The organism is Paraburkholderia sejongensis (genome assembly GCF_020880815.1).
Classification (GTDB): Bacteria; Pseudomonadota; Gammaproteobacteria; order Burkholderiales; family Burkholderiaceae; genus Paraburkholderia; species Paraburkholderia sejongensis.
Genome location: NZ_JAJITD010000018.1, coordinates 55,689 through 163,328, shown reverse-complemented (window position 1 = coordinate 163,328; position 107,640 = coordinate 55,689). Strand labels below are relative to the sequence as shown.

Annotated in this window: 107 protein-coding genes, 4 tRNA genes, 1 rRNA gene, 1 pseudogene and 1 riboswitch (1 of these 114 cut by a window edge); of the genes and pseudogenes, 100 read left to right on the top strand and 13 right to left on the bottom strand. The window is 63.1% G+C overall.

The annotated features are described in order from the left end of the window. Nucleotides 1–4 precede the first annotated feature (4 nt). The 50 genes from rrf to dsbD all read left to right on the top strand — a co-directional run bounded on the left by rrf (nucleotide 5) and on the right by dsbD (nucleotide 38,223). Nucleotides 5–118: ribosomal RNA gene (gene rrf, locus LJ656_RS28570) — 5S ribosomal RNA — on the top strand. A gap of 155 nt (nucleotides 119–273) precedes the next feature. Next, nucleotides 274–359: transfer RNA gene (locus LJ656_RS28565), tRNA-Tyr, on the top strand. Nucleotides 360–398: 39 nt separating this feature from the next. Next, nucleotides 399–472, top strand: a tRNA-Gly gene (locus LJ656_RS28560). A gap of 16 nt (nucleotides 473–488) precedes the next feature. Further along, nucleotides 489–563 (top strand) — tRNA-Thr (locus LJ656_RS28555). 62 nt (nucleotides 564–625) lie between these two features. Next, a complete protein-coding gene (gene tuf, locus LJ656_RS28550; protein WP_075303267.1) occupies nucleotides 626–1,816 on the top strand; it encodes an elongation factor Tu in 1,191 nt (396 codons plus the stop codon). Nucleotides 1,817–1,879: 63 nt separating this feature from the next. Further along, nucleotides 1,880–1,955: transfer RNA gene (locus tag LJ656_RS28545), tRNA-Trp, on the top strand. 34 nt (nucleotides 1,956–1,989) lie between these two features. After that, on the top strand, nucleotides 1,990–2,370 hold the full coding sequence (gene secE, locus LJ656_RS28540) for a preprotein translocase subunit SecE (protein WP_075303276.1): 381 nt from the start codon (nucleotides 1,990–1,992) through the stop codon (nucleotides 2,368–2,370). A 1-nt stretch (nucleotide 2,371) separates the two neighbouring features. Continuing rightward, nucleotides 2,372–2,929 carry a transcription termination/antitermination protein NusG gene (gene nusG / locus LJ656_RS28535; RefSeq protein WP_075303275.1) on the top strand — a complete coding sequence of 186 codons (558 nt, stop codon included), beginning with the start codon at nucleotides 2,372–2,374 and terminating at the stop codon, nucleotides 2,927–2,929. 166 nt (nucleotides 2,930–3,095) lie between these two features. Continuing rightward, complete coding sequence (rplK, locus tag LJ656_RS28530; protein ID WP_007180146.1) at nucleotides 3,096–3,527, top strand: 50S ribosomal protein L11; 432 nt, start codon at nucleotides 3,096–3,098, stop codon at nucleotides 3,525–3,527. After that, entirely contained in the window at nucleotides 3,528–4,226 is a 699-nt protein-coding gene (gene rplA, locus LJ656_RS28525; RefSeq protein WP_075303274.1) for a 50S ribosomal protein L1, read from the top strand. A 302-nt stretch (nucleotides 4,227–4,528) separates the two neighbouring features. Then, nucleotides 4,529–5,032 carry a 50S ribosomal protein L10 gene (gene rplJ, locus LJ656_RS28520; RefSeq protein WP_075303273.1) on the top strand — a complete coding sequence of 168 codons (504 nt, stop codon included), beginning with the start codon at nucleotides 4,529–4,531 and terminating at the stop codon, nucleotides 5,030–5,032. 63 nt (nucleotides 5,033–5,095) lie between these two features. Next, nucleotides 5,096–5,470, top strand: a complete 375-nt coding sequence (gene rplL, locus LJ656_RS28515) for a 50S ribosomal protein L7/L12 (protein ID WP_075303272.1) — start codon at nucleotides 5,096–5,098, stop codon at nucleotides 5,468–5,470. Nucleotides 5,471–5,839: 369 nt separating this feature from the next. After that, entirely contained in the window at nucleotides 5,840–9,946 is a 4,107-nt protein-coding gene (rpoB, locus tag LJ656_RS28510) for a DNA-directed RNA polymerase subunit beta (RefSeq protein WP_230512839.1), read from the top strand. A gap of 21 nt (nucleotides 9,947–9,967) precedes the next feature. Next, the gene (rpoC, locus tag LJ656_RS28505; RefSeq protein ID WP_230512838.1) at nucleotides 9,968–14,206 is read left to right on the top strand and encodes a DNA-directed RNA polymerase subunit beta'; all 4,239 of its coding nucleotides are present in this window, start codon (nucleotides 9,968–9,970) and stop codon (nucleotides 14,204–14,206) included. Between the two features lie 239 nt (nucleotides 14,207–14,445). Next, nucleotides 14,446–16,293: a DNA helicase RecQ gene (gene recQ / locus LJ656_RS28500; RefSeq protein ID WP_230512837.1), complete on the top strand. Its 1,848-nt coding sequence runs from the start codon at nucleotides 14,446–14,448 to the stop codon at nucleotides 16,291–16,293. 221 nt (nucleotides 16,294–16,514) lie between these two features. Then, complete coding sequence (gene rpsL, locus LJ656_RS28495) at nucleotides 16,515–16,895, top strand: 30S ribosomal protein S12 (RefSeq protein ID WP_006053290.1); 381 nt, start codon at nucleotides 16,515–16,517, stop codon at nucleotides 16,893–16,895. Between the two features lie 181 nt (nucleotides 16,896–17,076). Further along, nucleotides 17,077–17,547, top strand: coding sequence for a 30S ribosomal protein S7 (gene rpsG / locus LJ656_RS28490; RefSeq protein WP_006053291.1), 471 nt, complete (start codon nucleotides 17,077–17,079; stop codon nucleotides 17,545–17,547). Between the two features lie 132 nt (nucleotides 17,548–17,679). Beyond that, a complete protein-coding gene (fusA, locus tag LJ656_RS28485; protein ID WP_230512836.1) occupies nucleotides 17,680–19,782 on the top strand; it encodes an elongation factor G in 2,103 nt (700 codons plus the stop codon). Between the two features lie 48 nt (nucleotides 19,783–19,830). After that, entirely contained in the window at nucleotides 19,831–21,021 is a 1,191-nt protein-coding gene (gene tuf / locus LJ656_RS28480) for an elongation factor Tu (protein ID WP_075303267.1), read from the top strand. Between the two features lie 127 nt (nucleotides 21,022–21,148). Continuing rightward, nucleotides 21,149–21,460 (top strand): 30S ribosomal protein S10, encoded by a 312-nt coding sequence (gene rpsJ / locus LJ656_RS28475; RefSeq protein WP_017777154.1) that lies wholly within the window; start codon nucleotides 21,149–21,151, stop codon nucleotides 21,458–21,460. A gap of 201 nt (nucleotides 21,461–21,661) precedes the next feature. Continuing rightward, complete coding sequence (rplC, locus tag LJ656_RS28470) at nucleotides 21,662–22,321, top strand: 50S ribosomal protein L3 (RefSeq protein ID WP_230512835.1); 660 nt, start codon at nucleotides 21,662–21,664, stop codon at nucleotides 22,319–22,321. Beyond that, nucleotides 22,321–22,941: a 50S ribosomal protein L4 gene (gene rplD, locus LJ656_RS28465; RefSeq protein ID WP_008923346.1), complete on the top strand. Its 621-nt coding sequence runs from the start codon at nucleotides 22,321–22,323 to the stop codon at nucleotides 22,939–22,941. The genes rplC and rplD overlap by 1 nt, the downstream gene beginning before the upstream one ends. After that, a complete protein-coding gene (gene rplW / locus LJ656_RS28460) occupies nucleotides 22,938–23,252 on the top strand; it encodes a 50S ribosomal protein L23 (protein WP_008923345.1) in 315 nt (104 codons plus the stop codon). The genes rplD and rplW overlap by 4 nt, the downstream gene beginning before the upstream one ends. A gap of 2 nt (nucleotides 23,253–23,254) precedes the next feature. Continuing rightward, on the top strand, nucleotides 23,255–24,082 hold the full coding sequence (rplB, locus tag LJ656_RS28455; RefSeq protein ID WP_230512834.1) for a 50S ribosomal protein L2: 828 nt from the start codon (nucleotides 23,255–23,257) through the stop codon (nucleotides 24,080–24,082). Between the two features lie 10 nt (nucleotides 24,083–24,092). After that, entirely contained in the window at nucleotides 24,093–24,368 is a 276-nt protein-coding gene (gene rpsS / locus LJ656_RS28450; protein WP_006998484.1) for a 30S ribosomal protein S19, read from the top strand. Nucleotides 24,369–24,379: 11 nt separating this feature from the next. Next, nucleotides 24,380–24,709 carry a 50S ribosomal protein L22 gene (gene rplV / locus LJ656_RS28445; RefSeq protein ID WP_007730533.1) on the top strand — a complete coding sequence of 110 codons (330 nt, stop codon included), beginning with the start codon at nucleotides 24,380–24,382 and terminating at the stop codon, nucleotides 24,707–24,709. A gap of 11 nt (nucleotides 24,710–24,720) precedes the next feature. Then, a complete protein-coding gene (gene rpsC, locus LJ656_RS28440; protein ID WP_012434570.1) occupies nucleotides 24,721–25,527 on the top strand; it encodes a 30S ribosomal protein S3 in 807 nt (268 codons plus the stop codon). Nucleotides 25,528–25,529: 2 nt separating this feature from the next. Further along, a complete protein-coding gene (gene rplP / locus LJ656_RS28435) occupies nucleotides 25,530–25,946 on the top strand; it encodes a 50S ribosomal protein L16 (RefSeq protein ID WP_008923342.1) in 417 nt (138 codons plus the stop codon). Between the two features lie 10 nt (nucleotides 25,947–25,956). After that, nucleotides 25,957–26,151, top strand: a complete 195-nt coding sequence (gene rpmC / locus LJ656_RS28430) for a 50S ribosomal protein L29 (RefSeq protein WP_007180130.1) — start codon at nucleotides 25,957–25,959, stop codon at nucleotides 26,149–26,151. Further along, nucleotides 26,148–26,420 (top strand): 30S ribosomal protein S17, encoded by a 273-nt coding sequence (gene rpsQ / locus LJ656_RS28425; RefSeq protein WP_075303265.1) that lies wholly within the window; start codon nucleotides 26,148–26,150, stop codon nucleotides 26,418–26,420. The genes rpmC and rpsQ overlap by 4 nt, the downstream gene beginning before the upstream one ends. A gap of 290 nt (nucleotides 26,421–26,710) precedes the next feature. Beyond that, nucleotides 26,711–27,079 carry a 50S ribosomal protein L14 gene (gene rplN / locus LJ656_RS28420; RefSeq protein WP_006052212.1) on the top strand — a complete coding sequence of 123 codons (369 nt, stop codon included), beginning with the start codon at nucleotides 26,711–26,713 and terminating at the stop codon, nucleotides 27,077–27,079. Between the two features lie 9 nt (nucleotides 27,080–27,088). Beyond that, complete coding sequence (gene rplX, locus LJ656_RS28415; RefSeq protein ID WP_008923340.1) at nucleotides 27,089–27,397, top strand: 50S ribosomal protein L24; 309 nt, start codon at nucleotides 27,089–27,091, stop codon at nucleotides 27,395–27,397. A 16-nt stretch (nucleotides 27,398–27,413) separates the two neighbouring features. Continuing rightward, nucleotides 27,414–27,953 carry a 50S ribosomal protein L5 gene (gene rplE / locus LJ656_RS28410; RefSeq protein WP_008923339.1) on the top strand — a complete coding sequence of 180 codons (540 nt, stop codon included), beginning with the start codon at nucleotides 27,414–27,416 and terminating at the stop codon, nucleotides 27,951–27,953. Nucleotides 27,954–27,960: 7 nt separating this feature from the next. After that, nucleotides 27,961–28,266, top strand: a complete 306-nt coding sequence (gene rpsN / locus LJ656_RS28405) for a 30S ribosomal protein S14 (protein WP_006052215.1) — start codon at nucleotides 27,961–27,963, stop codon at nucleotides 28,264–28,266. Between the two features lie 14 nt (nucleotides 28,267–28,280). Next, a complete protein-coding gene (gene rpsH, locus LJ656_RS28400) occupies nucleotides 28,281–28,676 on the top strand; it encodes a 30S ribosomal protein S8 (RefSeq protein ID WP_006052216.1) in 396 nt (131 codons plus the stop codon). 18 nt (nucleotides 28,677–28,694) lie between these two features. Next, nucleotides 28,695–29,225, top strand: coding sequence for a 50S ribosomal protein L6 (gene rplF, locus LJ656_RS28395; protein ID WP_075303263.1), 531 nt, complete (start codon nucleotides 28,695–28,697; stop codon nucleotides 29,223–29,225). 12 nt (nucleotides 29,226–29,237) lie between these two features. Continuing rightward, nucleotides 29,238–29,603: a 50S ribosomal protein L18 gene (rplR, locus tag LJ656_RS28390; RefSeq protein WP_008923336.1), complete on the top strand. Its 366-nt coding sequence runs from the start codon at nucleotides 29,238–29,240 to the stop codon at nucleotides 29,601–29,603. 14 nt (nucleotides 29,604–29,617) lie between these two features. Next, entirely contained in the window at nucleotides 29,618–30,136 is a 519-nt protein-coding gene (gene rpsE, locus LJ656_RS28385; protein ID WP_075303262.1) for a 30S ribosomal protein S5, read from the top strand. Nucleotides 30,137–30,147: 11 nt separating this feature from the next. Next, nucleotides 30,148–30,330, top strand: a complete 183-nt coding sequence (rpmD, locus tag LJ656_RS28380; protein ID WP_075303287.1) for a 50S ribosomal protein L30 — start codon at nucleotides 30,148–30,150, stop codon at nucleotides 30,328–30,330. Nucleotides 30,331–30,359: 29 nt separating this feature from the next. After that, a complete protein-coding gene (rplO, locus tag LJ656_RS28375) occupies nucleotides 30,360–30,794 on the top strand; it encodes a 50S ribosomal protein L15 (protein ID WP_062128337.1) in 435 nt (144 codons plus the stop codon). A 46-nt stretch (nucleotides 30,795–30,840) separates the two neighbouring features. Beyond that, entirely contained in the window at nucleotides 30,841–32,187 is a 1,347-nt protein-coding gene (gene secY, locus LJ656_RS28370) for a preprotein translocase subunit SecY (RefSeq protein ID WP_075303260.1), read from the top strand. Nucleotides 32,188–32,195: 8 nt separating this feature from the next. Next, entirely contained in the window at nucleotides 32,196–32,414 is a 219-nt protein-coding gene (gene infA, locus LJ656_RS28365) for a translation initiation factor IF-1 (protein ID WP_004521905.1), read from the top strand. A gap of 20 nt (nucleotides 32,415–32,434) precedes the next feature. Then, a complete protein-coding gene (gene rpmJ, locus LJ656_RS28360; RefSeq protein ID WP_004199844.1) occupies nucleotides 32,435–32,551 on the top strand; it encodes a 50S ribosomal protein L36 in 117 nt (38 codons plus the stop codon). Nucleotides 32,552–32,592: 41 nt separating this feature from the next. After that, nucleotides 32,593–32,958: a 30S ribosomal protein S13 gene (gene rpsM, locus LJ656_RS28355; RefSeq protein ID WP_013589830.1), complete on the top strand. Its 366-nt coding sequence runs from the start codon at nucleotides 32,593–32,595 to the stop codon at nucleotides 32,956–32,958. A 28-nt stretch (nucleotides 32,959–32,986) separates the two neighbouring features. After that, complete coding sequence (gene rpsK, locus LJ656_RS28350; protein ID WP_006052224.1) at nucleotides 32,987–33,391, top strand: 30S ribosomal protein S11; 405 nt, start codon at nucleotides 32,987–32,989, stop codon at nucleotides 33,389–33,391. A gap of 149 nt (nucleotides 33,392–33,540) precedes the next feature. Beyond that, nucleotides 33,541–34,164, top strand: coding sequence for a 30S ribosomal protein S4 (rpsD, locus tag LJ656_RS28345; protein ID WP_230512833.1), 624 nt, complete (start codon nucleotides 33,541–33,543; stop codon nucleotides 34,162–34,164). A gap of 124 nt (nucleotides 34,165–34,288) precedes the next feature. Continuing rightward, complete coding sequence (locus LJ656_RS28340; protein ID WP_075303258.1) at nucleotides 34,289–35,266, top strand: DNA-directed RNA polymerase subunit alpha; 978 nt, start codon at nucleotides 34,289–34,291, stop codon at nucleotides 35,264–35,266. Nucleotides 35,267–35,437: 171 nt separating this feature from the next. Then, nucleotides 35,438–35,830: a 50S ribosomal protein L17 gene (gene rplQ / locus LJ656_RS28335; RefSeq protein WP_075303257.1), complete on the top strand. Its 393-nt coding sequence runs from the start codon at nucleotides 35,438–35,440 to the stop codon at nucleotides 35,828–35,830. Nucleotides 35,831–36,017: 187 nt separating this feature from the next. Further along, nucleotides 36,018–36,350, top strand: coding sequence for a divalent-cation tolerance protein CutA (gene cutA / locus LJ656_RS28330; protein ID WP_230512832.1), 333 nt, complete (start codon nucleotides 36,018–36,020; stop codon nucleotides 36,348–36,350). Next, the gene (gene dsbD, locus LJ656_RS28325; protein WP_230512831.1) at nucleotides 36,343–38,223 is read left to right on the top strand and encodes a protein-disulfide reductase DsbD; all 1,881 of its coding nucleotides are present in this window, start codon (nucleotides 36,343–36,345) and stop codon (nucleotides 38,221–38,223) included. The genes cutA and dsbD overlap by 8 nt, the downstream gene beginning before the upstream one ends. Nucleotides 38,224–38,364: 141 nt before the next feature. Here the strand turns inward: dsbD and hemB are convergent, their stop codons facing one another. Both hemB and yihA read right to left on the bottom strand, forming a co-directional pair. Next, nucleotides 38,365–39,363, bottom strand: a complete 999-nt coding sequence (gene hemB / locus LJ656_RS28320; protein ID WP_230512830.1) for a porphobilinogen synthase — start codon at nucleotides 39,361–39,363, stop codon at nucleotides 38,365–38,367. Nucleotides 39,364–39,652: 289 nt separating this feature from the next. Beyond that, nucleotides 39,653–40,303, bottom strand: a complete 651-nt coding sequence (yihA, locus tag LJ656_RS28315; protein ID WP_230512829.1) for a ribosome biogenesis GTP-binding protein YihA/YsxC — start codon at nucleotides 40,301–40,303, stop codon at nucleotides 39,653–39,655. Between the two features lie 220 nt (nucleotides 40,304–40,523). Here yihA and LJ656_RS28310 point away from each other — a divergent pair, with 220 nt between their 5' ends. The 5 genes from LJ656_RS28310 (at nucleotide 40,524) to msrQ (ending at nucleotide 46,732) form a co-directional block, all read left to right on the top strand. Next, nucleotides 40,524–41,177 carry a c-type cytochrome gene (locus tag LJ656_RS28310; RefSeq protein ID WP_230512828.1) on the top strand — a complete coding sequence of 218 codons (654 nt, stop codon included), beginning with the start codon at nucleotides 40,524–40,526 and terminating at the stop codon, nucleotides 41,175–41,177. A gap of 143 nt (nucleotides 41,178–41,320) precedes the next feature. Further along, nucleotides 41,321–43,543 (top strand): cytochrome c biogenesis protein ResB, encoded by a 2,223-nt coding sequence (locus LJ656_RS28305; RefSeq protein ID WP_230512827.1) that lies wholly within the window; start codon nucleotides 41,321–41,323, stop codon nucleotides 43,541–43,543. A 4-nt stretch (nucleotides 43,544–43,547) separates the two neighbouring features. Beyond that, nucleotides 43,548–44,756: a c-type cytochrome biogenesis protein CcsB gene (ccsB, locus tag LJ656_RS28300; RefSeq protein WP_230512826.1), complete on the top strand. Its 1,209-nt coding sequence runs from the start codon at nucleotides 43,548–43,550 to the stop codon at nucleotides 44,754–44,756. 214 nt (nucleotides 44,757–44,970) lie between these two features. After that, nucleotides 44,971–45,966 carry a protein-methionine-sulfoxide reductase catalytic subunit MsrP gene (msrP, locus tag LJ656_RS28295; RefSeq protein ID WP_230512825.1) on the top strand — a complete coding sequence of 332 codons (996 nt, stop codon included), beginning with the start codon at nucleotides 44,971–44,973 and terminating at the stop codon, nucleotides 45,964–45,966. Between the two features lie 10 nt (nucleotides 45,967–45,976). Beyond that, nucleotides 45,977–46,732 carry a protein-methionine-sulfoxide reductase heme-binding subunit MsrQ gene (gene msrQ, locus LJ656_RS28290; RefSeq protein WP_230512824.1) on the top strand — a complete coding sequence of 252 codons (756 nt, stop codon included), beginning with the start codon at nucleotides 45,977–45,979 and terminating at the stop codon, nucleotides 46,730–46,732. A 152-nt stretch (nucleotides 46,733–46,884) separates the two neighbouring features. Here msrQ and lysA read toward each other — a convergent pair whose 3' ends face one another. After that, nucleotides 46,885–48,147, bottom strand: coding sequence for a diaminopimelate decarboxylase (gene lysA / locus LJ656_RS28285; RefSeq protein WP_230512823.1), 1,263 nt, complete (start codon nucleotides 48,145–48,147; stop codon nucleotides 46,885–46,887). Nucleotides 48,148–48,156: 9 nt separating this feature from the next. Further along, the gene (lptM, locus tag LJ656_RS28280; RefSeq protein WP_230512822.1) at nucleotides 48,157–48,489 is read right to left on the bottom strand and encodes an LPS translocon maturation chaperone LptM; all 333 of its coding nucleotides are present in this window, start codon (nucleotides 48,487–48,489) and stop codon (nucleotides 48,157–48,159) included. 35 nt (nucleotides 48,490–48,524) lie between these two features. On the opposite strand from lptM, the gene cyaY reads away from it, so the two are divergent. Next, a complete protein-coding gene (gene cyaY, locus LJ656_RS28275) occupies nucleotides 48,525–48,845 on the top strand; it encodes an iron donor protein CyaY (protein ID WP_230512821.1) in 321 nt (106 codons plus the stop codon). A gap of 117 nt (nucleotides 48,846–48,962) precedes the next feature. On the opposite strand, the gene LJ656_RS28270 is transcribed toward cyaY, so the two are convergent. After that, complete coding sequence (locus LJ656_RS28270) at nucleotides 48,963–51,353, bottom strand: penicillin-binding protein 1A (RefSeq protein ID WP_230512820.1); 2,391 nt, start codon at nucleotides 51,351–51,353, stop codon at nucleotides 48,963–48,965. Between the two features lie 258 nt (nucleotides 51,354–51,611). On the opposite strand from LJ656_RS28270, the gene pilM reads away from it, so the two are divergent. The 7 genes from pilM (at nucleotide 51,612) to LJ656_RS28235 (ending at nucleotide 59,097) form a co-directional block, all read left to right on the top strand. Further along, entirely contained in the window at nucleotides 51,612–52,607 is a 996-nt protein-coding gene (pilM, locus tag LJ656_RS28265; RefSeq protein WP_230512819.1) for a type IV pilus biogenesis protein PilM, read from the top strand. A gap of 74 nt (nucleotides 52,608–52,681) precedes the next feature. Next, nucleotides 52,682–53,338, top strand: coding sequence for a fimbrial assembly protein (locus LJ656_RS28260; RefSeq protein ID WP_329958910.1), 657 nt, complete (start codon nucleotides 52,682–52,684; stop codon nucleotides 53,336–53,338). Further along, nucleotides 53,335–54,273 (top strand): pilus assembly protein PilP, encoded by a 939-nt coding sequence (locus tag LJ656_RS28255; protein WP_230512817.1) that lies wholly within the window; start codon nucleotides 53,335–53,337, stop codon nucleotides 54,271–54,273. Before LJ656_RS28260 ends, LJ656_RS28255 begins: the two co-directional genes overlap by 4 nt. After that, entirely contained in the window at nucleotides 54,270–56,006 is a 1,737-nt protein-coding gene (locus LJ656_RS28250) for a type IV pilus secretin PilQ (RefSeq protein ID WP_230512816.1), read from the top strand. The genes LJ656_RS28255 and LJ656_RS28250 overlap by 4 nt, the downstream gene beginning before the upstream one ends. A gap of 114 nt (nucleotides 56,007–56,120) precedes the next feature. After that, nucleotides 56,121–56,672 carry a shikimate kinase gene (locus LJ656_RS28245; RefSeq protein WP_230512815.1) on the top strand — a complete coding sequence of 184 codons (552 nt, stop codon included), beginning with the start codon at nucleotides 56,121–56,123 and terminating at the stop codon, nucleotides 56,670–56,672. A gap of 8 nt (nucleotides 56,673–56,680) precedes the next feature. Next, a complete protein-coding gene (gene aroB / locus LJ656_RS28240) occupies nucleotides 56,681–57,757 on the top strand; it encodes a 3-dehydroquinate synthase (RefSeq protein WP_425606031.1) in 1,077 nt (358 codons plus the stop codon). A 74-nt stretch (nucleotides 57,758–57,831) separates the two neighbouring features. Continuing rightward, on the top strand, nucleotides 57,832–59,097 hold the full coding sequence (locus LJ656_RS28235) for a deoxyguanosinetriphosphate triphosphohydrolase (RefSeq protein ID WP_425606029.1): 1,266 nt from the start codon (nucleotides 57,832–57,834) through the stop codon (nucleotides 59,095–59,097). A gap of 97 nt (nucleotides 59,098–59,194) precedes the next feature. Here LJ656_RS28235 and LJ656_RS28230 read toward each other — a convergent pair whose 3' ends face one another. Next, nucleotides 59,195–59,578: an ElaB/YgaM/YqjD family protein gene (locus tag LJ656_RS28230; protein ID WP_230512813.1), complete on the bottom strand. Its 384-nt coding sequence runs from the start codon at nucleotides 59,576–59,578 to the stop codon at nucleotides 59,195–59,197. A gap of 356 nt (nucleotides 59,579–59,934) precedes the next feature. Continuing rightward, nucleotides 59,935–60,660, bottom strand: a complete 726-nt coding sequence (locus LJ656_RS28225; protein WP_230512812.1) for an OmpW/AlkL family protein — start codon at nucleotides 60,658–60,660, stop codon at nucleotides 59,935–59,937. A gap of 188 nt (nucleotides 60,661–60,848) precedes the next feature. On the opposite strand from LJ656_RS28225, the gene LJ656_RS28220 reads away from it, so the two are divergent. The 4 genes from LJ656_RS28220 (at nucleotide 60,849) to LJ656_RS28205 (ending at nucleotide 69,453) form a co-directional block, all read left to right on the top strand. Beyond that, nucleotides 60,849–61,556 (top strand): transposase, encoded by a 708-nt coding sequence (locus LJ656_RS28220; RefSeq protein WP_230512811.1) that lies wholly within the window; start codon nucleotides 60,849–60,851, stop codon nucleotides 61,554–61,556. Between the two features lie 315 nt (nucleotides 61,557–61,871). After that, complete coding sequence (locus LJ656_RS28215; protein WP_230512810.1) at nucleotides 61,872–66,575, top strand: glutamate synthase-related protein; 4,704 nt, start codon at nucleotides 61,872–61,874, stop codon at nucleotides 66,573–66,575. Nucleotides 66,576–66,683: 108 nt separating this feature from the next. Further along, nucleotides 66,684–68,153 carry a glutamate synthase subunit beta gene (locus LJ656_RS28210; protein ID WP_230512809.1) on the top strand — a complete coding sequence of 490 codons (1,470 nt, stop codon included), beginning with the start codon at nucleotides 66,684–66,686 and terminating at the stop codon, nucleotides 68,151–68,153. A gap of 331 nt (nucleotides 68,154–68,484) precedes the next feature. Next, complete coding sequence (locus LJ656_RS28205; protein ID WP_230512808.1) at nucleotides 68,485–69,453, top strand: tyrosine-protein phosphatase; 969 nt, start codon at nucleotides 68,485–68,487, stop codon at nucleotides 69,451–69,453. A gap of 99 nt (nucleotides 69,454–69,552) precedes the next feature. On the opposite strand, the gene LJ656_RS28200 is transcribed toward LJ656_RS28205, so the two are convergent. Continuing rightward, a complete protein-coding gene (locus LJ656_RS28200) occupies nucleotides 69,553–70,896 on the bottom strand; it encodes an ATP-binding protein (RefSeq protein ID WP_230512807.1) in 1,344 nt (447 codons plus the stop codon). Beyond that, nucleotides 70,893–71,636, bottom strand: a complete 744-nt coding sequence (locus LJ656_RS28195; RefSeq protein ID WP_230512806.1) for a response regulator — start codon at nucleotides 71,634–71,636, stop codon at nucleotides 70,893–70,895. The genes LJ656_RS28200 and LJ656_RS28195 overlap by 4 nt, the downstream gene beginning before the upstream one ends. Before the next feature lie 837 nt (nucleotides 71,637–72,473). On the opposite strand from LJ656_RS28195, the gene LJ656_RS28190 reads away from it, so the two are divergent. Next, on the top strand, nucleotides 72,474–76,538 hold the full coding sequence (locus tag LJ656_RS28190) for an ESPR-type extended signal peptide-containing protein (RefSeq protein ID WP_230512805.1): 4,065 nt from the start codon (nucleotides 72,474–72,476) through the stop codon (nucleotides 76,536–76,538). A 221-nt stretch (nucleotides 76,539–76,759) separates the two neighbouring features. On the opposite strand, the gene LJ656_RS28185 is transcribed toward LJ656_RS28190, so the two are convergent. The 3 genes and pseudogenes from LJ656_RS28185 to LJ656_RS28175 form a co-directional block, all read right to left on the bottom strand. Beyond that, nucleotides 76,760–77,503, bottom strand: coding sequence for a response regulator (locus LJ656_RS28185; RefSeq protein WP_230512804.1), 744 nt, complete (start codon nucleotides 77,501–77,503; stop codon nucleotides 76,760–76,762). A gap of 123 nt (nucleotides 77,504–77,626) precedes the next feature. Beyond that, nucleotides 77,627–77,911, bottom strand: a pseudogene (locus tag LJ656_RS28180) (hypothetical protein); the annotation flags it as partial. Between the two features lie 330 nt (nucleotides 77,912–78,241). Then, entirely contained in the window at nucleotides 78,242–79,993 is a 1,752-nt protein-coding gene (locus LJ656_RS28175; protein ID WP_230512803.1) for an ABC transporter ATP-binding protein/permease, read from the bottom strand. A 402-nt stretch (nucleotides 79,994–80,395) separates the two neighbouring features. Next, nucleotides 80,396–80,518: riboswitch (TPP riboswitch) on the top strand. Nucleotides 80,519–80,750: 232 nt separating this feature from the next. On the opposite strand from LJ656_RS28175, the gene LJ656_RS28170 reads away from it, so the two are divergent. The 28 genes from LJ656_RS28170 (at nucleotide 80,751) to tatC (ending at nucleotide 102,516) form a co-directional block, all read left to right on the top strand. Beyond that, nucleotides 80,751–81,881, top strand: a complete 1,131-nt coding sequence (locus tag LJ656_RS28170; RefSeq protein WP_230512802.1) for an FAD-dependent oxidoreductase — start codon at nucleotides 80,751–80,753, stop codon at nucleotides 81,879–81,881. A 49-nt stretch (nucleotides 81,882–81,930) separates the two neighbouring features. Beyond that, a complete protein-coding gene (thiS, locus tag LJ656_RS28165; protein WP_075303282.1) occupies nucleotides 81,931–82,128 on the top strand; it encodes a sulfur carrier protein ThiS in 198 nt (65 codons plus the stop codon). Between the two features lie 96 nt (nucleotides 82,129–82,224). After that, complete coding sequence (locus LJ656_RS28160; RefSeq protein ID WP_230512801.1) at nucleotides 82,225–83,040, top strand: thiazole synthase; 816 nt, start codon at nucleotides 82,225–82,227, stop codon at nucleotides 83,038–83,040. Further along, the gene (gene thiE, locus LJ656_RS28155; protein WP_230512800.1) at nucleotides 83,037–84,140 is read left to right on the top strand and encodes a thiamine phosphate synthase; all 1,104 of its coding nucleotides are present in this window, start codon (nucleotides 83,037–83,039) and stop codon (nucleotides 84,138–84,140) included. Before LJ656_RS28160 ends, thiE begins: the two co-directional genes overlap by 4 nt. Nucleotides 84,141–84,235: 95 nt before the next feature. After that, nucleotides 84,236–85,057, top strand: a complete 822-nt coding sequence (locus tag LJ656_RS28150) for an ABC transporter ATP-binding protein (protein ID WP_230512799.1) — start codon at nucleotides 84,236–84,238, stop codon at nucleotides 85,055–85,057. Next, nucleotides 85,054–85,821: a lipid asymmetry maintenance ABC transporter permease subunit MlaE gene (gene mlaE / locus LJ656_RS28145; RefSeq protein WP_230512798.1), complete on the top strand. Its 768-nt coding sequence runs from the start codon at nucleotides 85,054–85,056 to the stop codon at nucleotides 85,819–85,821. Before LJ656_RS28150 ends, mlaE begins: the two co-directional genes overlap by 4 nt. Nucleotides 85,822–85,909: 88 nt before the next feature. Continuing rightward, on the top strand, nucleotides 85,910–86,428 hold the full coding sequence (gene mlaD, locus LJ656_RS28140; RefSeq protein WP_230512797.1) for an outer membrane lipid asymmetry maintenance protein MlaD: 519 nt from the start codon (nucleotides 85,910–85,912) through the stop codon (nucleotides 86,426–86,428). Nucleotides 86,429–86,439: 11 nt separating this feature from the next. Continuing rightward, a complete protein-coding gene (locus LJ656_RS28135) occupies nucleotides 86,440–87,468 on the top strand; it encodes an MlaA family lipoprotein (protein ID WP_230512796.1) in 1,029 nt (342 codons plus the stop codon). Between the two features lie 125 nt (nucleotides 87,469–87,593). After that, nucleotides 87,594–88,226, top strand: a complete 633-nt coding sequence (locus tag LJ656_RS28130; RefSeq protein ID WP_230512795.1) for an MlaC/ttg2D family ABC transporter substrate-binding protein — start codon at nucleotides 87,594–87,596, stop codon at nucleotides 88,224–88,226. Beyond that, nucleotides 88,223–88,516, top strand: a complete 294-nt coding sequence (locus tag LJ656_RS28125) for an STAS domain-containing protein (protein ID WP_230512794.1) — start codon at nucleotides 88,223–88,225, stop codon at nucleotides 88,514–88,516. Before LJ656_RS28130 ends, LJ656_RS28125 begins: the two co-directional genes overlap by 4 nt. A gap of 189 nt (nucleotides 88,517–88,705) precedes the next feature. After that, entirely contained in the window at nucleotides 88,706–89,638 is a 933-nt protein-coding gene (locus LJ656_RS28120; RefSeq protein WP_230512793.1) for an ABC transporter ATP-binding protein, read from the top strand. Next, nucleotides 89,635–90,399, top strand: coding sequence for an ABC transporter permease (locus tag LJ656_RS28115; RefSeq protein ID WP_230512792.1), 765 nt, complete (start codon nucleotides 89,635–89,637; stop codon nucleotides 90,397–90,399). Before LJ656_RS28120 ends, LJ656_RS28115 begins: the two co-directional genes overlap by 4 nt. Nucleotides 90,400–90,414: 15 nt before the next feature. Continuing rightward, nucleotides 90,415–90,654, top strand: coding sequence for a BolA family protein (locus LJ656_RS28110; RefSeq protein WP_075303214.1), 240 nt, complete (start codon nucleotides 90,415–90,417; stop codon nucleotides 90,652–90,654). A 112-nt stretch (nucleotides 90,655–90,766) separates the two neighbouring features. Next, nucleotides 90,767–92,029 carry a UDP-N-acetylglucosamine 1-carboxyvinyltransferase gene (murA, locus tag LJ656_RS28105; RefSeq protein WP_230512791.1) on the top strand — a complete coding sequence of 421 codons (1,263 nt, stop codon included), beginning with the start codon at nucleotides 90,767–90,769 and terminating at the stop codon, nucleotides 92,027–92,029. Beyond that, nucleotides 92,026–92,727, top strand: a complete 702-nt coding sequence (gene hisG / locus LJ656_RS28100; RefSeq protein WP_230512790.1) for an ATP phosphoribosyltransferase — start codon at nucleotides 92,026–92,028, stop codon at nucleotides 92,725–92,727. Before murA ends, hisG begins: the two co-directional genes overlap by 4 nt. A gap of 57 nt (nucleotides 92,728–92,784) precedes the next feature. Then, nucleotides 92,785–94,119 (top strand): histidinol dehydrogenase, encoded by a 1,335-nt coding sequence (hisD, locus tag LJ656_RS28095; protein WP_230512789.1) that lies wholly within the window; start codon nucleotides 92,785–92,787, stop codon nucleotides 94,117–94,119. A 247-nt stretch (nucleotides 94,120–94,366) separates the two neighbouring features. Continuing rightward, the gene (gene hisC, locus LJ656_RS28090) at nucleotides 94,367–95,437 is read left to right on the top strand and encodes a histidinol-phosphate transaminase (RefSeq protein WP_230512788.1); all 1,071 of its coding nucleotides are present in this window, start codon (nucleotides 94,367–94,369) and stop codon (nucleotides 95,435–95,437) included. A gap of 63 nt (nucleotides 95,438–95,500) precedes the next feature. Beyond that, nucleotides 95,501–96,088, top strand: coding sequence for an imidazoleglycerol-phosphate dehydratase HisB (hisB, locus tag LJ656_RS28085; RefSeq protein WP_230512787.1), 588 nt, complete (start codon nucleotides 95,501–95,503; stop codon nucleotides 96,086–96,088). Nucleotides 96,089–96,278: 190 nt separating this feature from the next. Next, on the top strand, nucleotides 96,279–96,920 hold the full coding sequence (gene hisH, locus LJ656_RS28080) for an imidazole glycerol phosphate synthase subunit HisH (RefSeq protein ID WP_075303208.1): 642 nt from the start codon (nucleotides 96,279–96,281) through the stop codon (nucleotides 96,918–96,920). Between the two features lie 181 nt (nucleotides 96,921–97,101). After that, a complete protein-coding gene (hisA, locus tag LJ656_RS28075) occupies nucleotides 97,102–97,854 on the top strand; it encodes a 1-(5-phosphoribosyl)-5-[(5-phosphoribosylamino)methylideneamino]imidazole-4-carboxamide isomerase (RefSeq protein ID WP_230512786.1) in 753 nt (250 codons plus the stop codon). Between the two features lie 194 nt (nucleotides 97,855–98,048). Beyond that, nucleotides 98,049–98,822: an imidazole glycerol phosphate synthase subunit HisF gene (gene hisF / locus LJ656_RS28070; protein ID WP_075303206.1), complete on the top strand. Its 774-nt coding sequence runs from the start codon at nucleotides 98,049–98,051 to the stop codon at nucleotides 98,820–98,822. 1 nt (nucleotide 98,823) lies between these two features. Beyond that, nucleotides 98,824–99,234 (top strand): phosphoribosyl-AMP cyclohydrolase, encoded by a 411-nt coding sequence (hisI, locus tag LJ656_RS28065; RefSeq protein ID WP_230512785.1) that lies wholly within the window; start codon nucleotides 98,824–98,826, stop codon nucleotides 99,232–99,234. Then, nucleotides 99,231–99,629: a phosphoribosyl-ATP diphosphatase gene (locus tag LJ656_RS28060; RefSeq protein WP_230512784.1), complete on the top strand. Its 399-nt coding sequence runs from the start codon at nucleotides 99,231–99,233 to the stop codon at nucleotides 99,627–99,629. The genes hisI and LJ656_RS28060 overlap by 4 nt, the downstream gene beginning before the upstream one ends. A 108-nt stretch (nucleotides 99,630–99,737) precedes the next feature. Then, nucleotides 99,738–100,133 (top strand): DUF4870 family protein, encoded by a 396-nt coding sequence (locus tag LJ656_RS28055; RefSeq protein WP_230512783.1) that lies wholly within the window; start codon nucleotides 99,738–99,740, stop codon nucleotides 100,131–100,133. A 92-nt stretch (nucleotides 100,134–100,225) separates the two neighbouring features. Next, nucleotides 100,226–100,591, top strand: coding sequence for a histidine triad nucleotide-binding protein (locus LJ656_RS28050; RefSeq protein WP_230512782.1), 366 nt, complete (start codon nucleotides 100,226–100,228; stop codon nucleotides 100,589–100,591). A gap of 291 nt (nucleotides 100,592–100,882) precedes the next feature. Continuing rightward, nucleotides 100,883–101,122, top strand: coding sequence for a Sec-independent protein translocase subunit TatA (gene tatA, locus LJ656_RS28045; protein WP_230512781.1), 240 nt, complete (start codon nucleotides 100,883–100,885; stop codon nucleotides 101,120–101,122). A 49-nt stretch (nucleotides 101,123–101,171) separates the two neighbouring features. Beyond that, nucleotides 101,172–101,699, top strand: a complete 528-nt coding sequence (gene tatB / locus LJ656_RS28040; protein WP_230512780.1) for a Sec-independent protein translocase protein TatB — start codon at nucleotides 101,172–101,174, stop codon at nucleotides 101,697–101,699. A 34-nt stretch (nucleotides 101,700–101,733) separates the two neighbouring features. After that, nucleotides 101,734–102,516: a twin-arginine translocase subunit TatC gene (tatC, locus tag LJ656_RS28035; RefSeq protein ID WP_230512779.1), complete on the top strand. Its 783-nt coding sequence runs from the start codon at nucleotides 101,734–101,736 to the stop codon at nucleotides 102,514–102,516. Between the two features lie 140 nt (nucleotides 102,517–102,656). Here the strand turns inward: tatC and LJ656_RS28030 are convergent, their stop codons facing one another. Further along, nucleotides 102,657–103,880 carry a Do family serine endopeptidase gene (locus tag LJ656_RS28030; protein WP_230512778.1) on the bottom strand — a complete coding sequence of 408 codons (1,224 nt, stop codon included), beginning with the start codon at nucleotides 103,878–103,880 and terminating at the stop codon, nucleotides 102,657–102,659. Between the two features lie 19 nt (nucleotides 103,881–103,899). On the opposite strand from LJ656_RS28030, the gene LJ656_RS28025 reads away from it, so the two are divergent. From LJ656_RS28025 to LJ656_RS28010, 4 genes are all read left to right on the top strand, one after another. After that, the gene (locus tag LJ656_RS28025; RefSeq protein ID WP_230512777.1) at nucleotides 103,900–104,646 is read left to right on the top strand and encodes a Nif3-like dinuclear metal center hexameric protein; all 747 of its coding nucleotides are present in this window, start codon (nucleotides 103,900–103,902) and stop codon (nucleotides 104,644–104,646) included. Between the two features lie 221 nt (nucleotides 104,647–104,867). After that, nucleotides 104,868–105,488: a ubiquinol-cytochrome c reductase iron-sulfur subunit gene (gene petA, locus LJ656_RS28020; RefSeq protein ID WP_230512841.1), complete on the top strand. Its 621-nt coding sequence runs from the start codon at nucleotides 104,868–104,870 to the stop codon at nucleotides 105,486–105,488. Next, nucleotides 105,488–106,867: a cytochrome b gene (locus LJ656_RS28015; protein ID WP_230512776.1), complete on the top strand. Its 1,380-nt coding sequence runs from the start codon at nucleotides 105,488–105,490 to the stop codon at nucleotides 106,865–106,867. Before petA ends, LJ656_RS28015 begins: the two co-directional genes overlap by 1 nt. Nucleotides 106,868–106,890: 23 nt before the next feature. Further along, on the top strand, nucleotides 106,891–107,640 hold the 5' portion of the coding sequence (locus tag LJ656_RS28010) for a cytochrome c1 (RefSeq protein WP_230512775.1). It continues 6 nt past the right edge of the window; the window shows 750 of its 756 coding nt (coding positions 1–750); its start codon is at nucleotides 106,891–106,893; its stop codon lies off the right edge, out of view.

Genomic DNA, 107,640 nt, shown 5'->3' with positions numbered 1-107,640 from the left:
CATGCCTGATGACCATAGCGAGTCGGTCCCACCCCTTCCCATCCCGAACAGGACCGTGAAACGACTCTACGCCGATGATAGTGCGGATTGCCCGTGTGAAAGTAGGTAATCGTCAGGCTCCTTCTTCAAACAAAAACCCACCGCTCGCGGTGGGTTTTTGCGTTTACCAAAGGTGTAGGAATCACCTACATATAAATGAGAACGTTGGGTTTGGAACGGTCAAGCAGCCCTTGACAAAAAGATGTTGTTCCCCCATAATCGTCAGTTCTCTGCGGAGGGGTGCCCGAGTGGCTAAAGGGGGCAGACTGTAAATCTGTTGGCTTACGCCTACGTTGGTTCGAATCCAACCTCCTCCACCAGAATGCAAGCTGTAGCAGTTGTTGGGAATCCATGACCTTGCGGGTGTAGCTCAATGGTAGAGCAGAAGCCTTCCAAGCTTACGACGAGGGTTCGATTCCCTTCACCCGCTCCAGCAACATAGAAGTAGCGCCCATGTGGCTCAGTGGTAGAGCACTCCCTTGGTAAGGGAGAGGTCGGCAGTTCGATCCTGCCCATGGGCACCAGAAGTACTCGGTGATTGTTTGCGCCCAGCGCAACGTACGGAAAATCCTCTTAGGAGTCGAAAATGGCCAAGGGTAAGTTTGAGCGGACCAAGCCGCACGTGAACGTGGGCACGATCGGTCACGTTGACCACGGCAAGACCACGCTGACGGCAGCGATCACGACGGTTCTGACGCAGAAGTTCGGCGGCGAAGCGAAGGCATACGACCAGATCGACGCGGCGCCGGAAGAAAAGGCACGTGGTATCACGATCAACACCGCGCACGTCGAGTACGAAACGGCTAACCGCCACTACGCGCACGTTGACTGCCCGGGCCACGCCGACTACGTGAAGAACATGATCACGGGTGCAGCGCAGATGGACGGCGCAATCCTGGTGTGCTCGGCAGCAGACGGCCCGATGCCGCAAACGCGTGAGCACATCCTGCTGGCGCGTCAGGTTGGCGTTCCGTACATCATCGTGTTCCTGAACAAGTGCGACATGGTGGACGACGCTGAACTGCTGGAGCTGGTCGAGATGGAAGTTCGCGAACTTCTGTCGAAGTACGACTTCCCGGGCGACGACACGCCGATCATCAAGGGTTCGGCCAAGCTGGCGCTGGAAGGCGACAAGGGCGAACTGGGTGAAGTGGCGATCATGAACCTGGCCGACGCGCTGGACACGTACATCCCGACGCCGGAACGCGCGATCGACGGTTCGTTCCTGATGCCGGTGGAAGACGTGTTCTCGATCTCGGGTCGCGGCACGGTGGTGACGGGTCGCGTTGAGCGCGGCATCATCAAGGTCGGCGAAGAAATCGAAATCGTCGGTATCAAGGCGACGGTGAAGACGACCTGCACGGGCGTGGAAATGTTCCGCAAGCTGCTCGACCAGGGTCAGGCAGGCGACAACGTTGGTATCCTGCTGCGCGGCACGAAGCGTGAAGACGTGGAGCGTGGCCAGGTTCTGGCGAAGCCGGGTTCGATCAACCCGCACACGCACTTCACGGCTGAAGTGTACGTGCTGAGCAAGGACGAAGGCGGCCGCCACACGCCGTTCTTCAACAACTACCGTCCGCAGTTCTACTTCCGTACGACGGACGTGACGGGCTCGATCGAGCTGCCGAAGGACAAGGAAATGGTAATGCCGGGCGACAACGTGTCAATCACGGTTAAGCTGATCAACCCGATCGCGATGGAAGAAGGTCTGCGCTTCGCAATTCGCGAAGGCGGTCGTACGGTCGGCGCTGGTGTCGTCGCCAAGATCATCGAGTAACGCCAGAAAGTTCTCGGTAATCGGTTGTATGGGGTTGGCGATGCCGCCAACCCCAAATGGTTTAGGGGTATAGCTCAACTGGCAGAGCGTCGGTCTCCAAAACCGAAGGTTGGGGGTTCGATTCCCTCTGCCCCTGCCAACTATCGCGTCGTAGTGACGCTTCGTAAGGTGTTATGGCGAATCCTTCCGTCGAAACTGTAAATGCATCTGGCGATAAGTTGATGTTGATCGCAGGTGTGTTGCTGGTCTTGGCCGGGTTCGTGGGGTTCTTCTGGCTGAATGGCCAGGAATGGTACATCCGCGGAGCCGCCTTGGCTGTTGGTGCGATCGCGGGTGTTGCAGTCGGTCTGCTCTCGGCGCCTGGCAAGGGTTTTATCGCTTTCGCCAAAGACTCATACAAGGAAGTTCGTAAGGTTGTTTGGCCTACTCGCAAAGAGGCAACCCAAACAACGCTCGTAGTGTTCGGCTTCGTTGTGGTGATGGCAATCTTTCTCTGGATCAGTGATAAATCCATTGAATGGGCGATTTTCTCGGTGATTCTGGGTTGGAAATGATATGAGCGATACTCCGGCATCCCCGAGTGGTAAACGTTGGTACGTGGTGCACGCCTACTCCGGTATGGAGAAGAGCGTGCAACGAGCGCTTCAGGAGCGCATCGAGCGTGCCGGCATGCAGGATCAATTTGGTCAGATCCTCGTTCCGACCGAAGAGGTTGTCGAGGTGAAGGGCGGTCACAAATCGGTGACTGAACGTCGTTTCTTTCCGGGCTACGTGCTGGTGGAAATGGAGATGACGGACGAAACGTGGCACCTCGTGAAGAACACGGCAAAGGTGACCGGTTTTGTCGGCGGGGCGCGCAATCGCCCGAGCCCGATTTCCCCGCGGGAAGTCGAAAAAATCATGTCGCAGATGCAGGAAGGCGTGGAGAAGCCGCGTCCCAAGACCCTGTTCGAAGTAGGCGAGATGGTGCGGGTCAAGGAAGGCCCGTTCACTGATTTCAACGGTAGCGTCGAAGAAGTGAACTACGAAAAGTCGCGAGTCCGTGTTTCCGTTACAATCTTCGGCCGCGCAACGCCGGTCGAGCTGGAATTCGGCCAGGTCGAAAAGTTGTAATCCAGAATTTTACGGAACGCACCGCTTGGTGCGTTCCGTATTTCGCGCTTACGGTCCGCGTAATGGCCGTTGAGGAGCGTCACTAGCCACATGTTCGGCGAACGCGCGCTACTACTCACCGAACGTCCGCTTGCAACGCAAGCGACGTTTCAAAGAGGTTCTCAAGATGGCAAAGAAAATCATCGGCTTTATCAAGCTGCAGATTCCTGCAGGTAAAGCCAACCCGTCGCCGCCGGTCGGCCCGGCACTGGGCCAGCGTGGCCTGAACATCATGGAGTTCTGCAAGGCGTTCAACGCGCAGACTCAAGCTCTGGAACCGGGTCTGCCGATTCCGGTCGTGATCACGGCATTCGCGGACAAGAGCTTCACGTTCGTTCTGAAGACGCCGCCGGCTACGGTTCTGATCAAGAAGGCAGCGAAGATCGACAAGGGTTCGAGCAAGCCGCATACCGACAAGGTCGGCAAGATCACCCGCGCTCAAGCGGAAGATATCGCCAAGACCAAGATGCCCGATCTGACGGCTGCTGATCTGGACGCAGCGGTTCGTACGATCGCTGGTAGCGCCCGCTCGATGGGCATCACCGTGGAGGGCGTGTAAATGGCTAAGCTTTCGAAGCGTCTGCAAGCATTTGCAGCCAAGGTTGATCGTCAGAAGCTGTACCCGCTCGAAGACGCTCTGTCGCTCGTGAAGGAATGCGCAAGCGCGAAGTTCGACGAGTCGATCGACGTCGCAGTGCAACTCGGCATCGACGCGAAAAAGTCGGACCAGGTCGTTCGCGGCTCGGTCGTGCTGCCCGCTGGTACCGGTAAGTCGGTCCGCGTCGCTGTGTTCGCACAGGGCGAAAAGGCTGAGCAGGCTCGCGCAGCTGGCGCAGAAGTCGTCGGTATGGAAGACCTGGCTGAACAAGTCAAGGCCGGCAATCTCGATTTCGACATCGTGATCGCTTCACCGGACACGATGCGTATCGTCGGTACGCTCGGCCAGATCCTCGGCCCGCGCGGCCTGATGCCGAACCCGAAGGTCGGTACGGTTACGCCGGACGTCGCGACCGCGGTCAAGAACGCCAAGGCTGGTCAGGTGCAATTCCGTGTCGACAAGGCCGGTATCATCCACGCGACCATCGGCCGTGCTTCGTTCGAACCGGCAGCTCTGCGCAGCAACCTGAGCGCGCTGATCGAAGCGCTGCAAAAGGCCAAGCCGGCAACCAGCAAGGGCGTGTACCTGCGTAAGGTTGCTCTGTCGAGCACGATGGGTGTTGGCGTTCGCGTCGACCAGACGTCGATCGCTGCACAGTAATGAATTTTGCCGCGCCGGCGCGAGCCGGGGCGGCTTTATGGGCTTTGGGCGGTTGCGAGGTGGCAGTCTGCATCGCGCAACCGGTTGTCAAAGACCGTTGGCGGGCACGCAGCAGGCAGGCGAGTCCTTAATGTAAAGCCAACGCAGATGGCGAACCCGAAAAGGTTTTGTAGTGATGAAACTGTTGGATGCTCGCAGCGATGCGGGTGTCGGGCGGTCGAAATACTCCTGACTGGTCGGACGCCGTTATTGAACGCGGTACACAAGGCGCACGCCGCGTGTATCGAATCTGGAGGTTAACCGTGCCACTTAACAAAGAAAGCAAGCAGGCCGTTGTCGCTGAGGTTTCCGCGCAAGTCGCGAAAGCCCAGACCATCGTTCTGGCTGAGTATCGTGGGATCACGGTTGGCGATCTGACCAAGCTGCGCGCGAAAGCGCGTGAGCAACAGGTTTACCTTCGCGTGTTGAAGAACACGCTGGCGCGTCGCGCTGTCGAAGGTACCCCGTTTGCTCCTCTGGCAGAGCAGATGACCGGCCCGCTGATCTACGGCATCTCGGAAGATGCAATTGCCGCCGCTAAAGTCGTCAACGACTTCGGCAAGGGCAATGACAAGTTGATCATCAAGGCAGGTTCCTACGAAGGCAAGGTGATGGACAAAGCTGGCGTGCAAGCGCTGGCAAACATCCCGAGCCGCGAAGAACTGCTCTCCAAGCTGCTGTTCGTTATGCAAGCTCCTGTTTCCGGCTTCGCGCGTGCTCTGGCCGCGCTGGCGGAAAAGAAGCAAGGCGAAGAAACCGCTGCGTAATGTACATCGGCCGAGCGTAATTGATCGCTGGCTGTATCCGAATTCAATTTAGGAGTGTTTCAAATGGCAATCGCAAAAGAAGACATCCTCGAAGCCGTTGGCTCGATGTCGGTTCTGGAACTGAACGAACTGGTCAAGGCGTTCGAAGAGAAGTTTGGCGTGTCGGCAGCTGCTGTTGCAGTGGCAGGCCCGGCAGGCGGCGGCGCTGCTGCTGCTGCTGAAGAGCAGACCGAATTCACGGTCGTTCTGGCTGAAACGGGTTCGAACAAGGTTGCAGTCATTAAGGCTGTTCGCGAACTGACGGGTCTCGGCCTGAAGGAAGCGAAGGACCTGGTTGACGGCGCACCGAAGCCCGTCAAGGAAGCGGTGCCCAAGGCTGCTGCTGAAGAAGCGAAGAAGAAGCTGGAAGAAGCCGGCGCGAAGGTTGAAGTCAAGTAAGTTTCAACGCGCTGTGCGAAGGCTGGCGGTTTTTCACCGCCGGCCTTTTTGTGCTTTGTGGGGGCTGCGTTTTTGCGGGTGTTAGCCGGCAAGAACGTCGCCCCAGAAGCCAAAGAAAATCGTCAGTCGGCAAGTTTGACCGGCGTTTCTCTTTGTCTTCTGAAGCGACTGCAGAAGGCAAGTTTGGTCGGGTAGCGGGCAACACAGGCATCCGCTGCCGTCAGCCAGCGGTTGGTAGAGGCCAACCACCAAGCTTCTAGGCTCGTTCAAGCCATCGGACGGCCATCGGGTCTCAGTCGGTGAACACTCGGGTTGTCTCATCAAGGTATCCTGCCTCGACAACTATGCCCGCCGTGATTCGGAGATCGTATGCAATATTCCTTCACCGAGAAGAAGCGTATTCGCAAGAGTTTTGCGAAACGCCCCATCGTTCACCAAGTACCTTTCCTGCTGGCTACCCAGCTTGAATCATTCAGCACGTTTCTGCAAGCAGACACGTCGTCCACGCAACGCAAGCCGGAAGGCCTGCAGGCTGCGTTTTCCTCAGTTTTCCCGATCGTTTCGCACAACGGCTTCGCTCGTCTCGAGTTCGTCAGCTACATGCTGTCGCCGCCGGCATTCAACATCAAGGAATGCCAGCAGCGCGGTCTGACGTACTGCTCGGCACTGCGCGCGAAAGTGCGTCTGGTGCTGCTCGACAAGGAATCGCCGAGCAAGCCGGTCGTCAAGGAAGTGAAGGAACAGGAAGTGTACATGGGTGAAATTCCGCTCATGACGCCGACCGGTTCGTTCGTCATCAACGGCACGGAACGTGTGATCGTTTCGCAGCTGCACCGTTCGCCGGGCGTGTTCTTCGAACACGACAAGGGTAAGACGCACAGCTCGGGCAAGCTCCTGTTCTCGGCTCGTATCATTCCTTACCGCGGTTCGTGGCTCGATTTCGAGTTCGACCCGAAGGACGTGCTGTACTTCCGTGTCGACCGTCGCCGCAAGATGCCGGTCACGATCCTGCTGAAGGCAATCGGCCTGACGCCGGAACAGATCCTCGCAAACTTCTTCGTGTTCGACAATTTCACGCTGATGCCGGAAGGCGCGCAGATGGAATTCGTGCCGGAGCGTCTGCGTGGTGAAGTCGCGCGTTTCGACATCACGGACCGCGACGGTAACGTGATCGTCCAGAAGGACAAGCGGATCAACGCGAAGCACATTCGCGACCTCGACAACGCGAAGACCAAGTTCATCTCGGTACCGGAAGACTATCTGCTCGGCCGCGTGCTTGCGAAGAACGTGATCGACGGCGATACCGGTGAAGTCATCGCGAACGCGAACGACGAAATCACCGAAACGGTCCTCGACAAGCTGCGCGAAGCGAAGATCAAGGATATCCAGACGCTCTACACGAACGATCTGGACCAGGGTCCGTACATCTCGTCGACGTTGCGTATCGACGAAACTGCCGACAAGATGGCCGCGCGCATCGCGATCTACCGCATGATGCGTCCGGGCGAACCGCCGACCGAAGAAGCGGTCGAGGCGCTGTTCAACCGTCTGTTCTACAGCGAAGAAGCGTACGACCTGTCGAAGGTGGGTCGTATGAAGTTCAACCGCCGTGTCGGCCGTGACGAGATCGTCGGCCCGATGACGCTGCTGGACGACGACATCCTCGCGACCATCAAGATCCTCGTCGAGCTGCGCAACGGTAAGGGCGAAGTGGACGATATCGACCACCTCGGCAACCGTCGTGTGCGTTGCGTCGGCGAACTCGCGGAAAATCAGTTCCGCGCGGGTCTCGTGCGCGTCGAGCGAGCAGTGAAGGAACGCCTCGGCCAGGCCGAAAGCGAAAACCTGATGCCGCACGACCTGATCAACTCGAAGCCGATTTCGTCGGCGATTCGGGAGTTCTTCGGTTCGTCGCAGCTGTCGCAGTTCATGGACCAGACCAATCCGCTGTCGGAAATCACGCACAAGCGCCGTGTTTCCGCACTCGGCCCGGGCGGTCTGACGCGTGAACGCGCAGGCTTCGAAGTCCGCGACGTGCACCCGACCCACTACGGCCGCGTGTGCCCGATCGAAACGCCTGAAGGTCCGAACATCGGTCTGATCAACTCGCTCGCTCTCTACGCGCACCTGAACGAATACGGCTTCCTCGAGACGCCGTATCGGAAGGTTGTGGACGGCAAGGTGACCGACCAGATCGACTACCTGTCGGCGATCGAAGAAGGCCGTTACGTGATCGCTCAGGCGAACGCGGCGGTGGCCGACGACGGCACGCTGACCGACGAACTCGTGTCGTCGCGTGAAGCGGGTGAAACGCTGATGGTCACGCCGGACCGCATCCAGTACATGGACGTGGCGCCGTCGCAGATCGTGTCGGTGGCGGCATCGCTGATTCCGTTCCTCGAGCACGACGACGCGAACCGTGCGTTGATGGGCTCGAACATGCAGCGTCAGGCTGTGCCGTGTCTGCGCCCGGAGAAGCCGGTCGTCGGTACGGGTATCGAGCGCACCGTGGCGGTCGACTCGGGTACGACGGTTCAGGCACTGCGTGGCGGTGTGGTCGACTACGTCGACGCGGGCCGTATCGTGATTCGTGTGAACGACGACGAAGCGGTCGCGGGTGAAGTCGGTGTCGACATCTACAACCTGATCAAGTACACGCGTTCGAACCAGAACACGAACATCAACCAGCGTCCGATCGTGAAGATGGGCGACAAGGTTGCTCGTGGCGACGTGCTGGCTGACGGCGCATCGACCGATCTGGGCGAGCTCGCGCTCGGCCAGAACATGCTGATCGCGTTCATGCCGTGGAACGGCTACAACTTCGAAGACTCGATCCTGATCTCGGAGAAGGTTGTTGCGGACGACCGTTACACGTCGATCCACATCGAAGAACTGAACGTCGTCGCTCGCGACACGAAGCTCGGACCGGAAGAAATCACGCGCGACATCTCGAACCTCGCTGAAGTGCAGCTTGGCCGTCTCGACGAGTCGGGCATCGTGTACATCGGCGCGGAAGTCGAAGCTGGCGACGTGCTGGTCGGCAAGGTCACGCCGAAGGGCGAAACCCAGCTGACGCCGGAAGAAAAGCTGCTGCGCGCGATCTTCGGTGAGAAGGCTTCGGACGTGAAGGACACGTCGCTGCGCGTGCCGTCCGGCATGAGCGGTACCGTGATCGACGTGCAGGTGTTCACGCGTGAAGGCATCCAGCGCGACAAGCGCGCGCAACAGATCATCGACGATGAACTGAAGCGCTATCGCCTCGACCTGAACGACCAGCTGCGCATCGTGGAAGGCGACGCGTTCCAGCGTCTGGCACGTATGCTCGACGGCAAGGTCGCGAACGGCGGTCCGAAGAAGCTCGCGAAGGGCACCAAGATCGAACAGGCTTACCTCGCCGATCTGGATCACTACCACTGGTTCGACATCCGCCTCGCGGACGAAGAAGCAGCGGCGCAGCTCGAAGCGATCAAGAACTCGATCGAAGAGAAGCGTCACCAGTTCGATCTGGCCTTCGAAGAGAAGCGCAAGAAGCTCACGCAAGGCGACGAACTGCCGCCGGGCGTGCTGAAGATGGTCAAGGTCTACCTGGCTGTGAAGCGTCGTCTGCAGCCTGGCGACAAGATGGCAGGCCGTCACGGTAACAAGGGTGTGGTGTCGAAGATCGTGCCGATCGAAGACATGCCGTACATGGCCGACGGCCGTCCGGCCGACGTCGTACTGAATCCGCTCGGCGTGCCGTCGCGGATGAACGTGGGTCAGGTTCTCGAAGTGCATCTGGGTTGGGCCGCGAAGGGTCTCGGCTGGCGTATCGGCGAAATGCTGCAGCGTCAGGCGAAGATTGCCGAAGTGCGTGAATTCCTGACCAAGATCTACAACGAGTCGGGCCGCGCGGAAGAGCTGGACAGCTTCAGCGACGAGGAAATCCTCGAACTGGCGAAGAACCTGCGCGAAGGCGTGCCGTTCGCAACGCCGGTGTTCGACGGTGCGACGGAAGAAGAAATGTCGCGCGCGCTGGATCTGGCATTCCCGGACGACATCGCGACGAACCTCGGCATGACGCCGTCGAAGAATCAGGTGCGTCTGTACGACGGCCGCACGGGCGAGATGTTCGAACGTACGGTGACGGTCGGCTACATGCACTACCTGAAGCTGCACCACCTGGTCGACGACAAGATGCACGCGCGTTCCACGGGTCCGTACTCGCTCGTTACGCAGCAGCCGTTGGGCGGTAAGGCTCAGTTCGGTGGCCAGCGTTTCGGTGAGATGGAAGTGTGGGCACTCGAGGCATATGGCGCATCGTACGTGCTGCAGGAAATGCTGACGGTGAAGTCGGACGACGTGACGGGCCGGACCAAGGTTTACGAGAACCTGGTCAAGGGCGATCACGTGATCGATGCCGGCATGCCTGAGTCGTTCAACGTGTTGGTGAAGGAAATCCGGTCGCTGGGTATCGACATCGACCTGGACCGGAACTAATCGGACTACTGGAGAGAAGCGATGAAAGCTTTGCTCGATCTATTCAAGCAAGTCCAACAACCTGAAGTTTTTGATGCGATCAAGATCGGTCTGGCCTCGCCGGACAAGATCCGTTCGTGGTCGTTCGGTGAAGTGAAGAAGCCGGAAACCATCAACTACCGGACGTTCAAGCCGGAGCGTGATGGTCTGTTCTGCGCGAAGATCTTCGGGCCGATCAAGGACTACGAATGCCTGTGCGGTAAGTACAAGCGTCTGAAGCACCGCGGCGTGATCTGCGAGAAGTGCGGCGTCGAAGTGACGCTCGCCAAGGTCCGCCGTGAGCGCATGGGCCACATCGAGCTCGCCTCGCCGGTCGCGCACATCTGGTTCCTGAAGTCGCTGCCGTCGCGTCTGGGCATGGTGCTCGACATGACGCTGCGCGACATCGAGCGCGTGCTGTACTTCGAGGCATACGTGGTGATCGATCCGGGCATGACGCCGCTGAAAGCGCGGCAGATCATGACCGAAGAGGATTACTACAACAAGGTCGAGGAATACGGCGACGAATTCCGTGCCGAAATGGGCGCGGAAGGTATTCGCGAACTGCTGCGCGCGATCAACATCGACGAGCAGGTCGAACTGCTGCGCACGGAACTGAAGAACACCGGTTCGGAAGCGAAGATCAAGAAGTACGCGAAGCGCCTGAAGGTGCTCGAGGCATTCCAGCGTTCGGGCATCAAGCCGGACTGGATGGTCCTCGAAGTGCTGCCGGTGCTGCCGCCGGAACTGCGTCCGCTGGTGCCGCTGGACGGCGGCCGTTTCGCGACGTCGGACCTGAACGACCTGTATCGCCGCGTGATCAACCGTAACAACCGGTTGAAGCGTCTGCTCGAGCTGAAGGCGCCTGAAATCATCGTCCGCAACGAAAAGCGGATGCTGCAGGAAGCCGTCGACTCGCTGCTCGACAACGGCCGTCGCGGTAAGGCGATGACCGGCGCGAACAAGCGTCCGCTGAAGTCGCTCGCCGACATGATCAAGGGTAAGGGCGGTCGCTTCCGTCAGAACCTGTTGGGTAAGCGCGTCGACTACTCGGGCCGTTCGGTGATCGTGGTCGGCCCGACGCTGAAGCTGCATCAGTGCGGTCTGCCGAAGCTGATGGCGCTCGAGCTGTTCAAGCCGTTCATCTTCAACAAGCTCGAAGTGATGGGTGTCGCTACCACCATCAAGGCTGCGAAGAAGGAAGTCGAGAACCAGACGCCGGTGGTGTGGGACATCCTCGAAGAGGTGATCCGCGAACATCCGGTCATGCTCAACCGTGCGCCGACGCTGCACCGTCTCGGTATCCAGGCGTTCGAGCCGGTGCTGATCGAAGGTAAGGCAATCCAGCTGCACCCGCTCGTTTGCGCGGCGTTCAACGCCGACTTCGACGGTGACCAGATGGCTGTTCACGTGCCGCTGTCGCTCGAAGCGCAGATGGAAGCGCGCACGCTGATGCTGGCGTCGAACAACGTGCTGTTCCCGGCTAACGGCGATCCGTCGATCGTGCCGTCGCAGGATATCGTGCTCGGTCTGTACTACGCGACCCGCGAAGCAGTGAACGGCAAGGGCGAAGGCCTGACGTTCACGGGCGTGTCGGAAGTGCTGCGCGCGTATGAGAACAAGGAAGTCGAGCTCGCCTCGCGCGTCAACGTGCGGATCACCGAAATGGTCCACAACGAAGACAAGTCGGAAGGCGCGCCGGCGTTCGTGCCGAAGATCACGCTGTACGCAACCACGGTCGGCCGCTCGATCCTGTCGGAAATTCTGCCGCCGGGTCTGCCGTTCTCGGTGCTGAACAAGCCGCTGAAGAAGAAGGAAATCTCGCGTCTGATCAACACCGCATTCCGCAAGTGCGGTCTGCGTGAGACGGTGATTTTCGCCGACCAGCTGATGCAGTCGGGCTTCCGTCTGGCAACCCGCGCTGGTATCTCGATCTGCGTCGACGACATGCTCGTGCCGCCGCAGAAGGAAACCATCGTCGGCGACGCCGCGAAGAAGGTGAAGGAATACGACCGTCAGTACATGTCGGGTCTCGTCACCGCGCAGGAACGCTACAACAACGTGGTCGACATCTGGTCGGCGACGTCGGAAGCGGTCGGCAAGGCCATGATGGAACAGCTGTCGACGGAGCCGGTCACGGACCGCGACGGCAACCAGACGCGTCAGGAGTCGTTCAACTCCATCTACATGATGGCCGACTCGGGTGCTCGTGGTTCCGCGGTTCAGATCCGTCAGCTGGCCGGTATGCGCGGCCTGATGGCGAAGCCGGACGGCTCGATCATCGAGACGCCGATTACGGCGAACTTCCGCGAAGGTCTGAACGTGTTGCAGTACTTCATCTCGACCCACGGTGCACGTAAGGGTCTGGCTGATACGGCACTGAAGACCGCGAACTCGGGTTACCTGACTCGTCGTCTGGTCGACGTGACGCAGGATCTGGTCGTCGTCGAGGATGATTGCGGCACGTCGAACGGCGTGGCGATGAAGGCGCTCGTCGAAGGCGGTGAAGTCGTCGAAGCGCTGCGTGACCGGATTCTGGGTCGCGTGGCCGTGGCTGACGTCGTCAACCCCGAATCGCAGGAAACGCTGTTCGAAGCGGGCACGCTGCTCGACGAAGACGCGGTCGAAGACATCGAGCGCCTCGGCATCGACGAAGTGCGCGTGCGTACGCCGCTGACTTGCGAAACGCGCTACGGTCTGTGCGCGGCCTGCTACGGTCGCGACCTCGGCCGCGGCTCGCTGGTCAACGTCGGCGAAGCAGTCGGCGTGATCGCGGCGCAGTCGATCGGTGAACCGGGCACGCAGCTGACGATGCGTACGTTCCACATCGGTGGTGCGGCATCGCGTGCGGCAGTGGCCTCGTCGGTCGAAGCGAAGTCGAACGGTACGGTGCGTTTCACGTCGACGATGCGTTACGTGACGAATGCGAAGGGCGAGCAGATCGTCATCTCGCGTTCGGGCGAAGCGATGATCACCGACGATCACGGCCGCGAGCGCGAGCGTCACAAGGTGCCGTACGGCGCGACGCTGCTGCAGCTCGACGGTGCGCAGATCAAGGCCGGTACTCAGCTGGCCACGTGGGATCCGATGACGCGTCCGATCATCACCGAGTACGGCGGTACGGTGAAGTTCGAAAACGTCGAGGAAGGCGTGACCGTTGCGAAGCAGATCGACGATGTCACGGGTCTGTCCACGCTGGTCGTGATCGACGTGAAGCGTCGCGGTTCGCAAGCGTCGAAGACGGTGCGTCCGCAGGTCAAGCTGCTCGATGCGAACGGCGAAGAAGTCAAGATCCCGAACACCGAGCACTCGGTGCAGATCGGCTTCCAGGTCGGCGCTCTGATCACCGTGAAGGACGGTCAGCAGGTGCAGGTCGGTGAAGTGCTCGCACGTATCCCGACCGAATCGCAGAAGACGCGTGACATTACCGGCGGTCTGCCGCGCGTGGCGGAACTGTTCGAAGCACGTTCGCCGAAGGACGCGGGTATCCTGGCGGAAGTCACGGGTACGACGTCGTTCGGTAAGGACACGAAGGGCAAGCAGCGTCTCGTTATCACGGACCTCGAGGGCAATCAGCACGAGTTCCTGATCGCGAAGGAAAAGCAGGTTCTGGTGCACGATGGTCAGGTCGTCAACAAGGGCGAAATGATCGTCGACGGACCGGCGGATCCGCACGACATCCTGCGTTTGCAGGGCGTCGAGGCGCTGTCGCGCTACATCGTGGACGAAGTGCAGGACGTGTATCGTCTGCAGGGCGTGAAGATCAACGACAAGCACATCGAAGTGATCGTGCGTCAGATGCTGCGCCGCGTGCAGATTTCGGACAACGGCGATACGCGCTTCATCCCGGGCGAACAGGTCGAGCGGTCGGATATGCTCGATGAGAACGACCGTATGATCGCGGAAGACAAGCGTCCGGCAACGTACGAAAACGTGCTGCTCGGTATCACGAAGGCGTCGCTGTCGACCGATTCGTTCATCTCCGCGGCGTCGTTCCAGGAAACGACCCGCGTGCTGACCGAAGCGGCGATCATGGGCAAGCGCGACGACCTGCGTGGCCTGAAGGAAAACGTGATCGTCGGCCGTCTGATTCCGGCCGGTACGGGTCTCGCGTTCCACAAGGCGCGCAAGAGCAAGGAAATGGCCGACCGCGAGCGTTTCGATCAGATCGCAGCGGAAGAGTCGTTCGAATTCGGTACGCCGGAAGCCCCGGCTGCCGAACAGCAGCACTCGGGCGAATAAGTCCAGCGGCGGCGCCAGCCGCCTCGGCTTAGCCGCCTCGCAAAGCCGCCCAGTTTCGACTGGGCGGCTTTTTTTATGCGCGTTTTTGCGCCGCTGCATCGATGCGGCGCGCCGGCGACGCGCTCAAGCTGTCTAGTCCGGATGGCCAACGTTGTCGTAAAGCGAAGGCGCAACGCGAATGCGTTGGTAAAATTCGTGTCACTGCCTTAAAGCCGCGTCGCTCGCCGCCTCCCAAATTCATGTCCCGTCCGCTCGAAATCCTCAACGAAGTCTTCGGTTATCCCGCGTTCAGAGGGCAGCAGGGCGAAATTGTCGAGCACGTCGCCGACGGCGGCGATTGCCTCGTGTTGATGCCAACCGGCGGCGGCAAATCGCTGTGCTATCAGATTCCGTCGCTGGTGCGGCGCGAACGCGGCTTCGGCGCCGGCATCGTGGTGTCGCCGCTGATCGCGCTGATGCAGGACCAGGTGGCCGCGCTGACCGAAGTCGGCGTGCGCGCCGCGTATCTGAACTCGACGCTGTCGAGCGCGGAAGCGATGGCCACCGAGCGCGCGCTGCGCGACGGCGATATCGATCTGCTGTATGTCGCGCCCGAGCGGCTGATGACGCCGCGCTTCCAGGAACTGCTCGAACGCACCCGCATCGGTCTGTTCGCGATCGACGAAGCGCACTGCGTGTCGCAATGGGGCCACGATTTCCGCCCCGAATACATCCAGCTGTCGGTGCTGCACGAGCGCTTTCCAAACGTGCCGCGGATCGCACTCACGGCGACCGCGGACGCGATCACGCGCGACGAAATCATTCAACGTCTCGCGCTCGAAGACGCGCGCGTGTTCGTGTCGAGCTTCGACCGGCCGAATATCCGCTACCGGATCGCCGAAAAAGACAATGCGCGCGCGCAGCTGCTCGACTTCATCCGCGCCGAGCATACGAGGCCGGACGGCACGACCGACGCCGGCGTCGTCTATTGCCTGTCGCGCCGCAAGGTCGAGGAAACGGCCGAGTGGCTGAAGGAAAAGGGCATGCGCGCGCTGCCTTATCACGCCGGCATGGAATTCGAGGTGCGTCAGAAGCACCAGGAGATGTTCCAGCGCGAGGAAGGCATCGTCATGTGCGCGACGATCGCGTTCGGGATGGGGATCGACAAGCCGGACGTGCGCTTCGTCGCCCATCTGGATCTGCCGAAGAGCGTCGAAGGTTATTACCAGGAAACCGGCCGCGCGGGGCGCGACGGGATGCCGTCGAATGCGTGGATGGCCTATGGGCTCGGCGACGTCGTGCAGCAGCGCAAGATGATCGACGAGTCCGAAGCCGACGAAGCGCATAAGCGCGTGCAGACCGGCAAGCTCGACGCGCTGCTCGGGCTGTGCGAAACGGCGACGTGCCGCCGCGTGCGCCTGCTTGCCTATTTCGGCGAGAGCAGCCAGCCGTGTGGCAACTGCGACAACTGCCTCGAGCCGCCGCCGACGTGGGACGCGACGCGCGAGGCGCAGATGGCGCTGTCGTGCGTGTTCCGCGCGCAGCGGGCGAGCGGCTTTCACTTCGGCGCCGGCCATCTGATCGACATACTGCGGGGCAATCGCAGCGAAAAGATCCTGCAGCGCGGCCACGAGAAGCTCACCACCTTCGGTATCGGTGCGGCGCTCGGCGAGGCGGAGTGGCGCGCGGTGTTCCGCCAGCTCGTCGCGTTCGGCTATCTGACGGTCGACCACGAGGGTTTCGGCTCGCTGGTGCTGACCGAGGCGAGCAAGCCGGTGCTGAAGGGCGAGCAGCAGGTGACGATGCGCCGCTATGTGAAACCGACCCGCACGCGCCAGTCGTCCGGCCGCACGAGCGAGCGCGCCGATCCGACCATCGGCATGGGTCCGCGCGAGCGCGCCCGCTGGGAGCGTTTGCGCATGTGGCGCACCGAAACCGCAAAGAGCGATGGCGTGCCGGCCTACGTGATCTTCCACGACGCGACGCTGGCGGAAATTGCCCGTCTCGGCCCCGATTCGATCGACGATCTGCGCGGCGTGCCGGGCATGGGCGCGCGTAAACTCGACCGTTTCGGCTACGAACTCCTCCACGTTGTAGCCGCTGACTGACCTCGCCGCGCCTGTCCGAGCCGATCCACAGGGGTGCGAAATATCGCAACCTGTTGACTCCCTTAGTGTTTTCGGAATATTATGCTAGGTTCCGGTTCTTGGAATGCCTTCGCGCGGGTTTACTTCGCGTGCGAGCAGGCCGCCCGGAAGTTCGATGCGCAGGCGTTTCCGCTTTGCCCGGAAACAGATGCGTCGATTTTGTTCAATTTCAGGAATAAACAATGCCAACCATCAATCAACTGGTTCGCAAAGGCCGCACGTCGGAAACGACGAAGAGCAAGAGCCCGGCTTTGCAGGACTGCCCCCAGCGTCGCGGCGTGTGCACCCGTGTGTACACCACGACGCCGAAGAAGCCGAACTCGGCACTCCGTAAGGTTGCCAAGGTTCGTCTGACGAATGGCTTCGAAGTCATTTCGTACATCGGTGGTGAAGGCCACAACCTGCAGGAACACTCGGTCGTGCTGATTCGCGGCGGCCGTGTGAAGGACTTGCCGGGTGTGCGTTACCACATGGTTCGCGGCTCGCTGGATACCCAGGGCGTCAAGGATCGCAAGCAGGCTCGCTCGAAGTACGGCGCGAAGCGTGCCAAGGCTGGCAAGTAATTAGCCGGTCGGTCGTAGTTTCAGGTCGCCTGCAAAGGCGGTAATGGCGATGGTGCCGGAAGTGCCGGTGCTATCGAGTAAGTGGTCACCCGACCAGGCTGGTTAGTCTTACGGATGAATCGGGTTAGTTGGTGACCGCGGGGCCGTGAGTGGCTCCAACTGAAAAAGTAAAGGAAGAAACATGCCGCGTCGTCGCGAAGTCCCCAAGCGGGAAGTGTTGCCGGATCCGAAGTTCGGTAACGTTGATGTAGCAAAGTTCATGAACGTGCTGATGCTCTCCGGCAAGAAGTCGGTTGCCGAGCGTATCGTGTACGGCGCTTTCGAACAGATCCAGACCAAGGGTGGCAAGGACCCGCTGGAAGTGTTCACGGTGGCGCTCAACAACGTCAAGCCGGTGGTGGAAGTGAAGAGCCGCCGCGTTGGTGGTGCGAACTATCAGGTTCCGGTCGAAGTGCGCCCGTCGCGTCGTATGGCATTGGCGATGCGTTGGCTGCGTGAAGCCGCGAAGAAGCGCAGCGAGAAGTCGATGGCCCTGCGTCTGGCAGGTGAACTCTCCGAAGCGGCCGAAGGCCGTGGCGGCGCGATGAAGAAGCGCGACGAAGTTCACCGGATGGCAGAAGCCAACAAGGCGTTCTCGCACTTCCGTTTCTAAGCTACCCGACCCCGGGTTTAGCGGAAAAACGGAAAGAAATTCCGGGCGGGTGCGCTTCAACAGCGCCTCGCCCGTTTGTGTTACAGCGCGATGGGTACATCTCGCATCGCGTTATCCCAATAGAGGATCAAAGTGGCTCGCAAGACTCCTATCGAGCGCTACCGTAACATCGGTATTAGCGCTCACATCGACGCCGGCAAAACGACGACGACCGAGCGCATTCTGTTCTACACCGGCGTGAACCACAAGATTGGTGAAGTTCACGACGGCGCTGCCACCATGGACTGGATGGAGCAGGAACAGGAACGCGGCATCACCATCACTTCCGCTGCTACGACGGCATTCTGGAAGGGTATGGCTGGCGACCGCGCCGAGCACCGCATCAACATCATCGACACCCCGGGTCACGTCGACTTCACGATTGAAGTCGAGCGCTCGATGCGCGTGCTCGACGGTGCATGCATGGTCTACTGCGCAGTGGGCGGCGTGCAGCCCCAGTCGGAAACCGTGTGGCGCCAGGCTAACAAGTACAAGGTTCCCCGTCTCGCGTTCATCAACAAGATGGACCGTACCGGCGCGAACTTCTTCAAGGTTTACGACCAGCTCAAGCTGCGTCTGAAGGCGAACCCGGTTCCCGTCGTCGTGCCGATCGGCGCGGAAGAGAACTTCACGGGCGTCGTCGACCTGCTGAAGATGAAGGCGATCATTTGGGACGACGCGTCCCAGGGTACCAAGTTCTCGTACGAAGACATCCCGGCGGAACTCGTCGACTCGTGCAACGAATGGCGCGAGAAGATGGTCGAAGCTGCGGCTGAATCGAGCGAAGACTTGATGAACAAGTACCTCGAAGAAGGCGAGCTGACCGAAGCGGAAATCATCAAGGGTCTGCGCGACCGTACGATCGCTTGCGAAATCCAGCCGATGCTGTGCGGTACCGCGTTCAAGAACAAGGGCGTGCAGCGCATGCTGGACGCGGTTCTGGACTTCCTGCCGTCGCCGATCGACATTCCCCCGGTCACGGGCGAACTCGAAAACGGTGAGAAGGGCGAGCGCCGTGCATCCGACGACGAAAAGTTCTCGGCACTGGCATTCAAGATCATGACCGACCCGTTCGTCGGCCAGCTGATCTTCTTCCGTGTGTACTCGGGCGTCGTCAATTCGGGCGACACGGTGCTGAACGCGACCAAGGACAAGAAGGAACGTCTCGGCCGTATTCTGCAGATGCACGCGAACCAGCGCGAAGAAATCAAGGAAGTGCGCGCGGGCGACATCGCTGCGGCAGTTGGCCTGAAGGAAGCAACCACGGGCGACACGCTGTGCGATCCGCAAAACCCGATCGTGCTCGAACGCATGATTTTCCCGGAGCCGGTGATTTCGCAGGCTGTTGAGCCGAAGACGAAGCCCGACCAGGAAAAGATGGGTCTGGCGCTGAACCGTCTGGCACAGGAAGATCCGTCGTTCCGCGTTCAAACGGACGAAGAATCGGGCCAAACCATCATTTCGGGCATGGGCGAGCTCCACCTTGAAATTCTGGTTGACCGTATGAAGCGCGAATTCGGCGTGGAAGCAACGGTCGGCAAGCCGCAGGTTGCTTACCGCGAAACGATTCGTGGCAAGGCGGAAGACGTCGACGGCAAGTTCGTCAAGCAGTCGGGTGGTCGCGGCCAGTACGGTCACGCGGTCATTACGCTCGAGCCGAACGAGCAGGGCAAGGGCTACGAGTTCCTCGACGAGATCAAGGGCGGTGTGATTCCGCGTGAATACATCCCGGCAGTCGACAAGGGTATCCAGGAAACGCTGAAGGCAGGCGTGCTGGCAGGCTTCCCGGTCGTTGACGTGAAGGTTCACCTGACGTTCGGTTCGTACCACGACGTCGACTCGAACGAAAACGCGTTCCGCATGGCCGGTTCGATGGCGTTCAAGGAAGCAATGCGCAAGGCAAACCCGGTCATCCTCGAACCGATGATGGCTGTGGAAGTCGAAACGCCGGAAGACTACATGGGCAACGTGATGGGCGACCTGTCGGGCCGTCGCGGTATCGTCCAGGGCATGGACGACATGGTTGGCGGCGGCAAGATCGTTCGCGCCGAAGTGCCGCTGTCGGAAATGTTCGGCTACTCGACCTCGCTGCGTTCGCTGACCCAGGGTCGCGCCACGTACACGATGGAGTTCAAGCACTACGCTGAAGCTCCGCGCAACGTGTCGGAAGCGATCATCAACGCGAAGTCGAAGTAAGCGCGCGACAACGTCATTCAACGATTAACTTTCTGAAAGAAGAGAAACATGGCTAAAGGTAAATTCGAACGGACCAAGCCGCACGTGAACGTGGGCACGATCGGTCACGTTGACCACGGCAAGACCACGCTGACGGCAGCGATCACGACGGTTCTGACGCAGAAGTTCGGCGGCGAAGCGAAGGCATACGACCAGATCGACGCGGCGCCGGAAGAAAAGGCACGTGGTATCACGATCAACACCGCGCACGTCGAGTACGAAACGGCTAACCGCCACTACGCGCACGTTGACTGCCCGGGCCACGCCGACTACGTGAAGAACATGATCACGGGTGCAGCGCAGATGGACGGCGCAATCCTGGTGTGCTCGGCAGCAGACGGCCCGATGCCGCAAACGCGTGAGCACATCCTGCTGGCGCGTCAGGTTGGCGTTCCGTACATCATCGTGTTCCTGAACAAGTGCGACATGGTGGACGACGCTGAACTGCTGGAGCTGGTCGAGATGGAAGTTCGCGAACTTCTGTCGAAGTACGACTTCCCGGGCGACGACACGCCGATCATCAAGGGTTCGGCCAAGCTGGCGCTGGAAGGCGACAAGGGCGAACTGGGTGAAGTGGCGATCATGAACCTGGCCGACGCGCTGGACACGTACATCCCGACGCCGGAACGCGCGATCGACGGTTCGTTCCTGATGCCGGTGGAAGACGTGTTCTCGATCTCGGGTCGCGGCACGGTGGTGACGGGTCGCGTTGAGCGCGGCATCATCAAGGTCGGCGAAGAAATCGAAATCGTCGGTATCAAGGCGACGGTGAAGACGACCTGCACGGGCGTGGAAATGTTCCGCAAGCTGCTCGACCAGGGTCAGGCAGGCGACAACGTTGGTATCCTGCTGCGCGGCACGAAGCGTGAAGACGTGGAGCGTGGCCAGGTTCTGGCGAAGCCGGGTTCGATCAACCCGCACACGCACTTCACGGCTGAAGTGTACGTGCTGAGCAAGGACGAAGGCGGCCGCCACACGCCGTTCTTCAACAACTACCGTCCGCAGTTCTACTTCCGTACGACGGACGTGACGGGCTCGATCGAGTTGCCGAAGGACAAGGAAATGGTAATGCCGGGCGACAACGTGTCGATCACGGTTAAGCTGATCAACCCGATCGCGATGGAAGAAGGTCTGCGCTTCGCAATTCGCGAAGGCGGTCGTACGGTCGGCGCTGGTGTCGTCGCCAAGATCATCGAGTAAAATCGAGGGTTGCTGTTGCAGTATGTAGTGCCCGGGTCCGGGTACTCGCTCTCCGCGAGCTCCCGGACCTACGTTCTTTTACTAATCGGCGGTGCAATATCGCCTCGCTCTTTTCAAGGAATTCGTCATGCAGAACCAGAAAATCCGCATTCGCCTGAAGGCTTTCGACTATCGCCTGATCGACCAATCGGCTGCTGAAATCGTCGACACGGCAAAGCGGACTGGCGCAATCGTTCGTGGTCCGGTCCCGCTGCCGACCCGCATTCAGCGCTTCGACATCCTGCGTTCGCCGCACGTCAACAAGACCTCGCGCGACCAGCTCGAAATCCGTACGCACCTGCGCCTGATGGACATCGTCGACCCGACGGACAAGACCGTTGACGCGCTGATGAAGCTCGATTTGCCGGCTGGCGTGGACGTCGAAATCAAGCTGCAATAAGGCTTTCAGCCCTTGTCCGGTAAGCCGGACAGCGCTAAGTCATTGATTGCTTGCGGAAAACGAGAGGCCTTGCTACAATGGCGGGCTTTTCGCGCATTTGCGCAAAAAAGTCGGCGTGCTGCAGCATGATTTCATGCCCGAAACGGCGCCGGCATTTTGTAAATTAGCCCCGACCAATCGCAGTCGGGAATGGAGAAAACGATGAGCCTTGGACTCGTAGGTCGCAAGGTTGGCATGACCCGTATCTTCACGGCTGAAGGGGATTCGATTCCCGTCACCGTGCTGGACGTGTCCGACAACCGCGTGACGCAGATCAAGACTGTTGAAACCGACGGCTACACGGCCGTGCAGGTTGCTTTCGGTACGCGCCGTGCATCGCGCGTGACGAAGCCGTTGGCAGGTCATCTCGCCAAAGCTGGCGTTCAAGCCGGCGAAATCCTCAAAGAATTCACGATCGATGCCGCCAAGGCTGCCGAGTTGTCGAACGGCACCGTGGTTGGTACCGATCTGTTCGAAGTGGGCCAGAAGGTCGACGTGCAAGGCGTGTCGATCGGTAAGGGCTACGCCGGTACCATCAAGCGTTACAACTTCTCGTCTGGCCGTGCGACGCACGGTAACTCGCGCTCGCACAACGTGCCGGGCTCGATCGGTATGGCACAGGACCCGGGTCGCGTGTTCCCGGGTAAGCGCATGACCGGTCACATGGGTGACGAGAATGTAACGGTGCAAAACCTCGAAATCGCTCGTATCGACGCTGACCGCAATCTGCTGCTGGTCAAGGGCGCCGTTCCGGGTGCGAAGGGTGGCAAGGTATTCGTTACGCCGGCCGTGAAGACGCGTGCCGTGAAAGGAGCGAAATAATGGAACTTAAGCTCCTGAATGCCAATGGTCAGGAAGGTGCAGGCGTTAGCGCGTCGGACGTCGTGTTCGGCCGCGATTACAACGAAGCCCTGATTCACCAGGTGGTGGTTGCGTACCAGGCGAATGCCCGTAGCGGCAACCGCGCGCAGAAGGATCGTGAGCAGGTCAAGCACACGACCAAGAAGCCGTGGCGCCAGAAGGGTACGGGCCGCGCCCGTGCCGGTATGTCGTCGAGCCCGCTGTGGCGCGGCGGTGGCCGGATCTTCCCGAACTCGCCGGAAGAAAACTTTTCGCACAAGGTCAACAAGAAGATGCATCGCGCAGGTCTCTGCTCGATCTTCTCGCAGCTGGCCCGCGAAGGCCGCATCTCGGTGGTCGACGAGCTGACGCTCGAAGCGCCGAAGACCAAGCTGCTGGCCGAAAAATTCAAGGCGATGGGTCTCGACTCCGTGCTGGTGATCACCGACACGGTTGACGAAAACCTGTACCTCGCGTCGCGCAACCTCGCCCACGTGGCGGTTGTCGAGCCGCGTTACGCCGACCCGCTGTCGCTGATCTATTTCAAGAAAGTGCTGATCACGAAGGCTGCGGTCGCCCAGATCGAGGAGTTGCTGTCATGAGCGAGATTCGCAAGAACGATCATCGTTTGATGCAGGTCCTGCTCGCGCCGGTGGTCTCCGAGAAGGCGACGCTGGTTGCCGACAAGAACGAGCAGGTTGTGTTCGAAGTCGCGCCGGATGCCACGAAGCAGGAAGTTAAGGCTGCAGTCGAGCTGCTGTTCAAGGTGGAAGTCGATTCCGTCAACGTGCTGGTTGCGAAGGGCAAAGCCAAGCGCTTTGGCCGCTTCATGGGCAAGCGCAAGGACGTGAAGAAGGCGTACGTCTGCCTGAAGCCCGGCCAGGAAATCAACTTTGAAGCGGAGGCCAAGTAATCATGGCAATCGTGAAAGTTAAGCCGACTTCGCCGGGCCGCCGCGCGATGGTCAAGGTGGTCAATAAGGATCTGCACAAGGGCAAGCCGTTCGCGGCACTGCTCGACTCGCAGTCGACGACCGCCGGCCGTAACAACAACGGTCACATCACCACGCGTCACAAGGGTGGTGGTCACAAGCATCACTATCGTGTCGTCGATTTCCGTCGCACGAAAGATGGTATTCCGGCAAAGGTCGAGCGTCTCGAGTACGACCCGAACCGTAGCGCGAACATCGCGCTGGTTCTGTACGCAGACGGCGAGCGCCGTTACATCATCGCTCCGAAGGGTGTCAGCGTTGGTCAGCAACTGATGTCGGGTTCGGAAGCTCCGATCCGCGCAGGTAACACGCTGCCGATCCGCAACATTCCGGTCGGTACGACGATTCACTGCATCGAAATGCTGCCGGGCAAGGGCGCGCAAATGGCGCGTTCGGCTGGTACGTCGGCAATGCTGCTGGCTCGCGAAGGCGTCTACGCGCAGGTTCGTCTGCGTTCGGGCGAAATCCGCCGCGTTCACGTTGAGTGCCGCGCGACGATCGGTGAAGTGGGCAACGAAGAGCACAGCCTCCGTCAGATCGGTAAGGCTGGCGCGAACCGCTGGCGCGGCATCCGCCCGACGGTGCGTGGCGTTGCAATGAACCCGGTCGACCACCCGCACGGTGGTGGCGAAGGCAAGACTGCGGCTGGTCGCGATCCGGTGAGCCCGTGGGGCACGCCGGCGAAGGGCTATCGCACCCGCAGCAACAAGCGCACGACGAGCATGATCGTCCAGCGCCGTCACAAGCGTTAAGGAGTAGGCAATGGCACGTTCTATTAAGAAAGGTCCGTTCTGCGACGCCCATTTGCTGAAGAAGGTTGAGGCGGCTGCAGCATCGCGTGACAAGAAACCGATCAAGACCTGGTCGCGTCGCTCGACGATCCTGCCGGACTTCATCGGCCTGACGATCGCCGTTCACAACGGCCGTCAACACGTTCCGGTGTATGTCACGGAAAACATGGTCGGCCACAAGCTTGGCGAGTTCGCACTGACCCGTACGTTCAAGGGTCACGCGGCCGACAAGAAGGCCAAGAAATAAGGGGTATCAAGATGGAAGTGAAAGCAATTCATCGCGGTGCCCGCATCTCGGCGCAGAAAACGCGCCTTGTGGCTGACCAGATCCGCGGTTTGCCGGTCGACAAGGCGCTGAACGTTCTGACGTTCTCGCCGAAGAAGGCTGCGGGAATCGTGAAAAAGGTCGTGCTGTCGGCGATCGCGAATGCGGAGCACAACGAGGGTGCTGATATCGACGAGCTCAAGATCACGAGCATCTACGTCGATAAGGCAGCGTCGCTCAAGCGTTTTACCGCGCGCGCTAAAGGCCGCGGTAACCGCATCGAGAAGCAATCCTGTCACATCACTGTGACGGTCGGGAATTAAGGGGTCATACGATGGGACAGAAAATTCATCCGACTGGCTTCCGTTTGGCCGTCAGCCGCAATTGGGCTTCGCGTTGGTACGCGAACAACAACAATTTTGCGGCGATGTTGCAGGAAGACATCGGTGTTCGTGAATACCTGAAGAAGAAGTTGAAGAACGCGTCCGTCGGCCGCGTGGTGATCGAGCGTCCTGCAAAGAACGCACGTATCACGATTTTCAGCTCGCGTCCGGGTGTCGTGATCGGCAAAAAGGGTGAAGACATCGAACTGCTGAAGTCCGAGCTGCAAAAACGCATGGGCGTTCCGGTTCACGTCAACATCGAAGAAATTCGCAAGCCGGAAACCGACGCGCAGCTGATCGCTGATTCGATCACGCAGCAGCTCGAGCGCCGGATCATGTTCCGCCGCGCAATGAAGCGCGCGATGCAGAACGCGATGCGTCTGGGTGCTCAAGGCATCAAGATCATGAGCGCAGGCCGTCTGAACGGTATCGAAATCGCTCGTACGGAATGGTATCGCGAAGGTCGCGTGCCGCTTCATACGCTGCGCGCTGATATCGACTACGCGACGTCGGAAGCAAAGACGACGTACGGCATCATCGGCGTGAAGGTGTGGGTCTACAAGGGCGATACGCTCGGCCGCAACGACGCACCGGTGGTCGAAGAAGTCGCCGAAGAAAAGCGTCCGCGCCGCAACGCACGTCCGGGTGGCGATCGCCGTCCGCGTCGTGATGGTGAAGGTGGTGGCCCGGCAGGTGCACGCCGTGGCGCTCCTCGTCGTGCTGGCGGTGCCGGCGGCGACGGGAAGACTGGAGAATAACGATGCTGCAACCGAAACGCAGAAAGTATCGCAAAGAGCAGAAAGGTCGTAACACCGGCGTAGCTACCCGCGGCAACGCGGTGTCGTTCGGTGAATTCGGCCTGAAGGCTGTCGGTCGTGGTCGCCTGACGGCGCGCCAGATTGAAGCGGCGCGTCGTGCAATGACGCGTCACATCAAGCGTGGTGGCCGCATCTGGATCCGAATCTTCCCGGACAAGCCGATCTCGACGAAGCCGGCGGAAGTGCGTATGGGTAACGGTAAAGGTAACCCGGAGTACTACGTCGCTGAGATTCAACCGGGCAAGATGCTGTACGAAATGGACGGCGTAACCGAAGAACTGGCGCGCGAAGCGTTCCGTCTGGCTGCAGCGAAGCTGCCGCTGAAGACGACGTTTATCGTGCGTCAGCTCGGCGCCTAAGGAGCAAATGATGAAGGCTTCCGAACTTCACCAGAAAGACCAGGCCGCGCTCAACAAGGAGCTGTCGGACCTGCTGAAGGCGCAATTCGGCCTGCGCATGCAACTCGCGACCCAGCAGCTCACGAATACGAGCCAGCTGAAGAAGGTCCGTCGCGACATCGCACGTGTGCGGACCGTCCTGACTGAGAAGGCGAACCAGAAATGAACGATAGCGTAAAAACCTCGCTCAAGCGGACGCTGGTCGGCAAGGTCGTCAGCAACAAGATGGACAAGACGGTTACCGTGCTGGTCGAGCACCGCGTCAAGCACCCGATCTACGGCAAGTACGTTGTGCGTTCGAAGAAGTACCACGCGCACGACGACGCGAACACGTACAACGAGGGTGACCTCGTTGAAATCCAAGAAACCCGTCCGATTTCCAAGACGAAAGCCTGGGTTGTGGCTCGCCTGATCGAGGCCGCTCGCGTCATCTAAGGTCGCGAAGTAGTAGAAGTAGTTGAAATCGCAGTAGATTTCGCTTGCAAGACCGAGATTATTTGTTATAATCTCGGTCTTCCCTCTTTATGGGAGCCCCGTCGCGGGCGAAGTTGGTGGGGGAAGCGGTTCGGGCGCCAGCCTGTGCCGAAGGATTCACCGGATTGCGATGGCGGGTTTCGTTTGCCGTCGCTGCTGTTCTAACCCAAGCAGCCGATCGGCTGACGGGACCAAGACTGACCGGGAAGCACCATGGTGGTGTGACCGGATTAAGTTGGGAAAGATAAACCATGATCCAGACCGAAACTCGGCTTGAAGTAGCCGACAACACGGGTGCACGTGAAGTCATGTGCATCAAGGTGCTCGGCGGCTCGAAGCGTCGTTATGCCAGCATTGGCGACATCATCAAGGTGACTGTCAAAGAGGCAACGCCGCGCGGGCGCGTGAAGAAAGGCGAAATCTACAACGCCGTGGTGGTTCGCACCGCCAAGGGCGTGCGCCGTCAGGACGGCTCGCTGATCAAGTTCGACGGCAACGCAGCTGTGCTGCTCAATGCCAAGCTCGAACCGATCGGCACCCGTATTTTCGGGCCTGTCACGCGCGAGTTGCGTAGCGAACGATTCATGAAGATCGTTTCGCTGGCGCCAGAAGTGCTGTAAGGAGTCGCGATGAACAAGATTCGCAAGGGTGACGAAGTTATCGTCATCACCGGCAAAGATAAGGGCAAGCGTGGTGTCGTGCTGGCCGTCCATGGCGAAACGGTGACTGTCGAGGGTATCAATCTCGTCAAGAAACACGTCAAGCCGAACCCGATGAAGGGTACGACGGGCGGTGTGGAAGCCAAGACGATGCCGCTGCAAATTTCGAACGTCGCATTGGTCGACGCGAATGGCAAGCCATCGCGTGTAGGCATCAAGGTCGAAGGAGACAAGAAAGTCCGTTTCCTTAAGACGACCGGTGCCGTGCTGAGCGCCTGACGCTGCGGAGTAAAAAATGGCTCGTTTGCAAGAGTTTTACAAAGAAAAGGTTGTACCCGGCCTCATCGAGAAGTTCGGTTACAAGTCCGTGATGGAAGTGCCGCGCATCACCAAGATCACCCTGAACATGGGCCTTGGCGAAGCGGTTGCTGACAAGAAGATCATCGAAAACGCCGTTGGCGATCTGACGAAGATCGCAGGTCAGAAGCCGGTGATCACGAAGGCGCGCAAGGCAATTGCCGGCTTCAAGATCCGTCAAGGCTATCCGATCGGTGCAATGGTCACCTTGCGTGGCCAGGCTATGTACGAATTCCTCGACCGTTTCGTGACGGTTGCGCTCCCGCGGGTGCGTGACTTCCGTGGCGTTTCGGGCAAGGCGTTCGACGGTCGCGGCAACTACAACATCGGTGTGAAAGAGCAGATCATTTTCCCCGAAATCGATTACGACAAGATCGACGCACTGCGTGGGCTGAACATCAGCATCACGACGACTGCGAAGACCGACGACGAAGCAAAGGCTCTGCTCGCCAGCTTCAAGTTCCCGTTCAGAAACTGAGGTTACCGTGGCTAAACTGGCACTGATCGAACGTGAAAAGAAGCGTGCTCGCCTCGCTGCTAAGTACGCTCCCAAGCGTGCTGAACTGAAGGCGATCATTGGTGATATGAGCAAGTCGGACGAAGAGCACTACGCCGCACGTCTGGAACTGCAACAACTGCCGCGTAACTCCAATCCGACCCGTAAGCGCAACCGTTGCGCAATTACCGGTCGTCCGCGCGGTACGTTCCGTAAATTCGGGCTGGCGCGTAACAAGATTCGTGAAATCGCGTTCCGCGGCGAGATCCCTGGCCTGACCAAGGCGAGCTGGTAATAGGAGAAACATAAATGAGCATGAGTGATCCTATCGCCGATATGCTGACTCGCATCCGCAATGCGCAGATGGTCGAGAAAGTTTCGGTGACTATGCCCTCGTCGAAAGTCAAGGTTGCGATTGCGCAGGTCCTGAAGGACGAAGGTTATATCGACGATTTCGCAGTGAAGTCTGAAGGTGCGAAGTCGGAATTGAATATCGTGTTGAAGTATTACGCTGGCCGTCCGGTCATCGAGCGCATCGAACGCGTCTCGAAGCCTGGTCTGCGTGTGTACCGCGGCCGTAACGACATTCCCGTGGTCATGAATGGCCTCGGCGTGGCAATCGTGTCGACGCCGAAGGGCGTGATGACCGACCGCAAGGCACGTGCAACGGGCGTTGGCGGCGAAGTCATCTGCTACGTCGCTTAAGGCCGAAAGGAGAGAAACATGTCTCGAGTAGGTAAAAGCCCGATCGCGCTGCAGGGCGCGGAAGTGGCCCTGAGCGGCGACAGCATCACGGTCAAGGGCCCGCTGGGTACGATTTCGCAGGCTGCTAACAGCCTCGTGAAAGTGGTGAACGACAATGGCACGCTGAAGTTCGAGCCGGTCGACGAAAGCCGCGAAGCGAATGCGATGTCGGGCACGATGCGCGCACTGGTTGCGAACATGGTGCACGGCGTGACGAAGGGTTTCGAGCGCAAGCTGACGCTGGTTGGCGTTGGTTACCGCGCACAGGCGCAAGGCGACAAGCTGAACCTGTCGCTGGGTTTCTCGCACCCGGTGGTGCACCAGATGCCGGAAGGCGTCAAGGCTGAAACCCCGTCGCAAACCGAAATTCTGATCAAGGGGATCAACAAGCAACAAGTCGGCCAAGTCGCGGCAGAAGTGCGCGGCTACCGTCCGCCGGAGCCCTACAAGGGCAAGGGCGTGCGTTACGCTGACGAGGTTGTGATCCTCAAAGAAACGAAGAAGAAGTAAGGGTGCGCAATCATGGATAAGACTCAATCTCGCCTGCGCCGCGCTCGTCAGACGCGTATCAAGATCGCTGAATTGCAGGTCGCGCGTCTCGCCGTGCATCGCACGAACACGCACATCTATGCGCAAGTGTTCTCGCCGTGCGGCACCAAGGTGCTGGCCAGCGCGTCGACGCTCGAAGCCGAAGTGCGTGCTCAACTGGCTGATCAATCGGGCAAGGGCGGCAACGTCGCTGCTGCGACCCTGATCGGCAAGCGCATTGCAGAAAAGGCTAAGGCTGCCGGCATCGAATCCGTCGCCTTCGACCGTTCGGGTTTCCGTTACCACGGCCGCGTGAAAGCGCTGGCTGATGCGGCGCGTGAAGCCGGACTCAAGTTCTAAGGGAAGAATTCGTCATGGCAAAGATGCAAGCTAAAGTTCAGGCTGACGAACGCGACGACGGCCTTCGTGAAAAGATGATCGCGGTCAACCGCGTGACCAAGGTCGTGAAGGGTGGCCGTATTCTCGGCTTCGCTGCACTGACCGTGGTCGGCGACGGTGATGGCCGCGTCGGTATGGGCAAGGGCAAGGCGAAGGAAGTGCCGGTTGCTGTCCAGAAGGCAATGGAGCAGGCTCGCCGCAACATGTTCAAGGTGCCGCTGAAGAACGGTACTCTGCAACATGAAGTGCACGGTAAGCACGGCGCTTCGACGGTCCTCCTCGCTCCGGCGAAGGACGGTACCGGCGTGATCGCTGGCGGCCCGATGCGCGCAGTGTTCGACGTGATGGGCGTGCAGAACGTCGTGGCCAAGAGCCACGGTTCGACGAACCCGTACAACCTCGTTCGTGCGACGCTCGACGGCCTGCGCAAGCAGTCCACGCCGGCCGACATCGCTGCGAAGCGCGGCAAGTCCGTCGAAGAAATTCTGGGCTAAAGGTGGACACCATGTCTGATAAAACTGTCAAGATCCAGCTCGTCAAGAGCCTGATCGGCACCCGTGAATCGCACCGTGCAACGGTGCGTGGCCTGGGCCTGCGCCGACTCAACTCGGTTAGCGAGTTGCAGGACACGCCGGCTGTGCGCGGCATGATCAACAAGGTTTCGTACCTCGTTAAGGTCATCGGCTAAGCGGCTGACCAGGACTCAAGGAGTTGATAATGGAATTGAATAACCTGAAGCCGGCTGAAGGCGCGAAGCACGCAAAGCGTCGCGTTGGTCGCGGCATCGGCTCCGGCCTCGGCAAGACCGCTGGCCGTGGTCACAAGGGTCAGAAGTCGCGTTCGGGCGGCTTTCACAAGGTTGGCTTCGAAGGCGGTCAAATGCCGCTGCAACGTCGCCTGCCGAAGCGCGGCTTCACCTCGCTGACGAAGGAATTCGTCGGTGAAGTGCGTCTGTCGGATATCGAGAAGCTGCCGGTCGACGAAATCGATCTGCTGGCTCTCAAGCAAGCCGGCCTGGTCGGCGAGCTGATCCGTAGCGCCAAGATCATCGCGACGGGCGAGCTCAAGCGCAAGGTCGTTGTGAAGGGTCTGGGTGCGACGAAGGGTGCACGCGCTGCTATCGAAGCAGCCGGTGGCTCTTTTGCCGAGTAACGCGCAAGTTATTTGCCGTCACTAGCATTTGCATCGGAGAAGGTACTTGGCTAACAGCCCGAGTCTCGCAAAACCCGGTCGCGGCGCGGCGAAGTTTGGCGATCTGCGTCGGCGTGCAGTGTTCCTGCTGCTGGCGCTGGTCGTCTACCGCATCGGCGCGCATATTCCGGTGCCGGGCATCGACCCGGACCAGCTGGCAAAGTTGTTCCAAAGCCAGTCGGGCGGCATCCTTGGCATGTTCAACATGTTCTCGGGTGGCGCACTTTCGCGGTTCACGATTTTCGCGCTGGGCATCATGCCCTACATTTCCGCGTCGATCATCATGCAGTTGCTGGCGATCGTCTCGCCGCAACTCGAGGCGCTGAAGAAGGAAGGGCAGGCAGGTCAGCGGAAGATTACGCAGTACACGCGGATCTTCACGGTCGTGCTGGCGACGTTCCAAGCGTTTGGCATTGCCGTCGCGCTTGAGAATCAGCCGGGCCTTGTGATCGATCCGGGGATGGTATTCCGCTTGACGACGGTCGTGACGCTGGTGACCGGCACGATGTTCCTGATGTGGCTGGGTGAGCAGATCACGGAGCGCGGGCTCGGTAACGGTATCTCGATCATCATTTTCGGTGGTATTGCGGCGGGTTTCCCGAACGCAATCGGTGGTCTGTTTGAACTGGTGCGAACCGGCTCGATGAGCATCATCTCGGCGATTATCGTCGTCGCGCTGATTGCTGCTGTGACGTATCTGGTGGTGTTCATCGAACGCGGCCAGCGCAAGATTCTTGTGAACTACGCAAAGCGGCAGGTGGGCAACAAGATTTACGGCGGCCAGTCTTCGCATTTGCCGCTGAAGCTGAACATGTCGGGCGTGATTCCGCCGATCTTCGCATCGTCGATCATTCTCTTCCCGGCAACCATCCTGAACTGGTTCAGTTCGGGTTCGCGTACCAGCTGGTTCGCAGACACGTTGCACAACGTGGCCGAAGCCCTGAAGCCCGGTCAACCCGTGTACGTGTTGCTGTACGCGTTGGCGATCGTCTTCTTCTGCTTTTTCTACACCGCACTGGTGTTCAACAGCAGGGAAACGGCCGACAACCTGAAAAAGAGCGGCGCTTTCGTCCCTGGCATCCGCCCGGGCGATCAGACGGCGCGATATATTGACCGCATCCTCACGCGTCTGACGCTGGCCGGTGCGATCTACATCGTGTTCGTTTGCCTGCTGCCCGAATTTCTGGTGCTGCGCTGGAACGTGCCGTTTTATTTTGGTGGAACGTCGCTGCTGATCATTGTCGTCGTCACAATGGATTTCATGGCGCAGGTGCAGTCGTACGTTATGTCGCAACAGTATGAATCGCTGCTGAAGAAAGCTAATTTCAAAGGCGGCGGCGTCCCGATGCGTTGAAAGGACTTATGGCCAAAGACGATGTGATCCAGATGCAGGGTGAAGTAATCGAAAACCTGCCAAATGCTACCTTCAGGGTGAAGCTGGAAAACGGCCATGTCGTATTGGGACACATATCCGGCAAGATGCGGATGCACTACATCCGGATCCTGCCGGGCGACAAGGTGACGGTTGAATTGACGCCTTACGATCTGTCGCGTGCGCGGATCGTGTTCCGGGCGAAGTGATTTGAAAAAAGGGTAATATCATGAAAGTGATGGCATCGGTTAAGCGCATTTGCCGCAATTGCAAGATCATCAAGCGCAAGGGCGTTGTGCGCGTGATTTGCAGCTCTGATCCGCGCCACAAACAGCGTCAAGGCTGAACGCCGCGCTTTTGCTTGCGCTTTTTGTTTGAGGAAAAACAATGGCTCGTATCGCAGGGGTTAACATCCCGAATCACCAGCATACCGAAATCGGCCTGACGGCTATTTACGGTGTCGGCCGCACGCGCTCGCGCGACATTTGCGTCGCTGCTGGTGTGGCATTTTCGAAGAAGGTCAAAGACCTGACCGACGCAGACCTCGAAAAGCTGCGTGAAGAAGTCGGCAAGTTCATCGTTGAAGGCGATCTGCGCCGCGAAACGACGATGAACATTAAGCGCCTGATGGATCTCGGCTGCTATCGCGGCGTGCGGCATCGTAAGGGTCTCCCCCTGCGCGGCCAGCGCACGCGTACGAATGCTCGTACGCGCAAGGGTCCGCGTCGTGCAGCGCAGTCGCTGAAGAAGTAAGCGGAACTGACAGTTACAGGAAAACGTAATGGCTAAGGCTTCGAACAACTCCGCGGCGCAACGCGTTCGCAAGAAGGTCAAGAAGAACGTCGCCGAGGGCGTGGTTCACGTTCACGCGTCGTTCAACAACACCATCATCACGATCACCGACCGTCAAGGCAACGCGCTTGCTTGGGCAACGTCGGGTGGCCAGGGCTTCAAGGGTTCGCGTAAATCGACCCCGTTTGCAGCTCAGGTTGCAGCCGAATCGGCTGGTCGCGTGGCGATGGAATACGGCGTGAAGAACCTCGAAGTGCGGATCAAGGGCCCCGGTCCTGGCCGCGAATCGGCGGTGCGCGCGCTGCATGGTCTTGGCATCAAGATCACCGCGATCTCCGACGTGACGCCGGTCCCGCACAACGGCTGCCGTCCGCCGAAGCGTCGTCGTATCTAAGACGCCGGGTTTCTGCGAGCGCCTGTTGCCGCGTTGCGCGGCGGCAGGCTTCGCTCGTTATTGAATTGACTAAGCCCACCGTTCGACCCAAAGGGTTCGGACTAGCGTGAGTGCATGCATTCGCGTGATCAATCACAGAAGGAATTAACGTGGCACGTTATATCGGCCCTAAGGCCAAGCTGTCCCGCCGTGAAGGCACCGACCTGTTCCTGAAGAGCGCACGCCGCTCGCTCGCTGACAAGTGCAAGCTCGACAGCAAGCCGGGGCAGCACGGTCGCACTTCGGGCGCTCGTACGTCGGACTACGGCACCCAGCTGCGCGAAAAGCAAAAAGTGAAGCGTATCTACGGCGTGCTCGAGCGTCAGTTCCGCCGCTACTTCGCTGAAGCAGACCGCCTGAAGGGCAACACGGGTGAAAACCTGCTGCAACTGCTCGAGTCGCGTCTGGACAACGTCGTGTATCGCATGGGCTTCGGCTCGACGCGCGCTGAAGCACGTCAGCTGGTGAGCCACAAGGCGATCACGGTGAACGGCGTCGTGTCGAACATCCCGTCGATGCAAGTTAAGGCTGGCGACGTCGTTGCCGTGCGCGAACAGAAGCGCAAGCAGGCTCGCATCGTCGAAGCTCTGTCGCTCGCTGAACAAGGCGGCATGCCGAGCTGGGTCGCGGTCGACGCGAAGAAGTTCGAAGGTACCTTCAAGCAGAAGCCGGAACGCAGCGACATCGCTGGCGACATCAACGAAAGCCTGATCGTCGAATTGTATTCGCGGTAATCGGATTGACGGCCGGGGCACCCCGTTTGCATTGTGCAAGGGGGCGTCTCGGCTGTTTTCTTTCAGGTTGTTACCGGTCAGCCTTATCGGTGTAACGAGCCGAGGGTATTGAAAAGGAAAACCTATGCAAACCAGTTTGTTGAAGCCCAAGATCATTGCAGTTGAATCGCTTGGCGAGAGCCACGCGAAAGTGGTCATGGAACCGTTTGAACGCGGTTACGGCCACACCTTGGGTAACGCGCTTCGGCGCGTGCTGCTGTCGTCGATGGTTGGCTATGCGCCGACCGAAGTGACGATCGCAGGCGTCGTGCACGAGTATTCGACGCTCGACGGTGTGCAAGAGGATGTGGTCAACCTGTTGTTGAACCTGAAGGGTGTTGTCTTCAAGCTGCATAACCGTGACGAAGTGACGGTTACGCTGCGTAAGGACGGCGAAGGCGTGGTCACCGCCGGCGATATCGAACTCGCACACGATTGCGAAGTCATCAACCCGGATCACGTAATTGCGCATCTGTCGAAGGGCGGCAAGCTCGACGTGCAGATCAAGGTCGAAAAGGGCCGTGGCTATGTGCCGGGCAACGTGCGTCGTTACGGCGAAGAGTCGGCCAAGATCATCGGTCGTATCGTGCTGGACGCGTCGTTCTCGCCGGTTCGTCGAGTCAGCTATGCGGTCGAAAGCGCTCGTGTCGAGCAGCGTACCGACCTCGACAAGCTCGTGATGAACATCGAAACCAACGGTGTGATTTCGCCGGAAGAAGCGATCCGTCAATCGGCACGCATTCTGGTCGATCAGCTGTCGGTGTTCGCAGCACTGGAAGGCACGGAAGCAGCGGCAGAAGCACCGTCGCGCGCACCGCAGATCGATCCGATCCTGCTGCGTCCGGTGGACGATCTAGAACTGACGGTTCGTTCTGCGAACTGCCTGAAGGCCGAGAACATCTACTACATCGGCGACTTGATCCAGCGCACGGAAAACGAGCTGCTGAAGACGCCGAATCTGGGCCGCAAGTCGTTGAACGAAATCAAGGAAGTTCTGGCGTCGCGTGGTCTGACGCTCGGCATGAAGCTCGAAAACTGGCCGCCGGCTGGTCTCGACAAGTAAGCGCGGGACTCATCGCCTGTCGTAGCGCTGTACTGTGTACTGGCAAAGACGCGGATTTTCCTTTAAAATCCGCGTCTTGTCTTTTTTCACTACCGGCCCGTGCGCTCCCTGCCAAGCAGAAATGAGCGCGATAGAAGAGCTGGACCAAAACTTTGAACCGAAGGAATTAACATGCGTCACCGTCATGGTCTGCGGAAACTGAACCGCACGAGCAGCCACCGTCTGGCAATGCTCCGTAACATGTCCAACTCGCTGATCGAGCACGAAGTCATCAAGACCACGCTGCCGAAGGCGAAAGAACTCCGTAAAGTCGTCGAGCCGCTGATCACGCTCGGCAAGAAGCCGTCGCTGGCAAACCGTCGTCTGGCGTTCAACCGCCTGCGCGATCGTGACTCGGTCACGAAGCTGTTCGACGTGCTCGGCCCGCGCTTCGCAAACCGTCCGGGTGGCTACCTGCGCATCCTGAAGTTCGGTTTCCGCGTCGGCGACAACGCACCGATGGCACTGGTCGAACTGCTCGACCGTCCGGAAGTTGAAGAAACGGAAGTGCAAGAAGCTGAGTAAGCTTTTTAGCTTCGAGAAAAAGCCAGGCGCATCGCCTGGCTTTTTTGTTTTTGGCGCCGGAAATCCGCGCGAAGAATGTCGCGTGAGCCCCGAACCAGATGCGACGCAGTGCGGGGGCGCGCCCTGCGGGCCAGCAGGGCCAGGTGATACGATATCGGCATCTAAATGGTGCGGCGCTGGAGCTTGTGTGAGTGTGAATGTGACCTTGATGCTGACGACGGTGCCCGATGCGGCCGTCGCGCAGAAGCTCGGCGCCGAAGCCCTGGCTGCCAGGCTCTGCGCGTGCGTCACCCAGTTGGGTAGCGTGCAGTCCAGCTATCATTGGCAGGGCTCGGTCGAAACGGCTCGGGAAATCCAGCTGCTGTTCAAGACCAGCACCGCTCGCTCGCTCGAACTCGAGCAGTTCATTCACGCGCACCATCCCTACGACACGCCGGAAATCCTCTCATGGCAAGCGACGGCGTCCGCCGCGTACGGCCAGTGGATCACAGCTGAAACTCAACGTCCCCTCCATGTTTAACGGTCTCGACCGGCGAGCGCGCGTTGCGCTGCGCACCGTATTCTTTCTGCTCGGCTGCGTGACCCTTGCGCAATTTGGCACGCTTGCGCGCGCCGCGGACGATTTCCTCGAGCCGGGCGTCGCGTTCAGATTCAGCGCGACCGAGAAGCCGGGCGAGGTCGTCGTGACGTACAAGATCGCCGACGGCTACTACATGTACCGCGAGCGCTTTGCGTTCGCGACTCGCAACGGCACGGCGACGCTCGGCGAGCCGCAGTTGCCGGCCGGTCACGTGAAATTCGACCAGACGTTCAACAAGAACGTCGAAACGTACCGCAATGAGCTGACAATCCGTGTGCCGATCAAACAGGCGAGCGGGCCGTTCGATCTCGCGGTGACGTCGCAAGGCTGTGCCGATGCGGGCATCTGCTACCCGCCGATGGAGCGTGTGTATCATGTGAGCGGCGCGGCGCTGCAGGCGGCCGGCAGCGCCGCGGCTGGCGCGACAGCCCAGCTATCCGTCGGCGCTGACGACGAACCTTGGTACGAACGCGCAACCAGCGCCGACTACGCGCAGTCGTTGCTCCAGCGTGGCGGCTTCTTTGCGATCGTCGGGCTGTATTTCGTCGCTGGCGCGATTCTCAGCCTGCTGCCGTGTTCGTATCCGATGATCCCGATTCTGTCGGCGATCATCATCGGCGAAGGCGCGGCAGTGACGCGAGGCCGCGGGTTCGCGCTGTCGGTTGCGTATGTGATCGGAATGGCGCTCGTGTACACGGTGCTCGGTGTCGCCGCCGCGCTGGTCGGCCAAAGTCTCGGCGCGTGGCTGCAGAACCCGTGGGTGCTCGGCGCGTTCGGCATGCTGCTGACGATCTTCGCGCTGCTGCTGATCGCCGGCGTCGACATCGAGATGCCCGCGCGTTGGCGCGATCGCGTGTCGAGCGCATCGACGGGACGTTCCGGCGGCAAGTTCACCGCGGTCGCGGTGATGGGCGCGCTGTCCGCACTGGTGGTGGGGGCTTGCATGACCGCGCCGCTGTTCGCGGTGCTCGCGTTCATCGCGCATACCGGCAATGCGGTGCTCGGCGGGGCGGCGCTGTTCTCGATGGGCATCGGGCTTGGTGTACCGCTGCTGATCATCGGCCTCGGCGCGGGGACGCTGCTGCCGCGCGCAGGCAAGTGGATGGACGGCGTGAAGGTGTTCTTCGGCGTGGTGCTGCTCGCGGCGGCGCTGTGGATCGTCTGGCCGGTGCTCGGCGCCGCCGCGACGATGCTGCTCAGTGCGCTGTGGCTCCTGATCGCCGCGGTGGCACTCGGTCTCTTTTCCGCGTCGGTTGCCGGCGCTTCGATCTGGCGCCGCTTCAGCCGGGCGCTCGGCATGGTCATGGCGGTGTGGGCGGCCGCGTTGCTGGTCGGCCTAGCCGCGGGATCGTCGGATCCGCTGCGACCGCTCGCCGTGCTCGCTGTACGCGGTGGCAACGGGGCATCGCTTGCTACGAATGCCACCAGCGCGGCCGGAGCGGCATCGCAGAGCGATCTGACGTTTGCGCCGGTACGTTCGTCGGCGCAGCTCGACCAGGCCGTCAAAACGGCTGCACAGCCCGCGATGCTCGATTTTTACGCGGACTGGTGTGTGAGCTGCAAGGAAATGGAGCAATTCACCTTTAGCGATCCGCGCGTGCAGGCGAAGCTGAAGCAAATGAATCTGCTGCGCGCGGACGTGACCGCGAACAATCCCGACGATCAGGCCCTGCTCAAGCGCTTCAATCTGTTCGGGCCACCGGGCATTATTTTCTTCGATCACGGCGGCAAGGAAGTGCTGCGTGTGGTCGGCTACGAATCCGTGGATAAATTCCTGCGCACGCTGGATCGTGCGAGCGCGGCGGGGGTGTAGTCGAGCCGCGCCGGGCGCAACGCAGCGCGCTCGGGGGCCACGTGGCTAGAAGAAGGGCACGATAAAAAAACGGAGGCAGACCAGTAGGTCCGCCTCCGTTTTTTGTTTTGACAGCCGCGCGCGAACGATCCGCGCCCGGGCTTACTTCTGATCGCGCAGGATCCGCGCCGCATCGAGCGCGAAATAGGTCAGCACGCCATCCGCGCCGGCCCGCTTGAACGCCAGTAGCGATTCCATCATCACCTTGTCGTGATCCAGCCAACCGTTCTGTGCGGCGGCCTTCAGCATCGCGTATTCGCCGCTCACCTGGTACACGTAGGTCGGGAACTGGAACTCGTCCTTCACGCGCCGCACGATGTCCAGATACGGCATGCCCGGTTTGACCATCACCATGTCCGCGCCTTCGTTGATGTCCGCTTCCACTTCGCGCAGCGCTTCGTTCGAATTGGCCGGGTCCATCTGATAGGTCATCTTGTTGCTCTTGCCGAGGTTCGTCGCAGAACCGACGGCATCGCGGAACGGACCGTAGAACGCCGAAGCGAACTTCGCCGCGTACGCCATGATCCGCGTATGGATGTGGTTCTCGCTTTCGAGCATCCCGCGGATCGAACCGATGCGGCCGTCCATCATGTCCGACGGCGCGACGATGTCCACGCCGGCTTCAGCCTGCGCGCGCGCCTGGGCGACGAGGATCTCGACGGTTTCGTCGTTCATCACGTAACCGGCTGCGTCGAGCACGCCATCCTGGCCGTGGCTCGTGTACGGATCGAGTGCGACGTCGGTGAGCACGCCGAGGTCGGGGAAGTGCTTTTTGAGTTCGCGCACCGCGCGCGGGATCAGGCCGGCGGGGTTCGTCGCTTCGCGGCCATCGGGCGTTTTCAGCGACGGTTCGATCGCGGGAAACAGCGACAGCACCGGCACGCCCAGTTCGACGCACTGTTCGGCGACGCCCATCAGCAGATCGACCGACACGCGCTCGACGCCAGGCATCGACGGCACGGCCTGACGCACGTTCGTGCCTTCGACGATGAATACGGGGTAAATCAGGTCGTTGGTGGTGAGGAGGTTTTCGCGCATCAGACGACGCGAGAAGTCGTCACGGCGCATGCGGCGCGGACGGTAGTGCGGGTAGAAGCTCATATCGAATCGAGGATCGTGGATGTGAGGAGTGGACAAATAACGCCTGGCTCCGCTCCCGGAAACTTTTCGAGACAATGGTATATCATACCGATCGAGCAAGGCGCCTGGCGCTGACCTCCCCGCTTCTCCTCCCTGAGCGGGTGCCTGTCGTTTTTCGATTAGGCTGTTTGACCCGCCGTTCAAGCGGCGGGTTTTTTTATGGGCGGCCGAAACAGCGCGCCTTCGCGCGCGTTTCCACGCTTCCGCGCGAATCGAATCATTCCGCCCTGAAGGAAGTTTCGTCGGCAGCCTAGCTCTGCTCTGCGGCGCCCGCCGCGTCGGGAATCAGCCAGCTTTCGATCAGCGCATGCGCTTCGTCGAGTCCGACGCGCTTGAGCGCTGAGAAAAGCTGCGCGGTCAGCTCACCGCGGTAGCCTGCGGCCCGGTATTCGGCGAGACCTTTCTGCGCGGCCCGCAGCGAATTCACGCTCTCCTGTCGCGTCAACTTGTCGCACTTCGTGAGCAGCGTGTGGATCGGCTTGCCGGTCGGTGCGAACCACTCGATCATGCGGCGATCCAGCTCGGTCAACGGGCGGCGCGAGTCCATCATCAGGATCATGCCGCGCAGCTGCGAGCGCGATTGCAGATAGGTGGACAGCAGCGTTTCCCAGTGCGCCTTCGCCGCGCCCGGCACTTCCGCGTAGCCGTAGCCGGGCAGGTCGACCAGATAGGCGGTCGGATCGTCCGCCTTGCCGACCGAAAAATAATTGATGTGCTGGGTGCGCCCCGGTGTCTTACTCGCGAACGCAAGCCGCTTCTGATTGCAGAGCAGATTGATTGCGGTCGACTTGCCGGCGTTCGAACGCCCCGCAAAGGCGATCTCGGGTTGTGCGGTCGCGGGCAGGTCGCGCAGATGATTGACGGTCGTGAAGAAGCGGGATTCGTGGAGCAGGAAGGGCATGATGGAGGCCAGATTGGAGACGCCGGAAAGTCCAGAACGGCAACGGGGTCAAGCCCGACTGGCGTCTTAGCGATTAGCGAGTTATTGTACAATACGACGGTTTACTGAAAACCTGAGGAGCCCGCCCCACGTGCCTTGGCGGCTCCTGGCGGTCACCTGGTCGCCGTCGTCGTATTTTGCAAAACCTCTAAAATCCCACAAGACGAGACAGGGTGTGCGAATGAATCGACTGAGCAAGACTCTGATAGTGCTTCATGTAGCGGCAGGTCTTTCAGGTTTGGCAATTCAGGCACGAGCAGCAGAACCGGCAAAGCCGGACATCAATCGGGGACAGGCAATCGCGGTACAGGTATGCGCGTCGTGCCACGGCGCGGACGGCAACAGTGCCGGCGGCGCCTATCCGAAACTGGCGGGTCAACACCCCGAGTATCTCGTCAAGCAACTCAGAGATTTCAAGACGCAGCCGGGGGCCAGGCAGCCCGCGCGCAACAACGCGATCATGGCGGGCATGGCCGCTGCGCTTTCCGACCAGGACATGATCAACGTCGCGGCCTATTTCTCGACGCAAACGCCGAAGCCGGGCTATGCGCATAACAAGGCCACCGTCGCACTCGGTCAGCAGATTTATCGCGGCGGGATTGCGGATCGCGGCGTGCCGGCCTGCGCAAGCTGCCACGGGCCCACGGGCCAAGGCATTCCGATCCAGTATCCGCGCCTGTCGGGACAGTGGGCCGAATATTCGGTCGCGCAGCTTGCCGCGTTCACCCAGGGTCCGGGCGCGCGTAATAACAACGACGCGATGCATGCGATAGCATCACGTCTGTCGGACAACGAGATCAAGGCAGTTGCGGATTACATCGCGGGTCTACGTTAAGTGGACTGCCCTGAGCGGGCTGCGGTAAGCGGTCCGCGCGCGCAATGCAACCGGCCTCGCAAGGCCGGGAAAACAAGAAAAGGGTGAGGGCGTCGTGGCTACGACAGCCCTTCACCCTTTTTTGCTGTTCAGTCGGAGTTTGAATGAGCGTCACCACGTCGGGTCTGCAGTCGAAGTCGGGCAATCGCGTCACGCGCAGCATCATCGAGCTCCTGAGTTCGATGCGTTTCGCCATCGCGCTGCTCGTGATTCTGTCGATCGCCAGCATAATCGGCACCGTCCTTACGCAGGACGATCCCTACCCCAACTACGTCAACCAGTTCGGCCCGTTCTGGGCGGACATCTTCCGCGCGCTGAGCCTGTACACGGTGTACAGCTCGTGGTGGTTCATGCTGATCCTCGGCTTTCTGATGGTGTCGGTGTCGCTGTGCGTGATCCGCAATGCGCCGAAGATGCTCGCCGACGCGAAAAGCTGGAAGGACAAGGTCCGCGAAGGCAGCCTGCGCGCGTTTCATCACAAGGGCGAGTTCGCGGTGCACGGCACGCGCGTGCAAACCGCGGCGGTGCTCGGCAAGCTGTCGGCGAAGCTCGGCTACAAGTTCGTCACGCGCGAGTCGGAAGGGGCGACGCTGATCGCCGCGAAGCGCGGCGCGCTGACGAGGTTCGGTTATATCTCCGCGCACCTCGCGATCGTCGTGATCTGTCTCGGCGGTCTGCTCGATAGCAATCTGCCGGTCAAGCTGCAGATGTGGCTGTTCGACAAGTCGCCGATCAACGCGAACACGATGATCAGTGAGATCCCGCCCGAGCACCGGCTATCGCAGTCGAACCCGACGTTCCGCGGCTACGCGTGGGTGCCGGAAGGCCAGCACGTGTCGACCGCGATCCTGAACCAGCCGAACGGCTCGCTGATCCAGGACCTGCCGTTTTCGATCGAGCTGAACAAGTTCATCGTCGATTACTACACGACCGGCATGCCGAAGCTGTTCGCCAGCGATATCGTCGTGATCGACCACAAGACGGGTGCGCGCGTGCCGGCGCGCATCGAGGTCAACAAGCCGTTCGAATACGACGGCGTGTCGATCTATCAGTCGAGCTTCCAGGACGGCGGCTCGCAGATGCAGATGACCGCATACCCGATGACCGGCGCCAGCGCGAAGACCGCGCCGTTCGGCGGCACGATCGGCGGCACTGCGCCGTTGAGCACGGCCACGGCGCTCGCCGACGGCCAGACCGTCGAATTCACCGACTTCCGCGCGATCAACGTCGAAAACATCTCGAACGGCAACGGCCAGAACGACGCACGCGGGGTCGCCGCGCACCGCTCGCTGAAGGAAGCGTTCGACGAGCGTCTCGGCTCCGGCGCGAAGACCTCGAAACCGCTCGATCTGCACAACGTCGGCCCGTCGGTGCAGTACAAGATTCGCGGCAAGGACGGCCAGGCGCGCGAGTACAACAACTACATGCTGCCGGTCGACGTGAACGGCGAAAAGACGTTCCTCGCCGGCATGCGCATGAATCCGAACGACCCGTTCCGCTATCTGCGCATCCCCGCCGACAGCGGCGGCTCGCTGAACGAATGGATGCACCTGCGCGCGACTCTCGAAGACCCGGCGATGCGGGCCACCGCCGCGCACCAGTTCGCCCAGCGCTCGGTGCCCGGCTCGAACCCGGAACTGCAGCAGCATCTGGAAGAAAGCGCATCGCGCGTATTGACCCTGTTCTCGGGCGCCGACGCCAGCATGAAGATGCCGAACGGCGAGACGCTCGGCGGCTTCCAGGCGATCGCCGGCTTTATCGACCGGTCGGTGCCGAAGGGCGAGCAGGAGAAGGCCGCGGGCTTGCTGCTGCGCATGCTGGAAGGCGTGACGTGGGATCTGTGGCAACTGTCGCGCCAGCAGCTCGGCGAGCCCGCCGCCGCGGCCAACGCGGAATCGAGCCGCTTCATCCAGAGTTCGCTGAATGCGATATCCGACAGCTTTCTGTATGGATCGCCGGTCTATTTGCAGCTTGACTCCTTCAAGCAGGTGCAAGCTTCGGTATTTCAGTTGACGCGCGCGCCGGGCAAAAAAGTCGTGTATCTTGGCAGCCTGCTTCTCGTATTGGGCATCTTCTCGATGTTCTACGTGCGCGAACGCCGGCTGTGGTTCTGGCTCAAGGACACGGACCACGGCACCAGCGTCGTGATGGCGATGTCGAGCGCACGCAAGACGCTCGACTTCGAAAAAGAGTTCGTCCAGACGCGCGACGCCGTGGGCAACGCGCTCGGCGCGAAGCTCATCGAAGCAGCCGACGCCGCCGCCCCGTCCGCCCAGGCCGCCCAGGCCGCCGCGCCGCACGCAAGCTCACAGGATTCGACCCGGTAAGATCATGGACTTGACTCAGGTTTCCTCATCCTCTTCCGCCAAGCGCGCCGACAAGGCGTTCGCGGGCGCTCTGCCCGAACTGGCGCAATACGACGACCGGCCGTTCCTGAAACGGCTCGGCATCTTCGACTGGCTGTTTGCGCTGCTGCTCGTCGCGGGTGCCGGGTTTGCGCTGTCGCGCTATCACCCGTTCATGAATTACTACGACAAGCTTGTGCTGGTGTGCTCGGTGCCGGTGTTCGTCGTGCTCGGCTGGCGCTGGAAACCGGTGCGGCCGCTGATGGTCGGGATTGCCGCGCTGTCGCTGCTGGCCATTCAGATTTACCAGGGCGATCTGAGCCGCGCGGATACCGCGTTCTTTCTCAAGTACTTCCTGTCGAGCCAGTCCGCGATCCTGTGGATGAGCGCGCTGTTCGTATTCGCGACCGTGTTCTACTGGATCGGGTTGCTGTCGCGCTCGCCGACCGGCGCGGCGATCGGCTCGAAGATGACGTGGGTCGCGGTGCTGATGGGCTTCGTCGGGCTGATGGTGCGCTGGTACGAGTCGTACCTGATCGGCTCCGACGTCGGCCATATTCCGATCTCGAATCTGTATGAAGTATTCGTGCTGTTCAGCCTGATCACCGCGCTGTTCTATCTGTACTATGAACAGCACTACAACACGCGCGCGCTCGGCGCGTTCGTGCTGCTGGTGATCAGCGCGGCGGTCGGCTTCCTGATGTGGTACTCGGTGGCGCGCGACGCGCAGCAGATCCAGCCGCTCGTGCCGGCGCTGCAAAGCTGGTGGATGAAGATCCACGTGCCGGCGAACTTCATCGGTTATGGCAGCTTCGCGTTGTCGGCGATGGTCGCGGTCGCGTATCTGGCGAAGGAGCGCGGCGTGCTCAGCGATCGACTGCCGGCGCTCGAGGTGCTGGACGACGTTATGTACAAGTCGATCGCGGTCGGCTTCGCGTTTTTCACGATCGCGACGATTCTCGGCGCGCTGTGGGCCGCGGAAGCCTGGGGCGGCTACTGGAGCTGGGACCCGAAGGAAACGTGGGCGCTGATCGTGTGGTTGAACTACGCTGCGTGGCTGCACATGCGTCTGATGAAGGGCCTGCGCGGCGCGGTCGCCGCATGGTGGGCGCTGACCGGCCTGCTGGTCACGACCTTCGCGTTCCTCGGCGTGAACATGTTCCTGTCGGGCCTGCATAGCTACGGCAAGCTGTAAGCGCTGCCGCGTCGTATCGGCAACAGTCGATCGAAACCGCCGCGTGCTTTGCACCGGCGGTTTTTTTATGGCCAAAGGAATATTCGTTGCGTGCCCGTGTTCACCCATCGAGCACCTACGTATGGTCCGCGCAGCACGGATGTCTGCGAACGGACGATCACCACACAGGCCCCGCGAGCCGCAGCGAGCGGCGGGGCCGGCAAGGAGCAGCACGATGTGGATCAAGCGAAGCGACAGAATTCAACTGACCGGCGATGACATCGCGCGCAGCGAAATCACCCCGCAACACGTATTCGAGAACCGCCGGCGCATCCTGCAGGCGGCCGGCGCGATGGCGCTCGGCAGCCTGATCGGCGTGAGCGGCGAGGCGCTCGCCGAGTACTCGTCGCCGGACCCGAAGGCGCAGAAACTGGCGGCGAAGACCAACGCGAAGTTCGTCGCGCTCGACAAGGTCACGCCGTTCAAGGACATCACGACGTACAACAACTTCTACGAGTTCGGCACCGACAAATCCGATCCCGCGCAAAACGCCGGCTCGTTGCGGCCGCGGCCGTGGAAGGTCAGCGTCGAGGGCGCGATCAGGAATCCGAAGGTGTACGACCTCGATGAGCTGCTGAAGCTCGCGCCGCTCGAGGAACGGGTGTACCGGCTGCGTTGCGTCGAAGGATGGTCGATGGTGATTCCGTGGGTCGGCGTGCCGCTCGCGGAGCTGATCAAGCGCGTGGAGCCGACCGGCAACGCGAAATACGTGCAGTTCATCACGCTGGCCGATCAGTCGCAGATGCCCGGACTATCAACGCCGGTGCTCGACTGGCCGTACTCGGAAGGTCTGCGGATGGACGAAGCGATGAACCCGCTGACGCTGCTGACGATGGGCGTCTACGGTCAGGTGCTGCCGAATCAGAACGGCGCGCCGGTGCGCGTCGTGGTGCCCTGGAAGTACGGCTTCAAGAGCGCGAAGTCGCTGGTGAAGATCCGCTTCGTCGAAAAGCAGCCGCCGACCAGCTGGAATACCTATGCTGCGAACGAGTACGGCTTCTATTCGAACGTGAACCCCAACGTCGATCATCCGCGCTGGAGCCAGGCGACCGAGAGGCGCATCGGCGAAGACGGCTTTTTCACGCCGAAGCGCAAGACGCTGATGTTCAACGGCTATGGCGATCAGGTCGCGTCGCTGTATCAGGGCATGGACCTGAAGAAGAACTTCTGAGGCTTAGATAATGGCTTCCGACACCCAACCTGCGACTCCGCCTGCGACACGGGGCGAACCGCTGGCGACACGCGCGGCGGCGCGTGCGCGCGGTGCGTCCACAGCGACGGCGGCGTCGGCGGCGTCCGCAGGGACCGCGCAACGGGCCGCTGGCGGCGCGCGCTGGATCGTGCCGGCGAAAGTCGTGGTGTTCGTCGCGGCGCTGTATCCGCTTGCGCGTCTCGTGCTGTTCGGCGTGACCGACCGGCTCGGCGCGAATCCGATCGAATTCATCACGCGCTCGACCGGCCTGTGGACGCTGGTGTTTTTGTGCATCACGCTGGCGGTCACGCCGTTGCGCCGCCTGACCGGCGTCGCCGCGTTCGTGCGCTTGCGGCGCATGCTCGGGCTCTACGCGTTCTTCTACGCGACGCTGCACTTCACCACATATCTGTGGTTCGACAAGTGGTTCGATCTCGCGGCGATCCTGAAGGACATCGGCAAGCGGCCGTTCATCACCGTCGGCTTCGCCGGGTTCGTGCTGCTGATCGCGCTCGCCGCGACCTCGCCGCGCGCGATGGTGCGCAAGCTCGGACGACGCTGGCAGACGCTGCATCGTTCGATTTACGCGATCGGTGCGCTCGCGATACTGCACTTCTGGTGGATGAAGGCCGGCAAGCACGATCTGCTGCTGCCGAAGATTTACGGCGCGATCATGATCGCGCTGCTCGGCTGGCGTTTGGTGGTGTGGTTGCGCGAGCGAGCGGCGAGGGCGCAGCGGCGGTGAGCGTGACGGTGATGCCAGGCGCGCTTTAGATGGCCATAAAACAGCAGGCCCCATAGGCCCGATAAGCAAAAGGCGATGTCGCAATGACATCGCCTTTTTTCATCGCAAGCGGTGTGAGGCGCCCGACAGGGACACCTGCACCGACACGACGTTTACGCCGGCAAAATGGTTTCGCCCGCAAACAACTGCTGAGCTTCCTCGCGCGCGCGAACCACATGCGCCTGTGTACCATCCACCATCACTTCGGCCGCACGTCCGCGCGTGTTGTAGTTCGAACTCATCACAAAGCCGTACGCGCCGGCCGAGCGGATCGCCAGCAGGTCGCCCGGTTCGACTGCGAGAAGTCGTTCGCGGCCGAGCCAGTCGCCGCTTTCGCAGACCGGGCCGACCACGTCGTACACATGTGCGGGAACGTCGCGCTTCACGACCGGCTCGATCGCGTGATACGCGTCGTACATCGCGGGGCGCGCAAGGTCGGTCATTGCCGCGTCGACGATCGCGAAGTTCTTTTCCGCGCCCGGCTTCAGGAATTCCACCTGCGTGAGCAGCACGCCCGCATTGCCGACCAGCGAGCGGCCCGGCTCGAAATACACCTCACGATGGCCGTGACCGCGCACTTCGATGCGATCGAGCACCGTGCGCACGAACTCGCCGATTTCCGGCGGGGTTTCGTCGTCGTACGTGATGCCCAGGCCACCGCCGACGTCGATATGGCGAATCGTGATGCCGTCCTGCTCGATCTGTTCGACGAGTTCCAGCACCTTGTCGATCGCGTCGAGATACGGCGCGACTTCAGTGATCTGCGAGCCGATATGGCAGTCGATCCCGACCACTTTGAGATGCGCCATCGCCGCAGCCGCCTGGTAGGTCGCGCGCGCGTCTTCGAACGCGACGCCGAACTTGTTCGACTTCAGTCCGGTGGAGATGTACGGATGCGTTTTCGCGTCGACGTCCGGATTCACGCGCAGCGATACCGGCGCCTTCTTGCCCATTTCGCCGGCGACCGCATTCAGGCGGTCGAGCTCGGGAATCGATTCGACGTTGAAGCATTTGACGCCGGCCGCGAGCGCGTCGCGCATTTCGCCCGCCTGCTTGCCGACCCCGGAAAACACGGTGTTTTCCGCTTTGCCGCCGGCCGCGAGCACGCGCGCGAGTTCACCGCCCGAGACGATGTCGAAACCCGCGCCGAGACGCGCGAACACGTTCAGCACCGCGAGATTGCTGTTGGCCTTCACGGCTACGTGCACGCTCGCGCGACGGCCCGCGCAGGCGCCCGCATAGGCGTTCCACGCGGCGGTCAGCGCGGCGCGCGAATAGACATAAAGCGGCGTGCCGAACTGCTCGGCGAGAGAAACGGCGGACACGCCTTCGGCGTGCAATACGCCGTCGACGTAGTCAAATGCGGATCGAGTCATGCGGAAGTCTTATTGAACAGAAGGGGCAGCAGAGGCGGGCAGCGGTGCCGAAGGACCCGACGCGGCGGAAGCGGGCGGCGTGGACAGTTGTTCGTCCGGCGCGAGCGATAGCGGCGTGCCGGAGGTGTCCGGGATCGAGCTGGTGTCGTCGGCTGGTTGGGTTTGCTCCGGCGGCGGAGTTTGCGTGCGATGCGCCGGCGCAGCGGGCAGCGGCGGTACTGTCGGCAGATAGAGCGAGCCGCGTTGGCCGCAGCCGGTTAGCGTGCAACCTGCGAGAATGGCCAGAACCGCTACAATCGCGCGGCCGGGCGCCGCCGCTCGCATCCGAGTTACGACTCGCATGACTGTCCCTGAATGAATAATCGATGGAGTTTAGCATGTCCGATAGTGATTACCTGACCCGTGCGGAAGCCGTGCTGGCCGCCATCGAGAGCGCGGTCGACGACATCGACGCCGACATCGAACTCGAGCGCAGCGGCAACGTTCTGACGCTCGAATTCGAGAACCGCACGAAGATCATCGTCAACCTGCAGCCGCCGATGAAAGAGATCTGGATCGCCGCGAAAGCCGGCGGTTTTCACTACCGTTTCAACGACGGCGAATGGCGCGACACGCGCAGCGGCAACGAGTTTTTCGCCGCATTGACGCAATATGCGACCGAGCAGGCGGGCGAGCCGGTGCGCTTCGAGGCGCCGTAAGCGGCGCCGCGGTGCGTGCGTAATTCGCCGCACTCCAAAATAAAAAACCGCCGCGGGTTTTAATCGCGGCGGTTTTTTATTTTCTGCAAAGACCTCTGCTGAAACGCTAACGCGGCCTCAATGCCCGCGGAACAGATTCATGATGTCCTGCTTCTCCTGCTCGCCGACCTGCGCGGGCGCGGCCGACGCGGCTTCGGCATCGAGCGTCGCCTGACTGACGCCGACCGTCGACACGAAACCGTGCCCAGGCGTGAAGCCGTCGAGATACAGTTCCGAGCCGAGTTCGACCACTCCGTCGGGCCTCTGCATCTTGTACTCGGGTACGTTCTTCAGCGCGCGCCCCATGTACTCGATCCACACCGGCAGCGCGAGGCCGCCGCCGGTTTCCTTGTCGCCGAGGCTGCGCGGATTGTCGTAGCCGATCCACGCGATCGCCGCGAGCGTGTGCTGATAGCCGGCGAACCATGCGTCGCGCGAATCGTTGGTGGTGCCGGTCTTGCCGGCGAGGTCGGTGCGCTTGAGCGAGTTCGACTTCGCGCCGGTGCCGTGCTGCGCGACGCTCTGCAGCAGGCTGTTCATCACGTACGCGTTGCGCGGTTCGATCGCGAGCGGCGCGTTTTGCGCGGCCACCAGCGGCTGCACCCGTGATACGACGATGCCGCGCTGATCCGTGACTTCGGCGATCAGATACGGATTGATCCGGTAGCCGCCGTTCGCGAATACCGAGAACGCGCCCGCCATCTGCAGCGGCGTGACGAGGCCGGCGCCGAGCGCCATCGGCAGATAGGCGGGGTGGCGCTCCGCGTCGAAGCCGAAGCGCGTGATGTACTGCTGCGCGTATCTGGTGCCGATCTGATTGAGGATGCGGATCGACACGAGGTTCTTCGACTTCTGCAGCGCGGTGCGCATCGTCATCGGACCGTCGAAGCCGCCGCCGTAGTTCTTCGGCTCCCACGCCTGGCCGCCGGTCTCGGCGGCGCTGAAAAAGAGCGGCGCATCGTTGATCACGGTCGCCGGCCCGAGGCCCTTCTCGAGCGACGCCGAATAGATGAACGGCTTGAAGCTCGAACCCGGCTGGCGCCACGCCTGGGTCACGTGATTGAACTTGTTCTTGTTGAAATCGAAGCCGCCGACCAGCGCGCGGATCGCGCCGTCCTGCGGAACCACCGAAATGAACGCGCCTTCCACTTGCGGCAATTGCGTGATCGACCAGTCGCCGTTGTCGTTCTTCACGAGCCGCACGATCGCGCCCGGCCGGATGCGCTGATTCGGCTGCGCGCGCGTGCCGAGCGCGAACTGCGCATAGCGCAGGCCGTCGCCCTGGATCGTCGCGACGTTGCCGTCGATGAACATCGCCTGCACCTGCTTCGGGCTCGCCTCGGTGACGACGGCCGCGATGATCTCGCCGTTATCCGGATGTTCGAGCAGCGCGTCGTCGATTGCCTGTTCGCGCTCGTCGGGGTCGGCCGGCAGATTGATGAACGCCTCCGGCCCGCGATAGCCGTGGCGCCGCTCGTAGTCCATCAGGCCGCGGCGCAGCGCGCGATAGGCGACGTCCTGGTCGGCCGAATCGATCGTGGTCACGACGTTCAGGCCGAGCGTGTAGGCCTCTTCGTGATACTGCGCGTACATCATCTGCCGCACCATTTCCGCGACGTACTCGGCGTGCACGCTGTACTCCTTGCCGAGGCCCTTGACGACGAGCGGCTGGCGGCGCGCGTCGTCGTATTGCTCCGCGCTGATGTAGTGCAGCTCGTACATGCGTTGCAGGATGTACTCCTGACGCACCTTCGCGCGCTTCGGATTGACGACCGGGTTGTATGCGGACGGCGCCTTTGGCAGACCGGCGAGCATCGCCGATTCGGCCAGCGTCAGATCCTTCAGATCCTTGCCGAAGTACACCCGCGCCGCGCTCGCGAAGCCGTACGCGCGCTGCCCCAGATAGATCTGGTTCATGTACACCTCGAGGATCTGATCCTTGCTCAGCTTCGACTCGATCTTGTACGCGAGCAGCATCTCGTAAATCTTGCGGGTGTAGGTCTTCTCGCTGGACAGGAAGAAATTGCGCGCGACCTGCATCGTGATCGTGCTGGCCCCCTGGGTGGCGTGGCCGTTGGTCAGCGCGACGAAGCCGGCGCGCGCGATGCCGGTCAGATCGACGCCGCCGTGGTCGTAAAAGCGCGCGTCCTCGATCGCGAGAATCGCCTTCTTCAGGCTGTCGGGCACGTCCTGGATGTGCACGATGTCGCGCCGCTCTTCGCCGAATTCGCCGATCAGCACGTGGTCGGCCGTGTAGATGCGCAGCGGCACCTTGGGGCGGTAGTCGGTCAGCGCGTCGAGCGACGGCAGGTTCGGCGTGGCAACCACCAGCGCGTAGCCGAGCAGCAGGGCCACGCACACGATGCCCGCCACGATCAGCCCGAGCAGACCGGCGATGAGCTTCTGCCACAACGGGCGTTTGCGCTTTTTCGGCGCGGGCGGCGGGGACGTAGGAGACGTAGCTTGCATAAGAACACCGGAAAAACAGTCCCGCGATTATAGCCGCCCCGTTTGCAAGCTTTCGTCGTGCTTACGAATCGGGCGTGGCAGGCGCCGCGGCAGCGGCTTCGTTGTAGACCCCACTGTAGTCCGTTTGCCGTCGCGCGGGGCGGCTCGATAGCCGTGCTGGCCATTCGGCCGAATGTCGCCCGCAAGCGGCTCTGGCCACAATGAGCGCTCGTCACTCGCGTTCGAATGGTTCGTCGCGCGAGTCGAAGGGAGGGCGTGATGACCTATACGAATTCGTGGCTTCAGACAGTGCGGGCGGGCTGGCAGCGCTTCGCCGCCGGTATCGATATTGGTTCGCACAGCGTGCGTCTGGTGGTGCTGAGCCAGCGCTCGCGTGCGCGGGGCGCGCTGCGTCTCGAATACATGAGCACGGTGCCGCTGGCGCCTGGCGCGATCGCCGGGAGCGAGATCATCGACCGGCCGGCGGTCGCGCGCGCGTTGCGCGATGCGTTCGCCGGCCTGCCGCAGGTGTGCGCGGCGCACGCGCTGCGCTGCGCGATGGCGATGCCCGCGGCGGCGACGCTGACGACCAGTGTGCCGCTCGCGCGCCTCGTCGCGCAGAGTCACTGCGAGGACGCGGACGGTGGACCCGCGCTCGCCGGCGTCGCGCCGGCGGTGATGAGCGAGGCCGAGCGCCTGGTCGGGCTCGAGCGGCATGCGCTGGCGGTCGACTGGTTCGTCGACGACAGCGCGTCGCCGGCGGGTTCGGTGACGATTGCCGCGACCGCGCGTCAGCATCTCGAAGCGCGGATCGAATGCGCGGCGAGCGCGGGGATTTCGCTTTCGACGATCGACGGCGAGCCGCAAGCGGCGCTGCGAGCGCTTCGTTTCGCGGCGACTCGCGAGCTCGATTCGCAGGAGCCGTATGCGGCGTTGTGGATCGGCGCTGATGGCGTATACGGCTGGCGCATGCAGGACGACGGGATCGTCGCCGAGACGCGCTATCCGGCGCCCGAACACAGCGACCTCGCCGACGCGCTGCGCGATCTCGCGCACGGGCCCGAGTTCGACTGCGCGCTGGTCGGCGGCGAAGTCGAGCTGCTCGACGGGGTGGGCTTTTCGCTCGCCGACATCGGCGACGTGCTCGGCTGCTCCGCGTTGCCGTTCGAAGCCGCGCTGCTGGGCACGCGCGCGCGGCCGTTCGACGACAGCCTGTTGCACGAACCGGCCAGCGCGGTTGCGTTCGGGCTTGCATTGCGCGGGGTGTTCGAATGAGGCACGGGCTGTCGTTTCCGTTCGGGCCGGCTGACGCTGCGAAGAAGAGCGACCGGCGCCCGGTGCCGCCCAGGTTGGGCGGCTTCAATCTGCTGCCTTACCGGCAACGCAACGCGCGGCTCGCGCGGCGTCGCTGTCTGCGCGATTGGGGCGTGGCGGCCGGCGTGGGCGCGGCGGCCGTGCTGGCGCTCGCCGGCTGGCAGAGCCTGGCGAAGGCGCGGCTCGAGGCGCGGCGCGAGTCGATCGAACAGGCGCTGACGCTGCTTGCCGCGCCGCTAGCGGAGCACACGCGCCTGCAACGAGCGCGGGACGAGCAGCGCGCCAATGCGGCGCGGGCCGCTGTCGTTGGCGTGCCGCTCGCGCAGTTGCGCGCTTTGCTCGATGCGCTCAGTTACGAGCCCGGTGATGGCGTTGTGTTGCGGCAATTCCGGCAGCGCGAGCACGAGACCGAGTTGCTCGCGAGTTCGGGCAGTCATCTCGCGTCGGCCGAGTGGCTCAAGCGGCTTGCCGCGATTCGCGGGGTGGAGGGCGCGCAGATGCGTGAGCTGCGGCAGCCGGTGGCGCGCGGCGGCGCGGCGACGGCGCAGGCGCCCGGTGCCTTGGTGGAGTTCGATGCGAAGCTGACGTGGAGCGGGCCGCCGGCGCAAGGCGCCCGGCCGGCTGGAGCCGCGGGGACCGCTGTGGCCTCGCCGCGTGGGTCCCGGTCCGCACAATCGGGAGGTGGGCGATGAGTACGAGCTTTCTTGACGCGGGCAATCTCGCGCATCCGTCCGCCGGTTTTTCACGCTGGATCAAACAGGCCCGGTTGCCGCTCGAAGCGTGGAGTGCGCAGCGTCGCGCGCTGGTGGCGGCGCTGCTCGCGGCACTCGTGTTCGGCGTCGGTGCGTACGGTTGGCAGGCTGCCGATCTGTCGGGTCTGGCCGCCAGCCGCGCGGCGCTCGCGAGCAGCACCGCGCGTCTTGCCGACGCGCAGCAGGCGGTGGCGCGACTGCCGTCGCTGCGCCGCGAAACCGGGACCTTGATCGGCACGGCTTCGACCGCCGTGACATCGGGTTCGGCCGACGACGTGCGCATCGTCTCCGAACTGGCCACCCAAAACGGCGTCGCGTTGCTCGGCCTGGAGCCGGGCACCGCGAGCGGTGAGGGCGCCGAACGGATGCGTCCGCTGCGGCTCACCGCGCGTACCGACTTCGTTCACCTGATGGCGTTCTTTCACGGCCTCGCGCAGCTGCCGGTGCTGATCGTGCCCGTCGACGTGACCGTCAAACAGGACGGCAACGCGCTGGCGATGAACGCGACGCTGCACGTATTCGACGCGTTGCCGTCCGCACGCGGCGCCGCTGTGGCGGACGCCGCCGCCGCGAGCCTGCATGCCGACGACGCGAATGACGACGACGAGGAGGTCGTGTTCTTCGATCCGTTCGCGCGGGCTCAGATGTCGGCCAGCGGTTTCCCGCTTGATGCCGCGCGGTTGCGGCTGGTCGGCATGCTGCGCGATCGCACGCGTGCTCTGGCTTTGCTCGACACGCCGGAAGGCACGACGACGGTGGGGACCGGGCACCGGCTGGGCGTCGAACGGGTGATGCGGCTCGACGCCGACGGCATCACGCTCGCGAACGGCAGCGCGACGCGCACGCTGACGCTGATGTCGATGGAGGCTTCATGATGACGCGCGCGATCACACATGCGGGGCGGTTGGGGCCATGCATCCGACGCAGCGTCGGTTTCTGTCTGGCGCTATGTGCCGGTGCGACAGTGCTGGGCGGCGGCGTCGCTCAGGCCTCGCCGCCGCCGTTGCCGGACTACACGGCGCTCGACGCTCAGCCGGATTTCGCCGACAGCGGGTATGGAACGGCGCCGCTGCCGCGCGGTAGCATCGGTGAAGTGGCGAACCCGTTCGGCGACGGCGCGATCCCGGTTGCGTTGCCGGTGGCGGGGCAAGACGCGAACGGCAGCCAAACTGCCGCGTTCCCGGCCTTCGCACCGGACGCGTCCGCTGATACCAGCCTCGAAGGCCCGGTTCTCGCCGCGCCAGCTCAGGCCGCCCAGACCACCGCTGCGGCTCGCGACGCCATCGCGGACACGCCTGCGCTCGAAGGGCCGCCGGTGCCGCTGCCTGCGCCCAAACGCCTGCGCGACGCGGCGCATCACGCGCAGCGGGACTCGGACGCGGATGCAGACCTGCCCGCCGGCAACAAACCCATCTCGCTAAATTTCCTGAACGCAGACCTGGGCGCAGTGCTGAAAGCCTTCGCCGAATTCACCGGCCTGAACATCGTGTCGAGCGACAAAGTGCGCGGCGCGGTGTCGTTGCGGCTCGACAAGGTGCCCTGGCGCACCGCGTTCGACACGCTGCTAGATGTCAACAATCTCGCGATGGAGCGCCACGGCAACGTGATCTGGGTCGCGCCGGCCGCCGAACTTGCCGCGCGCGAGCGGCAGCGTTTCGAAGCGCATGCGCGCGGCGCGGACCTCGAACCGCTCGCGAGCCGCACGTTCGAGCTGCACTACGCGCATGCCGAGGACGTGCGGCGCCTGCTGACGGGCTCCGGCACGCAGCGGGTCCTATCCAAACGCGGCGCCGTGACGGCCGATCCGCGCACCAACCTGCTGTTCGTGACCGACCTCGCCGGACGGCTCGACCAGATCGCGGCGCTGATCACCGCGGTCGACCGGCCGACCCGCCAGGTGCTGATCGAGGCGCGGATCGTCGAAGGCGAGTACGGCTTTTCGCGCAATCTGGGAGTGCGGCTCGCGCTCGCCGGCACCAGCGCGGACGGTACCGCGCGTGGGCTGACCGGCGGCGCGGACGGCACAGTCTACGATCTGGCGGCCCGGCCGATCTCCGGCTTCGATGCCGCGACCGCCGGCCTGACGCTGTTCGCCGCGCACGCAACGCGTCTGCTGAATCTGGAACTGTCGGCGCTGGAGGCCGAGGGCCAGGGGAAAATCGTCTCGAGTCCGCGGGTCGTGACCGCCGACCGGCGCAAGGCGGTCGTCGAGCAGGGCACCGAGCTGCCATACCAGGCCAAGGTCGGGCAGGGCGTGTCGGGCGTGCAGTTCCGCCGCGCGACGCTCAAGCTGGAAGTCGAGCCGCAGATCATGCCGGACGGCCGCGTGGTGCTGGACCTCGACGTCGCCAAAGACAGCGTCGGCGAGCAGACCGACGCCGGGCCCGCGATCAACACCAAGCACGTGCAAACCCGCGTCGAAATCGACGATGGTGGTACGGTGTCGATCGGCGGCATCTATGCGACCGACAACCGCGACGACGAGGACCGGGTGCCGATCCTCGGCAAAATCCCGGTGTTGGGCGCGTTGTTCCGCCATCGGACCCACCGCGACCAGCGCACCGAACTGGCAATTTTCATCACGCCGCGGGTGATCCACGAAAATTAGGGCACGTTAGGGCTAACGCGCGCCGGGGCTACCGGTGGCGCGCAGGCTCGACAAGGCAGCCGCTTTGCCAGTAAGCTGCGGCACGAACTACACCGGAATATCCAGAGGACACCGTTGTTACCGCGGGACGCACACGCCAATGTTTTTTTCGTAGGGCTCATGGGGGCAGGGAAAACCACTGTGGGTCGGGCGGTTGCGCGCCGTCTCGAGCGCCCGTTCTTCGATTCCGACCATGAAATCGAGGCGCGCACGGGCGCGAAGATTCCGGTGATCTTCGAGCTGGAGGGCGAGGCGGGGTTTCGCGACCGCGAGGCCAGCGTGATTTCCGATCTCACTGCGCGCGACAATATCGTGCTCGCGACCGGCGGCGGCGCGGTGCTGCGGCCGGAAAACCGCGCAGCGCTCAATAGCCGGGGCCTCGTCGTCTATCTGCGCGCCAATCCGCACGACCTGTGGCTGCGCACGCGGCGCGACAAGAATCGTCCGCTGTTGCAGACCGAAGATCCGAAAGCGCGGCTCGAACAGCTCTACGAAGTGCGCGATCCGCTGTATCGCGAGTGCGCGCATTTCGTGATCGAAACCGGCCGGCCCTCGGTCAACGGACTCGTCAATATGGTTCTGATGCAGCTCGAGATGGCCGGCGTCGCCAAACATCCTGCGTCATAATGGACCGTATGATTACCGTCAACGTCGAACTGGGCGAGCGCGCCTACCCCATCCATATCGGTGCCGACCTGATCGGCCAGACCGCGCTGTTCGCGCCGCATATCGCCGGCAGTTCGGTCACTATCGTCACCAATTCCACCGTCGATCCGCTGTACGGCGACACGCTGCGGCAGGCGCTCGCGCCGCTGAACAAACAGGTGTCCACCGTCGTGCTGCCGGACGGCGAGGCGCACAAAAATCTCCAGACGCTCAACCTCATCTTCGACGCGCTGCTCGGCTCGCGCGCGGATCGCAAGACCACGCTGATTGCGCTCGGCGGCGGCGTGATCGGCGACATGACCGGGTTCGCGGCGGCCTGCTACATGCGCGGCGTGCCGTTCATTCAGGTGCCGACCACGCTGCTGTCGCAGGTGGATTCGTCGGTGGGCGGCAAGACCGGCATCAACCATCCGCTCGGCAAGAACATGATCGGCGCGTTCTATCAGCCGCAGGCGGTGATCGCCGACATCGGCGCGCTGCGCACGTTGCCCGAACGGGAACTCGCGGCCGGCATCGCCGAAGTCATCAAGACCGGCGCGATCGCCGACGCCGCTTTCTTCGACTGGATCGAAGCCAATATCGAGGCTTTGAATCGCTGCGACGCGGCCGCGCTCGCCGAGGCGGTCAAGCGCTCGTGCGAGATCAAGGCGTCGGTGGTCGCGCAGGACGAGCGCGAAGGCGGCCTGCGCGCCATTCTCAATTTCGGCCACACGTTCGGCCATGCGATCGAAGCCGGCCTCGGCTACGGCGAGTGGCTGCACGGCGAGGCGGTCGGCTGCGGGATGGTGATGGCGGCGGACCTGTCGGTTCGTCTTGGCCATCTCGACGAAGCATCGCGCAAGCGGCTCGTCGACGTGGTGCTTGCCGCGCGCTTGCCGACCCGCGCGCCGGCGCTCGGCGCCGACCGCTATGTCGAGTTGATGCAGGTCGACAAGAAAGCGGAAGGCGGCGCGATCAAGTTCATTCTGCTGAAGCGTTTCGGTGAGACGTTGATCAGCCGGGCGCCCGACGCCGAGGTGCGGGCGACGCTGGCCGCCGCGGTCTGAGCGCGCGGCGGCGTTGCTGTCACACGCATCGCGCCTCTGCGTAAAGAGGCGTCGCCCATGTTTCGGAGAACCCGGTGACTGACAGGCGCAGCGACGACTTCACGCTTGACCCGGTGGCGAAAGCGGCCGCCAACGGCGCGCGCAGCGCTACCCCTATCCCCAAGGCGGTCGACGGCGCCGCGGCAGCGGCCGTCGCCGCGCCGACCCAGCAGGCGCTCGAAGCGCATCTCGCGCCATACGCCGCGCATTCCGGCCAGTCGCGTGGGCGCCGCTATCCGGAAGCCGCGCCGAGCGCGCGCACCGAGTTCCAGCGCGACCGCGACCGCATCGTCCACTCGACCGCGTTCCGTCGGCTCGAATACAAGACTCAGGTGTTCGTCAATCACGAGGGCGACCTGTTTCGCACGCGCCTCACGCACAGTCTGGAAGTCGCGCAGATCGCCCGTTCGGTCGCGCGCAACCTGCGCGTGAACGAAGACCTCGTCGAAGCGATTTCTCTCGCGCACGATCTCGGTCACACGCCGTTCGGCCATGCCGGGCAAGACGCGCTGAACGAATGCATGCGCGAGCACGGCGGCTTCGAGCACAACCTGCAGAGCCTCGCGGTCGTCGACGAACTGGAGGAGCACTACGGCGCGTTCAACGGCCTGAACCTGTGCTTCGAAACGCGCGAGGGAATTCTCAAGCATTGCTCGCGCGACAACGCGCGGCGCCTCGGCGCGCTCGGTGAGCGTTTTCTGCAGCGGCGGCAGCCGTCGCTCGAAGCGCAGATCGCCAACGTCGCGGACGAAATCGCGTACAACAATCACGACGTCGACGACGGTTTGCGCTCGGGGCTGCTATCGATCGAGCAGCTCGCCGAAGTCGAGCTATGGCAAAGCCATTACGAGGCGGCGCGCGGCGACTATCCGCAGATCGAAGGGCGCCGGCTGATTCACGAGACGGTGCGGCGGGTGATCAATACGCTGATCGTCGATCTGATCGAAACCACGCGGCTCAATCTGGAGCGCTACGCGCCCGCCTCGCTCGACGACGTGCGCGCCGCGCCCCCGCTGGTCGCGCACAGCGACACGATCGCTGTGCAGGCAGCGGCACTCAAGCGTTTCCTGTTCAAGAATCTGTATCGCCACTATCGCGTGATGCGGATGGCGAACAAGGCGCGCCGCGTGGTGGTCGGCCTGTTCGACGCGTTCACCGACGACCCGCGGCTGTTGCCGCCGGCTTATCAGACCGCGGACGCGGCGCAGCAGCCGCGTCTGATCGCGCATTACATTGCGGGGATGACGGACCGCTACGCTGTGAAGGAATATCAGCGGCTGTTCGTGATCGACGACAACTAGGCGGCCGCGCCGGGCCGCCCGTTGCCGCCCGCTTTCAAATCAGCTCATGTATGGCACCGCTCGCGCGGCGCTGACGATGCATCAGCCCATCAGCGCATCAGCGCGAACGCGACGACGCGAACAGCGCCCCCGCAATCAACGCGAGCCCGCCGACGATCGCAATCGTCTGCCACGGGTTTTCGTGCACGTAATCGTCGGCGCCGGAGATCGCCACGCCCGCGCGTTCGCGCACCGCATCGCGGGTGTCGTTCAGGCGCGCGCGCGCCGAGTCGAGTTGATTGCGCAGCTTGCCGCGCAATTCGACGGCGTCCGCGTGGGTGCCGTCGGCGAGGGTCGATTCGAGTTCCCCCAGCAGCGTACGCAATTCGGCCGCGATATCTTCGGCCGCGTGGCGGCTATGGCGCGCAATGCGCCGCGCGCGGCGGCTTGCGCTGGTCCAGGATTCGCCGAGGGCGTCTCTCGTGTTCGGAAGTGCTGTCATGGTCGCTCCGTCGATGAGTTGAAAAAGCCCCGCGCATCGTCGCGCGGACGCGGTACCCGCTGACGCCAGTATCGCGTCGCCGCGCGCGAAATGCCAAGGAAACGCCATCACGACGCAACTTCGATGCCACACCCGCCGACGCCCGCGCAGCATGTGCGAGCGGCCGCGCATGGCGCGCCGGTGGTCAGCAGATATTGCACAGGGGGGCGCCCGATCCGAGTCAAACTTACAAATGCCCGCGGCGGACGAGCTACGCGCGCCGCAACAAAAGAAAACGCCGTCATCGACTCGATGACGGCGTTGCAGCCCGCGAAAATTCGACTACCCTAATTCAAGCCACCCGCACGCGCGAAGCGTTAGAAACGGTAACCGATGTTGACGTAGGTGACGATCGGGTTCAGTTTGATCTTGGTCTGCGATTGCACGTTCAGTGTGCCCACCGGCGTGGTCGATGCCGAGTTCAGTTTGGCGGTCGTGCTGAGCGGCAGATACGAGATCGAAACGCCTGCGAACCAGTGCTGATTGAACGCGTAAGTGAAGCCCGCGTTAAACACGGGTTCCCACGAACTATCCGTCGTGACGCTGGTCGGACCATGCAGAACCTTGGCCTGGAACGCGCTGTTGGTGATGTGTTCGTCGGTGAACCAGACGCGGCTCACGCCGAGACCGAGGTACGGACGGAACGCAGCGGTCGGCGCGTTGAAGTAGTACTTGAACAGCAGCGTCGGGCTCCACTGTTTTGCCTGGCCGATCTTGCCGAATTGTTCGAAGCTGCCGCTGCCGTAGAGGTCGAACGAGGGCGGATAGCCCAGCACGAATTCGGTGGCGATGTGGTCGGTGATGAAATAGCCGGCGGTGAAACCGATGGTGTCGGCGGAACTCAGTGATGCACCGGTATTTGCTTCTGTGATGTTGGTCGGGCTACCCCCGATACTCGTCACGGTCAGCGGGTCGCTGCTCGATTGCGGCGCGAGGTGGAACCACCCCGTCGTGACGTAGAAACTGCCGGCCGATTGTGCGTGTGCTGCCGTGCTCATGCAGGCTAGTACCGCCATCCCCGTTACGGCCTGTTTTAATTTCATATGTGCTCCTCCAGAAAAGGCCCGCCCATTATGACTACAACGTTTGAAACAAACCATACGCGGCGGTTAGAGTTTTCTCCCTAAGCTCCGCAAGGTTTCTGGCTTGGCCGCATGGCGCCGAACCTTGCGCCCACGCGGTTCTACGGACCTTCGGGTATATCCCAACGCGACTATTTGGACACTCCAGCATGGCACGGCTTGCACGTCTTTATGTCCCCGACCAGCCGCAGCACGTCATCCTTCGCGGGCTCGACCAGCAGCCCGCATTCGTCGACGACCAGGACTACGAGCTTTTCATCGACTGTCTGAAGGCGGCTTCGCGGGACCATCATCTGTCGATTCACGCTTACGCCCTGATGCCGGGCGCCGTGCAACTGCTCGTCACGCCCACCGAGGAGTCGAGCCTGCCCAAGGCGATGCAGGCGGTCGGGCGGCGCTACGTCGCCCACTTCAACCGGCGCTATGCGCGCCGCGGTACCTTGTGGGAGGGCCGCTACCGGGCCACGGTGATCGAAGGCGAGCGCTACTTCCTGCTCGCCAGCCGGGTCGTCGAAATGTGCCCGGTGCGCGCGCAGCTGGTGAGCTCGCCGGAAGACTATCGCTGGTCGAGTTACCGGCATCACATCGGTCTCACGCTCGACAGCCTGATCACCGACCATCCGCTTTACTGGTCGCTCGGCAATACGCCGTTCGAGCGGCAACGCGCGTACCGTGAGTTGTGCGAACAGCCGCTCGACGAGCGCGAAGCCAGCCAGCTCCAGCAAGCCACGCTGAAAGGCTGGGTGCTCGGCAGCGACACCTATCGGGAGTGGGCGGCGCGCGCCGCAAACCGGCGAGTTTCGCCGTTGCCGCGGGGCCGGCCGCGCAAGGTGCGGGAGACGCCGCAGACCCAGTGAGACGCCGCTCTTTGCGAAATTCATGTTTCGCATCAAGGGACTGCGTGGAAACGGCATCGCGTGTGCCGTTTTCTTTTGCCCCTTTTTGATGTGGCACCAATAAAAATAAGCCGCAATGCACCAATTTTGTTAATGGGGTTCGATCATTATGTTTTATTTGCTATTCCATTGATTCCTCGCGTATATTCCGATTTCCGACGCTTTTCGATCTGCGCACTCACGCCGCGCGACGAGCGTCGTCGCGGTTGCGATTGCACTGCGGCAATAGAAAAACGGTTTTAACGGCCTGTCCGGCCCCTCACAGACGGTGTCCCCATGAACGACCATCAGCACCCGATTCACCCGGTTCCCGCCGCCCAAGGTCTGTACGATCCGCAGAACGAGCATGACGCGTGCGGCGTCGGCTTCGTCGCCCATATCAAGGGCCAGAAGAGCCACGAGATCATCCAGCAGGGCCTGAAGATTCTCGAGAACCTCGACCATCGGGGCGCCGTCGGCGCTGACCCGCTGATGGGCGACGGCGCGGGCATCCTGATCCAGATCCCGGACGGCTTCTATCGCGAAGAGATGGCCAAGCAGGGCGTGACGCTGCCGCCGGCCGGCGAATACGGCGTCGGCATGGTCTTCCTGCCGAAGGAACACGCATCGCGTATCGCCTGCGAGCAGGAGCTCGAGCGCACGGTGAAGGCTGAAGGCCAGGTCGTGCTCGGCTGGCGCGACGTGCCGGTCGACCACACAATGCCCATTTCGCCGACCGTCAAGGCGAGCGAGCCGCTGATCCGCCAGATCTTCATCGGCCGCGGCAAGGACATCATGGTGACCGATGCGCTCGAGCGGAAGCTGTACATCATTCGCAAGACCGCGAGCCACCGCATCCAGGCGCTCAAGCTCAAGCACGGCAAGGAATACTTCGTGCCGTCGTGCTCGGCGCGCACTGTCGTCTACAAGGGGCTGCTGCTGGCGGGCCAGGTCGGCGTGTACTACCGCGACCTGCAGGACGAGCGCGTCGTCTCGGCACTGGCGCTCGTGCACCAGCGCTTCTCGACCAACACGTTCCCGGCCTGGGAACTGGCTCACCCGTACCGGATGATCGCCCACAACGGCGAAATCAACACGGTCAAGGGCAACGTCAACTGGCTGAACGCGCGTACCGGCGCAATCGCGTCGCACGTGCTCGGCGACGACCTGCCGAAGCTGTGGCCGCTGATCTATCCGGGCCAGTCCGACACTGCATCGTTCGACAACTGTCTCGAACTGCTGGTGATGGCCGGCTACCCGCTCGTCCACGCAATGATGATGATGATCCCGGAAGCCTGGGAACAGCACACGCTGATGGACGAAAACCGCCGCGCGTTCTACGAATACCACGCTGCCATGATGGAGCCGTGGGACGGCCCCGCCGCGATCGCGTTCACGGACGGCCGCCAGATCGGCGCGACGCTCGACCGTAACGGTCTGCGTCCGGCGCGCTACATCGTCACGGACGACGACCTCGTCATCATGGCGTCGGAAGCCGGCACGTTGCCGATTCCCGAGTCGAAGATCGTCAAGAAGTGGCGTCTGCAGCCGGGCAAGATGTTCCTGATCGACATGGAGCACGGTCGCATCATCGACGACAAGGAACTGAAGGACAACCTCGCGAACGCGAAGCCGTACAAGAGCTGGATCGACGCGGTCCGGATCAAGCTCGACGAGATCGAGCCGAACGCCGAAGACGTCGCGACCGAGCGCCGTGAAGCCGCCGCGCTGCTGGACCGTCAGCAGGCATTCGGCTATACGCAGGAAGACCTCAAGTTCCTGATGGCGCCGATGGCGCAAGCCGGCGAGGAAGCGGTCGGCTCGATGGGCAACGACTCGCCGCTGGCGGTCATGTCCAACAAGAACAAGACGCTGTACCACTACTTCAAGCAGCTGTTCGCGCAGGTCACGAACCCGCCGATCGACCCGATCCGTGAAAACATGGTGATGTCGCTCGTGTCGTTCATCGGTCCGAAGCCGAACCTGCTCGACACCAACAACATCAACCCGCCGATGCGTCTCGAAGTGTCGCAGCCGGTGCTCGACTTCAAGGACATCGCGAAGATCCGCGCGATCGATCAGTACACCGGCGGCAAGTTCAGCTCGTACGAACTGAACATCTGCTATCCGGTCGCCTGGGGCAAGGAAGGCATCGAAGCGCGCCTCGCGTCGCTGTGCGCGGAAGCCGTCGATGCGGTCAAGTCTGGCTACAACATGCTGATCGTGTCGGACCGCAAGACCGACCGCGACAACGTCGCGATTCCGGCGCTGCTGGCTACCGCCGCGATCCACACGCACCTCGTGCAACAGGGTCTGCGCACCAGCACGGGCCTCGTCGTCGAAACCGGCTCGGCGCGTGAAACGCACCACTTCGCGCTGCTCGCGGGCTATGGCGCGGAAGCCGTGCACCCGTACCTCGCGATGGAAACGCTCGGCCAGCTCGCGGCCGGCATGAAGGGCGACCTGTCGGCTGAGAAGGCGGTCTACAACTTCACGAAGGCAGTCGGCAAGGGCCTGCAGAAGGTCATGTCGAAGATGGGCATTTCGACCTACATGTCGTACACCGGCGCGCAGATTTTCGAAGCGGTCGGCCTCGCGTCGGATCTCGTGTCTAAGTACTTCTCCGGCACTTCGTCGAAAGTCGGCGGCATCGGCCTGTTCGACGTCGCGGAAGAAGCGATCCGCATGCACCGCGACGCGTTCGGCGACAACCCGGTGCTCGCGAACATGCTCGACGCGGGCGGCGAGTACGCGTATCGCGTGCGCGGCGAAGAACACATGTGGACCCCGGATGCGATCGCCAAGCTGCAGCACTCGGCACGCAGCAACTCGTACCAGACGTACAAGGAATACGCGCATCTGATCAACGATCAGACCCGGCGCCACATGACGTTCCGCGGCCTGTTCGAATTCAAGTTCGACCCGACCAAGGCGATCCCGCTCGACGAAGTCGAATCGGCGAAGGACATCGTCAAGCGCTTCGCGACCGGCGCGATGTCGATGGGCTCGATCAGCACCGAAGCGCACGCCACGCTGGCGGTCGCGATGAACCGCATCGGCGGCAAGTCGAACACCGGTGAAGGCGGCGAAGACGCGAACCGTTATCGCAACGAACTGCGCGGCATTCCGATCAAGAACGGCGACACGATGAAGTCGGTGATCGGCGACGAAGTGATCGTCGACATTCCGCTGAAGGAAGGCGATTCGCTGCGCTCGCGCATCAAGCAGGTCGCGTCGGGCCGCTTCGGCGTGACCGCCGAGTACCTGGCGTCGGCCGATCAGATCCAGATCAAGATGGCGCAGGGCGCGAAGCCGGGCGAAGGCGGTCAGCTGCCGGGCCACAAGGTGTCGGAATACATCGGCAAGCTGCGTTACTCGGTGCCGGGCGTCGGCCTGATTTCGCCGCCGCCGCACCACGACATCTACTCGATCGAAGATCTCGCACAGCTGATCCACGATCTGAAGAACGTCAACGCATCGTCGAGCATCTCGGTGAAGCTGGTGTCGGAATCGGGCGTCGGCACGGTGGCTGCAGGCGTCGCGAAGGCGAAGGCCGACCACGTGGTGATCGCCGGTCACGACGGCGGCACCGGCGCGTCGCCGCTGTCGTCGATCAAGCATGCCGGTACGCCGTGGGAACTGGGTCTCGCGGAAACGCAGCAGACTCTGGTGCTGAACCAGTTGCGCGGCCGCATCCGCGTGCAGGCCGACGGTCAGATGAAGACCGGCCGCGACGTCGTGATCGGCGCGCTGCTCGGCGCGGACGAATTCGGCTTCGCGACGGCGCCGCTGGTCGTCGAAGGCTGCATCATGATGCGCAAGTGCCATCTGAACACCTGCCCGGTCGGCGTTGCGACGCAAGATCCGGTGCTGCGGGCGAAGTTCAAGGGCCAGCCGGAACACGTCGTGAACTTCTTCTTCTTCGTCGCTGAAGAAGCGCGCGAAATCATGGCGCAGCTTGGTATCCGCAAGTTCGACGATTTGATCGGCCGCGCGGAACTGCTCGACATGAAAAAGGGCATCGAACACTGGAAGGCGAAGGGTCTCGACTTCTCGCGCGTGTTCTATCAGCCGACGGTACCGGCCGACACCGCGCGCAAGCACGTCGACGTGCAGGACCACGGTCTCGACCGCGCACTCGATCACACGCTGATCGAGAAGGCGAAGGCCGCGATCGAGAAGGGCGAGCACGTGTCGTTCATCCAGCCGGTGCGCAACGTGAACCGTACGGTCGGCGCGATGCTGTCCGGCACGATCGCGAAGAAGTACGGCCACGACGGTCTGCCCGACGACGCGGTGCATATCCAGCTGAAGGGCACCGCGGGTCAAAGCTTCGGCGCGTTCCTCGCGAAGGGCGTGACGCTGGATCTCGTCGGCGACGGCAACGACTACGTCGGCAAGGGCCTGTCGGGCGGCCGGATCATCATTCGTCCGACCAACGACTTCCGCGGCAAGTCGGAAGAGAACATCATCTGCGGCAACACGGTGATGTACGGCGCGATCGAAGGAGAGGCATTCTTCCGCGGCGTCGCGGGCGAGCGCTTCTGCGTGCGTAACTCGGGCGCGACGGCGGTCGTCGAAGGTACCGGCGACCACGGTTGCGAATACATGACCGGCGGCACGGTGGTCGTGCTCGGCGAAACCGGCCGTAACTTCGCGGCCGGCATGTCGGGCGGCGTCGCCTACGTGTTCGATCCGGACGGCAGCTTCGCGGGCAAGTGCAACAAGTCGATGGTGTCGCTCGATCCGGTGCTGCAACAGGCCGAACAGGAGCGCACGGTCGACCAGGGCGTGTGGCATCGCGGCACGACCGACGAAGCGCTGCTCAGGGGCTTGATCGAGCGTCACTTCCAGTTCACCGGTTCGCCGCGCGCCAAGGCGCTGCTGGAGAACTGGGACGCGGCGCGCCGTCAGTTCGTGAAGGTGTTCCCGACCGAATACAAGCGCGCGCTCGGCGAACTCGCCGCGAAGAAGGCGAACAAGGAAGTTCTCGCCGCCTGACCGATCGTCGAACACATATATAGCCGCACCCGCCGCGGCCCGACCGGATAGCGTCCGGCCGGCGGCGGGTCCAGATTACCCCTAGATACAGATAGAGAAGAGAACCACATGGGCAAGGCAACCGGTTTTCTCGAGTTCGAACGTCGCCACGAGACGTACGAAGCTCCGCTCACGCGTGTGAAGCACTACAAGGAATTCGTCGCCGCACTGAGCGACGACGAAGCGAAGATTCAAGGCGCACGTTGCATGGACTGCGGCATCCCGTTCTGCAACAACGGCTGCCCGGTCAACAACATCATTCCGGACTTCAACGACCTGGTGTTCCGTCAGGACTGGAAGAGCGCGATCGACGTCCTGCACTCGACCAACAACTTCCCCGAGTTCACGGGCCGCATCTGCCCGGCGCCGTGCGAAGCGGCCTGTACGCTTGGCATCAACAACGACCCGGTCGGCATCAAGTCGATCGAGCACGCGATCATCGACAAGGCCTGGGCCGAAGGCTGGGTCGAGCCGCAGACGCCGAAGCACAAGACCGGCAAGAAGGTCGCGGTGGTCGGCTCCGGCCCCGCGGGTCTGGCTGCCGCGCAGCAGCTCGCGCGCGCCGGTCATGACGTGACCGTGTTCGAGAAGAACGACCGGATCGGCGGCCTGCTGCGTTACGGCATCCCCGACTTCAAGCTGGAGAAGTGGCAGATCGACCGCCGCATGCGCCAGATGGAAGCGGAAGGCGTGACGTTCCGCACCAACGTGTTCATCGGCCACCCCGACTCGCTGCCGGCGTACATCGGCAACACCGCGAAGGAAACCATCACGCCGGCCGAGCTGAACGAACAGTTCGACGCGGTCGTGATCGCCGGTGGCGCCGAAACTCCGCGCGATCTGCCGGTGCCGGGCCGCGAGCTCGAAGGCGTGTACTACGCGATGGAATTCCTGCCGCAGCAGAACAAGGTCAACGCCGGCGACAAGCTGACGAATCAGCTGCTCGCGAAGGGCAAGCATGTCGTCGTGATCGGCGGCGGCGATACCGGTTCGGACTGCGTCGGCACGTCGAACCGTCACGGCGCGAAGAGCGTCACCCAGTTCGAGCTGCTGCCGCAGCCGCCGGAAGAAGAGAACAAGCCGCTGGTGTGGCCGTACTGGCCGATCAAGCTGCGCACGTCGTCGTCGCACGAAGAAGGCTGCGAGCGTGACTGGGCGGTCGCGACCAAGCGCCTCGAAGGCAAGAACGGCAAGGTCGAGAAGCTGATCGCCGCGCGCGTCGAGTGGAAGGACGGCAAGATGGTCGAAGTGCCGAACTCGGAATTCGAAATGAAGGCCGATCTGGTGCTGCTCGCGATGGGCTTCACGCAGCCGGTTTCGCCGGTGCTCGAAGCGTTCGGCGTCGACAAGGATGCGCGCGGCAACGTGCGTGCGGCGACCGAAGGCGACAAGGCGTACTACACGTCGGTGGACAAAGTGTTCACCGCGGGCGACATGCGCCGTGGCCAGTCGCTGGTCGTGTGGGCAATCCGCGAAGGCCGTCAGTGCGCGCGTTCGGTCGATGCGTTCCTGATGGGGCATTCGGAACTGCCGCGTTAAGCGTCTTCAGGCCGGCTCGCGCCGGCCGCTCACGTTTTTTGCAGGAAGGCGTGGAGACGACAAGGTGCCCAATGCAGGCGCCGATAGCGGTAGAGCGAAGCAGTAGAAAAGGAAACCGGGCTGGCCTGAGAAGGGCAGTCCGGTTTTTTTATGTCCGCCCGCGCCGACTATCGCCCCTTTTTTTTCCTTACCAATTGCCACGATGTAACGCAGAACATATTGGCGAACGTTAAACTGCGCGTGCAGCCCCGGCTGCCCGGAATTCGCCCGTTATTCGCCCTTATTCGCTGATTATTGGCCCGTTAATCCCCGGTTTTCACCACCGTTCCCGATGCCCTCGACCGCGAAATCCCGTTCGCCATTGCGCGTTGCCGCGAGCACGACCGTGCCCGCGGGCGCCCGCGTTGCGGCGACGGCCGCGCAGGCGGTCTCGACTTCGCGGCGACGCTTCCTGAGAGGTACGGCCGGCTCGGCCGGCGCGCTGCTCGCGGCCGGCTTCGGCGGTTCGCTGCTGTCCGCCTGCGGCGGTAGTCTCGAAGCCGATCAGCCGCAGACCCCGCGTCTCGCGTCGGTCAGCAATTTCCGCGATCTCGGCGGCGCGGGCGCCGGCTACCTGACCGTCGACGGCAAGCAGATGCGCCGCGGCGTGTTCTATCGCGCGAACGCGCTGACGCTAAGCGGCACCGACGCGGCCACGCTCGACAAATTGGGCATCGTCGCGGTCTACGATCTGCGCACGCCCGCCGAAATCGCCCGCAGCGCCGATCGATTGCCGCTCGGCGCGACCTCGTCGACGCTGAATGTGCTCGGCACCCCTGACTTCATGACGCCGGCGCTCGACACGCCCGAGGCCGCGGCCGGCTTCATGCAGGCGCAGGCGCGCGCCTATGTGACGGGCGGCGCGCAGCGCGAGGCATTCGGCGCGCTACTCAGCGCGCTCGCCGACGGCACCGGAGCACAACTGTTCCATTCGAGCGCGGGCAAGGATCGCGCGGGCTGGGTTGCGGCGCTGCTGCTCGGCATCGCCAACGTGCCGCTCGATGTGATCATGCAGGACTATCTGCTGAGCAACGTCTACCTTGCACGATCGATCGCCGCGCGCACCGCCCTGCTCCGCGCGCAGCAGGGCGAGGCCGTCGCGATGGCCGAGACGCCGTTGCTGACCGTCGACGAAAATTATCTGCAGGCGGGCTTCGATCAGGTGCAGGCGAGCTACGGCACGATGGCGAACTATCTGACGCTGGGTCTCGGTCTGTCGCAGACGCAGGTCGATTCGTTGCGCAGTCGGCTGGTGCATTGACCAGCGCTTGCCGTTCTTTGCGCTGAGCCGGTGCGCGGTGTGCTGCGCGGCACGCGTGAAAGGCTGCTTTTCCGTTCGCGCCGGTTTCCCCTTCTTTTCTCACGATGCCACTGTCGCCAGCGGCAATTCGATCCGCACGTCGAGCCCGCCTCCCGCGTGATTGCGCACGTGGCAGCGGCCGCCGCGATCGTGTGCGAGCCGCGCGACGATCGCCAGACCGAGCCCGCAATGGCCTTCGCCGCCGCGCGCGGCGTCAAGGCGCACGAACGGTTTCATCGCGGCGGCGATGCGCTCGTCCGGAATGCCGCCACCGTGATCGCGAACGCTGATGGTCCAGTGACAGTCGGTGCGCCCGGTCGCGATTTCGACCGGCGGCATTCCATGTTCGAGCGCGTTGTCGACGAGGTTCGTCACCAGCCGGTCGAGCAGCGTGCGCGGCAGCCTGAACGACGGCCCGGCGCGCAGATCGAGCGCGAACAACGGTGCGTCGGCGGTGCCGGTGCTATCCGTGCCGCCGGCGGCTTCGGTCGCTTCGGTTGCGTCGACGGTTTCGCTAATGCCGACGTGATCGCCGGACGAAAACTGCTCGCGCAGGAATTCGTCGACTTCGACCGGCGGCCCGGCATCGGCCGATTGGCCCGCGAATTCGAGGAACTGCTGGACGATGTTGGTCAGCGAATCGACGTCGCGGATCAGGCCGGCGCGCTCGCTTTCGTCGGTCAGGACGCTCGCGCGCAGCTTCAGGCGCGTGAGCGGCGCTTTCAAATCGTGCGCGACGCCGGCGAGCATCACCGCCTGGTCGTCGCCGGCTTCGTTCAGGCGCCGCATCATGTCGTTGAACGAACCAATCAGCTCGCGCAATTCGCGCGGACCTTGCACCGGCACCGGTTCGGGGCGGCCACCGGCGCCGAACGCGCGCGACGCGTCGGCCACCCGCGACAGCGGCCGCTGCATCTGCCACACCGCGAACAGCGACAGGATCAGCGCGGCGAACAGCATCGAGATCGCTTCGAGCCGGAAGCGCGGCGGCGGCGGCACGTCGACCGGCACGACGACCCAGTTCGACTTGCCGGGGAACAGCACCCACAGTTGCGGCGGGCGCATGTCGTCGACGGCGATCTGCGTGCCGGGCGGCAGGTTTTCGCGCAGATGCCGGCTCAGCTCGCCGAGCATGTGTTCTTTCGGTTCGTGCAGATTCACGCTGGCCGGCATGTTCCAGGTGGGCACCAGATGCACGCGCATCGCGGGCGCGAGCGCGGCGCCCTTCAGCGGTTCGCCGTTGATGGCCTGCAGCACCAGCAGAATGCCGCGCGCGAAGCCGTCCATTTCATGGCGTGGCGGTTGCATGGACACTAGCACGAACCAGCTCGCCTGAATCGCGAACAGCACCGCTGCGGACAGCAACGCCATTCTGCCGAACAGCGTGTTCAGCGGATTTCTCATGCGCCGGGCGCGGCCTCGTCTTCGAAGGGCGTACTGCCGTTGGCGTCGGGCACGAACACATAACCTTTGCCGCGCACCGTTTGCACGTAGCACGGATTGGACGGGTCGTTCTCGATCACGCGGCGCAGGCGCCAGATCGGCACGTCGAGACTACGGTCGCGAAACGCAAGGTTGTCGCGATGCACGAGGTCGTGAATCAGCACGCGCGACAGCACCTTGTATGGGTTGTTGACGAAGATTTTCAGCAGTGCGAATTCGCTGTCGCGCAGCGGCAGCCGGGTGTCGTCGCGGGTCAGCGAACGGGTCGCGAAGTCGAGTTCGAACGGCCCGAAGCGGTAACGCTTGCGCGCTTCCGGCGCGCTGGTGGCGGGCGGCCCGCGTCGGCGCAACACGGTCTGGATGCGCGCGAGCAGTTCGCGCGGATCGAACGGCTTGGTCAGGTAGTCGTCCGCGCCGAGCGACAGCCCGACGATGCGGTCGGCCACCGTGCCGCGCGCGGTCACGAAAATCACCGGAATGTCGTCGCCGGCGGCGCGCAGCGCGGTCAGCGTACGCAGGCCATCGGTGTTCGGCATCATGATGTCGAGCACGACGACCGACGGACGTTCGCGCTCGAGACGGCGCTGCAGATGGGTGCCGTCGTGCAGCACGGACGCGTCGAAGCCGTTCGATTGCAGAAACTTGCAGAGAAGATCGCGTACGACCGGATCGTCGTCGACGATAAGGACCTGTGGATTCATGGCCAAATTCTAGACTGGGGCGCCCGGCGCACGATTGGGGGGCTCCTTACCAATGCTTACGGTGTATCGCGCGGGGAGTTGCATGGCGGACTGTTGCCGCTGGTGCTCCGCTGCTTACTCTAGCACCGCGAGACGCGGATCGCGTTTGAGCCCCTTGTGGGCGGTGTCAGACTGGTTGCGGCTTGTTGACTTCTGAATGGTAGTCCACGGCTGCTTGGGGTTGCCTCGGGTTCGTTCGAAAGAACGTGTTTATGGCCGTTTGCCCGAAGGAATTAGGCTGCGGCTATTTTGCCTATTAAAAATTATATTCTCGTGTTTTGCATGTTTTTCGTTGAACCTAAAGGAAATTAGATTCGACATATGCATAGTCGGACCGGTACGATTTTACACTTGCTTTGATAGTTATAAGCGGTGACATGATATTCTTTAGTCACTTGGTGATATTAATTTTATATCTTTTATCGGTGCGAGTGACGTTGAGAGTTTATGAGTCGGAGGTCGTAACGCAATAACCGTACAGAGCCTAAGAATATTCGTTCGAGTGCTTGCTCTGCTTGACGGCAAGTTATTGTAAAAAATTACGGCGCATCTGCAATTCCTTCGGTTTCGCTGATTCTGCCTCGTGTATTTGCGAGGCGGGCGTTGTAGAAAATTTAGATGATTACCACATAATCTGCCTGGCTGATTAAGGGCTGGATGGTTTTTTGCACATCAAAGTATTGGCGATCTAGCCAGTCAATTTTTGAGTTGATTTGGTTGCCGGCTCGAGCATCGATTAAATCGTCTTGTGGTTAAGTGCGTCGTGCCATTTGATAATTATCTTCTCGGGGTAAGTCGATGAATAAGTCGTATATCAGTATTTGGAATGAAGCGCTAGGTGCGTGGGTCGCCGCATCGGAGCACGCAAGGGCGCGCGGCAAAAAGAGCAAAGCCAAAGTGAAAACCATTGCCGTTGCCGCGGCCATTGCGGCGGCCGGTCTGGCGCCGACCGCGGGATGGGCGAACAACATGTCCATTGGCGGTAACGGGACCGTGAGTGTTACGACGGGGACGAATGCTGCCACGCAAGGGGGTAGCTTCCCAGCTATTGCGGGCGGCGACGGGACCGGTCTGAACACCGCGCTGGGACAGGCGGCTGTCGCCAAAGGCGGGTCTTCAACCGCGCTGGGGGATAGCGCAACGGCTACTGGGGCGCAATCGGTGGCAGTGGGCGCCAACACATGGGCGACCGGTGCTCAGTCGGTCGCGTTGGGTCAGACCGCGTACGCCAGCGGTTCGAATTCTACGGCACTGGGTAAGTCCGCTACTGCCTCCGCGGATGGTTCGGTCGCTCTGGGTAAGAACGCTACTGCCTCCGCGGATGGCTCGCTCGCTCTAGGCACGGGCTCGATTGCCGACCAGGCTAACACCGTGTCGGTCGGTACGGTGGGTAGCGAGCGCTCGATCGTCAATGTGGCGGCCGGAACGGTGAGCGAGACTAGCACGGATGCCGTCAATGGTTCGCAGCTGTTCAGTCTGTCGAGATCGACGGCCGATGGCCTGTCGTCGCTGTCCACGGGTCTGTCCACGACGAACACCGAGATTACCAACGTGTCGACGTCGGTCACGAACCTGGCACAGCAGATCGACACGGGTGAAATCGGTGTGGTCCGGCAAGATGCTGTGACCGGCGCGATCACGGTCGGATCCGCCACGGGTGGTAATTCGGTGGATATCACCGGTACGGCTGGTGCACGCGTGCTGACGGGGTTGGCCGACGGCGCGGTGAGCGCCACGAGCACGGATGCAGTGAACGGTGCGCAACTTTTCAGTCTGTCGACCTCGACCGCCGATGGCCTCTCGTCGCTGTCGACGGGTCTGAGCACGATGGACACCACCGTGGCGAATCTGTCGACGTTGACGGCCGATGGCCTGTCGTCGCTGTCGACGGGTCTGAGCACGACCGACACCACCGTCGCGAATCTGTCGACGTCGACGGCCGATGGCCTGTCGTCGCTGTCCACGGGTTTGAGTACGACGAACACCGACATTACCAACGTGTCGACGTCGGTCACGAACCTGGCGCAGCAGATCGACACGGGTGAAATCGGTGTGGTCCGGCAAGATGCTGCGACCGGCGCGATCACGGTCGGATCGGCCACGGGCGGCAACTCGGTGGACATCACCGGTACGGCTGGTGCACGCGTGCTGACGGGGTTGGCCGACGGCGCGGTGAGCGCCACGAGCACGGATGCAGTGAATGGTGCGCAACTTTTCAGTCTGTCGACTTCGACCGCCGGTGGCTTGTCGTCGCTGTCGACGGGCCTGAGCACGACGGACACCGCCGTCGCGAATCTGTCGACATCGACGGCCGATGGCCTGTCATCGCTGTCGACCGGTCTCTCCACCACGAATAACGACGTTACCAACCTGTCGACGTCGGTCACGAACCTGGCGCAACAGATCAATACGGGGGAAGTCGGTCTGGTCCGGCAAGATGCAGTGACCGGCGCGATCACCGTTGGATCGGAAACGGGCGGCAACTCGGTGGATATCACCGGCACTGTTGGCGCACGCACACTGACGGGAGTGGCCGACGGCGCGGTGAGCGCGACGAGCATGGATGCGGTGAACGGTTCGCAACTGTTCAGTCTGTCGACGTCGACAGCCGAGGGCCTGTCGTCCCTGTCGACGGGGCTGAGCACGACCGACAGCAACGTAGCAATGCTGTCGACGGGCCTGAGCACGACCGACACCACCGTCGCGAATCTGTCGACATCGACGGCCGATGGCCTGTCATCGCTGTCGACCGGTCTCTCCACCACGAATAACGACGTTACCAACCTGTCGACGTCGGTCACGAACCTGGCGCAACAGATCAATACGGGGGAAGTCGGTCTGGTCCGGCAAGATGCAGTGACCGGCGCGATCACCGTTGGATCGGAAACGGGCGGCAACTCGGTGGACATCACCGGTACGGCTGGTGCACGCGTGCTGACCGGGGTGGCCGATGGCGCGGTGAGCGCGACGAGCATGGATGCCGTGAACGGTTCGCAACTGTTCGGTCTGTCGACGTCGACAGCCGAGGGCCTGTCGTCGCTGTCAACGGGGTTGAGCACGACCGACACCAACGTGGCGAGTCTGTCGACGGGGCTGAGCACGACGAACAACGACGTTACCAACCTGTCGACGTCGGTCACGAACCTGGCGCAACAGATCAATACGGGTGAAGTCGGCCTGGTCCGGCAAGATGCAGTAACGGGCGCGATTACCGTTGGATCGGCCACGGGCGGCAACTCGGTGGACATCACCGGTACGGCTGGCGCACGCACGCTGACGGGAGTGGCCGATGGCGCGGTGAGCGCGACGAGCACGGATGCGGTGAGCGGTTCGCAACTGTTCAATCTGTCGACATCGACAGCCGAGGGCCTGTCGTCACTGTCCACGGGCCTGAGCACGACCGACAGTAACGTCGCGATCCTGTCGACATCAACGGCCGAAAACCTGTCGTCACTATCGACAGGTCTGAGCACAACCGACAGCAACCTCACCAACCTGTCGACTTCAACCGCGAGCGGCCTGTCATCCCTATCGACGGGTCTGAGCACGACCGACAGCAACCTCTCAACCCTGTCAACCTCGATGGCGAACGACTTTTCGTCCCTATCGACCGGCCTGAGCACCACCAACGAAAGCGTCTCATCCCTCTCGACAGGCCTGATCACTACCAACGAGAACGTCGCTTCGCTGTCGACCGGTCTCGGCGACGTGGCGAACAACTTCGCCAGCCTGAGCACCAGCATTGCGAACGGCGTCTCCGGCCCGGTGCAGCTCACCGACACGGACAACGCGTATGCGCTTGTGGCCGCCGGATATACGGGTGCCAATCCGGGGCCGGCGCAGGTGCTGACGAACATCGCGGCTGGCGTGGTTTCCGCGACAAGCAAGGACGCCGTGAACGGCAGCCAGCTGTTCTCGGTTCAGCAACAGGTCGATGGGGTTCAACAGCAGATCAATACGATCAACACATCGATCGAAAACATCATCGATCGGCAGAACCAGGCCGGCGCGTCTCCGGGCGGCGACGCGTCGGGCGGCAACTCGACGGCAACCGGCGAGGGATCGATAGCCTCGGGCGACAACGCCACGGCAACCGGGCAGGACTCGCTCGCCTCTGGCAGCAATTCGACCGCAACCGGTCAGGACGCGACAGCCTCCGGCAGCAATTCGACGGCGCTCGGCCAGGGCGCAACCGCGTCGGGCGAAAATTCGACCGCGAACGGTCAGGCCGCGATCGCGTCGGGCAATAACTCCAAGGCCGACGGCCAGAACGCGCAGGCTACGGGCGATAACAGCACCGCGCTCGGCCAGGGCACGCTCGCCTCGGGTGACAATGCAACCGCGACGGGACAGGGCGCGGTGGCCTCCGGGTCCGGTTCGACGGCAACGGGACAAGGCGCGGTCGCTTCGGGATCGAATTCGGTTGCGCTCGGCAACAACGCTCAGGCAACTGCGGCGAACTCGGTGGCGCTTGGCGCTAACTCGGTTGCGAGCGAAACCAATACGGTCTCGATCGGCTCGCCGGGTAACGAGCGCCGCCTGACGAACGTCGCCCCGGGTGTCAATTCGACCGACGCGGTGAACATGTCGCAATTGCAAGGTGTCCAGAACAACGTCAATGACGTCGCACGTCGTGCGTATTCCGGCGTGGCGATGGCGATGGCCATGTCGGGCACCTACCTGCCGTCGCTCGGGCCGGGCGAAAAAACGCTCGGCGTGGGTGTGGGCGGCTACCAGGGCTACGGCGCGATTGCCGTCAACTTCAAGGGGCTGTCGGGCAACGGCCGTTGGGGTTACGGTGCAGGCGTATCGAGCACGGGTCGCGAGGTCGGTTTTAATGCCGGTATGGGCTACAAGTGGTAGGCCCGATGCGCTGATCGCGTCGCTGAAGTGAAAGAGTGCCGCTATTCCGGGAGACGGGAATGGCGGCCTTTTTACATCCGGGCCGGCAAACCGGCGCGGCGGGAAACGGATCCAGGCGTGCGCAAGCGAGTGGAACGCTTGGTAACAACCGGGCGAAGGCGCGGCTTGCCGATGGGCTGGCGGGGTACAGAATGTTTCTGGGCGTGCTGACGTTGCGAGCGCTAGTTGAGCGGCGGCGCGAGCCCGCGTTCGGCCGCGCCGATCTCGCCGTCCGGCACGAACACATAACCGCGTCCCCAGACCGTCTGCACGTAGCGCGGCTCGGACGGGTCCACTTCGATCAGCCGCCGCAGACGCCAGATCGATACGTCGAGGCTGCGGTTGCGATGCGCTTCGCTATTGCCATGCAGTTTTTCCAGCAGTTGTGCGCGCGTGAGCACGGTCATCGCGTGCGAGACGAACACCTTCAGCATCGCGAATTCGCTCGAACGCAGCGTGATGCGCTCGCCGTCGCGGCGCAGTTCGCGCGCCGGGAAATTCACTTCGAAGCGGCCGAAATGATACGGCGCGCGTTGCTCGGGCGCGCCCGGTGCAATCGAGCCGCGACGCCGCAGCACGGTGCGGATGCGCGCGACCAGTTCGCTCGGTTCGAACGGTTTGCCGAGATAGTCGTCGGCGCCGAGTTCGAGACCGATCACACGATCGATCGGATCGGCGCGCGCGGTCAGCAGGATCACGGGAATGTCGTCGCCGGCGACGCGCAACGCGCGCAGCGCGCTGATGCCGTCGAGCTCCGGCATCATGATGTCGAGCACGATCAGCGCGGGACGTTCGGTCTGCAATCTGCGTTGCAGCGCGACGCCGTTTTCGAGCGTGGCGACTTTGAAGCCGCGACCTTGCAGATAGTCGCAGACGAGATCGCGCACGACGGGATCGTCGTCGACGATCAGAATGGTTGGGTTCATTCAGGTCATCTTAGTGATGCGCGCGAGCCGCACAAAGCGCGCAGTGCTTTCGATTCCTTTCCGCCGTAAGACTGCGCAAGTTGCGCGCGTGCGTGGTGCTCAGTCGCTCGGCGGATAGCCCCGCTAGGTTTGCAGTGTCTGCGGCGGCTGGCGCGCGAAGTCGGTCTAGTCGACGACCATCCTCTCGATCAGGCTGTCGAGTTTCACCGCTGCCGACGAAAAGCGGTCGGTGCTGAGCCCGGCGGTCTGATAGCGTGCGGTGACCACAATCCGGCCGTTCTGGATCAATGTCAGATCGATGATGGACAGGTACTGGATCGACGCGTCGCTAAACGAGCGGCGGCCGTATCCGATCGCGGCGTTGCAGACGAGTCGCGCTTCGCAGCCGGCGGGCGCGGTGCCCGGATCGCGTCGCAAGCCGGGCAAGCCCGAAGCGTCCGCAAAACATTGGACGCGCGCGGGGTCGGCAACGCAGTCATGAAGGAGCGCCCGATCTCGGTCGGCAAATGCAGCGAGTCATAAGGAGCGGTAAATGACCTGAGGGCCGGCGCGAGGCGCAGCCCCCATGACCATGGTTGCTTCCGTCGGCCATTTTCAAAGCGCGGAACAGCTTGCGCGCTTCGCAAATGCTTTCGAAGTTTTCTCGACTCTTTCGTGATGTTGCCGCGGCTTACCCGCGGCGCGAGTGCGGCGGCCGCTCGCGCCGCGCACCACTCGCCGGGCCACTCATCGTGCAGCTCAAGCCGCGACCGCCTCGCCCGAGCGCTCGACCTCGAGCGTCTCGTCATGGAACGCCGCGAGCGTCTCGCGATGCGCGACGCTGACGATCGCGGCCTTCGGCAGCCGCTCGGTGAACAGTCGATACAGACGCGCTTCGTTGTCCGCGTCGAGCGCGCTGGTCGCTTCGTCGAGGAACAGGTAGTCGGGCTTGTGCAGCAGCACGCGCGCGGCGGCGAAGCGCTGCTGCTCGCCCGGCGACAGCACGCGGGTCCAGTGCGCCGTTTCCAGCAGACGGTCCGCGTACTCCGACAGATGGCAGGTGACGAGCGCTTCGCGGCACTCCGCGTCGGTATAGGTGTCGGCCGCCGACGGATACGCGAGCGCCGCCTTGAGCGTGCCGATCGGCATGTAGCTGACCTGCGGGATGAACATCATGCGGGCGTTGACCGGCGCGTCGATCGAGCCGTCGCCGAACGGCCATAGCCCGGCGAGCGCGCGCATCAGCGTGCTCTTGCCGGCGCCGGACGGACCGCGCACGAGCCAGCGCGAACCCGGCCGGATCGCGATGTCGCGGATGCTCGACAGCGGGTTGCCGTTGGGCAGCGCGAGCTTCAGGCTTTCGGTGGACAGCTGGTTGCTGTCGACGAAATGCAGGTTGATGCCGCCGTGCTCGGTCGCCGGCGACACCGATTCCTTCAGACGCGGCGCATGCACGACGCGCTTGAATTCGCGCAACCGGTTCACGGTCGCGCGCCATTCGACGAGGCTCGTATAACTGTTGATGAACCACGAGAACGAATCGCTGACGGTGCCGAACGCGCTGGAAATCTGCATCAGCACGCCGAACGTGAACGCGCCCGCGAAGTAGCGCGGCGCGGCGACCACGATCGGGAAAATGATCGCGATCTGGCCGTAGAAACTGAGCACGAAGGTCAGGCGCTTGGTGTACTTCATCACCTGCCACCAGTTGTCGCGGATCCGGCCGAACAGCGTGTGCGCGTTGCTCTTCTCGGTTTCCATGCCGTTGTAGAACGCGATCTGCTCGGCGTTCTCGCGCAGCCGGATCAGGCCGAAACGGAAATCCGCCTCGACTTTCTGCGCCTGGTAGTTGATCGGCACCAGCGGATGGCCGACCTTCTGCGTGACCAGCGAGCCAACCACCGCGTACAGCGCGGCGGCCCACACCATATAGCCGGGGATGTGCAGCGGCATGCCGCCGAGCGAAATGCTCAACGCGCCGGCCAGCGACCACAGGATCGTGATGAACGACACCAGCGTGACGACCGTGGAGAGCAAATCGAGCGTCAGCGACAGCGTGGTGGTCGCGAACGATTGCAGGTCGTCGCTGATCCGCTGGTCGGGGTTGTCGGCGAGGCGGTCGCGCTCGATCCGGTAGAACGCGCTGTCGTTGAGCCACTCGTCGAGATAGCGGGTGGTCAGCCACTGGCGCCAGCGGAAGCCGAGCATCTGGCGAAGATAGCCCCGGTACACCGCGAGGATGATGAACGCGAACGCGAGTCCGGAAAAGATCATCAGCAGATGCGGAAAGTCGTGGACGTTCTTTGCCTGCAGCGCGTTGTAGAAATCCGCGCTCCAGCGGTTCAGCCGCACGTTGATCCACACGATGGTCAGGTTCATCGCGACGATCGCAATGAGCAGCCCCCATGCAACGAAGCGTTCCTCGGAGACCCAGTAGGGCTTGATCAGGCTCCAGGCGGAGACCTTTTCGTCGGGCGGCAGCGCGGGGCTGGCGGAAGTATGTGGTGTCATGAGCGTCCTGATGAAGTGCTGGCCCAAAGTGCCGATCGGGTGCGCAGGCTGAACAGGCTGTGACGATGGCGTGCGCAACTGCCGCTTGCACGTCACCGCAGTGCCGATGCCGTGGCGCTGCGCATTCGGCCGACGCGGCCGCCGGGCGGGCGTCCCGCCGACCGGGCGAGCGCCGATTCTGGCGGCGCGCCCTTAAGCGGGAATTAATTTTCGCCACGCCCGCGTGGCCCCCATCGTACCCGCGCGGCAGCCGGTCACGGCATTGTGCCAGAGCGGCTCGCGCGTCCGCAGCGGTGCCGCGAAAGAAGGTGCGGATCGCCGCCGCGGCCGCCCGCGCGAGCCCGCAACGCGCGTACGGGCGCTGGTTTGCGGGCGTCGCGGCTTTTATGGTCTAATGGCCTCTCGACGAAACAGGGGTGCTTCGCACACTGCCGGCGTGATTCCGATCCGCGGCGGCGAGGCTGAGAGAGACCCTTTGCACCCGATCCGGGTAATACCGGCGCGGGAAGTTTCCGGAAGCAACCGTCTTCCATTCCCCGCCGGGCGGCGACCGCACATGACGTGCGCACGTGGTGCCCGGCCGGCTTCACCCGCCGGTTTCGTCCTGGGTACGTGCGTATTCAAAGCCGTACGGAAAGGACTCGATGACCGCCTATTCTTCAGCTATGTATTGTTCTCCCCGTCACGCCGCCGCTGGCGCGCCGTGCCGCGTCGCTTTTGTCTGCCGCTCCAGTAATTGCACAACGGAGCACGCGCGATGAACCGTTCCTCCCGACCCGATTTCGCCGTACTCGGCGGCGGCCTCTGCGGCCGGCTGGTCGCGTGGCGGCTCGCCGGCGCGGGGCATCGCGTGGCGCTGTACGAGCGCGGCGATGCCGCCGGTTCGCAGGCCGCCGCGTGGGTCGCCGCGGCGATGCTCGCGCCGCTCGCCGAAGCCGCGAGCGCCGAATTGCTGATCACCCGGCTCGGTGCCAGTTCGCTCGAAAGCTGGCCGAAGCTGCTGGCCGAATTGCCGGAGCCGGTGTTTTTCCAGCGCAATGGCACGCTGGTCGTCTGGCATCACGCGGATCGGACCGAGGCGCCGCTGTTCGAACGGCGAGTGCGCGCGAATGCGCCGGCCGAGTTGCTCGACGGCGGCTTCGTCGCGTTGGCGGGCGCGAAGTTGGGCGCGGCCGAACCCGCGCTTGCCGGGCGCTTCAATCAGGGCTGGCTGCTGCCGCGCGAAGGTCAACTCGACAACCGTCAGGTGCTCGCCGCGTTGGCCGCGGGACTGGCCGAGCGCGACGTTCAAACCCACTGGAACACGCCGGTCGATTCGAATTCGCTGCCGGATGCGGGCATCACGATCGACTGCCGCGGTCTCGGCGCGAAGCCGGTGCTGCCGACGCTTCGCGGCATTCGCGGCGAAGTCGCGCGCGTGCACGCGCCGGGCCTGCAACTGACGCGGCCGGTACGCCTGCTGCATCCGCGCTATCCGCTCTATATCGCGCCGAAGCAGAACGGCCTGTATGTGATCGGCGCCACTGAAGTGGAAGGCGAGGATATGTCGCCGGTCAGCGTGCGCTCGGCGCTGGAGTTGCTGAGCGCGGCGTTCTCGGTGCATCCGGGCTTTGGCGAGGCGCGCATTCTCGAACTGAATTCGCAGTGCCGGCCCACGTTGCCCGATCATCGGCCGGCGCTGTTGTGGGACGGCGCGCGCACGCTGCGCGTGAACGGCCTGTACCGGCACGGCTATATGATCGCGCCCGAAGTCGCCGACGAAGCGGTGCGCTTTGCCGGCGCATTGCTCGACGGCCGCGTCAGTGACGCCGACGGCTTCGCCGGCTGGCGCCGCGACGCGCGCTGGAGCGAGCTGTTCCAGCAGGATGTCGCGCGCAAGCCGGCCTGAGCGGCGCGCGTCGCCGCTTTCACCTCCGATTGAACCGTATTCGAACACCATGGACATTCATATCAATCAGAAGCCGTTGTCGCTGCCCGAAGGTGCGACTGTCGCCGATGCGCTCGCCGCCTACGGCGCGCGTCCGCCGTTCGCGGTCGCGCTGAACGGCGATTTCGTCGCGCGCACCCAGCATGCGGCGCGCGCGCTGCAGGCGGGCGACCGGCTCGACGTCGTGCAACCGGTCGCGGGCGGCTGAGCGCGACAGCGCGAGCCTGCCGCCAACCCATTGCCGCAAAGCCGTGACGGTAACGAGCTTCATGCAAACCCGCCACGGCCAACCAGGATGATGCAAATGACTTCTCAACAGAGCGCCGACGCACTCACGCTATACGGTCAGACCTTCGCGAGCCGGGTGCTGCTCGGCACCTCGCGCTATCCGTCGCTGCAGTCGCTGTCCGATTCGATCGACGCGGCGCGCCCCGGCATGGTGACCGTCGCGCTGCGTCGCCAGATGAACGAGGGCAACGCCGAAGCCGGCTTCTTCGATCTGCTCAAGCGCCACGGCGTGCCGCTGCTGCCGAACACGGCCGGCTGCCTGACCGTCGCCGAGGCGGTGACGACCGCGCACATGGCGCGCGAAATCTTCGAGACCGACTGGATCAAGCTCGAGCTGATCGGCGACGACTACACGCTGCAGCCCGACCCGGTCGGCCTGATCGAGGCTGCCGCGCAACTCGTCAAGGACGGCTTCAAGGTGCTGCCGTATTGCACCGAAGATCTGGTGATCGGCCGCCGTCTGCTCGACGCCGGCTGCGAGGCGCTGATGCCGTGGGGCGCGCCGATCGGCACCGGCAAGGGCGTGATCAATCCGTACGGCTTGCGGGTGCTGCGCGAGCGGCTGCCGGATGTGCCGCTGATCGTCGACGCCGGGCTCGGCGTGCCGTCGCACGCGGCGCAGGTGATGGAGTGGGGCTTCGACGGCGTGCTGCTGAACACCGCGGTATCGCAGGCCACGCACCCCGACGCGATGGCGCGCGCGTTCGCGCTCGGCGTCGAAGCGGGGCGCGAGGCGTATCTGGCCGGGCCGATGGCCGAGCGCGAAAGCGCGCACGCGAGCACGCCGGTGGTCGGCATGCCGTTCTGGCATCAGGATGGGAGCGCAGCATGACGCAGACTCTGACGTTGAAAGACCGCGACCTGTTCTGGCCGCCGGCCGATGAACTGACCGAAGCGGCGGAGCGCATCCGCGCGCGCCTGGGCGACTGGCCGCCGACCCACGCGCCGTGGCGGATCTGCCTGACCGCGCCGGATCAGCCGAACGGCGGCGACCTGATCGTGATCGCCGACGCGCAGCAGCACGGCGAGCAGATGGCGCGCTGGCTCACGCACGGCGCGGGCGTGCTGGAAGCCGCCGAGCATCGCGCGACGCTGCATCTGGGCGGCGAAAAGTACCAGCTGGAAGGCCATCCGGCGGAAGACTGGCTCGCCGCGCTGGCCGCGTTCCTGGACTGCGGTTTCGATCCGCACGACGCGCTGGTGCTCGCGCTTGCGTGGCGCGACGGCGACGAAACCCGCGCCGACGACGCCTTCCCGTCCGACCTCGCGCGCTTCCCGCGTCTGCTGGGCCTGCCGGCCGCCCCTGCGCAGGCGTTCCCGCGCTGCCCGGACAAACTCGGCCTCTATCCGGTGCTGCCGAGCGCGGAGTGGGTCGAGCGGGTGGTCGGTTTCGGCGTGAAGACGGTGCAGTTGCGGCACAAGGCGGCCGAACCGGCAGACGAGCTGAAGCACGAAATCGCCCGCAGCGTGGCGGCCGGCCGTGCGCACGACGCCCAGGTGTTCATCAACGACCACTGGCGCGCGGCGCTGGAAGCCGGCGCGTACGGCGTGCACCTCGGTCAGGAAGACGTGCATACGGCGGATCTGGCCGCGCTCGCCGGCGCGGGCATCCGGCTCGGACTGTCGACGCACGGCTTCTACGAGATGCTGAAGGCGCTGCACTTCCGCCCGAGCTACATCGCGCTGGGCGCGGTATTTCCGACCACCACCAAGGTGATGCCGACCGCGCCGCAGGGACTGAAGCGGCTCGCGCGCTACGTGCGCCTGTTCGACGGCGTGGTGCCGCTGGTCGCGATCGGCGGGATCGATCTGCAGGTGCTGCCGGACGTGCTCGCGACCGGCGTCGGCTGTGCAGCGGTGGTGCGCGCGGTGACCGAAGCCGCCGATCCGGCCGCCGCCGTTTCTGCGCTGCAACACGCGTTTACGCAATAATCTTCAGGCTTGGTTAAAGGGAAGGGTCACCTAACGGCAGCATTTTCAGGGTGGCCCTATAATTCGGCCTTCCCTGTAAAAGGACTGTCAGTTTGGTGCCTTCTTCCGCTGAGACCCTCCTCGAGCTGCGCGACGTCGACTTCGGCTACGGTGACCGGCTCGTCCTGTCGAATCTGAACCTGCGCTTCCGGCGCGGTCAGGTCGTCGCGGTCATGGGCGGCTCGGGTTGCGGCAAGACTACGGTGCTGCGGCTTATCGGCGGCCTCGTGCGCGCGCAGCGCGGCCAGGTGCTGTTCGAAGGCCAGGACATCGGCGGCCAGACGCGTGAAGGCCTGTACGCGCTGCGCCGCAAGATGGGCATGCTGTTCCAGTTCGGCGCGCTGTTCACCGACATGTCGGTGTTCGAAAACGTCGCCTTTGCGCTGCGCGAACACACCGATCTCCCCGAAGAACTGCTGCGCGACCTCGTGCTGATGAAGCTCAACGCGGTCGGGCTGCGTGGCGCGCGCGACCTGCTGCCCTCTGAGATTTCGGGCGGCATGGCGCGGCGCGTTGCGCTCGCGCGCGCGATCGCGCTCGACCCCGAACTGATGATGTACGACGAACCGTTCGCCGGTCTCGACCCGATCTCGCTCGGCATCACCGCCAATCTGATCCGCACGCTGAACCAGGCGCTCGGCGCGACTTCTATCCTGGTCACGCATGACGTGCCGGAATCGTTCGCGATCGCGGACTACGTTTACTTCCTTGCCAATGGCGGGGTGCTCGCCGAGGGCACGCCGGACGAGCTGCGCGCGTCGACCGATCCGACCGTGCGGCAGTTCATCGACGGCGCGCCGGACGGCCCGTTCCGTTTCCACTACCCGGCCAAAACGCCGCTCGCCGCGGATTTCGGTATCGGCGGAGGCCAGTCATGATCAGTGCGATCGGTCGCTCGGTGCTCAGCGGACTCGGCACCGCCGGTTACGCGACCCGTTTCTTCATCCGGCTGGTGCTGGAATTCTTCCCGTTGTTGCGCCGGCCGCGTCTTGTCACGAAGCAGATCCACTTCGTCGGTAATTATTCGCTGGTGATCATTGCGGTGTCGGGGCTGTTCGTCGGCTTCGTGCTCGGTTTGCAGGGCTACTACACGCTCAACCGCTACGGCTCCGAACAGGCGCTTGGGCTGCTGGTCGCGCTGTCGCTGGTGCGCGAGCTCGGGCCGGTCGTCACCGCGCTGCTGTTCGCCGGTCGCGCGGGTACCTCGCTGACCGCCGAAATCGGTCTGATGAAGGCCGGCGAGCAGCTCACCGCGATGGAAATGATGGCGGTCGATCCGGTCAAGATCGTGATCGCACCGCGCCTGTGGGCGGGCATCATCTCGATGCCGATCCTCGCGGCGATTTTCAGCGCGGTCGGTATTCTCGGCGGATACGTGGTCGGCGTGCTGCTGATCGGCGTCGATGCCGGTGCGTTCTGGTCGCAGATGCAGGGCGGCGTCGACGTGTGGCGCGACATCGGCGCCGGGGTGATCAAGAGTGTGGTGTTCGGCCTCGCGGTGACCTTCGTCGCGCTGTTTCAGGGCTATGAGGCGAAGGCTACTCCGGAAGGCGTGTCGCGCGCGACGACCCGCACGGTCGTGTACGCGTCGCTCGCGGTCCTCGGGCTCGATTTTCTGCTGACCGCGCTGATGTTCAGCTAAGGCCGCGCAGTTCGCCGGCTGCCGGCGGCGCATGAAGCGCCGCGTACGGTGGCAAGCGGCGGCGCGGCGGCTTCACTTTAGGATGACGATGAAAAAGAATGCTCTCGACTTCTGGGTCGGCCTGTTCGTGGTGCTGGGGTTCGTCGCGCTGCTGTTTCTCGCGCTGAAGGCCGGCAACATGAGTTCGTTGTCGTTCCAGGCTACCTATCCGATCAAGCTCAAGTTCGACAATATCGGCGGGCTGAAGCCCCGCGCGCCGGTCAAGAGCGCGGGCGTGACGGTCGGCCGGGTCGCGTCGATCGGCTTCGACAGCAACGCGTACCAGGCGCTCGTCACGATCGATATCGACAAGCAGTTCCAGTTTCCGAGGGACACTTCGGCGAAAATTCTGACCTCGGGCCTACTCGGCGAGCAGTACATTGGCCTCGAGCCGGGCGGCGACAGCGAAATGCTGAAGGCGGGCGACACGATCGCGATGACGCAATCGGCGATCGTGCTGGAGAATCTGATCGGTCAGTTCCTGTATAGCAAGGCCGCGGATTCGGGCGCGGCGAAGTCTGGCGCTTCGGCACCCGCTGCGCCGGCCGCTGGCGCCGCCAGCCAATAAGGAGAACAACAATGCAGACCACCCCGCATGGCGCGCGCCTCGGAGCGCGCGCGGTTCAGTTCGGCAAGGTCGCGGTGGCGGCGGCGCTGCTCGCCGGTTGCACGACCGTGCAGACGCCGACCAAGGGCGACCCGTTCGAAGGCCTGAACCGGACCATCTTCACCGTCAACGACAAGATCGACCAGTACGCACTGAAGCCGGTCGCGAAGGGCTACGTGTGGGCCACCCCGCAGCCGGTGCGCGACAGCGTGACGAACTTCTTCTCGAACATCGGCGACGTCTACATCGCCGCCAACAACCTGCTGCAGCTGCGGATCGCCGACGGTGTGTCGGACGTGATGCGGATCGTGATCAACACGGTGTTCGGGGTCGGCGGCCTGTTCGACGTCGCGACGCTCGCGAAGCTGCCCAAGCACGAGAACGACCTTGGCCTGACGCTCGGCCACTACGGGGTGCCGGCGGGTCCGTACCTGGTGCTGCCGCTGTTCGGGCCGAGCACGGTGCGAGACGCGATCGGCTCGATCGGCAACTACTACGTGAACCCGATCAGCTACATCGATCCGCCGGGCCTGAGCTGGGCGCTGTACGGCCTGAACGTGGTCAACACGCGCGCCAACCTGCTCGGCGCGAGCGACGTGCTGGAAGGTGCCGCGCTCGATAAATACTCGTTCGTGCGTAACGCGTTTCTGCAGCGTCGCCAGTATCTGCTGTCGAACAACCGGCGCGGGCCGCAGGAGCTGCCGAGCTACGACGAGGAAGCGCCGCCGCCGAAGTACGATGAAGATGCGGGCGCCGGTGCGGCGGCCGCGCCGGCCGGCGCGGTGACCGGCACGGCGGGAACGCAGGGTGCTGCAACGACGGCTCCGGCCTCCCGCGCGGCCGCGGCCACGCCGGTTCAGGGCGCGTCGGCGCCCGAGGCCGCGTCCGGCAGCGCCGCGGGTCCGCACGACGAGAACGGCGCCCCGGCCAACACGCAGATTCCGGCCGGCCAGCTCGTGCCGCCCACGCGTTTCAATTTCCCGTCCTTGAAGTTGCGTTGAAGTTGCGTTGAACGTGCAGCCGTAACAGATCGATACGACTCTCGCAGTTTGCGGATGGATTGCTGTCGAACTCGCGTGGTAAGGTCGGTCCAACCTGTTGCACTATTTTTGAGGCAAGGCTTGATATGAAAAAATTCTTCCTGATTCCGTTGTTTGCCGCGTTGTTCTCGTTCGTGAGCGCCGGGGCGTCGGCACAAACCGTCGACACCAGCCAGCCCGACGCGCTGATCAAGACCGTCACCCAGCAGGTGATGGACCAGATCCGCAGCGACAAGTCGATCCAGCAAGGCGACATTTCGCACATCACGCGTCTGGTCAATGAAAAGATCCTGCCGTACACCGATTTCCGCCGCACCACGCAGCTCGCGATGGGCCGCAACTGGCGCAGCGCGACGCCGCAGCAGCAGGACCAGCTGGTCGAGCAGTTCAAGATGCTGCTGATCCGCACGTATTCGGGCGCGCTCGCCCAGGTGCGCGACCAGCAGATCCAGTACAAGCCGTTCCGCATGAACCCGGAAGACACCGACACGGTGGTGCGCTCGGTGGTGATGAACAACGGCCAGCCGATCCAGCTCGACTACCGTCTGTACAAGACCCCGCAAGGCTGGCGCGTGTACGACATCAACGTGCTCGGCGCGTGGCTGATCCAGGCGTATCAGCAGCAGTTCAACGAGCAGGTCCAGCAGAAGGGCGTGGACGGGCTGATCCAGTTCCTGACCCAGCGTAACCAGCAACTCGCCGCGGGCAAGCAGTCGTGAGCGAAGTGCTGAACCCGGTCGCGAACCGCTTCGACTGCGGCGCGACGCTGACCCACGAGAGCGCGACCGCCGCGCTCACGGCGGGTCTGCAACGTATCGCGGCGGGCGCGGGCGGCGTCGATTGCGCGCCGCTCACGCAATTCGATTCGTCCGCGCTCGCGGTTCTGCTCGCGTGGGTGCGAGCCGCCGGCGCGCGCGGCGTCGAATTCGAAATCGTCAATCTGCCGGCTGGTCTCGCCAGCCTCGCGCAAGCCTACGGCGTCGATACTCTTCTGTCGGCGCGACATTGACGCTCCTCTAGCGTCGTTCCCCCCTTACGGCCAGGCCGGGGGTGTCAGTTTTTGCCCTATAATCAAACGTTTTTTTGGGGCGTTGAACTGGCCCCGAATCGGCCACGATTTCCGTTTCTTCCCGCATTTGCTCGTCCCCGCGCTCCGCCGGGGCTACTTTAGGCGCCGCCACGCACGCGGCCCACAGTCATGTCAGCCATAGAAATTCGTAACGTCAAGAAGCGCTACAAGGACTTGCAGGCGCTCAAGGGCGTCAGCCTCACGGTCGAAGAAGGCGAGTTCTTCGGACTGCTTGGTCCGAACGGCGCGGGCAAGACGACGCTCATCAGCATCCTCGCGGGTCTCGCGCGCGCCGACGAAGGCAGCATCGCGGTGCGCGGTCACGACGTGGTCGGCGATTTCCGCAATGCGCGCCGCGCGCTCGGCGTGGTGCCGCAGGAACTCGTGTTCGATCCGTTCTTCACGGTGCGCGAAACGCTGCGCATCCAGTCCGGCTACTACGGGCTGCGCAACAACGACGCGTGGATCGACGAGATCATGGCCAATCTCGACCTGACCGACAAAGCCGACGCCAACATGCGCGCGCTGTCGGGCGGCATGAAGCGCCGGGTGCTGGTCGCCCAGGCGCTGGTGCACCGGCCGCCGGTAATCGTGCTCGACGAACCGACCGCCGGCGTCGACGTCGAACTGCGCCAGACGCTGTGGAAGTTCATCTCGCGTCTGAACCGCGAAGGTCACACGATCGTGCTGACCACTCACTATCTGGAAGAAGCCGAATCGTTGTGCGACCGCATCGCGATGCTGCGCCGTGGCGAGGTGGTCGCGCTCGATCGCACCAGCACGCTGCTGCAGCGTTTCGCGGGGATGCAGCTGTTCGTGCGCTTCGCGCAGGGCGTGCTGCCCGCCGAGCTGCGTCCGCTCGAGGCGGAAAGCGGCGCGGGCAACGGCAACGGCCGCCAGCATCTGCTGCGTCTGACCAGCTACGACGACGTCGAGCGCATCCTCGCGCAGTGTCGCGCGGCCGGTTGTACATTCGAAGAAATCGAGGTCCGCAAGGCCGACCTCGAAGACGTATTCGTTCAGGTGATGAACGGTCCGGAAGTGATCGAGGGGCTTGCATGAGCGGCTACAGTGGTTTCAGCACGCTGTTTTACAAAGAGCTGCTGCGTTTCTGGAAGGTGTCGTTCCAGACCGTGCTCGCGCCGGTCATCACCGCGCTGCTGTATCTGACGATCTTCGGCCACGCGCTGCGCGGCCACGTGCAGGTCTATCCGGGCGTCGAGTACACGAGCTTCCTGATTCCGGGCCTCGTGATGATGAGCGTGCTGCAGAACGCGTTTGCGAACAGCTCGTCGTCGCTGATCCAGTCGAAGATCACCGGCAACCTCGTGTTCGTGCTGCTGCCGCCGCTGTCGCACTACGAGATGTTCGCCGCCTACGTGCTGGCGGCGTGCGCGCGCGGTCTGTGCGTCGGCTTCGGCGTGTTCATCGTGACGATCTGGTTCGTGCCGGTCAGCTTCAGCGCGCCGTGGTTCATCATCCTGTTCGCGATCTTCGGTGCGGCGATTCTCGGCACGCTCGGTCTGATCGCCGGCATCTGGGCCGAGAAGTTCGACCAGCTCGCCGCGTTCCAGAACTTCCTGATCATGCCGCTCACGTTCCTGTCGGGCGTGTTCTATTCGACCCATACGCTGCCGCCGGGGTGGCGCGAGGTGTCGCGGCTCAATCCCTTTTTCTACATGATCGACGGCTTTCGCTACGGTTTCTTCGGGGTGTCGGATATCGACCCGCTGATTAGCCTCGGGATCGTCGCCGGTTTCTTCGTGGTGCTGGCCGTGGTCGCGATGCGCTTGCTCGCCACCGGCTACAAGCTGCGCCACTGACGAGGAGCTTCTCTTATGTTGCCGACTCCTGAACAGGTCAAGCAGTACATTGCGGCTGGGCTCGCGTGCGAGCATCTCGAAGTCGAGGGCGACGGTCAGCATTTCTTTGCGACGATCGTCTCGCCGAGTTTCGAAGGCAAGCGCCCGATCCAGCGCCATCAACTCGTGTACGCGGCGCTCGGCGACCGCATGCGCGAGGAAATCCACGCGCTCAGCATGAAGACGCTGACGCCCGCCGAATGGCAGAACGCGTAACTCTGGAAATTTAGTGCGAATTACTCAGGAAGGGCGCGACGCCGCGAGCGGCGCGCCGAACACAGACAAGCCAGCTCCGGGCCAGCCCCGGGCCGATCAGGAACCGACAGGCATGGATAAACTCATCATTGAAGGGGGCTACCCGCTCTCCGGTGAAGTCGTCGTCTCGGGTGCGAAGAACGCGGCGTTGCCGATCCTGTGCGCGGGTCTGCTGAGCGCCGAGCCGGTGCATCTGGAGAACGTGCCCGATCTGCAGGACGTGCGCACGATGCTCAAGCTGCTGGGCCAGATGGGCGTGCGCGTCGAGGCGGCTGACGGGCGCGTGTCGCTCGACGCATCGAAGGTCGAGAACTGCGTTGCACCGTACGAAATGGTCAAGACGATGCGCGCGTCGATCCTCGTGCTCGGCCCGCTGGTCGCGCGCTTCGGTCATGCGCGCGTGTCGCTGCCGGGCGGCTGCGCGATCGGCGCGCGGCCGGTCGATCAGCACATCAAGGGCCTGCAGGCAATGGGCGCCGAGATCACGATCGAGCACGGCTTCATCGAAGCGCGCGCGAAGCGTCTGAAGGGCGCGCGCATCGTCACCGACATGATCACCGTGACCGGCACCGAGAACCTGCTGATGGCGGCGGTGCTGGCCGACGGCGAGACGATCATCGAGAACGCCGCGCGCGAACCCGAAGTGGTCGACCTCGCGCACCTGCTGGTCGCGATGGGCGCGAAGATCGACGGCATCGGCACCGACCGGCTGGTGATCCAGGGCGTCGAGAAGCTGCACGGCGCGCATCACGCGGTGATTCCGGACCGCATCGAAGCGGGCACCTTCCTGTGCGCGGTCGCGGCCGCCGGCGGCGATGTGACGCTGCGCAAGATGCGTCCGCTCCTGCTCGAAGCGGTCACCGAAAAGCTGCGCGAAGCGGGCGTGACGGTCGAAGAGGGCGACGACTGGATGCGCGTGCGGATGGACAAGCGGCCCGCCGCGGTCACGTTCCGTACCTCCGAATACCCGGCGTTCCCGACCGACATGCAGGCGCAGTTCATGGCGCTGAACACGATCGCGGACGGTACCGCGCAGGTCGTCGAGACGATCTTCGAAAACCGTTTCATGCACGTGCAGGAACTGAACCGGCTCGGCGCGAGCATCACGATCGACGGCAATACCGCGCTCGTCACCGGCGTCGAGAAACTCTCCGGCGCGAAGGTAATGGCCACCGATCTGCGCGCGTCCGCGAGCCTCGTGATCGCCGCGCTGCGTGCCGACGGCGAGACGCTGATCGACCGCATCTATCACCTCGATCGCGGCTACGACCGGATGGAAGCCAAGCTCAACGCAATCGGCGCGAAGGTGCGCCGGGTGTCGGGGAGCGAAGTATGAGCACGATGCCGCAAACCTCGGCGTCGCCGGCCGTGAACGCGCCGCTCACGCTCGCGTTGTCGAAAGGGCGTATCTTCGAGGAAACGCTGCCGCTGCTGGCGGCGGCCGGCATCGAAGTCGCGGAAGACCCGGAGACCTCGCGCAAGCTGATCCTGCCGACCACTGACGCGAACCTGCGCGTGATCATCGTGCGCGCGACCGACGTGCCGACCTATGTCGAATACGGCGCGGCCGACTTCGGCGTGGCCGGCAAGGACGTGCTGCTCGAGCATGGCGGCAGCGGCCTGTATCAGCCGGTCGATCTGGACATCGCGCGCTGCCGGATGTCGGTCGCGGTGGCCGCGGGTTTCGACTACGCGAATGCGGTGCGCCAGGGCGCCCGCCTGCGCGTCGCGACCAAGTACGTTGAAACCGCACGCGAGCATTTTGCCGCCAAGGGGGTACACGTCGACCTGATCAAGCTGTACGGTTCGATGGAACTGGCGCCGCTGGTCGGTCTCGCCGACGCGATCGTCGATCTCGTCAGCTCCGGCAATACGCTGCGCGCGAACAATCTTGTCGAGGTGGAGGAGATCATGCAGATTTCGTCGCGCCTCGTTGTGAACCAGGCGGCGCTGAAGCTCAAACGCGCTGCGTTGCGGCCGATTCTCGACGCGTTCGCCAACGCGTCGTCGCAAGCCGGCACTCCGGCGGCCTGACTGATTACGGCACTCTGACCACCAGCTCAAGCGCGCCTTACCGAAACGGATACCTGTATGTCTACCAAGATTCGCAAACTCGATTCCACCGCTCCCGACTTCCACAAGTCGCTGCACGCGGTGCTCGCGTTCGAGGCGAGCGAAGACGAAGCCATCGAGCGATCGGTCGCGCAGATTCTGAACGACGTGAAGGCGCGCGGCGACGACGCGGTACTCGAGTACACGAACCGCTTCGACCGGATCAATGCGTCGAGCATCGCCGAACTCGAACTGCCGATGGCCGAGCTCGAAGCGGCGCTCGAAAGCCTCGAGCCGAAGCGGCGCGCGTCGCTCGAAGCGGCGGCCGCGCGCGTGCGCGGTTACCACGAGAAGCAGAAGATCGAATGCGGCAGCCATAGCTGGCAGTACACCGAAGCGGACGGCACGGTGCTCGGCCAGAAGGTCACGCCGCTCGATCGCGCGGGTATCTACGTGCCGGGCGGCAAGGCCGCGTATCCGTCGTCGGTGCTGATGAACGCGATTCCAGCGCGGGTGGCCGGTGTGCGCGAAATCGTGATGGTGGTGCCGACGCCGGACGGCGTGAAAAATCCGCTGGTGCTGGCCGCAGCGCTGATCGGCGGGGTGGACCGGGTGTTTACGATCGGCGGCGCGCAGGCGGTCGGCGCACTCGCGTACGGCACCCAGAGCATCCCCGCAGTCGACAAGATCTGCGGTCCGGGCAATGCGTACGTCGCGTCGGCCAAGCGTCGCGTGTTCGGCACGGTCGGCATCGACATGATCGCCGGGCCGTCGGAAATCCTGGTGCTGTGCGACGGCACCACCGACCCCCGCTGGGTCGCGATGGACCTGTTCTCGCAGGCCGAGCACGACGAACTCGCGCAGTCCATTTTGCTGTGCCCGGACGACGCGTTCATCGCGCGCGTGCACGAAGCGATCGACGAACTGCTGCCGACCATGCCGCGCCGAGACGTGATCCGCACGTCGCTCGAAAATCGCGGCGCGCTGATCAAGGTGCGCGACATGGCCGAGGCTTGCGCGATCGCCAACGACATCGCGCCCGAGCACCTCGAAATCTCGGCGCTGGAGCCGCATCAGTGGGCGCGGCAGATTCGTCACGCGGGCGCGATCTTCCTCGGTCGCTACACCAGCGAGAGCCTCGGCGATTACTGCGCGGGTCCGAATCACGTGTTGCCCACGTCGCGTACCGCGCGTTTTTCGTCGCCGCTCGGCGTCTATGATTTCTTCAAGCGTTCGAGCGTGATCGAAGTCAGCGCGGAAGGCGCGCAAACGCTCGGCGAGATCGCCGCCGAACTCGCTTACGGCGAAGGGCTGCAGGCGCATGCGCGCAGCGCCGAGTACCGGATGCGGCAGAACAACAACGATCGCGGTTGATGTGGCCGGCAGCGAACGCGCCGCAGGTAGCTGAAGCGGCGACGCGAGCCGGGCCGGCTCGATAGCCGCCGGCATGCCGCGAGCAGCAGCGTGCATCGTATCGATGCACGCGAACTGCGCCGGACCGAGTCGTTGCAGGGCTTACACGGCACCCGCCCGTTCGCTAACGACAATAGAGACCAACCAGCGCGGCCCTGTGCCGCCGATGCCGGACCGGCGTACTGCACCGGGCCAGGCCCCCGAACCTATGACGACACCTCAAGACATCATCCGCCGCGACGTGCTCGCGATGACGAGCTATCCGGTCCCGGACGCGACCGGCTTCATCAAGCTCGACGCGATGGAAAACCCGTTCCCGCTGCCGCCGGAACTGGCCGCGCATCTCGGCGAGCGGCTGGCCGGCGTCGCGCTGAACCGCTATCCGGCGCCGCGCCCGGAGGCGCTGATCGAGCGGATCCGTCACGTGATGGAGGTGCCGGCCGGCTGCGACGTGCTGCTCGGCAACGGTTCCGACGAAATCATCAGCATCCTGTCGGTGGCGTGCGCGAAGCCGGGCGCGAAGGTGCTTGCACCGGTGCCGGGCTTCGTCATGTATCAGATGTCGGCGAAGTTCGCGAACCTCGAGTTCGTCGGCGTGCCGCTGAAGCCGGACTTCACGCTCGATATCGACGCGATGCTCGCGGCGATCGCCGAGCACGAGCCGGCGATCATCTATCTCGCGTATCCGAACAACCCGACCGGCACGCTGTTCGACGACGCCGACATCGAGCGCGTGATTGCCGCGGCGACTCGCAGCCTCGTCGTCATCGACGAGGCGTATCAGCCGTTCGCACAGAAAAGCTGGCTGCCGCGCGCCGACGAGTTCGACAACGTGGTCGTGATGCGCACGGTGTCGAAGCTGGGGCTCGCCGGCATCCGCCTCGGGTATCTGGTCGGCAAGCCCGCGTGGCTCACCGAGTTCGACAAGGTGAGGCCGCCGTACAACACCAACGTGCTGACGCAGGCCGCCGCCGATTTCCTGCTCGACCACGTCGGCGTGCTCGACGCGCAGGCCGCGCAATTGCGCGAAGAACGCACGAAACTCGCGCAGGCGGTGGCTTCGCTGCCCGGCGCCGAGGTGTTCCCGAGCGCCGGCAACTTCCTGCTGGTGCGCGTGCCGGACGCGGCCGCGCTGTTCGAAACCCTGCTGACCGCGCGGGTTCTGATCAAAAACGTGAGTAAAATGCACCCATTGCTGGCCAATTGCGTGCGTTTGACCGTCGGTTCGCCCGAGGAAAACGCCCAGTTACTGGCCGGCCTGAAGCTCGTGCTGCACTGAGCGGCCGCGCCGTTTATCCACCCCACACTACTAGCGCTTTCTAGCCAGATTCGAGGAATTACCATGCGCCTTGCGGAAGTCGTTCGCAACACCAGCGAAACGCAGATCCGTGTGAAGATCAACCTGGACGGCACCGGTCAGCAGAAGCTGGCCACCGGCGTGCCGTTTCTGGACCACATGCTCGACCAGATCGCCCGCCACGGGCTGTTCGACCTCGAGATCGAAGCGCATGGCGACCTGCACATCGACGACCACCATACGGTCGAAGACACCGGCATCACGCTCGGCATGGCGGTCGCGAAGGCGATCGGCGATCGCAAGGGCATTCGCCGCTACGGTCATTCGTACGTGCCGCTCGACGAAGCGCTGTCGCGCGTCGTGATCGATTTTTCCGGCCGTCCGGGCCTCGAATTCCATGTGCCGTTCACGCGCGCGCGCATCGGCACGTTCGACGTCGACCTGTCGATCGAATTTTTCCGCGGCTTCGTGAATCATGCCGGCGTGACGCTGCATATCGACAACCTGCGCGGCATCAACGCGCACCATCAGCTCGAAACCGTGTTCAAGGCATTCGGGCGCGCGCTGCGCATGGCCTGCGAACTCGACGAGCGCGCGGCCGGCCAGATTCCGTCGACCAAGGGCAGCCTTTAATCAGCCTTCTGATCGGCCGTTTGATCAGCCTGTTGCTCAGCCTCTCTAACGTCTTTCATCGCCGCGAGCACTTTCACTCCATTCATCCGTAGCGAGCCATCGGCCAGCCTCCGCGCGGCCGGCAAGTGCCGTTCGATGCCGCGCGGCGGTGTCGATGAAATGGAGCGAGGGCCGCGCGGCCAAATCTGAAATGAAAACTTCGATAGCGATTGTGGATTACGGAATGGGCAACCTGCGTTCGGTTGCCCAGGCGTTGCGCCAGGCCGCGCCGGAAGCCGACGTGGCGATCGTCGATCGTCCCGAAGCGATTCGCGCGGCCGACCGCGTGGTGCTGCCCGGCCAGGGCGCAATGCCCGACTGCATGCGCAGTCTCGGCGCGTCGGGCCTGCAGGAGGCGGTGGTCGAGGCGTCGCGCAGCAAGCCGCTGATGGGCGTGTGCGTCGGCGAGCAGATGCTGTTCGACTGGAGCGCTGAGGGCGACACGCCGGGTCTGGGTCTGTTGCCCGGCAAGGTGGTGCGCTTCGAGCTCGACGGCCAGGTGCAGGACGACGGCTCGCGCTTCAAGGTCCCGCAGATGGGCTGGAACCGCGTGCGCCAGGCGCAGCCGCATCCGCTGTGGGACGGCGTCGCCGACAACGCGTTCTTCTACTTCGTGCACAGCTATTACGTGGTGCCCGAGAACGCCGCGCACACGGCGGGCGAAACGGTCTACGGGCTGCCCTTTACCTCGGCGGTAGCGCGGGATAACATCTTCGCCACCCAATTCCACCCGGAAAAGAGCGCCGACGCCGGTTTGCGCGTGTATCGCAACTTCGTGCACTGGAACCCGTGAACGCTTTTCCGTATCCCGTTGCCGCGCGTCACAAACGCGCCAGCGCGGTCCCGCTTCAGACCGGCGCTCCGCGGGGGCGCCGAAAGACTTGTACTAAACTAGCGAAACGGCGTGCTGGCGGGCTGGCTTTCCAGCCGCTGCCGCCGACCTTCAACCCACTCCCAGACAACACCCGATTGCTATGCTGCTGATTCCCGCCATCGACCTGAAAGATGGTCAGTGTGTACGCCTCAAACAGGGCGACATGGACCAGGCGACGATTTTCTCCGAGGAACCGGCGGCAATGGCCCGACATTGGGTCGACCGCGGCGCGCGTCGACTGCACCTCGTCGACCTGAATGGCGCGTTTGCCGGCAAGCCGAAAAACGGCGACGCGATCCGCGCGATCATCGACGAAGTCGGCGGCCAGATTCCGGTTCAACTGGGCGGCGGCATCCGCGACCTGAACACGATCGAGCGCTATCTCGACGACGGCCTGTCGTACGTGATCATCGGCACCGCGGCGGTGAAGAACCCGGGCTTTCTGCAGGACGCGTGCACCGCGTTCGGCGGCCACATCATCGTCGGCCTCGATGCGAAGGACGGCAAGGTCGCGACCGACGGCTGGAGCAAGCTGACCGGTCACGAAGTCGCCGACCTCGCGCGCAAGTTCGAGGACTACGGCTGCGAGTCGATCATCTATACCGACATCGGCCGCGACGGGATGCTGCAAGGGATCAATATCGAAGCGACCGTGCGCCTCGCGCGCGCGGTGAAGATTCCGGTGATCGCGAGCGGCGGTCTGTCGAATCTGGCCGATATCGAGTCGCTGTGCGAAGTCGAAGACGAGGGCATCGAAGGCGTGATCTGCGGTCGCGCGATCTACTCGGGTGACCTCGACTTCGCGGAAGCGCAGACGCTCGCGGATCGCCTGCGCGAATCGGACGACGCTTAAACGGTCGCGGCCGGCTTGCCGTCCCGGCACGCGGCGCGTTTTACCGCCGCGTGTGTTGCCGGACACCGCGTCCGGAGTCTCGCCGGCCCCGGCCGACACCTCACTCGCGGCGCGACCCACGCGGTCGCGCCGGCACCGTGCCGCTTGCTCGTGGCGAGCGGCCTCATCAGCGGTATTGGCGAAATTGCAAGATCATGGCTCTAGCTAAACGCATCATTCCCTGTCTCGACGTCACCGCGGGCCGCGTGGTGAAGGGCGTCAACTTCGTCGAACTGCGCGACGCCGGGGATCCGGTCGAAATCGCGCGCCGCTACGACGATCAGGGCGCCGACGAGCTCACCTTCCTCGACATCACCGCAACGTCCGATCAGCGCGACCTGATTCTGCCGATCATCGAGGCGGTCGCGTCGCAGGTGTTCATTCCGCTGACGGTCGGCGGCGGCGTGCGCGCGGTCGAAGACGTGCGGCGCCTGCTGAATGCCGGCGCGGACAAGATCAGCATGAACTCGTCGGCGGTCGCCAATCCGCAGCTGGTGAAGGACGCGACCGACAAATACGGCTCCCAGTGCATCGTCGTCGCGATCGACGCGAAGCGCGTGTCGGCCGACGGCGAGGCGCCGCGTTGGGAAGTGTTCACGCACGGCGGGCGCAAGGCGACCGGCCTGGACGCGGTCGAATGGGCGCGCAAGATGGCCGAGCTCGGCGCGGGCGAAATCCTGCTGACCAGCATGGACCGCGACGGCACCAAGAGCGGCTTCGACCTCGCGCTGACGCGCGCGGTGTCGGACGCGGTGCCGGTGTCGGTGATCGCGTCGGGCGGCGTTGGCAATCTGCAGCATCTGGCCGACGGCATCACGCAAGGTCACGCGGACGCGGTGCTCGCCGCGAGCATCTTCCACTACGGCGAACACACGGTCGGCGAGGCCAAGCGCTTCATGGCCGACCAGGGCATTTCGGTGAGGTTGTAACGTGACGAATCCGTCGGCAGTGAACTGGCTGGACAAGGTCAAGTGGGACACGAACGGCCTCGTGCCGGTGATCGCGCAGGAAGCGACGACCAACGACGTGCTGATGTTCGCGTGGATGAACCGCGAAGCGTTGGCGAAAACCGTCGAAACCGGCCGCGCGGTGTATTTCTCGCGCTCGCGCCAGCGCCTGTGGTTCAAGGGCGAAGAGTCGGGCCACGTGCAGCACGTGCATGAAGTGCGGCTCGATTGCGACGAAGACGTCGTGCTGCTGAAGGTCGAGCAGGTATCGGGCATCGCGTGCCATACCGGCCGCCACTCGTGCTTTTTCCAGAAATTCGAAGGCTCGGCGGACGATGGCGACTGGCAGGCCGTCGATCCCGTGCTGAAAGACCCCGAACATATCTACAAATGACGCAAACCACGCACACCTCGTCCGACGCTTCGTCCGCATCCTCGCTCGATACGCTGCTGCGCCTCGCGGCGGTGATCGACGGCCGCAAGGGCGGCGATCCGGACCTGTCGTACGTATCTCGCCTGTTCCACAAGGGCGACGACGCGATCCTGAAGAAGATCGGCGAGGAAGCCACCGAAGTCGTGCTGGCCGCAAAGGACACGCGCCACGGCGGCGCGCCGAAGGCGCTGGTCGGCGAGGTCGCGGACCTGTGGTTTCACTGCCTCGTGATGCTGTCGCATTTCGACCTGAGCCCGGCCGACGTGCTCGCCGAACTGGAGCGCCGCGAAGGGCTATCGGGTCTCGAGGAAAAGGCGCTGCGCAAGAGCCGCGAGCGCGAGCAGAACGGCGACTGAATACCCGCGCCGCGGCGCCGCTGTGGCTGGCAACGCGGCGTTGCCGGTTGAAGTCGGGCGTGCCGGCACCCATATTTCGCCCAAGCGCATCTTCGGGAGGACGCTAGCATGGAACAGTCGCAAGAAAGCTACCCGCCGCCGGTCTACCGCCACGCACTGGAGCCCGAACGCGAGCGCAGCCTGCGCACGCTGACCCACGTGCTGTACGCGCTCTATGCAGTCCACTGGCTGACCGGTGGGCTGACCATTCTGATCGCGATCATCATCAATTACATCAAGCGTCCGGACGTCGTCGGCACGCCGTACGAAGCGCACTTCGAGTGGCAGATTCGCACGTTCTGGCTGGGCCTCGTCGGCTACGCGATCGGCGCGTTGCTGCTGCTCGTGCTGATCGGCATTCCGGTGCTGTGGGCTGTCAGCATCTGGATGTTGTACCGTATTATCAAAGGCTGGCTGTATCTGTACGATAACAAGCCGTTCGCGAACCCGCGCGGCTGGGTCTGAGCAGCGCGCAGCCTGCCGTGATCGGGCCGGCTCGCAAGCCGGCCCGCGTCGCGTGAGGCGTCGCGCTTCAGTCATACCGCGTCAGGAATACGATGAGTCACGATCCAAACTGCCTTTTCTGCAAGATTGCCGCCGGCGAAATTCCGTCTACCAAAGTCCATGAAGACGACGAGTTCGTCGCCTTCCGCGACATCCGCCCGGCGGCCGAAACGCATGTGCTGGTGATTCCCCGCAAGCACATCGCGACACTGTCCAACACCACCGAAGACGACGCACCGCTGCTTGGTAGAATGTTAATTCTGACCGCGCGGCTGGCCGCCCAGTTGGGCGTCGCCTACACCGGCGGCGAGACCGGCTTTCGCACGGTAATCAATACCGGTCCTGGCGGCGGGCAGGAGGTGTATCACCTGCATGCGCATATCCTCGCCGGACCGCGCCCGTGGCAGCGCATGGGCTGAGCGAGGCAACGCGGTTCGTCGGCTGCGCATCGCGTGAACAGCGCGGACCGCGTGAGTTTTTGGCCGGCGACAATAGCGCAGCCGTGGTTTTTGCGGCAGTGTAATAAGCTCGACGCGCTGCCCGCTCACAATGACCGAAGGGTCGCCGGTGACCGGATCGCCAGCGAGGCGAGGCGGCCTGCGGTAACGTAGAGATTCGATGGAGACGAAGCGCGCGCGCTTCGGGTTACGCCGCAAGGCGCACGAAATTAACCGCATCGCCACGCGGTGTCGGGGTTAAGGAGAGTAGTCATGGGTTCGTTGAGCATTTGGCATTGGTTGATCGTTCTGCTGATCGTCGCACTCGTGTTCGGCACGAAAAAGCTGCGCAACATCGGTACCGACCTGGGCGGCGCGGTGAAGGGCTTCAAGGAAGGCATGAAGGAAGCCGAAACGCCGGCCGGCGAGTCGCAGCAGCGCGAACTGCCGCGCAACGGCGCGGTCGACGTCGAAGCGAAGGAAAAGACCCAGCAATCGAGCGACTTCCGCTAAGCCACGGCCCTTCGCGCCGTTCCCGCGTTACTGACGGACATCCCATTTCATGCTGGACCTCGGTCTAACCAAGATGGCGCTGATCGGCGTCGTCGCGCTTGTCGTTCTCGGACCCGAGCGGCTGCCGCGCGTGGCTCGCACGGCCGGCGCGCTGTTCGGCCGCGCGCAGCGCTATATCAACGACGTGAAGGCCGAAGTCACGCGCGAAATCGAACTCGACGAACTCAAGCGCATGAAGACCGAGTTCGAGAAGGCCGCCACCAATGTCGAAACGGCGGTTCACGATAATCTGCGCAAGCACGAGAGCGAGCTGAACGACGCGTGGAACAGCGGCACATCGGTGTCGCCGAGCATCGCCGGCGGCGCGCTCGAGGATGCCGGCAGCGCCGGCAGCTCGTCGTGGCCGGTCGGCACGCCGGCCGCCACGGCCAAACGCAAGAACTGGCGCGTCAAGCAGAGCGCCACGCCGACGTGGTACAAGCGCGCGAGCCGGCGTCGCACCCGCGTGCAGTCGGGCGCCGCGCGCGTCGCGCGGCACACGCCCGCCAACCTGCGTCGGCCGACGCGGTTCTTCTGATGCGCAGAACGACAATCTCTAACCGAGGGCCGGTGTGAGCGACCCCCAGCAATCCCAGAACGAAGGCGCTGAAGAGACCTTCATTTCCCACCTCGTCGAATTGCGTGACCGCATCATCCGCGCCGGTCTCGCGGTGATCGTCGTGTTCATCGGGCTCGTGTACTGGGCGCCGGACATCTTCAGGCTGCTGGCGCGGCCGCTGATGATGAACCTGCCGAAGGACGGCAAGATGATCGTCACCGACGTCACCGGCTCGTTCTTTGTGCCGATGAAGGTCACCATGCTGGTCGCGTTCGTGATCGCGCTGCCGATCGTGCTGTACCAGATCTGGGCGTTCGTCGCGCCCGGGCTGTATCAGCACGAAAAGAAACTCGTGGTGCCGCTGGTCGCGAGCAGCTACACGCTGTTCCTGTGCGGGATGGCGTTTGCGTACTTCGTTGTGTTTCCGACCATCTTCCGCGTGATGGCGCATTACAATGCGCCGCTCGGCGCGGAGATGACCACCGATATCGACAATTACCTGAGCTTCGTGCTGACCATGTTCATCGCGTTCGGCGTGACCTTCGAGGTGCCGATCGTCGTCGTGCTGCTGGTGCGGATGAACGTCGTCACGTTGAAGAAGCTCAAGGAGATCCGGCCGTACGTGATCGTCGGCGCGTTCGTGATTTCGGCCGTGGTGACGCCGCCGGACGTGTTCTCGCAACTGATTCTCGCGGTGCCGCTGGTCATTCTGTACGAGGCGGGGATCATCGCGGCGCGTCTGTTTGTCGGCAAGCGGCCGCCGGTGGTCGAAGATGCGAGTCCGCCGCCCGGCTAAACGGAGGCGAGCGGGTAGAAGCTGATGCGCATATGAAAAGGGCAGTCCATCGCGGACTGCCCTTTTTCGTTGCGGGTTGTCGCGGCGCAAATACCTGGCGGTAACTTTGCGCCGCGCTTATAAGCCGTTGCGCCCGGCGATCAACCGCCTTCGTCGTCCGGCTGGTCGCCGCCGTTATCGTCTTCCGCCTGCTTCGGCGGCGGCGGGCGCTTGCCGATCGTCACGTCCAGGTCGATCTGCCGGCCCTTGCGCACCAGATGAACTTTGGCTGCGGTGCCCGGCTTGATCTGCGCGATCACGTTCAGAAGGCGCGTGGTGTCGGTGATGTCCTGGCCGTTCACGCTCATCAGGATGTCGCCGGGCTTGATGCCCGCGCGATCCGCGGGGCCGCTCTTCAACACGCCCGCGACGATCGCGCCGGACTTCTGCTCGAGCCCGAACGACTCGGCGATTTCCGGCGTCACGTCCTGCGGCTCGACGCCGATCCAGCCGCGCGTGACCGAGCCGGTCGTGATGATGCTCTCCAGCACGCTGCGCGCGGTCGACACCGGAATCGCGAAGCCGATCCCGAGCGAGCCGCCCGAGCGCGAATAGATCGCGGTGTTGATGCCGAGCAGGTTGCCGTTCACGTCGACCAGTGCGCCACCCGAGTTGCCCGGATTGATCGCCGCGTCGGTCTGGATGAAGTTCTCGAACGTGTTGATGCCGAGGTGGTTGCGCCCGAGCGCGCTGACGATCCCCATCGTCACGGTCTGGCCGACCCCAAATGGATTGCCGATCGCGAGCACCACGTCGCCGACGTGCGCCTGCTCCACGCGGCCGAGCGTAATAGTGGGCAGATGGGTGAGGTTGACCTTCAGCACGGCGAGGTCGGTTTCGGGATCGATGCCGATCACCTTCGCGCTGGTGGTGCGGCCGTCGGCGAGCGCGACTTCGATCTGATCGGCGCCGTCCACCACGTGCTGGTTCGTTAGAATGTAACCTTCCGAACTCACTATCACGCCTGAGCCGAGATTCGAGGCGGGCTGCTCCTGCTGCTTGCGATTGTTGTTCCGGTCGCCGAAGAAGTAGCGGAACAGCGGGTCTTTCGCGCGTGGGTCCGGAGGCAATGAGCCGTCCTTGCTGGAGAACACGTTGACGACCGCGGGCATGGCCTTTTGCGCCGCGTCCGCATAGGACGCTTCGGCATGGCCGTTGCTGATGCCAGGCGCCACTTCCCGCAGTGCGACGATCGGTTCGGCAAGCTGCCTGCCGAACTGTCCTTGACGCTGAAGCCACTGCGGTTTGAGCGTCGCAATGATGAACATCAGCGCCAACAGCACAGTCACCGCTTGGGCAAATAACAGCCAGAAGCGTCTAAGCATCTGAAGACAAGAGGTTTATATGGATCGGATTGAACTTGAATTGTACTTGAACAATCTCCTTGAAACCGCGCGCTTCAAGGACTATTGCCCGAACGGACTACAGGTCGAAGGGCGACGCAGGATCAACAAGCTGGCGACCGGCGTGACCGCGTCGGTGGCGTTTCTCGAAGCCGCGCTCGACTGGGGCGCGGATGCCGTGCTGGTTCATCACGGCTACTTCTGGCGCAACGAGGCGCCGCAGATCACCGGCCGCAAACACGCGCGTCTGAAGCTGCTGCTCGCCAACGATCTGAACCTGTTCGCCTATCACCTGCCGCTCGACGATCATCCCGAGTTCGGCAACAACGCGCAGATCGGCGCGAAGATGGGCTGGATCAGCGACGCGCGTTTCGGCGAAAACGACCTCGGCTGGCTCGCGACGATGCCGATGCCGATCACGCTGTCACACCTGAGCGCGGAGATCGCGCACACGCTCGGCCGCGAGCCGCTGGTATTCGGCGACCCGGACCGGCACATCCGCCGGGTCGGCTGGTGCACCGGCGCCGCGCAGGGGATGTTCGACGCGGCGATCAACGCGGGCGCCGACGTCTACGTGACCGGCGAAGTGTCGGAGTCGGTGATGCACACGGCGGCGGAAAGCGGCGTCGCCTTTCTGGCGGCCGGCCATCACGCGACCGAGCGCTTCGGCGTGCAGGCGGTCGGCAAACATCTGTCCGAATCGTTCGATATCGAACACCTCTTTATCGATATTCCTAATCCGGTTTGAATTGCGCATTGCATTAACGCAGAAAAACGCACGAATAGCGTAGAAAACACTTAAAAGAAGGTGCGAAAAAGTTTGCGGTCGGCTACGGACAAACCCTGAGTTATCAAGGGCTTCGCACGGTTTTTGGCAATCGGCCCTTGTAAATGGCGACTCCATTCGAGCAAACTAGCGGCGGTAGAAGCGACGTGAAGGAAAAATCCAACTCAGAAGTGGGGCGTGTGATGCGAGACAAAGAAGAGCAGCGCGTCGATGGCAGCCGCCGTAACTGGCTGGTAGCGACGACCGTAGCAGGCGGCATAGGAGGTGTTGCCGTTGTCGTACCCTTTGTTAGTTCGTTTGCACCATCCGAGAAGGCGAAGGCGGCAGGCGCCCCGGTCGAAGTCGATATCAGCGGTTTGAAGCCCGGCGACATGATGACGGTCGCGTGGCGCGGCAAGCCGGTGTGGATCATCAACCGCACGGACAGAATGCTTGCCGATGTCCAGAAGGCGGACAACGAACTCGCGGATCCCCACAGCAAGAATCCCTTCTCGATGCCGCTGCCGGAATACTGCAACAACGAATTCCGTTCCCGCGCCGAGAACAAGCATTTGCTGGTCGCGGTCGCCGTTTGCACGCATCTCGGCTGCACGCCGACGCCGCGCTTCCAGGAAGGCCCGCAACCCAATCTGCCGGACAACTGGCCCGGCGGCTTTCTGTGTCCGTGTCACGGTTCGACCTACGACATGGCCGGTCGCGTCTTCAAGAACAAACCCGCCCCGCAAAACCTCGATATTCCGCGCTTCATGTTCACGTCGCCGACGGCCCTCGTGATCGGGAAAGACGAGAAAGGAGAAGCGTAATGGCGAGCGAACACGAAGTAGAGACGACCGGGCTGGCGGGCTGGATCGATCAGCGCTTCCCGATGACGGCCACGTGGAAGAAGCACGTGTCCGAGTACTACGCGCCGAAGAATTTCAACTTCTGGTACTTCTTCGGTTCGCTTGCGTTACTGGTGCTGGTCAACCAGATCGTCACCGGCATTTTTCTCACGATGAACTACAAGCCCGATGCGACGCTCGCGTTCGCGTCGGTCGAGTACATCATGCGCGAGGTGCCGTGGGGCTGGCTGATCCGCTACATGCACTCGACCGGCGCGTCGATGTTTTTCGTCGTCGTGTATCTGCACATGTTCCGCGGGCTTATGTACGGCTCGTATCGCAAGCCGCGCGAGCTGGTGTGGATTTTCGGCTGCCTGATTTTCCTGTGCCTGATGGCCGAGGCGTTCTTCGGCTACCTGCTGCCGTGGGGGCAGATGTCGTTCTGGGGCGCGCAGGTGATCGTGAACCTGTTCTCGGCGATCCCGTTCATCGGGCCGGACCTGTCGCTGTGGATTCGCGGTGACTATGTTGTGTCCGACGTCACGCTGAACCGCTTCTTCGCGTTTCACGTGATCGCGATTCCGCTGGTGCTGGTCGGTCTCGTGATCGCGCACCTGGTCGCGCTGCACGAAGTCGGCTCGAATAATCCGGACGGCATCGAGATCAAGGCGAAGAAAGGCCCGGACGGCAAGCCGCTCGACGGCATCCCGTTCCACCCGTTCTACTCGGTGCACGACTTCATGGGCGTGACGGTGTTCCTGCTGATCTTTGCGGCGATCATCTTCTTCGCACCGGAAATGGGCGGCTACTTCCTCGAAGCGAACAACTTCGTGCCCGCTAACCCGCTGCAGACGCCGCCAGAAATTGCGCCGGTCTGGTACTTCACCGCCTTTTATGCGATGCTGCGCGCGACCACCGATCCGTTCAAGATCGTGCTGATGATCGTGATCGCGTTGCTCGGCCTGCTTGCACTGGTGCGTGCGCGCGGCAAGTGGAAGGTCGGCCTGCCGGTACTCGCGGTGCTGGTGATTCTGGCGATGGCGTTCACCGAGTCGAAGTTCTGGGGCGTGGTGGTGATGGGCACTGCGGTGATCTCGCTGTTCTTCCTGCCGTGGCTCGACCGCTCGCCGGTCCGGTCGATCCGCTACCGGCCGTTCTTCCACAAGGTGTTCTACGGGATCTTCGTGCTGGCGTTCCTGACGCTCGGCTTCCTCGGCACGCGGCCACCGTCGCCGTCGGCGACGCTGATCGCGCAGATCTGCGCGCTGATCTACTTCGCGTTTTTCCTCGGCATGCCCTTCTGGACGCGGCTTGGCACGTTCAAGCAGCCGCCGGAACGGGTGCGGTTCAAGCCTCACTAATCGCGAGCCAGGAGAACACGAAGATGAAAAAACTGCTTTCGATGTGCGCGCTGATCGGCGCGACGGTGTGCGCTCTGCTGGCCGCGCCGGTTCATGCGCAGGAGGGTTTCCCGCTCGACCGCGCGCCGGACAACACCAACAATTTCGCTTCTTTGCAGCATGGCGCGCAATTGTTTGTAAACTACTGCCTGAATTGCCACAGCGCGAACCTGATGCGCTATAGCCGGCTGACCGATCTCGGCATTACGCCGGGGTCGATCCAGTCGAATCTGCTGTTCACCACCGACAAAATCGGCAACACGATGACCGTCGCGATGCGCCCTGACGACGCGAAAGCGTGGTTCGGCGCGACCCCGCCGGATCTGTCGGTGGAAGCGCGGGCGCGCGGCACGGACTGGCTGTACACGTACCTGCGCACTTTCTATCGCGACGATACGCGGCCGACCGGCTGGAACAATCTGGTGTACGAAAACGTGGGCATGCCTCACGTGCTGTGGCAGCTTCAGGGGCAGCGTACCGCGAAGTTCGGCGAGGAAATCGACGAAAAAACCGGCGAAAAGGTCCACAAATTCCTCGGTTTCCAGCAGGTGACTGCGGGGACGATGTCGCCGGTAGATTATGATTCTGCTGTGGCCGACCTCGTGTCGTACCTGTCGTGGATGTCCGAGCCGACCCAGCAAACCCGCAAGCAACTCGGCGTGTGGGTGCTGCTGTTCCTCGGTATCCTGAGCTTTTTCGCCTGGCGACTGAACGCCGCGTACTGGAAACATATC

What these genes read in the sequence shown, in the direction of transcription:
- rpsM (WP_013589830.1), top strand. Translation starts at nt 32,593, where the DNA reads ATGGCTCGTATCGCAGGGGTTAACATCCCGAATCACCAGCATACCGAA.
- LJ656_RS28135 (WP_230512796.1), top strand. Translation starts at nt 86,440, where the DNA reads ATGCAGACCACCCCGCATGGCGCGCGCCTCGGAGCGCGCGCGGTTCAG.
- rplQ (WP_075303257.1), top strand. Translation starts at nt 35,438, where the DNA reads ATGCGTCACCGTCATGGTCTGCGGAAACTGAACCGCACGAGCAGCCAC.
- LJ656_RS28230 (WP_230512813.1), bottom strand. Translation starts at nt 59,578, where the DNA reads ATGACAGCACTTCCGAACACGAGAGACGCCCTCGGCGAATCCTGGACC.
- LJ656_RS28060 (WP_230512784.1), top strand. Translation starts at nt 99,231, where the DNA reads ATGACGCAAACCACGCACACCTCGTCCGACGCTTCGTCCGCATCCTCG.
- hisA (WP_230512786.1), top strand. Translation starts at nt 97,102, where the DNA reads ATGCTGCTGATTCCCGCCATCGACCTGAAAGATGGTCAGTGTGTACGC.
- rplP (WP_008923342.1), top strand. Translation starts at nt 25,530, where the DNA reads ATGCTGCAACCGAAACGCAGAAAGTATCGCAAAGAGCAGAAAGGTCGT.
- secE (WP_075303276.1), top strand. Translation starts at nt 1,990, where the DNA reads ATGGCGAATCCTTCCGTCGAAACTGTAAATGCATCTGGCGATAAGTTG.
- hisB (WP_230512787.1), top strand. Translation starts at nt 95,501, where the DNA reads ATGCGCCTTGCGGAAGTCGTTCGCAACACCAGCGAAACGCAGATCCGT.
- LJ656_RS28185 (WP_230512804.1), bottom strand. Translation starts at nt 77,503, where the DNA reads ATGAACCCAACCATTCTGATCGTCGACGACGATCCCGTCGTGCGCGAT.
- rpsQ (WP_075303265.1), top strand. Translation starts at nt 26,148, where the DNA reads ATGAACGATAGCGTAAAAACCTCGCTCAAGCGGACGCTGGTCGGCAAG.
- thiE (WP_230512800.1), top strand. Translation starts at nt 83,037, where the DNA reads ATGACGCAGACTCTGACGTTGAAAGACCGCGACCTGTTCTGGCCGCCG.
- rplO (WP_062128337.1), top strand. Translation starts at nt 30,360, where the DNA reads ATGGAATTGAATAACCTGAAGCCGGCTGAAGGCGCGAAGCACGCAAAG.
- LJ656_RS28025 (WP_230512777.1), top strand. Translation starts at nt 103,900, where the DNA reads ATGGATCGGATTGAACTTGAATTGTACTTGAACAATCTCCTTGAAACC.
- nusG (WP_075303275.1), top strand. Translation starts at nt 2,372, where the DNA reads ATGAGCGATACTCCGGCATCCCCGAGTGGTAAACGTTGGTACGTGGTG.
- LJ656_RS28055 (WP_230512783.1), top strand. Translation starts at nt 99,738, where the DNA reads ATGGAACAGTCGCAAGAAAGCTACCCGCCGCCGGTCTACCGCCACGCA.
- pilM (WP_230512819.1), top strand. Translation starts at nt 51,612, where the DNA reads ATGACCTATACGAATTCGTGGCTTCAGACAGTGCGGGCGGGCTGGCAG.
- LJ656_RS28030 (WP_230512778.1), bottom strand. Translation starts at nt 103,880, where the DNA reads ATGCTTAGACGCTTCTGGCTGTTATTTGCCCAAGCGGTGACTGTGCTG.
- aroB (WP_425606031.1), top strand. Translation starts at nt 56,681, where the DNA reads ATGATTACCGTCAACGTCGAACTGGGCGAGCGCGCCTACCCCATCCAT.
- rpsE (WP_075303262.1), top strand. Translation starts at nt 29,618, where the DNA reads ATGGCAAAGATGCAAGCTAAAGTTCAGGCTGACGAACGCGACGACGGC.
- rplB (WP_230512834.1), top strand. Translation starts at nt 23,255, where the DNA reads ATGGCAATCGTGAAAGTTAAGCCGACTTCGCCGGGCCGCCGCGCGATG.
- rplV (WP_007730533.1), top strand. Translation starts at nt 24,380, where the DNA reads ATGGAAGTGAAAGCAATTCATCGCGGTGCCCGCATCTCGGCGCAGAAA.
- LJ656_RS28120 (WP_230512793.1), top strand. Translation starts at nt 88,706, where the DNA reads ATGTCAGCCATAGAAATTCGTAACGTCAAGAAGCGCTACAAGGACTTG.
- LJ656_RS28305 (WP_230512827.1), top strand. Translation starts at nt 41,321, where the DNA reads ATGAGCGTCACCACGTCGGGTCTGCAGTCGAAGTCGGGCAATCGCGTC.
- LJ656_RS28310 (WP_230512828.1), top strand. Translation starts at nt 40,524, where the DNA reads ATGAATCGACTGAGCAAGACTCTGATAGTGCTTCATGTAGCGGCAGGT.
- LJ656_RS28250 (WP_230512816.1), top strand. Translation starts at nt 54,270, where the DNA reads ATGATGACGCGCGCGATCACACATGCGGGGCGGTTGGGGCCATGCATC.
- rpsK (WP_006052224.1), top strand. Translation starts at nt 32,987, where the DNA reads ATGGCTAAGGCTTCGAACAACTCCGCGGCGCAACGCGTTCGCAAGAAG.
- rplF (WP_075303263.1), top strand. Translation starts at nt 28,695, where the DNA reads ATGTCTCGAGTAGGTAAAAGCCCGATCGCGCTGCAGGGCGCGGAAGTG.
- hisD (WP_230512789.1), top strand. Translation starts at nt 92,785, where the DNA reads ATGTCTACCAAGATTCGCAAACTCGATTCCACCGCTCCCGACTTCCAC.
- recQ (WP_230512837.1), top strand. Translation starts at nt 14,446, where the DNA reads ATGTCCCGTCCGCTCGAAATCCTCAACGAAGTCTTCGGTTATCCCGCG.
- rplA (WP_075303274.1), top strand. Translation starts at nt 3,528, where the DNA reads ATGGCTAAGCTTTCGAAGCGTCTGCAAGCATTTGCAGCCAAGGTTGAT.
- rpsG (WP_006053291.1), top strand. Translation starts at nt 17,077, where the DNA reads ATGCCGCGTCGTCGCGAAGTCCCCAAGCGGGAAGTGTTGCCGGATCCG.
- hisH (WP_075303208.1), top strand. Translation starts at nt 96,279, where the DNA reads ATGAAAACTTCGATAGCGATTGTGGATTACGGAATGGGCAACCTGCGT.
- rpsC (WP_012434570.1), top strand. Translation starts at nt 24,721, where the DNA reads ATGGGACAGAAAATTCATCCGACTGGCTTCCGTTTGGCCGTCAGCCGC.
- hisG (WP_230512790.1), top strand. Translation starts at nt 92,026, where the DNA reads ATGAGCACGATGCCGCAAACCTCGGCGTCGCCGGCCGTGAACGCGCCG.
- murA (WP_230512791.1), top strand. Translation starts at nt 90,767, where the DNA reads ATGGATAAACTCATCATTGAAGGGGGCTACCCGCTCTCCGGTGAAGTC.
- rplD (WP_008923346.1), top strand. Translation starts at nt 22,321, where the DNA reads ATGGAACTTAAGCTCCTGAATGCCAATGGTCAGGAAGGTGCAGGCGTT.
- lysA (WP_230512823.1), bottom strand. Translation starts at nt 48,147, where the DNA reads ATGACTCGATCCGCATTTGACTACGTCGACGGCGTATTGCACGCCGAA.
- LJ656_RS28270 (WP_230512820.1), bottom strand. Translation starts at nt 51,353, where the DNA reads ATGCAAGCTACGTCTCCTACGTCCCCGCCGCCCGCGCCGAAAAAGCGC.
- mlaD (WP_230512797.1), top strand. Translation starts at nt 85,910, where the DNA reads ATGAAAAAGAATGCTCTCGACTTCTGGGTCGGCCTGTTCGTGGTGCTG.
- rpmC (WP_007180130.1), top strand. Translation starts at nt 25,957, where the DNA reads ATGAAGGCTTCCGAACTTCACCAGAAAGACCAGGCCGCGCTCAACAAG.
- tuf (WP_075303267.1), top strand. Translation starts at nt 19,831, where the DNA reads ATGGCTAAAGGTAAATTCGAACGGACCAAGCCGCACGTGAACGTGGGC.
- LJ656_RS28115 (WP_230512792.1), top strand. Translation starts at nt 89,635, where the DNA reads ATGAGCGGCTACAGTGGTTTCAGCACGCTGTTTTACAAAGAGCTGCTG.
- tatB (WP_230512780.1), top strand. Translation starts at nt 101,172, where the DNA reads ATGCTGGACCTCGGTCTAACCAAGATGGCGCTGATCGGCGTCGTCGCG.
- thiS (WP_075303282.1), top strand. Translation starts at nt 81,931, where the DNA reads ATGGACATTCATATCAATCAGAAGCCGTTGTCGCTGCCCGAAGGTGCG.
- LJ656_RS28175 (WP_230512803.1), bottom strand. Translation starts at nt 79,993, where the DNA reads ATGACACCACATACTTCCGCCAGCCCCGCGCTGCCGCCCGACGAAAAG.
- rpoB (WP_230512839.1), top strand. Translation starts at nt 5,840, where the DNA reads ATGCAATATTCCTTCACCGAGAAGAAGCGTATTCGCAAGAGTTTTGCG.
- rpmD (WP_075303287.1), top strand. Translation starts at nt 30,148, where the DNA reads ATGTCTGATAAAACTGTCAAGATCCAGCTCGTCAAGAGCCTGATCGGC.
- lptM (WP_230512822.1), bottom strand. Translation starts at nt 48,489, where the DNA reads ATGCGAGTCGTAACTCGGATGCGAGCGGCGGCGCCCGGCCGCGCGATT.
- LJ656_RS28110 (WP_075303214.1), top strand. Translation starts at nt 90,415, where the DNA reads ATGTTGCCGACTCCTGAACAGGTCAAGCAGTACATTGCGGCTGGGCTC.
- mlaE (WP_230512798.1), top strand. Translation starts at nt 85,054, where the DNA reads ATGATCAGTGCGATCGGTCGCTCGGTGCTCAGCGGACTCGGCACCGCC.
- rplX (WP_008923340.1), top strand. Translation starts at nt 27,089, where the DNA reads ATGAACAAGATTCGCAAGGGTGACGAAGTTATCGTCATCACCGGCAAA.
- LJ656_RS28220 (WP_230512811.1), top strand. Translation starts at nt 60,849, where the DNA reads ATGGCACGGCTTGCACGTCTTTATGTCCCCGACCAGCCGCAGCACGTC.
- LJ656_RS28190 (WP_230512805.1), top strand. Translation starts at nt 72,474, where the DNA reads ATGAATAAGTCGTATATCAGTATTTGGAATGAAGCGCTAGGTGCGTGG.
- msrP (WP_230512825.1), top strand. Translation starts at nt 44,971, where the DNA reads ATGTGGATCAAGCGAAGCGACAGAATTCAACTGACCGGCGATGACATC.
- rpsL (WP_006053290.1), top strand. Translation starts at nt 16,515, where the DNA reads ATGCCAACCATCAATCAACTGGTTCGCAAAGGCCGCACGTCGGAAACG.
- rplE (WP_008923339.1), top strand. Translation starts at nt 27,414, where the DNA reads ATGGCTCGTTTGCAAGAGTTTTACAAAGAAAAGGTTGTACCCGGCCTC.
- rpmJ (WP_004199844.1), top strand. Translation starts at nt 32,435, where the DNA reads ATGAAAGTGATGGCATCGGTTAAGCGCATTTGCCGCAATTGCAAGATC.
- rpsJ (WP_017777154.1), top strand. Translation starts at nt 21,149, where the DNA reads ATGCAGAACCAGAAAATCCGCATTCGCCTGAAGGCTTTCGACTATCGC.
- hisF (WP_075303206.1), top strand. Translation starts at nt 98,049, where the DNA reads ATGGCTCTAGCTAAACGCATCATTCCCTGTCTCGACGTCACCGCGGGC.
- rplL (WP_075303272.1), top strand. Translation starts at nt 5,096, where the DNA reads ATGGCAATCGCAAAAGAAGACATCCTCGAAGCCGTTGGCTCGATGTCG.
- LJ656_RS28215 (WP_230512810.1), top strand. Translation starts at nt 61,872, where the DNA reads ATGAACGACCATCAGCACCCGATTCACCCGGTTCCCGCCGCCCAAGGT.
- LJ656_RS28225 (WP_230512812.1), bottom strand. Translation starts at nt 60,660, where the DNA reads ATGAAATTAAAACAGGCCGTAACGGGGATGGCGGTACTAGCCTGCATG.
- rpsH (WP_006052216.1), top strand. Translation starts at nt 28,281, where the DNA reads ATGAGCATGAGTGATCCTATCGCCGATATGCTGACTCGCATCCGCAAT.
- tatA (WP_230512781.1), top strand. Translation starts at nt 100,883, where the DNA reads ATGGGTTCGTTGAGCATTTGGCATTGGTTGATCGTTCTGCTGATCGTC.
- LJ656_RS28195 (WP_230512806.1), bottom strand. Translation starts at nt 71,636, where the DNA reads ATGAATCCACAGGTCCTTATCGTCGACGACGATCCGGTCGTACGCGAT.
- rplK (WP_007180146.1), top strand. Translation starts at nt 3,096, where the DNA reads ATGGCAAAGAAAATCATCGGCTTTATCAAGCTGCAGATTCCTGCAGGT.
- LJ656_RS28130 (WP_230512795.1), top strand. Translation starts at nt 87,594, where the DNA reads ATGAAAAAATTCTTCCTGATTCCGTTGTTTGCCGCGTTGTTCTCGTTC.
- rplR (WP_008923336.1), top strand. Translation starts at nt 29,238, where the DNA reads ATGGATAAGACTCAATCTCGCCTGCGCCGCGCTCGTCAGACGCGTATC.
- rplN (WP_006052212.1), top strand. Translation starts at nt 26,711, where the DNA reads ATGATCCAGACCGAAACTCGGCTTGAAGTAGCCGACAACACGGGTGCA.
- rplW (WP_008923345.1), top strand. Translation starts at nt 22,938, where the DNA reads ATGAGCGAGATTCGCAAGAACGATCATCGTTTGATGCAGGTCCTGCTC.
- yihA (WP_230512829.1), bottom strand. Translation starts at nt 40,303, where the DNA reads ATGCCCTTCCTGCTCCACGAATCCCGCTTCTTCACGACCGTCAATCAT.
- cyaY (WP_230512821.1), top strand. Translation starts at nt 48,525, where the DNA reads ATGTCCGATAGTGATTACCTGACCCGTGCGGAAGCCGTGCTGGCCGCC.
- LJ656_RS28255 (WP_230512817.1), top strand. Translation starts at nt 53,335, where the DNA reads ATGAGTACGAGCTTTCTTGACGCGGGCAATCTCGCGCATCCGTCCGCC.
- LJ656_RS28205 (WP_230512808.1), top strand. Translation starts at nt 68,485, where the DNA reads ATGCCCTCGACCGCGAAATCCCGTTCGCCATTGCGCGTTGCCGCGAGC.
- LJ656_RS28200 (WP_230512807.1), bottom strand. Translation starts at nt 70,896, where the DNA reads ATGAGAAATCCGCTGAACACGCTGTTCGGCAGAATGGCGTTGCTGTCC.
- LJ656_RS28340 (WP_075303258.1), top strand. Translation starts at nt 34,289, where the DNA reads ATGCAAACCAGTTTGTTGAAGCCCAAGATCATTGCAGTTGAATCGCTT.
- dsbD (WP_230512831.1), top strand. Translation starts at nt 36,343, where the DNA reads ATGTTTAACGGTCTCGACCGGCGAGCGCGCGTTGCGCTGCGCACCGTA.
- LJ656_RS28160 (WP_230512801.1), top strand. Translation starts at nt 82,225, where the DNA reads ATGACTTCTCAACAGAGCGCCGACGCACTCACGCTATACGGTCAGACC.
- tuf (WP_075303267.1), top strand. Translation starts at nt 626, where the DNA reads ATGGCCAAGGGTAAGTTTGAGCGGACCAAGCCGCACGTGAACGTGGGC.
- LJ656_RS28050 (WP_230512782.1), top strand. Translation starts at nt 100,226, where the DNA reads ATGAGTCACGATCCAAACTGCCTTTTCTGCAAGATTGCCGCCGGCGAA.
- petA (WP_230512841.1), top strand. Translation starts at nt 104,868, where the DNA reads ATGCGAGACAAAGAAGAGCAGCGCGTCGATGGCAGCCGCCGTAACTGG.
- ccsB (WP_230512826.1), top strand. Translation starts at nt 43,548, where the DNA reads ATGGACTTGACTCAGGTTTCCTCATCCTCTTCCGCCAAGCGCGCCGAC.
- infA (WP_004521905.1), top strand. Translation starts at nt 32,196, where the DNA reads ATGGCCAAAGACGATGTGATCCAGATGCAGGGTGAAGTAATCGAAAAC.
- rpoC (WP_230512838.1), top strand. Translation starts at nt 9,968, where the DNA reads ATGAAAGCTTTGCTCGATCTATTCAAGCAAGTCCAACAACCTGAAGTT.
- LJ656_RS28170 (WP_230512802.1), top strand. Translation starts at nt 80,751, where the DNA reads ATGAACCGTTCCTCCCGACCCGATTTCGCCGTACTCGGCGGCGGCCTC.
- hemB (WP_230512830.1), bottom strand. Translation starts at nt 39,363, where the DNA reads ATGAGCTTCTACCCGCACTACCGTCCGCGCCGCATGCGCCGTGACGAC.
- rpsS (WP_006998484.1), top strand. Translation starts at nt 24,093, where the DNA reads ATGGCACGTTCTATTAAGAAAGGTCCGTTCTGCGACGCCCATTTGCTG.
- LJ656_RS28210 (WP_230512809.1), top strand. Translation starts at nt 66,684, where the DNA reads ATGGGCAAGGCAACCGGTTTTCTCGAGTTCGAACGTCGCCACGAGACG.
- rplC (WP_230512835.1), top strand. Translation starts at nt 21,662, where the DNA reads ATGAGCCTTGGACTCGTAGGTCGCAAGGTTGGCATGACCCGTATCTTC.
- LJ656_RS28015 (WP_230512776.1), top strand. Translation starts at nt 105,488, where the DNA reads ATGGCGAGCGAACACGAAGTAGAGACGACCGGGCTGGCGGGCTGGATC.
- hisC (WP_230512788.1), top strand. Translation starts at nt 94,367, where the DNA reads ATGACGACACCTCAAGACATCATCCGCCGCGACGTGCTCGCGATGACG.
- msrQ (WP_230512824.1), top strand. Translation starts at nt 45,977, where the DNA reads ATGGCTTCCGACACCCAACCTGCGACTCCGCCTGCGACACGGGGCGAA.